Genomic DNA, 115343 nt, shown 5'->3' on the forward strand with positions numbered 1-115343 from the left:
CGTGCGAGGTCGACGTCGTGCCGGTCAGCCGCCGGTCGATGGCGGAGTACACCGGGTCACCGACGATGAGGCCCAGCCGGCCGGGTTCGCCGGTGCCCCGGGCGACGACCACGTCGACGTCGGTGCAGGGCGCGGCGGCCACCGCCGGAGTGGCCGCGATCATCGTGCCACCGGCGGCCAGCATGGCGGCGGCGAAGACACCGAAGAAGAGCCGGCGGGTACGGGGACGGGAGACGTGCATGGGGGTCACCTCTGCCTCTCGGGGATGTCGAGGGCACGAAGCTAACGAAGCTCTCACCTGCTGTGATACTCACCGAAATGCGTGTAACGATGGACAGGACTGTCACGGGAGTGCGTATCGCCCACCGGCCGCCCGCTGTAGTACGTTGACGGCGATCAGGTAGACCGACATCGATACGCGGCCCGAGTGGAGGGCGCGGCATGACGATGCGTGACGCTTCGATGCGTACCGAATCGACCGTGATGACACCGGAGACCGTCGGCCTGCTGCGCGCCGACATCCTCGGCTCGGCCGAGACGATGGTCCGGGAGATCCAGAAACGCATCCCGGAGTACGCCCCCGAAGGGGCCGGCCGGCAGTTGCGGGCCGGCGTGGACCTCGCACTGCACCGCTACCTGCAACTGCTCGACCGGCACGTCGACCCCGCGCCGGAACGCGACACCGACTGGCGCGACGTCTACCGTTCCGCCGGCGCGAACGAGATGCGGGCCGGCCGGTCCCTGGACGCACTGCACGCCGCGATCCGCCTCTGCGCGCGACTGGCGAACCGCCGGCTCCGCGCGTTCGCCGAACGTCACGCCCTGGCCCCCCACGCGGTGGCCTGGCTGTCCGAAGCCATCTTCGACAACACCGACGAGATCGCCGAGGCGTCCGCCGACGGGTACGCCCAGGCACGCCAGGCCGAGGCCGGTGAACGGGACCGGCGCCGCCGCCACCTGCTCGGCCTGCTCGTCGGCGATCCCGCCCCGTCGGAACAGGCGCTCACCGCCGCCGCCGCGGCCGCCGACTGGCGCCTGCCCCGTCGTCTCGCGGCCGTGGTGGCCGCGCCCGGCCCCGCGGCCCCGCCGCCGATCCTGCCGCCGGAGATCCTCGGCGGCTTCGACCACGAACCGCCGTGCCTGATCGTGCCCGACCCGGAGAGCGGCGCCGAGATCCGCGCGCTCGTCAACGGCCTGGCCCACCGGCACGTCGCGGTCGGCCTGCCGGTCGCGCCGACGGACGCCGGCAGATCGTTGCGCTGGGCCCGGCTGGCACTCGACCTCGCCGCGAAGGGCCGCATCCCCCGGCAGCACGTCGTCTGGTGCAGCGAACATCTGGCCACCCTGACCGTCTTCCAGGACGAGGCGCTGGTCGACGCGCTGGCCGAGCGCAGTCTCGCGCCGCTGGCGCCGCTGCGCGCCGACAAACGGCGGCTGCTGGCCGAAACCCTGCTGGCCTGGCTCACGTTCAACCGCAACGCCATCGAGGTGGCCGCCCACCTGCACGTCCACCCGCAGACCGTACGCCACCGCCTGCGGCAGCTGACCGACCTGTTCGGCCCGCAGATCCGCGACCCACACCGGGGCTTCGAGCTGGAGATCGCCCTCCGCGCACGTCTCTGAGCAAACGGTGCGGGGAGCAGTGCGGTCCGGGCTGGGTCAGGGTCGTGCGTGCGAAGTCGTCAGGGGATGGGCCGGCGCCGGCTGATCCGGTCCATCGCGGCCCGGAATCCGCGTATCTGACACCCTTTTTCGCAACCGGGTCGGTGACCGTGCGGACGGCCGGAAATGCGTTTCTTTCGATCGCGTGCATTCCCTAGGATCTCCGGTGATCAAGGGGGATGACACGGTGGGCGATTTTCAGCGGTTCGTGACGGATGTATCCACGCGTCTGTCCACGATGTCCAAAGGCGAGTTGTTCGTGGTCGGCGACGGCCTGGACCGGGATTCGCTCTGGCTCACCTTTCTCGAATCCTTCCCCGCCGGCACCAATCTCCGGTTTCGTGAGCGGTCCGAATACGACTGCTCGACGTGCCGCGGATTCGTCAAGAACTTCGGTAACGTCGTCGAGATCCACGACGGACGGGTCCGCACCGTCTGGTCCGGGGTTTCCGCAAACGACCCGGTCTTCTCCGTCGTCGCCGCCGCAATGGACGAATTCGTCGGCAGCCTGCCGCTCTCCACCGTCTTCCGGTCCACCGAGGCGCAGTACGGCACGAAGACGACCCGGACGCTGCGCGACGGCCAGGTGGAGGTGTGGCACCACCTGCACGGCCGGGTGGAGAAGCGGCATCACGTCACGGACGTCGGCGCGGCTCGGGGCGCCTTCGAGGCCGCGGTGCAGGTGTTCCAGCGTGGCGTGGCCGAGCTGACGCAGCAGGCTCTGGACACCGTCGTCGACCTCATCGACGACAACGCCCTCTACCGCGGCGCGGAGCACCGCCGGGCGGTGACCGATTTCCGGTCGCTGCGCAACGGTTGGGCGCAGGCGGCCGACGGGCGGGCCTTCGTGTTCGCCCACGCCATGGATCCGGCGGCCCGGCTCCGCAACACGGTGATCGGCACGCTCGTCCAGGACCTCTCCGCGGGCGTCGACCTGGAGCAGGCGGTCCGGTCGTTCGAGGCGAAGGTGGCACCGCAGAACTACCAGCGCCCCCGGGCGCTGATCACCCCGGCCATGGTCAAGGCGGCCATGAAGACCATCGACGAGCTGGGCATCGAGGAGTCGTTGCAGCGACGGTTCGCCCGGCTGTCCGACGTGTCGGTCACCAACGTGCTGTGGGTCGACAACGACACCCAGTCGCGGATGAAGGACGGCATCGAAGGGCTGCTCATGAAGGCGGCCACCACCGGCTCGGCAGGTCCGCGCCCTGGTGACGCGAAGCCGGAGGAGATTCCGGTGGTCGCCTTCATGAAGGACGTCCTGCCCGGCGCCGCGACCATCGACCTGTGGGTCGCCAACAGCCACGAACCCCACTTCGTCAGTCTCACCACCGGCCGGCACCCGGCCGCCCCGCGACTGTTCAACTGGGACAACGACTTCGGCTGGTCCTACAACGGCAACGTCGCCGACTCGATCAAGGAGAAGGTCAAGCGGGCCGGCGGCAACGTCACCGGCAAGCTGCGGGTGAGCCTGTCCTGGTTCAACCACGACGACCTCGACCTGCACGTGTACGAACCCAACGGCGACCACATCTGGTACCAGGACAAGCGCAACAAACTGGATGTCGACATGAACGCGGGCGGGCCGTTCTCCCGCGAGCCCGTGGAGAACGTCACGTGGACCCGCAACATCGCCGACGGTGAGTACCGGATCGAGGTGAACCAGTTCAGCAAGCGGGAGAGCACCCAGGTCGGCTTCGTGATCGAGACCGAGAGCAACGGGAGGATCGAGCACTACAGCCACGAGAAGGCGGTCGGTCACAAGGAGACCGTCGAGGTGGGCCGGATGACGGTCGCCGGTGAGGTGATCACCGCTTTCCGGCCGGGCAGGGACATGCGGGCGGGCAGCGCCGGCAAGGACCTGTGGGGCATCACCACCGAACAGTTCGTGCCGGTGTCCACCCTCATGTACTCGCCGAACCACTTCGACGACAACGAGGTCGGCAACCGTCACTACTTCTTCATCCTGAAGGGGTGCGTGAACGACCAGCCGACCCGGGGGATCTACAACGAGTTTCTCCGCGGCGACCTGCAACCGCACCGCAAGGTGTTCGAGGTGCTCGGCGACCGCACCAAGTGCGAGCCGACCGCGAATCAGCTGTCCGGCCTCGGTTTCAGCTCCACCGTCCGCAGTTCCGTGGTCGCCAAGGTCACCATGACCAGCGGCCGGCGCCGCCTCATCAGCATCCAGTTCTGATTCCCTACCCCGACCTCTGGAGGAGGCCATCGTGACCATTTTCGAAACGGCCACGCGGGAGAAGTTCCGCTACCCGTCGACCAAGGGCCTGCTGACCACGGAACAGCTGTGGGAGCTTCCGCTGACCGCCAGGTCCGGCTTCAGCCTCGATGACGTGGCCAAGGCCGTCAACGCCGAGCTCAAGGCCGTCTCCACCGAGTCGTTCGTGGCCACCGAGGCCAATCCGGCCAAGGCGACCCTGGAGACCAAGTTGGAGGTCGTCAAGCACGTCATCGCCGTCCGCCTCGCGGAGGACCAGGCGGCGAAGGCCGCCGCGGCCAGGAAGCTGGAGAAGGAGAAGCTGCTGACGGTCCTGGGCCGCAAGCAGGATGCGGTCCTGGAGAACCTGACGGAGGCGGAGCTGCTGGCCCGGATCAACAACCTGTAGCCGCCGATCGTCAGTGGTCGAGCCTGAGCTCAGGAATCCGTCAGAGCGGGCCCGCGGGCACCGTTCTAATCCTGGCCTCAGGTTGACCGGGGAGAATGAGCGCCAAATCCATCGATTGGAGGGGGCCGGCGTGCGGATCCTGATCGCGGATGATGACGCGGCCATCCGCGAGTCGCTGGAGCGGGTGCTCCAGGTCGAGGGCTACGACACCAGCACCGTCGCCAACGGTCTCGCCGTGCTCGACGGGGTCGACGGGCCGGGCGGTGACACGCTGGATCTGCTGATCCTCGACGTGATGATGCCCCGCCTCGGTGGGTTGGAGACCTGCCGGCGGTTGCGGGCCGCGGGCCGGGATCTGCCGGTGCTGATGCTGACCGCCCGTGATCAGGTCTCCGACCGGGTCACGGGGCTGGACGCGGGCGCCGACGACTACCTGCCCAAGCCGTTCGCCACCGAGGAGTTGCTGGCCCGGGTGCGGGCCCTGCTGCGGCGGCGCACGGCCCCCGACGGGGAGTCGCCGATCCTCGCGTTCGCCGACGTCCGGCTCGATCCCGACAGGTTCGAGGCGTGGCGGGGCGGGCGACCGCTGCGCCTGACCCGGACCGAGTTCTCCCTCCTCCAGGTCCTCCTGCGCAACGCGACCCGGGTCCTGACCCGCGACGCGCTGTTCGAGGCGATCTGGGGCTTCGACATGAGCGCCACCGCCAACAACCTCCAGGTGTACGTGAGTTACCTGCGCCGCAAGATGGAGGCCGAGGGTGAGCCGCGATTGATCTACACACTGCGCGGCCTGGGATACACGTTGCGGGAGACTCCTCCGTGAGCAGGCCCGGCGGCCGGGAACCGCGCCGGCTGACCCGATGGTGGCGCCGGCGGTCGCTGCGGATGAGGATGACCGTGATCGCGGCGACGGCCATCGCGGCCAGCGTGTTCGTGGCCTTCCAGGCTGCCAGCGAGCTACTGGACGGGGAACTGCGGAACACCGCCGAGAATCAGCTACGCGCCGACTCCCGCGTCCTGGCGACGAACGCGGAGAGCGCCGGTCTGGCGCGGGTGCAACTACCGCCGTATCCGGGATCCGGTCGACTGGTGCGGGTCATCCTGCCCGACGGCTCGACCCGGACGCCGGCCGGTCAACCCGCACTGCCCCCGGTCAGCGAGCAGGCCGGGCGCGTGGCGCGTGGCGCGTCAGCCGACCTGATGGAGTCGAAGGACAGCGACGAGGACGGCTACCGCATCTACACGCTGCGGACGGGCGACGGCGCGATCCAGGTGGCCCACGCCGCCGACGACAGCCCGATCAACCGGTTCGGGTTGGGCATGCTGCTGAGCGGGCTGCTCTGCGTGGTCGGCGGCGCCCTCGTCGGGCGGGCCGTGGCGCGGACCGGGCTGGCACCGATCGACCGGCTGACCGCCGCCGCGGTACGTGTCGCGAACACCCGGGATCTCGACGCCGGCATCCCGGACGAGGGCGGTGGGGAGATCCGGCGGCTGATCCAGGCGATCAACGACATGCTCGCCGCACTCCGCGACTCCCGGCGGGCCCAGCGGCTGCTCGCCGAGGACGCCGCCCATGAGCTCAAGACTCCGCTCACCAGCCTGCGCCTCAACATCGAGCTGCTGGTCCGGCTCGACCGGCGCGGCACCCTCGACACCGCCATCTCGGCGGAGAGCCGGACCCGGCTGCTCAACGATCTCGGCGCCCAGGTGGCCGAGTTGAGCACCCTTGCCGCCGAGCTGACCGACCTGGCACGCGGTGACGTCAGCGACGAGAGCGCCGAGCCGCTCGACCTCGCCGACGTGGTGGTGGCCGCCGCGACCCAGGCGCGTTCCCGCCTTCCCGGCCTCGAGGTCGCGCTCGACGTGACCTCCGTGTGGGTGAGCGGGCGTCCCGCCGCGCTCCAGCGCGCGGTGCTCAACCTCATCGACAACGCCGGCAAGTGGTCCCCCACGGACCAGCCGGTCCAGGTCCGGCTACATGCCGGGGCCGGGGCGGTGGTGCTCGAGGTCGACGATGCCGGGCCCGGCATCGACGCCACCGACGTACCGCGGGTGTTCGACCGGTTCTACCGTGCCGACAGCGCCCGGGCGTTGCCGGGATCCGGTCTGGGGCTGTCGATCGTGCAGCGGGTCGTCCACGCCCACGGCGGCCGGGCCACCGTCGGCCGCTCCGCACGCGGTGGCGCGCTGCTTCGGGTCGACCTTCCGGCCGCGGCCCCGGCCGCCCGGCTCACCGCCGGGGAGGACACCGCGGTGCGCTGACCCGCCCGGCGGCGCGGCACAAAGCAAGGGAGGCGGCCCTCGGACATGGCCCCGGGCGGCTCACCCGCGGTGCACCGGCCCTGGCGCGAGGCGCGGGACCGGAGGGCAGCGGCCACCGGGCCGATGAAAGGATCCGGGACGGGTCTGGGTCCCCGTCCCGGATCTCGTACGTGCCGCCGCACTCACCGTTGCAGCGCGGGCTCCTGATCGTCCACGAGCGGCCGTTGACCATCCGGAAGCTCGACCGGTCGGGACAGCCGGCTCGGCCACCACATCCGCCGACCGATCAGCAGGGTGAGGGCGGGCACCAGGACCGACCGCACCAGCAGGGCGTCGAGCAGCACACCGAAGGCGACCAGGAAGCCGACCTCGATCAGCATCACCAGCGGAAGCGTGGTGAGGACCGCGAACGTGGCCGCCAGGACCAGACCTGCCGAGGTGATGACGCCACCCGTGGCGGACAGGGCTTTCAGCATGCCCTCTCTGGTGCCGAGCCGTACGGTCTCCTCCCGGGCCCGGCTGGCCAGGAAGATGTTGTAGTCGACGCCGAGCGCCACCAGGAACAGGAATGCCAGCAGCGGCACCGAATAGTCGACACCCTTGAACCCGAGGATCGTGTCGAAGATGAACACGCTCCCGCCGAAGGCCGCGGCGAACGAGACGATCACGGTGGCCATCAGGACCAGCGGGGCCACGATCGCGCGCAGCAGCAGCGCGAGGACGATCAGGACGACGGCGAGCACCAGCGGGATCACCACCTTCTCGTCGCGCCTGGTGGTGACCTCGGTGTCGAGGTTCTCCGCGCTCGGCCCGCCGACGATCGCCTCCGCCCCGCTCACCGCGTGCACGGCGGTGCGTACCCGCTTGATCGTGTCGTACTCCGCGACGGTGTCCGGCGCGTCCGTCGGGAACACGGAGATGTCGGCCCAGCCACCGCTGGTCTGACCGGGGACGGCCACGGCCACACCGGGAGTGCCCTCGACGATGTCGAGCACCCGCTCCTGGTACGCCGGCCGGGTGAAGACCGTCATCGGCTGACCGCCGAGCTCCGGGAAGTGCTGGCGGAGCACGGTGAAGCCGGTGACCGACTCCGGTGCGGACAGGAACTGGTCCTGCTCCCGCAGGGCGCCGGTGTTGCCGGCCAGCCCGATCGCGAGCACGCCGAGTATTCCGAGCGAGCCGAGCGTCGCCACCCATCGACGGCGGCTGATGGTGGAGCCGAGCCGTCCCCACAGCCCCGGCTTCGCCTCCTCCACGGCCGCACTGAACCGGGGGATGGCCGGCCAGAAGATCCGCCTGCCGAGCACCACGAGCACCGCCGGGAACAGCGTCAGCATGGCCACCAGCGCGCACAGGATGCCGGCCGCACCGATCGGGCCCAAACCGCTGGTGCTGTTCAGGTCCGCGACGAGCAGGCAGAGCAGGCCGGCGACCACGGTGGCCGCGGACGCGACGATGGCCGGCGCCGCGCCGCGCAGCGCGTGGACCATCGCGACCCGGACGTTCTCGTGGTGGTGCAGGGTCTCCCGATATCGAGCGATGAGCAGCAGCGCGTAGTCCGTGCCGACGCCGAACACCAGGATCGTCAGCAGCGCCGAGTTCTGGTCGTTGACGACGATGCCGAAGCCCTTGACGAGCAGGTAGACGGTCGCCATCGCGGTCAGTGCGGCCGCGCCGACGACCACGAGCGGGATGAACCACAACACCGGGCTGCGGTACGTGAGGACGAGCAGGACCGTGACGACGATGACGGTGGTGAGGAAGACCTGCAGGTCGATGCCGTCGAAGACGGCGTCCATGTCACCGTCGACCGCGGCCGGGCCGGTCACTTCGAGTTCCAGGCCGGCGGGGCGGTCTTTCGCGGCGTCACGCAACGGGCCGACGAGGGCCTCCGGTGCACCGTAGGTCGTGCTCACGTCGAGGGTGAACATCATCGCCTTGCCGTCGGTGGAGGGTCTCGTCGCCGGGCCCTCGTCGTCCTCGCCGGCCGCCGCCTTCGGCGGGTACCGCCCGGCGAGGGCGTCGTAGTGGCGCTCGACCGTCGCGCGGTCGGCGTCGGTCATGCCGCCGGCGCGGTGGTACACGAAGACGAACGTGTTGTCCTCACCGCCGGGGAGGCTGTCCTCCAGGACCGCCACCTTGGTGGACTCGGCATCGGCCGGCAGGGTGTCCACGGCTCTGTCGGTGGTGACCGAGCTCAACTTTCCGCTCAACGGCACCATGACCGCGGCCAGCGCCATCCACAAGCCGATCACCAACCACGGCACCCACCGGCCTGCCAGCCGACCGGGCGGCGCTTGCCTGGGCGGCGCTGCGTTGACTGCCATCAATAGCCTCCTACATACGAGTCACGTCGCTCATCTGAGGCCGAATTCGTACCGAGCGAATCTGAGACGACCGTTAATACGGCGCTCCGGAGAGCGGTACCGCGGTACCGCCGCACTCACGAGAATCACGACCGCGGTACGACGAAACGGGACGGAATCGGACCTAGCTTTCGAGCCATGACGAAACCTGATGGGCCACTGTGGAAACTCGGGGCGGGCACCATGGCGCTGGTGACGGCGTTCGCTGTCGCCGCCTGCGTGTCGGACGCCGACAACAGTGCGGCGCCCCCGGCGGCCGGCCCGCACAGCGCCCACGCCGGCGGGTCGTCAGCTCCACCACAGCCGCTGCGCGCCGGCGAGCGGTTCGCCGACCTGAGAATGGCCGAGGCCTACACGCCCGCGCCGCCCGAGGGCGGCGGCTCGGACGAGTACCGGTGCCAGGTGATCGATCCGGGCCTGACCAGGACGGCGTTCCTGACCGGGACCCAATTCGCGCCGGAGAACGTCGCCATCGCGCACCACGCCATCGTGTACGCGGTGCCGCCGGGCGGCGCTGCCGCGGTGCGCAGGCAGGACGCGAAGACCCCTGGTCTCGGCTGGCAGTGTTTCGGCGGGACCGGCGTGGCCGGCGCCGAGGTCGAAGAGGGGGACGCGGCGTGGGTGGACACCTGGGCGCCGGGCGCCACGGAGACGCTGCTCGACCAGGACGCCGGCTACCGGCTGGAGCCGGGCAGCCTGGTCGTCCTCCAGATCCACTACAACCTGCTCGCGACCGACGGCAAGCCAGCCGGGCCGGACCGCTCGGCGGTGCGGCTGCGGCTGACGGACGGCACTGCGCAGACCCGGGAACTCGAGACGTGGTCGGTCGACGCGCCGACCGACCTGCCCTGCGCCGCCGACGAGTCGGGTCCGCTCTGTGACCGGGCGGCCTCGATCGCGGACGTGACGAAGCGGTTCGGGCCGGACGTCGGCGAAATGGCGGACCGTCAGGTGGAGGAGTGCGGCCGGGGCGGGCCGAAGCCCGGTGACACCCAGACCTGCGATCACGAGGTGGAGGCGCCGATGACGCTGTTCGCCGGTTTCGGCCACATGCACATGCTCGGACGGGCCTTGAAGGTCGAACTCAACCCGGGCACGCCGAAGGCCATGGTCGTCCTGGACGTGCCGCGGTTTGACTTCGACAACCAGCGGTTGATGAAGCTGCCGTCACCGGTGGAGGTCGGTCCGGGAGACACGCTGCGGGTGACGTGTACGCACGACGCGGGGCTGCGCAAACGGGTGCCGCAGCTGAAGAAGCTGCCGCCCCGCTACGTGGTGTGGGGTGACGGCACCAGCGACGAGATGTGCACCGGCATCATGACGGTCTCCCCCCGCAAGTCCTGAGGAAGCACTGCTAAACCGGCCGGGTGAGTCTCAGGTCGTAGGCGAGGATGACGGCCTGGATCCGGTCCCGTGCGCCGATCTTGGCGAGGACCCGCCCGACGTGGGTCTTCACCGTCGACTCCGACAGCGTGAACCGTTGCGCGATCTCGCCGTTGGTGAGGCCATGGCCGATGGCGACGAGGACCTCCCGCTCACGGCCGGTCAGGAAGCGCAGCCGGGGATCCTCCCGCACGGGCCCGCAGAGGTCGTCGTCGAGCCGGTCGGCGAACGCGTCGAGCAGCCGCCGGGTCAGCGCCGGCGCGATCACCGCGTCGCCGGCGGCGACGGCCCGGATGCCGGCGAGCAACTCCTCCGGGCGGATGTCCTTGAGCAGGAAACCGCTGGCCCCGGCCCGCAGCGCGGCGAACGCGTACCGTCCCACGTCGAACGTCGTCAGCACCAGGATCCGCGAACGCCCACCGGCTGCGACGATGCGCCGGGTGGCCTCGATCCCGTCGACGCCCGGCATGCGGATGTCCATCAGCACCACGTCGGGACGCAGCTCGGTGATCCGCCGAACGGCCTCGGCACCGTTCGCGGCCTCCCCGACGATCTCGGTGTCGGGGGCGCTCTCCAACAGCATGCGAAACCCGAAACGCTGCAGCGGCTGGGCGTCCACCACGAGCACGGAGATCATGAATGGCCTCCTTTCCGGTCGAATGGATGGTCCCGTCGCCGTCCGGTGAGGGCCGGCGCTGATCGTGCCGCCGTAGAGCGCGGCGCGGTCGGCCATGCCGGCGCAGCCGATACCCGCTTCGCCCGGCGGCGCCCACTTCCTACCGAGCGAACCTGAAACGACCGTTAGAACGGCGCCGATTTCGATCGATCCGATGTGCGCGGGCGCGCCCTTGCGGTTGTACCAGGACGAGTCCTTGTCGGCGATGTCGGGCGCGGCCGTGTGCCGGCTTTCGTAGCGCTGTCGCGGCGCTTACGCGTCAGTCGTGATCGCCCGGCACTGGGTGCCGGCCCGGACGCGGCCGGTCAGAGCGCCGGCCCGGACGCGGTGTGGTCCGCGTCGCCGGCTGGTGTGCTCGGGTCCTCGCCGCTGACGGTGGACAGCGCCGCCCGCGCCCGGTCGGCGAGCAGCCGGAAGCCGTATCCGTCGGCCTCGGTGATCGCCTGCTCGGCATGGGCGACCGCTTCGGCGCCGAACCCGAGCCGCCGGCACGCGAGCGCCAGACCGATCCGCGCCTCCACCGCGGGATAGCGGTCGCCGAGACCGGGCGGCACCGCGACGACCCGCCGGTACAGGTCGGCTGCCTGCTGCCAGCGCCCGGCCGCGTGGTGCACGGTGCCGAGCGCCTGGGCGGCGTACGCCTCGCTTCGGGCTTCGCCGGCGTCGTGGGCGAATTTCAGAGAGGCCCGGGCGTGGGCGAGCGCCTCCACGGGACGGCCGAGATCGACGTACAGCGCTGCGAGCATGTGCTGGGTCTCGGCTGCGCCGCCGTCGTCACCGAGGGCACGGTGCAGACGCATCGCTTCGGTGAGGTGCTCCAGCGCCGGACCGGTACGGCCCATTCCGCGGTAGACCTCGCCGAGGTTGGCCAGCGCCAGGGACTCCCCGAAGACCGAGCCGGTCTGCCGGTTGAGGGCGAGCGCCCGTTGTTGGCAGTCGGCCGCCTCGCTGAGCCGGCCCAGGTCGCGCAGCAGATTGCCGAGGTTCCCCAGCGCGGCCGCGTGGCCCACGACCCGGCCGCTCTGCTCGGCGAGTTCGACCGCGCGGACCGTGTGCGTGGTGGCCTGTTCGGCCTGCCCGAGCTGCAGGTACACATTGCCCAGCATGGTGACCACGTTCGCCTCGCCCTCCGGCCAGCCGGCCCGGACCGACCAGGACAACGCCTGGGTGAGGTCGGCCACGGCGCGTTCGGAGGTGCCGAAACGCATCTCGGCGTCCCCGGTGCTCAACCACGCGGCGGCCTGGCCGCGCGCATCGCCGGCGGCGACCGCGGCCGCCAGTCCGGCCCGCGCGGTGGTCAGCCAGTCGATCCGCAGCCGCCGGAAGAAGTAGTAGCCACGCAGGATGTCGGCGAGCATCCAGGCGTGCGCGTACGGACCGTGTGCCGCCGCGTACTGCACCGCGAGTGCGAGGTTGGCTCGTTCGTCGTCCAGCCGGCTCAGAGCCTCGGCGCTGTCTGCGAAACCTCCGGGCAGCGCGTCGGCCGCCGGCAGCCGGACCCGCAGTTTGCTGTTGTACGCAGCGGTCGCGGCGGCGTCGGCGAGTCGCAGCTGCCAGTCCAGCAACCGCCGGATCGCCGCGCGTACCCCGTCGTCACCGTGGTCGGCACGGGCCCGCTCGGCGGCGTAGAGGCGCAGCAGGTCGTGGAAGGTGTGCCGGCCCGCCGCGGACCGCTGGACGAGATGCGCCGCGACGAGCAGGTTCAGCAGCGACTCAGCCCGCGCGGGTGCCAGCTCCGCCACCGCCGCCGCGGCGTCGACCGTGAAATCCGTGCCGGGAATCACCCCGAGCAGGTAGAACAACCGGCGGGCCGCGGACGGTAGTGCCGCGTCGGACAGCCGGAACGTCGCTCGTACGGCACTCTGCTCGTCGCCGTCGATCTCCATGGCGTCCAGACGGTCACCGGTCGTCAGGGCGCCGACCAGTTCGGCGATGCGGCGGTGTGGCTGGTCGGTGAGCGTGGCGGCGACGATGCCCACCGCCAACGGGAGATACCCGCAGGCGGCGGCCAGTTCGTCGGCGGCGGCCGGCTCAGCCGCGATCCGGTCGGCCCCGGCGATCCGGGCCAGCAACTCGCGGGCCTCCGCAGGTTCCAGCGTGTCCAGGGTCACCCGGCGCGCGCCGTCCCGGGCGGTCAGGCCGGAGAGCCGGTCCCGGCTGGTCACCAGGACGAAGCAGCCGGGACTGCCCGGGATCAGCGGGCGTACCTGGTCGACGGTCGCGGCGTTGTCCAGCACCACGAGCAACCGCTTGCCGGTCAGGGTCGAGCGGTAGAGCCCGGCCGCCTCGTCCGGGTCGGAGGGCACCCGCTCGGGCGGTACCCCGAGCGCGCGCAGGAACTGGGCCAGCGCCTCGGCGGGCTGCACCGGCGCGGCCGACGCGTAGCCGCGCAGGTTGACGTAGACCTGCCCGTCGGGGAAGTGTTCCCGGACCCGGTGTGCCCAGTGCACGGCCAGGGCCGTCTTCCCGACGCCGGGCGTGCCGGTGATCGTCACGATCGGAACGCCGGTGGTCTGCTGGTCGCGCACGGAGTCGAGCCGGGACAGGTAACCGGCCCGGCCGGTGAACGCCGCGGCGTCGGACGGCAGCTGCGCGGGCGGGGGGTGCGCCGGACCCGACGGCGCCCGAACCGGCCGGACCTGGGCCTGCGGCCGTAACACCTGCCGATGTGCGGCCTGGATGTCGGCGCCGGGCTCGACACCCAGCTCCTCGTTCAGCCGGCGGCGGATCTCGGCGTGCGCCTCCAGCGCGGCCGCCTGCTGACCACTACCCGCCTGGGCCAGCATCAGTTGTGCCCAGAACCGCTCGCGCAGCGGATGCTCGGCGGTGACCGTTCGCAGCTCACCGACGACGGCCGCGTGCCGGCCCAGACGCAGGTCGGCGTCGATGCGCTGCTCCAGCGCGCTGAGCCGGCGTTCGGAAAGCCGGACACCCACCTCCCGCTGCAGGACCTCAGACGGGATGTCGGCCAGCGCCGGGCCGCGCCAGAGGTCGAGCGCGCGGGTGAGCAGCTCGGCCCACGCCGCCGGATCGTCGCGCGTCTGCGCCTGTCGGGCTTCGTCGAGCAGCCGCTCGAACCGGGCGACGTCGACCGCTTCGCTCGACCCCGCCCGGATCAGGTAGCCGGGCGGCTGGGTGACGACCAGGTCGCCTGGAGCGCCGTGGTCGACGAGGGTACGGCGCAGCCGGGCCATGTGAGTCTGCAGCGTGGCCCGGGCGTTGGAGGGCGCGTCGTCGTCCCACGCCGCACGGATCAGACTGTCGGCTGACACCACCTGATCGGTGCGCAGCAGGAGGGCAGCGAGCAACGTCCGCTGCCGCCCCGAGCTCATCACCACAGCCGTGCCGTCGATCTCGATGAGCAGCGGACCGAGCAGACCGAATCTCACGCCGTCATCCTGGCAGCCGCCGCATCGGCATGATCATCAATGTCACAATTCTGACGGATGCGGCAGTAGTCACCGAAATCAAAGCGTTCCGGATAGGAGCGGCCGGCAACAGGTCCGAGGTCCGGACGGGCGGCACCTCTGGGCGGTAGACACGTCATCGTCGCGCTCGGGCCGACATGGGAATGACCGCGGTTCGCCTCGTCGATGGGCGGGCCGGCGGCCGGGCAGGCCGTCCGCGCCGATCAGTTTCAGATCGTCGACGGTGAGGCTCTGCGCGGCCGCGATGACCGGCATCGCCTGTCGGGTGAGTTCCTTCGCGACCTGGTAGTGGTCAGGCAGGAAGCGAACCAACCCTGATCCAGGGCCGGTCGGCTCGACCTGCTCCCATAACCATGACAAAAGGCCCACCGCAATGGATCATCACGGCAGGCCTTTACGCAGCTCAAAGTACTTGTGGGCGATACTGGGATCGAACCAGTGACCTCTCCGGTGTGAACGGAGCGCTCTCCCGCTGAGCTAATCGCCCTCAACGAGAAGGAACTCTACTAGACGACCGGACCGGTTTGCGAACCAGGGGGTCACCGGGCCCGCAACCAGTCCAGACTGACCTGGACCAGGTCGATGTCCATGCTGACCTTGAAGCTGGTCCACACGACCGCACTGATGAAGACCATGCCGACCAGGCCGATCAGGGCCCGCAGCGGCAGCGACTGGCGGCCGATCCAATGGGTCCAGCCCTGGACGTGACGCTTGGTGAAGGCGAGCACGCCCCGGGCCCAGTGGAACTCGACCGCCAGGATGGCGAGGCCGAGGATCACGATCGCCCAGCCGGGGCCGGGGAACGGGATCAGGATGATGCCTACGGCGACCACCAGACCGCCGACGATGCCGACGCCGATCTTGAGAGCGAGGCGGCCGGTCGAGTTGGACCGAATACGGTCAAGCACACGCACGTCTGAGAACCCTGCCGTCCGGTTTTAGGTTCATTTCATCCCCCAGTGTCCGGGGGCCCCGTCACTACCCGGGAGGAATGGACGTTACCGGAGTAAGTCAACTGCTGGACCACTGACGCCGGGCGGAACCGAGTACATGGGCAGAACAGGACAAGATATCGCTTTACGTCCTGCGCGGAAGGGTTTTCGGAACCGCCTTCCCACTACTGGGTGAGATCAGCGTATGGCGGAGCGTAACTACAAGGATCACCTGAGTATGGGAACCGCGGGGTTCACCAGCCTCGCAGCGGTGCCGGGGGGAGTTCGTCCATGAGTACCATTCGTCCAACGACCGTCGAGGTCGAAACCTCGCTGCGGCTCGTAGCGCCTGACGCGACGGCACTGCCGGTACGCGCCAGTCTGCGGTACGACCCAGCCGACCCGTATGCGGTTCACGTGTTGTTCCACGCAGAATCAGCCGGTGGGGAAGCCGTGAGCTGGTCCTTCGCGCGGGAACTCCTCGTGACCGGGCTCGACGAGCCGGCCGGGATCGGCGACGTCCGGGTGTGGCCGTGGGCCACGCCGCGGGGCGATTTCGTCGCCCTGGCCCTGTCGTCTCCCGACGGGAACGCGCTGTTCGAGGTGCCGCGCAGCGTCCTGGTCCGCTTCCTGCGGCGCACCTATGTGGTGGTGCCCCGCGGACGCGAATCCGACCATCTGGACGTCGACGCGGCGGTCAACCGGCTACTGGCGGGACGCTAGTAGCCGGCGACATCAGCGAGTCAGGGCGACCCGCACGGACACTGCCGGTCCGTGCGGGTCGCCCTTTATAGCCGGAAAAATAATCGATCTCCGAAAAGGAATCGGAATCGGACGTATAGCGAATACCGAGCCTTAAATCGGACATTTACCTCAGTCGGTGCGCTAGTGGATGCGGAAGCACCCATCGACGACTACCGTCAGGCGCGATGTCAGCACTCATTCAACACACCGAGCCGGCACCCACCCGCCTTCCACCGGACTGGTCGGGGATCGGTGGCTGCGTCCTGCCGGTGGCGCCCGGTGCCGCCACCGCCCTGCTGGACGGTCACGCCCTCGTACTCACCGTCACCGATTCCCTGGTCGCCGAGGTGGACTTCACCGAACACCGCTGCGGGCCGGGGACGGTGCTCTGGATCCGTCCGGGGCAGGCGGTGCGATGCGGCGAACCACCCGGCGAGACGGCCACGATCCTCTTCCGCAGCGGCCTGTTCGGACCGGAGGAGCTGCCCGGTCTCGCGCCGGACGATCCGGCCGGGCCGGCCGCGCGACCGCTGGCCCTGCCCGCCCCGGACGTACTCCGGGCCGCCTTCGCCCATCTGACCGCGGACGCCGCCGGCACCCCCGACCCGATCGCCGCCGCCCTGCTGCGCCATCAGCTGGCCGCGGTGCTGCTGCGTCTGCGGGCTCTGGAGCCCCCCGTCGATCCGGCCGGTCACGTCGAGGGCCGGACCTTCGAGCGGTTCCAGCGCCGGCTGGAGGAGGGCTACCCGCACACCCGGCGGGTCGAGGACTACGCGGCTGAGCTGGGCTGTTCGGTGCGTACCCTGACCCGGGCCAGCCTCGCGCTGACCGGCCGTACCGCCAAGCAGGTGGTCGACGACCGGGTCGCGCTACAGGCCCGGCGGCTGCTCGCCGCGACACCGCTGTCGGTCGCCGAGGTCGGCCGGATCCTGGGTTTCGGCGAGCCGACGAACTTCGGCCGGTTCTTCCACCGGGAGACCGGGCTGAGCCCGGGACAGTTCCGCGGGCGGTACGCGGCCGGGTCCGACGGCGGCATTCCCGGTCAGCGACGCCCCACTGACTGACGGTTAATTCCCACAACTCCCTGGGGTATGTGCATCCGGGATGCGCGGGCGGGGCATGATAGTCACGTGCAGATCTCCGCGCGCGGTGACTACGCGGTCCGGGCCGCCCTCAGTTTGGCGCAGGCCTACCCCGCACTGATGTCCGCCCAGGCCATTGCCCAAGAACAAGAGATGCCCCGGAAATTCCTCGAGGCAGTGCTCGCCGACCTGCGCCGTGCCGGCGTGGTCCGGGCGCAGCGTGGCGCCGAGGGGGGCTACACACTGTCGCACCCACCCCGCGACGTGACCATCGGCCAGATCCTGCGGGCCGTCGACGGTCCACTGGCCGGTGTGCGCGGCCTCCGTCCGGAGGAGACTCAGTACACCGGGGCCGCCGAGAACCTGCCGAACCTGTGGGTGGCGGTGCGGGCCGCGGTCCGTGAGGTGGTCGACGAGGTGAGTCTCGCCGAGCTGATCAGCGGGCGGATGCCGGCCCACGTGCGCAAGCTGACCACCCGCCCGGACGCGTGGCAACCACGCTGACGTTTGTGAATCGGCGCGATCGGGCATCGTCTCGACCATCAGAAACGAGATGGGAGAGGTTCCGATGGGCATCGTCTACCGCAGCCGGAAGAAGATCGGTCCGCTGGTCCTGAACTTCACCGAGAACGGCTACTCGTCGTGGAGCCTGAAGATCGGTCGCTGGTCCTGGAACTCCAAGACCCGCGCGCACCGGGTGGACCTGCCCGGCCCGCTGTCCTGGAAGCAGGACAAGAACCGCTCCCGCTAGAGGCGGATCATGACGTCGCCGCCGAGCCGGCCATGCGCCGGCTCGCGGGCGACGGCACCACTGTCGATCAGCGTGTGCAGGACCCGGGTGGCGTCGGCGGCACGGTAGACGGTTTCGGTGAGCGCGAAAGTGCGCAACTCGGTCACCGTCGCCTCGCCCACCTTCTCCAGATGCGCGAGCAGCTCCCGCCGCAACGGGCCGGGATGCGGGCTCAGCGAGATGTCGATGAGATGCCGTTCCGGGTCGCCGGGGTCACGTAGCCGTACCCCCGCGAACTCGTCGACCGCCCACAGCGCCTCCTTGAAGCTCTCCAGACTCTTCCCCGAGGTGGTGGCGAAGGCCACCACCTCGCCGGGTTCCGGCCCGGTCGCCAGCTCGGCGGCCGTGAGCAACGGAAAACCCAGACCCCGATAGGGGTCGACCGGGCTGCCGGGCGGCAGCACCAGCAGCACCTCGGCCGGTTTCCCGGCCGCGATCGCCGCGACGGTGGTCACCGCGGGCGGCTCCCCCGCGCTCGTCGCATCGAGAAAACCCATCAGCGGTACGCGTACGGCGCCCGCCGCCCTCAGCGCGACCGGAAGCCGCTCGTCCGTCCCGCCGCCGACCGGGAGGACCGTCAGCCCGGCCGCCGCACCCGCCTCCCGCTGGGCCACGCCGATCCGCCGCCCCACCTCGCCGACGTCGCCGCCGATCGCCACCATGGAGAGTTCCCGGCCGCGGGCCAGGCCGGGCAGATCGGCCAGGACCCGCACGGCCGCCTCGGCCGCCTCCCCACCGTCGCCGTCGGCATAGCCGTGCACATAGGTGGCACGCCGGGCGTGATGCAGCGCACCGGCCGCCCAGGCCTGCAGGTGGCGGATGAGGAGTTCACGTTTGACGGTCGCGATCGGGGACACACCGTGTTTCTACACCCGTCCACTTCGGTACCGGAAACTTGTACCCAGGGTGTCGGCATGAGCACTATGGGATACATGCCCCCTCCGCTCGCCGAACTCACCGCCCAGGCGCAGACCCTGTCGTCGGCCGGTGATCTCGCGGGCGCCCGTGCGGTGCTGGACGACGTGCTGCGTACCGCCGACGCCGATCCCCGCCGCGCCACCGCCGACCTCGCCGTCGCCGCCGCCCTGCACGCCCGGGTCCTGATCGCCCTCGGCGACCCGGAGTCGGCACGGCTCTGGGCCGCCTTCGCGCACTCGGCCGAGGAGCGCCTGCACGGTTCACGCGACGAGCGCACCATCGCGGCGGCCGCCATGCACGCCGCCGTGCTCCAGCGGATCGGCCAGCACGGCCGGGCCTCGTCGGTCTATCACGACCTCGTCGGCGAGCTGGCCGCGATCGAGGGGCCGGACTCGGCACGGGTGCTGGCCGCCGAAGCCGACCTGGCCACCGCCGAGCACGCCGCGGGGCACTGCACGACCGCCCGGGCCCGGTTGTCCCGGGCCTGGCGACGGCATCGCCGGGTGCACGGCGACGCGGCCCCGGCCGGGATCAAGATGCTGGCCCGGCTCGGCGCGATGGAGCGCGAGTGCGGCCTGGACGCCGAGTCGGCCGAGCACCTGGCCCTGGCCGGCGAGCTCAGTGCCCGCCACCTGACCGCCGATCACCCACTGGCCCGGCAGGCCACGGCCCTGGTCGCCGGACGGTCGTCCGGTCTTCACACGTGCGGCCGGCACGATTCCACCGGCGGCCGGCCGTTCCGTCCGTTCCCCCGCCGCCCCACCGTCACCGACCCGGCCGGCTCCCGCCCGGCTCCGTTCCCGGCCCACGCGCCCGGTCAGCCGCCGCCCGACGACCGGCCCACCGACCCACTCGGCACGGTCTACCCCGTCGACGAGGACCCGGACCTGCTCGACGACGAGACACCGCCGGACAACCGGCCCACCGACCCCAACGGGACCGTCTACCAGCAGCCGCTCTACCTCAGCGACGTGCACCGGCTGCCCGGCGACCCGACCGGCCGGCACGCCCGCGCCGACACCCCGCCCCCGCTACCCGGCAACCGGGCACCCGACTACGGGGAGGACGGCCGCCCCCTGCCGATCGGCACGGCGCGGGCCGGCACCCGTACCGATCCGCCGAACTCGCGGCGGCTGCCGGTACGGACCGGGACGGGCGGGCGATCCCGGGCCGGGCATCCGCTGCTGCTCGCCACGGTGCTGGCCGGCGGGGTCGCGGCCGCCGCCGCGGTGGTGATCCTGACGCTGCCCGGCGCCGACGGGGCGACCACCCCGCCGGCCCAGCCGACCACGGTTCCGGCCCCGGCCGGGGCACAGCCGCTGACCGCCACCTCTGAGCCTGGTTCCCCGCAGAACGTCCGGCTCCGCGACGACGGGCCCAGCGTGTCCCTCCAGTGGGACTATCCGGGCGACGCCAAGGGCGAGGTGCTGATCACGGTGGCCCGCTCGGACCGGCCGCCGGTCACCGTCGCGGAACTTCCCGCCGGGGCGACCGACTACGTCGTCTACAGCCTCAGCGAACGCTACGACTACTGCATCACGGTCGCGGTACGCCGGGACGGGCAGGAGATCGCGGCCGCCGCGCCGGTGTGCACCGCACGGTGACCGGCCGTCCGCAACCGACCCGCAACCCGCCGCGACCCGGAAAGCTACCCGGGCACCGGAGCGTAGGTCGTCACGGCGGCGACAGGAAAGCAGGGACAGTGACGACGGAAATGGCGAGCCGTGTCCCCATCGGGTCTCATCAGGAGCTCAGTGCCCTGGAAGCCGCCGCGGCGGAACTCGAGGTACGGCCACCGTCGGCGTTCCGGACCATCTGGGAGCCCGCCGGCGAGCTGCGGCAGCGCGCCCTCGAACTGGGTGCCGAGGAGATGGTCCAGCGGGCCACGCTCCTCCAGGCCGGAGTGCTGCTGCGGGAGGGCCAGACCGGCGAGGGCGGCCAGATGGCCCACCGGGTACGCGTCTGGGCCGAGGAGCACGAGAACCGTTACCTGCTGGCCCGTGCCCACCGGGAACTGTCGGTCTTCTACCGCCACGTGGGCGACTTCTCCGACGCGCTCACCCACGCCGTCCAGAGCGTCTCCTTCCTCACCGAGGAGGTGCCGCCCAGCCTCCGGGCCCGGCACCTGATGACGCTCTCGGTCTCCCTCGACGACACCGGCTCGCACGCCGACGGCAAACGCCGCGCCCACGAGGCCCTCGCACTGGCCGCCCAGGCCGGTGACACCGAAGGACTGTCGTCGGTCCTGAACAACATGGCCTACACCGCCGTCGAGATCGGCGACGAACCCGAGGCGCGGCTGCTGGTCGCGCAGATGCGTGAACTCCAGGCCCGCACCGGATACCGGTTCAGCGCCAACGAGCTGGACACGATGGCACAGGTCGAGCTGATGGGCGGCCGGTACGACGCGGTCGAGGACCTGCTCTCCCCGGTACTGGCCGACCTGGTCGCCGCCAACGAGGGTGACGCGGTCGCCGAGTGCCAGCTGACCCTCTCCCAGGCCCGCCGGCTGGCCGGCCGCTACGAGGCCGCACAGCAGGCCCTGGACGGCACCCGGGCGGTGTGCCTCGAACGCGGACTGGCCGGGATCGGCGCCCGTGTCCGGCAGGAGCAGGCCGCCCTGTTCGCCGACACCGGGCGGTTCGCCGAGGCGTACGAGGAACATCGTGCCTTCCACGCCGCCGCGACCGCTCTCCAGTCGGTCCAGCGCGACGCCCGGGCCCGCGCCCTCCAGGCGGTCTTCGAGGCGAACGAGGCCCGCCGGGCCAGCGAGCACTTCCGCGAGATGGCGCACCGGGACGCGCTCACCGGCCTCTACAACCGGCGGTACGTCAACGAACGGGTACCGGCCCTGCTGCTGGAATCGGCCGCCCAATGCCGCCCCGTGTCGCTGGCGATCCTCGACCTGGACCACTTCAAGCGGGTCAACGACACCCTCTCGCACGCCACCGGCGACACCGTGCTCCAGCACGTCGCGGAGCTGTTGGAGGAGGCGGCACCCGGATCGGCGTTCGCGGCCCGGATGGGTGGCGAGGAGTTCCTGCTGGTCTTCCCGGGGGTGGACGCCGAGGAGGCGGCCACCCGCTGCGAGCGGCTGCGGCTGCGGATCCGGGCGCACGGCTGGGAGCCGATCACCGGAAACCTTCCGGTGACCACGAGCATCGGCATCACCACGGCGCCGGAGGGCTGCAGTACCTTCTCCGCGCTGCTGTCGGCCGCCGACCGCAACCTCTACGCCGCCAAACACTCCGGCCGCGACCGGGTCGTCGCCGGCTGACCCCCGGCTGGCTCCCACCGCTGCCTCAACGCCCGCGAGACAGCGGTGACAACCAGCCGAGCTTCTTCGGCTGGCTCTCACCGCTGCCAAAACGCATGTGAGACAGCGGTGACGACCAGCCGGGTTTCTTCGGCTGGCTCCCAGCGCTGTCAAAACGGATCTGAGACAGCGGTGACGACCAGCTGGGGTTACTCGCCGGTGGGGGCTCCGGCCAGTTCGGCGACGATGTCCAGGTGGCCGAGGTGGCGGGCGTATTCCTGGAGCAGGTGGAAACAGACCCGCTCCAAGGTGGCCGGGTCGGCGCCGTCCCAGCGCGGGCCGGGTCGGCCGGCGGTCTCCAAGGCGTTGCCGGTGATCACCGCCGTGGTGTGGGTGCCCTGGTCGCGCAGCGCGGTGGCGAGGTCGGCGAGGGTCTCGGACTCCTCGACGTGCCAGCGGTCGTCCTTCCGGTCTGCCCACGGGTCGGCGACGTCACGGCCCTGGAAACCCCACTCGATCCAGCGGCGCTCCACGTGCCGTAGGTGTTTCACCAGTTCCAGCGGCGTCCAGCCGGACGGCAGCCCACTCGTGCGCTGGGTGGCCGCGGGAAGGGCGGCCGTCTTCTCGATCAGGCTCTCCCGGAAGTAGTCCAGGTAACGGGTGAACACCTCGGCTTGGTTCGCGGCCGGGATCGTCGGCGACGGGAAATCGATCGGCATACCCCGAGCCTAGATCGCCGGAGGGGCGCCGAACGGGGGCTACAGGGTGATGTCGGCTCGGACCGGGTAGTGGTCGGAGGCGTGGGTGGTGGTGTCGTCGCGGACCACCCAGGCACGCTGGGCGCGGGCCGCCAGCAGTGGGCTGGCCAGCAGGTAGTCCAGGCGCATGGCGCCGAACTCGCGGCCGGCGAAGCCGGTCGGCACGGTACGGCCGTCGCCCTCCCCCACGCTCTGCCACAGGTCGGTGAACCCGCCTGCCCGGAACGCCGCGATCGCCCGGGTGTCCGGTGCACCGTCCGGGCCGAGGTGCCGTTGCTGGAACAGCGAGTGCAGGCTGTCGAGCGTGGCGGTGTGGTCGCCGTCCGGGTCGAGGCCGTTCATGTCGCCGGCGATCAGCGTCATCCGGCGGGCCGAGCCGTAGCGGGCGGACAGCCAGCGGGCCTCGCGGTAGCGGCGGTACGGGGAGAACGGGTTGAGGTGGGCGCTGACCACGGTCAACGGGCCGGCCGTGGTCTCGACGACCGCGATCGCGACGGCGTGGTGCGTCCGCCAGCGGATCGCCGAGCGGCGGAGGATCCGCCGTGGCGGGCGCACCAGCACCGCGACCGGCTGGGCGAACCCGGCCGGTGCGAGGTGCACGGCCATCCCGGCCTCTTGCGCGAGCGCGTGCAGGCGTCGTCCGTACCGATGGAAGTGTTGAAGCTCCTGAAGGCAGAGAACGTCGGGCTGTTCGCGGTGGATGACCCGGATGATCTCCGGCAGGCGGTCGCCGCCGCCGTTCTTGATGTTCCAGGTCATCAGCCGCAGTGTCATCCGACCGTCACCGGGCGTCCACGGGTCACCTGCTCGGCCTCGGCGGCCGCCTCGGAGACGGATTCGGCGTGGGCGTTCGGGCGGACCGTGAACCAGAGGACGGTCAGCCAGCCGACGGTGAGCAGGGTCGCGCCGAGGACGTCGGTGGGGTGGTGCATGCCGCGGTACATCCGGGAGAGCGCCACGATGAACGGCATGATCACCGCGAGGGCCGGGAAGATCCAGCGCCACGGCTGCCGGACCCGGGCCATCACGATGATCGCGATGGCGGCCCAGAGGCACATGGTCGCGGCGATGTGGCCGGACGGGAACGACGACGTCGGCATCTGGCCGTCCAGCTGCTCGACCGACGGGCGGGCCCGGCCGACCGAGGCGGCCGCGCACAGGAAGAGGGTCAGCTCACCGGCCATGGCGAGGGCCAGGAACAGGATCGGCCGCCACTGCCGCCACAGGGCCAGCGCCAGCGGGCAGAAGAACAGCGAGATGAGCAGGATGGCGTGGGTGTCGCCGGCCTTGCTCGCCATCCAGCTCAGGTCGTCGAGCGAGGAGGTGCGGAAGGTCTGGAGCCAGCGCGGCACGCCGTCGTCGAAGGAGGGCTCCCACCGGTTCACCGAGTAGCCGACCAGGTAGAGCAGGCCGAACACGAACACCCAGCCGACCAGGATCTCGGCGGCCTTGGCCCACGGGTGCGGCAGGACCGCCTCCTCGGCGGGCGCGGGACGCAGGTCCGGGCCGGCCTCCGGCTCCAGGCCGTCGGTCAGTGCCGGCACCGGGCGGCCCGCTTCGCGGCGCCAGATCCGGAAGGCGTACGCCGTGACGCTGATCCAGGCCACCCCGAGCAGCCACCCGCCGAGCACGTCGGAGAGGAAGTGCACACCCAGGGCGATCCGGGTGAACCCGACCGCGGCGACGATCAGCGCGGCCAGCCCGGCGAACCAGGGGCGCCACCGCCGTCGCATCGCTGGGAGGAAGACCAGCACGATCATCCCGTAGACGACCATCGAGCCGAGCGCGTGCCCGCTGGGGAAGCTGTTGCCCGGCGCGGACGCCACCGGGACCTCGACCACCGGCCGCAGCCGTCCGATCAGCGCCTTCAGCGACGGGTCCATGATCAGGGCGCCGGCCCCGGTGACCAGCAGGTAGAGCGCCGGGCGGGGACGCCGGCGGATCAGCAGCACGGCGACCAGCAGGGCGACCAGTGGGATCATGAAGCCGCGCCCGCCGAACGAGGCGATCTGCTGGAGGATCGCCACGGTCGTGTCGGAGCCGGACGCCCAGCGGTTCAGCCCGTCGGCCACCGACCGGTCCAGGTCGAGCAGCGGCTGCCAATGGAACCGGACGAGCAGCAGCAGAACACCGAAGGTGAGGCCGATCGCCGTCACTGCGGCCAGGCCGAGCACGCTGCGCTCGGCGAAATGTCGCACCGGCGCCCAGCCGGCTCGTCGCTCCACCACGCGGTTCTCTTCGGTCACGGCTAACTCCTGTTTCCGGGGGGTGCGCCGTTCTTACCCGGACGAGTCCGCGGATACACCGGGCTCCCGCTGCCCGGGGACCTCCGGTTCCGGATCGGGTTCCCAGCGGTCCTCCAGAGCGGGCCGCCGCACACCCACCCGGCGGGCCTCCAACTGGGCGGCGAAGGCCAGCCCGAGGAAGAGGGCGATCCCGGTCAGGTTGGCCCACAGCAGCAGTGCCATGATCGCGGTCAGCGGGCCGTAGGTGGCTCCGAAGCCGTCACTGAACCGGATGTACCCGGCCAGGAGCAGGCTCGCCAGCCACCACAGCACGGTCGACACCACGGCGCCGAACAGCAGCCAGGACAGGGCGGGCTGGTTGCGGCGCACCGAATGCCGGAACAGCAGACCGACCGCGAAGACGATGAGCACCAGACTCAGCGGCCACCGGACCACGTCCCACGCCACCCGCACGCCGTGGCTCAGCCCGAGATGCGCCTGCGCCGAATTGCCCGCGGCCCGCCCGGCCACCAGCAGCAGGAACCCGAAGAGGGCGGGCAGGCCGGCGACCACCGCCAGTACCGCGGCCCGGAAGTACTTGTGCAGGGCCGGGCGGTCGCGTTCCACCCCGTAGATGCGGTTGGCGCCACGCTCGATCTGCGCCATCGCGCTGGTCAGCGCGAACAGACCGGTGATCAGACCGAGGGCCAGGGCCACTTCGCCGGCCTCCTCGGTACGGTCGTCGTCCATCAGCAGCTCGGTGACCAGCGGCTCGCTGGCGCCCGGGGTGAGCGCGATGACGGTGTCCGCGACGATCCGGCCGCCGTCCTCCACGCCCAGGTCGGTGGCGAGACCGGACAGGGCGATCAGGAACGGCACGATCGCCAGGCACAGCTGGAGCGCGAACGCCCGGGAGTGGCTGAACCCGTCGCCGTAGCGGAACCGCACGAACGCGTCGTGCAGCAGCGGCCAGCGCCCGTAGAACCACAACGCGTGGAAGGCGTCGTCGGCCGACAACTTGTCACCCGGCATCATCCGGGTCTCCGGGACCGGTTGGGTGCTGCTCAAGCCTTCTCCTCCGCCGCGTCCCGGACCGCTTCGGCCCGGCGGGCGGCTCCGCGGGCGTCGTACGCCAGGTCCGGCGTGGCGTCCGGCTGTGGCACACACAGCAGCAGCGCCCGGGGCCGGACGTGGATCTTCATGACCTTGCCCGGGGCGATGGTGTCACCGTCGAGCTGACGCGCCTGTGCCCGGTTGCTGTAGATCTCAATCCGCGATGCGGTGTAGGTCTCCATCAGCGGCACGCGCTCCCGCCGGCTGACCACCGCCCAGGCCAGCGCCGCCCAGTGGGCCAGGTTGGTGGGGCTCAGGATGGCCACGTCGAACCGGCCGTCGTCCGGTTCGGCCTTGCTGAGCAGCCGCACCCCGCCCTGGAGCCGGCCCACGTTGCCGACGATCACGGCGGCCGGGCGACGGGGCATCGGCGGGCCCCCGTCCAGCCGGATCCGGGCCCGCATCGGCCGGTCCAGCAGGTGTTTCGCGGCGCCGCCGACGTAGGCCAGCCAGCCGATCCGCTTCTTCGCCTTCTCCGAGGTGTCCTCGAGCATCTGGGCGTCGAAGCCCATCCCGGCCATCACCACGAAACACCGGTCGTCGATCACGCCGACGTCGATGCGGCGGCGGCCGCCCTCCAGCGCCACCTCCAGCCCGGTGGCCGGGTCGGTACCGAGGCCCAGGTTGGCGGCCAGCAGGTTGCCGGTGCCGGCCGGCAGCACGGCCAGGGCCACGTCCGTCCCGGTCAGGGCGGTGACGACGGCGGTCACCGTGCCGTCGCCGCCGCAGGCGAAGACCAGCTCGGCACCGTCGGCGACGGCCTTCTTCGCCTGACCTCGGCCGGGGTCGTCAGGCGTCGTCTCATACCAGCGCGGAGCGGGCCAGCCGGCACGGGACAGCCCCTGCTCGACGATCCGGCGCAGGTGATCGGGATCGGCCACCTTGGTGGGGTTCACCACGACGGCGCAGCGAGGTCCAGTCACGTCGCACAGTGTGCCGGAGTCATGTCACGGCGGCGACTCGACGGCCGCCCGCGACCACGGAAAGGGCACACTGCAGGAGTGACCGAAGTTACCTATCCGCATGTCGGATACACCCGGACCGGACGGCTCCCCTCCGGCTACCGGCATCTGCGCCACCGGGCCCGGATCGGCACCGGCGAGGAGACGCTGGCCCGCGCCGGCGAGGCGATCCTGACCTTCCGCATGCACCGGGCCATCGGTGCCCGGATCAGCGCCGACGCGGGCCGTGCCGCCCCCGGGGTGCTGCTCACCGTCGGGCTGGGCCCGCTGCGCGCCCCGTGCGAGGTGGTCTGGACCGTGGAGGAGGGCGACCGGATCGGCTTCGCGTACGGCACCCGTCCCGGCCACCCGGCGACCGGTGAGGAGGCGTTCGTGGTGGAGCGGGACGAACACGATCGGGTGTGGTTCACGGTCACCGCGTTCAGCCGGCCGGCGGGCCGGCTGATGCGCCTGGGCGGCCCGTTCGCGGTGCTGTTCCAGCATGCCTTCGCCCGCGCGTGCGGGTTGGCCCTGCGGCGTCTGGGTACCGTGGGGCGGTGAGCACGACCGAGATCACCTGGTGGGGGCACAGCACCGTGTGGCTCGCCGATTCCGGCGTGAAGCTGCTGATCGATCCGGTGCTCACCGGGCGCCTCGCCCACCTGCGGCGGATGGCCGGCCCGGCGCCGCGGCTGCCCGGCGCACCGGACGCGATCCTGCTGTCGCACCTGCACGCCGACCACTTCCACGTCGCGTCGCTGCGGGCGGTGCCGGGCGAGCCGGTCCTGGTGGTGCCGCGCGGTGCCGCGGCGTTCGCCGCGCGGGTGATGCCCGAGGCGGCACGGCGCTGCGTCGAGCTGGGGCCGGGCGACGAGACGAAGATCAAGGATGTACGGGTCCGGGCCGTCCCCGCCCGGCACGACGGCGGCCGGGGCCCGTGGTCCCGCGAGCGGGCGGCCGCGATCGGTTTCGTGGTCGAGGGCGCCGCCCGGACCTGGTATGCGGGTGACACCGGCCTGTTCGACGGGATGCACGACCTCGGCCCGCTGGATCTGGCGCTGATCCCGGTCGGCGGGTGGGGGCCGACCCTCGGCGCGCACGGTCACCTGGACGCCCGGGCCGGTGCCGAGGCGCTGCGCCGGGTGCGGGCGACCTGGGCGGTGCCCGTGCATTACGGCACGCTGTGGCCGATCGGGATGGGCCGGGTCCGCCGGCACATGTTCGACGAGCCGGGCACACGGTTCGCCGAGTTCGCGGCGCGGGCGGCGCCGGAGAGCCGGGTGCGGGTGCTGGCGCACGGCGAGACCCTCGGTGTGGGCGCGTGATCGGCGCGCTGAGCGCTTCCGGCTGGCTGTTCCTGATCGTCGCGTTCGGGGCGATCGTGCCGGTCGTGCCGACCGGGGCCGCGGTCTCCGGGACGGCGGCGCTCGCGTTCCACGAGCAGCCGTTCCTGATCGGGGTGGTGGTGACGGCCGGTGCCGCCGGGGCCTACCTGGGCGATCTGGTGATGTATGCGATGTGCCGGTTCGGCGGCGAGCAGTTGGCCCGGCGGCTGCGCTGGCTGCGCGACGAGGAGCACCTCAACGGCGTGAAGGAGCGGCTGCGGGCCCGGCAGGTCCCGGTGCTGCTGGTGTCCCGGCTGATTCCGGGCGGCCGGGTGCCGGTGCTGCTGGCCGCCGCGTTCGCCGGGATCCCGTGGCATACGTTCGTGGTCGCCAATCTGCCCGCCTGCGCGCTCTGGTCGGTGGTGTACGCGGCGATCGGGCTGGCCGGCGGGTCGATCTTCGGAGAGCCGTGGCAGGGTGTGCTCGCCGCCGTGGTGCTCATCCTGCTGATCAACCAGCTCGTCACCCGGTTGGCCCGGCGGCGTAGCCCTAGTACTTCAGATGCGTCCGGGTGAGTTTCGCGACCTTCTCCACCAGGTTCTGCCCGCTGGGCATCGTCTGGTTGGTGTGCGACAGCACGGCGATCGACACGTCGGTGTCGGCGTCGGTGATCTGACCGACCGTGTTGATGATCCAGAGGTTGCTCTCGGTGGAGCGCTGGAGCCAGCCGTTCTTGACGGTGGCGTCCTCGCCGTCCTCGGCCGCGGCCGGGACACCCCAGTCCTGGTCGGGGGCGACGGTGCTCATCAGCTTGTTGGCGTACTCCCGGGAGGTCTCGGACAGCTCGCTCTTCTCGTCGACCAGCTGGGAGAGCAGGGTCACCTGATCCTTCACGGTCGTCCGGGTGAGGCCCCACGAGCTGCTGACCTTGGTCTGGGTGAGGCCGAGACGCTTGTTGCAGGCGGTCAGCCCGTTGATCCGGCCGACCTTGCCGTAGAGCGAGGTGGTCGCGTCGTTGTCGCTGAACCGGATCATCTTGTCGGCCAGCGCCTTCTCCGAGCCGGTCAGCTTGCGGTCGTCGTCCTGGGCGGTGAGCAGCAGGCATGCCAGCACCTGCACCTTGACGACGCTGGCGGTCTCGTACTTCTCGTCACCCCGGTAGGCGTACGTCTCCCCGGTCTTGCGGTCCAGGACGGCGACCGAGAACTCCGGTCTGCCGGATGCGTACTTCTTCAGCGCCGCGTCGAGGGCCTTGACCCGTTTGGCGCGCTCGATGGCGGCCAGTTCCTCCGGGGTCGGGCCGGTCGGGGTGGGTGATGCCTTCGGTTCCTCCTGGAAGACGCCGGCCAGCGCGCCACCGCCGCTACCGCCGGTGCCGCCGTCGGCCAGGAGACCCTTCGCCACCAGGACCGAGCCCCCCAGAATACCGAGGGCGGCCACCGTCACGATGAGATTCCGGGTACGTCGCACCCATGCATACTGCCGTGTCCGATGCCCGGATGGCTCACCGGATTCCCGTGTATTCCCGACTTTCGACGCTCGGCTGCCGCGTCGGCACAGCCCGTCACCGATCGGAGGGTGCGCAACCGGCGCACAATGGGTGCATGTTCTCACTCGTGTCCGGCGCCATCCAGATGACCACTGCGGCCGCGGGCAAGGTGATCGAGACGGCGGCGACCGCGGCGACGATCCCGGTGCGGGCCGTCGCCCTGATCGGCCAGACCGAGCTGTTGATCAACCGGATCTCCCTGGCCGCGGGCCGGGCCGAGGACCTGATCGAGCGGGTGTCCACGGTGGTGACCGCGGCTGAGGCCGCGGTGGCCGACACCCGGGCGATCACCACCGCGGCGGCCATCGCGGTCGACGAGGTCGCCGCGATCGCGACCCGGGCCGGCACCGCGGTCGGTGAGGTGGCCACCGTGGTCACCCGGGCGAACACGGTGGCCGGTGAGGTCGAGGTGATGGTCGGCGACTACGCGCCCACGCTGCGCCAGGCCGCCCCGCTGGCCGCCCGGTTCGTGTCCGAGCTGACCCCCGCCGAGGTGACCGCCGCGATCCGCATGATCGACGAGCTGCCCGCCCTCCAGCGGCATCTCGTCCACGATGTGATGCCACTGCTGGGCAAGCTCGACCAGGTCGGCCCGGACCTGCACAAGCTGCTCGCGGTGACCGAGGACCTGCACCTGGCGATCGCCGGCCTGCCGGGGCTGAAGATGCTGCGCCGCCGCGGCGAGGAACGCTCCCACACCGACTGACCGGTCCGGCGGTCGGTCAGATCGCCAGGATCATGCCCTTGATCTCGTAGGAGGCGATGTCCGGGCGGATCGTCACGATGGGCTCCCGGATCATCCGCAGGCCGGGCATCGCGAACAGCTTGCCGAGGAAGACGTCGGCCTCCTGGATCGCGATGTGGGCGCCGGGGCACTTGTGCGCGCCGTCGCCGAAGGAGAGGCCGGGCCCGACCGGGCGGCCGGGGCAGACCGCACGGGGCTGCTCCCCCGCCTCGGCCGGGTCCAGGTTGGCCGCCGCCACGCCGACCTCCACCCGGGCGCCGGACGGGATGGTGACGTCACCGACCTCGACGTCGGCGGTGGTCCACCGGAGCAGGTCACCGACGACCGGCTCCAGCCGCAGGATCTCGTGCAGGACGGCCACCCGGTCGGCGGGGACGCCGGTGGTGTACCGCTCGCGCAACGTCTCGTCGGTGAGCAGGTGCCAGGCGGCGACGGTGATGAACTCCCGGGTGGTGACCATGCCGGCGGCCGCGAAGGTGACGCACTCGCCGAGGATCTCGGGCAGCGTGCAGCCCTCGTCGAGCAGGTGGGAGATCAGGTCGTCGCGGCGGGTGCGGCGACGGGCGGCGACGGCCGGGCGGACGTCACGCCAGAGGAACGACATCAGGACGAAGTTGTTGAACGCCTTCTGCCGGGCCGCGGACAGCCCGCGCGCGTGCGGGTCGGGGATGCGGAAGAACCGGTCGAGCCGATGCGGCATCCCCGGCGGGCTCTCGGTGAGGCCGACCACCTCGGCGGCGACGGCGACGGCGAGCTGGAAGGAGAGCGCCGAGAGGTCGGCCGCCCCGCGCCGGCGCAGCACCTCGCACTGCTGATCGGCGAGCCGGTTCATCAGATCCTGATAGGCCGACTCGACCCGTTTCGGAGTGAAGTACCGCGCGGTCTGCCGCCGCTGCTCGCGGTGCTCCGGCCCGTCCCGGTAGAGCATCGGCAGGCGCATCCGGCCCTGGTGGCGCAGCGCGTTCTCGATGCCGAGGCCGGCCTGCCGGGTGTCGGTGTGCCGCAGGAACTGCCGGGCGGTGGCGTAGTCCTGGATGTGCCAGACGCCGTCCTCGCCGGACCGGACCGGACAACCCGGCGCCTGCTCACCCCGGTGCACCTTGCGGCCGTTGTTCACTGTGGTCATCCATCGATTGTGATACACAGCACCCACCCCCGATCAAGTGGATCGGGGGTGGGTGTCCGTATCGGCCCGGCTCGGTGCGCGGAACTCACGGTCCGGGTTTCACCGCCGGGCCGTGGAGACGGATCAGAAGACCGAGACGCCGTACGCGCTCAGGGCCTCGACGACCGGCTGGAAGTACGTGACGCCACCGCTGGTGCAGTTGCCACTGCCGCCCGAGGTGAGGCCGTGCGCGGTCGTTCCGGAGTAGAGCGAGCCACCGCTGTCGCCCGGCTGAGCGCAGACGGTGGTGCGGATCAGTCCGGAGACCGAGCCCTCGGCGTAGTTCACCGTGCTGTTGAGCGCGGTGACCTGGCCGGAGCGGGTGCCGGTGGTGGAGCCACGACGGGTCACCGTGGCGCCGACGGCCGGGGTGGCCGCGCGGGTGATGTCGACGTTGGTGCCGACGCCGCCGGTCTTGGTGATGGTCGTGTTGGTGTAGCGGACGATGCCGTAGTCGTTGCCGGGGAAGCTGCTGCCGGCGGTGGTGCCGAGGGTCGTCGAGCCGTTGTTCCACGACGAGGTGCCGCGGGTGCAGTGGCCGGCGGTCAGGAAGTAGTTCGTGCCCGCGCTGTTGCGGACGTTGAAGCCGAGCGAGCAGCGCCCGCCGCCGGAGTAGATGGCGTCGCCGCCGGAGATGCGCAGGCTGAGCTTGCCGGGGACGGTCTCGATGCGGGCGGAGTCGCCGAGCTTGGCGACGGTTGCCTTGACCGCGTCGAGCTTGGCGCCGGTGACGCTCTCGTCCACCGAGACGACGACCTGGTTGGTGACCGGGTCGACGGCGAAGGCGGTGCCCGGCGTCTTCAGGTTGGCCTTGAGGCTGTCGTCGGCGGCGGCCAGCGTGGCGCCGCTGCGGGTGACGAAGCGGGGGGTGGCTCCGGTGGCCTTGACCTCGGCGGCGGTCGCAGCGTCGGTGACGTTGACGACGAGCTTGCCGGAGGTGTCGATATAGGAGCCCGCGTCACGAACGCCGAGACGGGCGTCGAGGGTGTTGGCGAGCGCCGTGGGGTCGGCGATCGGAGCGGCCGCGGCGGGGGTGGCGGCGAGTCCGCTTCCGACGAGGATGCCCACGGCAAGGCCGACGATCGGTCGGCGAAGCTTCGGGTTGAGCACGTTTCCTCCCAGGGGGAACGGGTGGGGCTGGTGCGTCCGATCCGACGCACCGCGTGCTCGCAAGTATTTAAATCTCTCTATCTTCTGGCAAGAGGTGTTAACAATGACCGAACGGTGATCAACAAGGCCCTGAACAGGCGGAACGCCCCTTGCATACCGCGGACCTATTACCCGTTCGGGATGAACCCGGAAAAAACGCAACCGGCCGGTGACCTGGGGTCACCGGCCGGCGCGGCGGCTACATCGGCACACGGGAACGGCCGGCCTACCGCTCGACGACGACGATCGGGGCGTCGTCGGCGAGCCGGTAACCCAGGCCGTACACCGTGGTGATCAGCTCCGGGTCGTCGAGCTTGGTCCGCAGGCGGCTGACGTGCACGTCGACCGTGCGGTTGGTGGTGTGCCGGTGCCCCCAGACGTGGGTGAGCAGCTGCGAACGGCTGAACACCTGACGCGGGTGCCGGGCCAGGAAGAGGAGCAGGTCGTACTCCAGGCGGCTGAGCTCCAGCAGTCTGCCGCCACGGAGCGCGGTACGCGCCCGCGGGTCGAGGCGGATCTCGGCGGCCCCCTCCGCGGCCGGTCCGGCGGGCACGCCGCCCAGTTCCACGGCGGTGGTCGCGCCGGCCGCGTCAACGAGCTCCCGCAGTGCCGCGAGCACCCGCTCCCGGCCGCCCGCCCCGCCGGCGATGCTGATCGTCACGGTCACGGGCGCCTCGTCATCGTCCACATGCTGCTCCGGCGGCGGGTCGGGCACCGGTCGTAGCCGGACCGGGCGGGGATACGTGGCGTGTGGGTGGGCGACGGCCAGTGCGGACATGACTACTCCTTCACGATGGGTGGGGCAAGGATACATTTCCTATCTGTTAGATAGGCAGTGGCAGGCATCATATCCTCCGTAGTGACAATTCCCTATCGGTTAACTAGGATATGCGGTACGACGCCCTCCGCCGGGCCACCCAGCCCTGCTCATCAGAAAGGTCACATCACATGACGGGAATCGTGGTGGTGTCCGGCAACCCCAGGGCCGGCTCCAGGACCTCGGCGCTGGCCGTCGCGGTCGGTGCGGCGATCGCCGAGCAGCTCGGCTCACCGGAGCCGCACGTCGTCGAGGTCGGCTCCCTCGGCGCCGGCCTGCTCACCACCGGCGACGAGGCGACCCGGGCCGCCGTCGCCGTGATCAGCGAGGCGAACCTGCTGGTCGTGGCCACGCCCACCTACAAGGGCAGCTACACCGGCGTGCTCAAGGTGCTGCTCGACCAGCTCCCGGCCCAGGCTCTGGCCGGCAAGCTGGCCGTCCCGGTGGTCACCGCCGGTGTCGCCCCGCAGGCCGCCGCGGCCGAGGCGCTGCTCCGCCAGCTGCTGGTCGAACTGGGGGCCATCGTGGTCCGGCCCGGCCTTCCGGTCCTGGAGGCGGATCTGCCCGAATCCACCGCCGTCGCACAGAAATACGCCGCCGCCCTCGACTGGTGAGGACGGCGGCGCACTCGCGGCGTCAGCGGGCGGTCAGCGTGTACGTCCGGACGGCCACCTGGTTCCACACGTCGGTGAACCGGATCGTGAAGGTGTACGAGGCGCCCGGCTGGCCGGCGGACAGGCCACTGAGCAGGCCGTCCGTCGACAGGCTCAGCCCGGCCGGCAGCTCACCGGACGCCAGCGTCCACACGCCGTCGCGGCTGTCGGCCAGCTCGAACCGTTGCTCGAACGCGACCTCGCTGATCAGGTCGGGCAGCACCTCGGTCCGGATCACCGGCAGATCCGCCACCACCGGGATCACCACCCGCTTCGTCACCGCCTGCGGCACGTAGTCGGTGAACCGGACCGTGGCCGTGTACCGGCCGGGCACCTCCGGCGTACCCGAGATCACCCCGGAGCCGGAGAGGGAGAGACCGGCCGGGAGCCGGCCCGAGTCGAGCTTCCAGCTGCCCCGGCGCGCCGCGGCCAGGCTCAGCCGCGTCGAGTAGGGGACGCCGACCGCGGCCTGCGGGGTCTGGCCGGTGGCGATCACCGGCGCCTTGGGCGGCGCCGGCACGTACAGCAGCCGGTCCGGTGTGCCGGCCCGGTCGGTGACCTTGCCCTTCGTCGCGTTGGCGATCAACTTGGCCTGCACCTGCGCCGGGGTGTACGACGGGTGGGCGTCCAGGATCAGCGCGGCCGCCCCGGCCACGTGCGGGGCCGCCATCGACGTGCCGCTGTACTTCGCGGTCGCGGTGTCGCTCGTCGCGACGGACGACCTGATGCCGACGCCCGGCGCGAAGAGGTCCACGCCCTTGCCGTAGTTGGAGAACGACGCCCGCCGGTCCCGGCTGTCGGTGGCCGCCACCGTCACCGCCGCGGGCACGTCCGCCGGGCTGCTCATCCGCGCGTCCGAGTCCTCGTTGCCGGCCGCCACCACGTAGGTGATCCCGGCCGCGATCGAGTTCTCCACTGCCCAGTCCAGCGCCGGGCTGTAGCCGCCGCCGAGACTCATGTTGGCCACCGCCGGCAGCTCCGCGTTCGCGGTGACCCAGTCGATGCCGTCGATGATGTCCGAGATCCAGCCCTCGCCGTCGCAGTTCAGCACCCGGACCGCGACCAGCTTCGCCTTCTTGGCCACGCCGTACGAGGATCCGCCGATCGTGCCGGCCACGTGCGTGCCGTGACCGTCGCAGTCGTCGGCGTCCACGTCCCCGTCGACGAAGTCGTACCCGGATTCGGCCCGGCCGCCGAACTGCCGGTGGCTGGTCCGGATGCCGGTGTCGATGACGTAGGCGTGCACCGAGTCGCCGTCGGCGGACGGCCGGTAGCCGTGGGAGAGCGACCGGCTCCGCTGGTCGATCCGGTCCAGGCCCCAGGTGGGGTTCTTCTGTGTGCCGGTCAGGGCGACCTTCCGGTCCACCTCGACGTGCCGGACCGACGGATCGGCGGCGACCCGGCGGGCCTGGGCCGCGGTCATCTCGGTGAGATAGCCGGGGAAGCTGCGGAACTGACGCAGCAGACGGCCGGTGAGCAGGTCCGGCGCGCCGTCCCGGAACGTGACGATGTAGCGGCCGACCGGCTCCTCGGCGGCGTGCGCCGGTACCGGTGACACGATGACGGCGGCGGCCAACGCCGCGGCGATCCACTTACGCATGCCCGGGGTGATCGGTCGCCGGACCGGCCGGTTGAGAGGTCGCGGCGTCAGACCCGGTGGGCGAGCAGCGCCAGGCGTACCCGGTTGGGGCTGCCGGTCTTGGTCATCAGTGCGGTGATGTGCGTCTTCACCGTGGTCACCCCGATGTGCATCCGCTCGGCGATCTCGGCGTTGCCGAGCCCCTCCCCGACCAGGACGAGCACCTCCTGCTCGCGGGCCGTCAGGCCGGCCACGCCGGCGCGCGGCTCGGGACGGGCGTCGACCGCGCGGCGGACCAGCCGGCGCAGCACGTCCTGACTGAACGGGCTCTCCCCGGTCGCCGCCTGCCGGATGCCGTGCAGCAGCTCCTCCGGCGGGGCGTCCTTGAGCAGGAACCCGCAGGCACCCGCCTGGAGCGCCGGGTAGAGGTGGTCGTCGTCGCCGAACGTGGTGAGCACCAGCACCCGCGCCGCCGGGCGGGCCGCGACGATCCGGCTGGTCGCGGTGATCCCGTCGACGCCGGGCATCCGCAGATCCATCACGATCACGTCCGGCAGCAGACGGGCCGCCAGCTCGACGGCGGCCCGCCCGTCACCGGCCTCCCCGACCACCTCCATGCCGGTCTCGGCGTCGCAGAGCATCCGCAACCCGGCCCGGATCAGCTGCTGATCGTCGACGAGCAGTAACCGGATCATCCCGGCAGCACCGTGCTCACACGCCATCCCTTCCCGTCCGGCCCGGCGATCAGGGTCCCGCCGAGCACCTCGACCCGTTCCCGCATGCCGGTGATCCCGTGACCGCCACCCACCGGGACGTCCCGCGGACCGGCCGGCCGGCCGCCGTCGTCGGCGACCGCCCACTCCACATCGGAGCCGGCCGCGCGGACCCGCAACGACGCCGTGGCGGACGGGCCGGCGTGCTTCGCCACGTTCGTCAGGGCCTCCTGGGTGAGGCGGAGCACGGCCAGGCCGCGGACCGCGTCCAGGGAGCCGACCGCCGGGTCGATCTCCGCCTCCACGATCACGCCGGCCAGGCGGGCCTTCTCCACGGCACCGTCGAGCGCGGCGGGCAGGGCCGACGGTTCGATCGCCGTCAGCGACGCGTCACCACGTACCCCCTCGGGGTCGCGCAGGACCGCGACCAGCCGCCGGAGGTCGGTCAGCGCCTCCGTCCCGGTCCGGTGGACGTCGTCGAAGACGTCGGTCACCCGGGGGTCCAGGTCCGGCAGCACGTGCCGGGCCACGCCGACCCGCAGCACCACCGAGGCGATGTGGTGGGCGACCACGTCGTGCAGCTCACGGGCGATGGCGGCACGCTCGTCCGCACGGACGGCGCGCTGCTCCGACTCGGCCCGGCGCGCGGCCTGCCGGCCCAGCTCGTGGGTGGTCCGCCCGACCGTGCCCAACAGGATCGGCAGGCCCAGGCTCGTGCCGAGCCCGACCAGCCCCTCGAAGAGGCTCACTCCCGAGCCGGGCAGCCCGAGGGTGAGGTAGACCGTGGCGACCAGACCCGCGCCGGCCGCGACGAACCAGATCCGGGGCGCCCAGAAGGCCAGCTCGCCGACGGCCCATGCGGTGCCCACCTGGTTGATCGTCGAGTCCTCGAGGACGACCAGGCTCACCCCGAACAGGAACGTCTGCACCAGCAGGTTGATCGGCTGCCGCCGGTGCAGCAGGAGACCGGATGCGAACGCCAGCCCGGCCAGGACCCACTGCGGGCCCGTCGGCGGCCGCTGGGTGCCACAGATGACGAGCAGATATGCCAGGCCGCTGAGGATCAGCAGCAGCATGCGCGGAAGCGTCTCCCGCACGTTGAAGAGGCGACCCGCCCGGCTCATGCCGGTCAGCCTAGGCGCTCGGGCCAGCGGGTACGCACCGCCAGGTAGGCGGCCAGCCCGAGCGGCCCGAGCATGATGGTCAGCACCAGGATCGGCGCCATCAGCAGGACCGGGATCCCGCGCTCCCGGCTGTCCAGGTAGGACCATCGCCCGACGAACAGGTCGAAGGCGATCATGTGCGCCCACCCGGCGGCCGCCCCGGCCGGGGAGCCGAGCAGCTCGGCCACCCCGTCCAGGGTCGGGTTCGACACGCCCGCCCAGACCGCGCCGAAATCCGGGACGATCAGCGCCGCGTAGATCGCCACGATCGGCAGCACGATCAGCGGGCTGCGCACGATCCGGGTGGTCCACGACCACTTCGGGAGCAGGATCATCAGCGCCCAGAACGGTGCGGCCAGCAGGAACGTCAGTTCGAACAGGGTCGCGGTCACGCCCGCCCCCGGGTGGCGGCGACACTCGCGACAGCGGTCACGACCGCCAGGGCGGCGAACGCGGCGAGGGTCGTCCCGTCCGGCTCCAGCAGCGGTTGCGCCCGCAGCGCCTGCCAGGTCAGAAGGATCACGAGTACGGCGTACGCGCTCCCGCCGATCAGCACGAGCCGGGCCCGGACCGTCTCCCTCAGCCGGGTCCACCGGCCCAGCCCGAACGCGAGCAGCGGGATCGCCTGGAGGGCGTGCAACCCGACGAAGTGGCTGATCCGCAGGTCCCCGCCGGTGGTGCTCCATCCGGTGACCGGCATCGACGGGCCGCCGTCCGGCACGCCGACCGAGTGCGCCCCGATCAGCCCGGTGTCGGTCACCTGCGAGGTCATCAGGAAGGCGATCATCATGCCGAGCAGGGAGATGCCCAGTCCGAGGCGGATCGCGAACGCGGCCGGCCGGTCCGGGATCCGCTGCCGCAACACGGCCACCGCGATCACCACCTGGGCGATGAACAGCACCATGATCGACGGGCCCATGATGTTCCAGAGAGTCTCGTCGAGCGGGCTGCTCACGTTGAAGTGGCTGGTCGTCCCGCGGATCACCTGAGTCACGATAATGGCCAGCTCGACGACCGCGACGCCGAGGATCACGGTGCCGGACCATTCGGCGGGACGGCTGCGGCGCGGCAGGACGGCCAGCATCCAGGCCAGCGTCCAGGCGTAGAACACGAACGAGACGGCGAACTTGAACGGCTTGAGCCAGATCGGTACGCCGGTGAGGATCCGGTCGTCGACGAAGATCCCGGTGAGGGAGATGAGGGCCAGCACCGCCGACGCGGCGGTGAGCCAGAGCAGTGGCCGGTTCCAGCGGGCCGGGCTGCGCAGGGCGGGCAGGCTTCCCGCGGTGAGCGAATCGATGGCGGTCATGGACTCACCCTGGCCCGTCGCGGCGGCGGAATCGTCCGTCCGGGGGCCGTACCGGCGGCCGGACGAAGGAGCGCTTCTCCTCCTCTGGTAGGAGGCGGTGATACTGACGCGGTGGATCACACCGCCCCCCTGATTGACTTCCCCTCCGACGAGACCGGACGGCGTTCCAGCACGGCGTTCGGCCGGGCCGTCGTCGCCGATGCGCTGCGTTCCGTGGATCCGGCCGCCGCCGGGGCCGCCGAGCGCGAGACCGACTGGCGGCGGGGCTACCTGCGCCACTTCAGAGCCCTGGTGGAGGCCGGCCTGGCCGCCGACGGCACGGCCGGTTACGAGATCGCCGAGGCCGGCCTGGCCTCGGTGCAGGCCCGCATCCGGTACCGGCGCCCGGACGGCGACTTCACCCTGGCCCAGGCCCTGATGGCGGCGCCCGAGCGGCAACTGGAGACGGTGGAGGTGAAGGGCGGGGACCGGCCGGAGACCGAGGTCGTCCTGCCGTACCGGGGTGAGCTGCTGCGCGGTGACGCCCTGCGGCGCCGGCTGGACGCCTGGGTGACGGCCGGGGTGATCGAGGAGTCGTGCGCCGAGGCGGTCCGTGAGGTCGCCGGTTCGCCGGACTGGCTGGACCTCGGCGACCAGACGCTCGTGGCGGCGGGGGCCGGCACCGAGATGGGACCGGTCGGCTCGTTCCTCGGCTGGGGCGGCACCGTCCTCGCCGTCGACCTGCCCCGGGAGGAGCTGTGGCAGCGCGTTCAGAAGAAGGTGACGGCCGGCCGGCTGCTCGCCCCGGTGAGCGGTTCGACGCCCGGCGCCGACCTGCTCGGTGACCTCGGCGCGGTGGCGCAGTGGGTACTCGGCTTCGACGGCCGGTTGATCCTCGGCAACTACGTGTACGCCCCCGGCGGCGCGTATCCGCTGCTCGCGGCGGCCGTCGACGCGCTCGGCACCCACCTGCGGCACCACCGGCACGACACGGCGCTGGCGTTCCTGGCCACACCGACCGACGTGTACGCGACCCCGGCCGCGGCCGTCACCCATTCCCGCGAGCGGTACGCCGCCCGGTCCGGCCGGGCGCGACTCGGCGCCGTGGTCTCCGGGGGCCGGCTGTTGCGTCCCAACTACCCGTACGACGGGGTCCCCGGCCTCAACGACAGCCTGGTCCCGCAGCAGGGCCCGAACTACGCGCTGGCCAAGCGCATCCACCGGTGGCGGGCCACGCTGACCCGGCGGGACGGGGTGGTCAGCTTCGCGGTGGCGCCGCCGACGCGTACCCGATCGGTGGTCAGCAACCGCATGCTCGCCGCCGCCTACGCGGGCGCCCACGTGTTCGACGTGGAGGTCTTCGAGCCGGCGACGGCCAGCCGGCTGATGGCGCTGCTGCTGGTGCACCAGATCCGCAAGCCGCGGGCGGCGGCGCCGGCGGCCTGGGCGGACGAGGCGGTCGCGGCGGCGCACGGCGGGTTCTGGCGCACCGCCTACCACCCGCGGACGGCGCTGCCGCTGGCCGCGGTGCGGGGCCTGGCGCTGCAGCGATGACGGTCGCGGGGCTGGTGCTGGCGGCCGGGGCGGGCCGGCGGTACGGCATGCCGAAGGCGCTGGTCCCGTACCGTGGCCGGCTCCTCGTCCAGCGGGCCGCCGGCACGCTGGAGGAGGCGGGCTGCGCGAGTGTCACGGTGGTGCTCGGCGCGGCCGCCGACGAGGTACGGGCCGCCGCACCGGATCTGCCGGCGACCGTGGTCAACCCGGACTGGGCGACCGGGATGGGCTCGTCACTGCGGGCCGGACTCGCCGCGCTGGCCGGGACCGGTGCGGCGGCCGCCGTGGTGCTGCTGGTGGACATGCCCGGCGTCTCGGCGGAGGCGGTCCGCCGGATCCTCGCGCACGCCGGCCCCGGCGCCCTGGTGATGGGCGGGTACGGCGAACGGCGCGGCCATCCGGTGCTGCTCGGCCGCGACCACTGGGCCGGCGTGTCGGCGTCCGCCACCGGGGACCGGGGTGCCCGCGACTATCTGCGCGCGAACGAGGTCCGGGTGGTGCCGGTCGGTGACGTCGCCGACGACACCGATATCGACGTTCGGTAGCCGGGCGGTAGCACAAAATTACAGGCAACCTTTCCGCTCCGAGCACACACTTAATCAGTGGAATGCATTTCTTTATTCATTTCCAACTCGCTGGTTAATTTATTGATTAAGCGAGTTGACAGGGGTTGCTAATGGGGGCCAGCATTTATTGCGTTCCCCCCTGAACGTCATCCCCACGAAAGGCCGATCGTGTTCAAGAATCTGCGGAAGCGGTGGCGTACCGGTGTGGTGGCGATCGCCGCACTCGGTCTGGGCCTCGGTGCGGTCGTCCATACGCAGGGCGCTTCCGCCGCGACCTGGCCGACCGCGACCGGCACGGTGAAGCTCACCGCGACCAAGGCGGTCTCCGGCACCCTCGACGGCGGCCTGAAGCGTTACGTCGGCAGCGGCGCGCTCGGCACCGGCGACCAGGACGAGGGCCAGGACCCGATGTTCACCCTGGCCGACGGCGCGACCCTGAAGAACGTCATCATCGGCTCCCCGGCCGCGGACGGCGTGCACTGCCTCGGCTCCTGCACCATCTCCAACGTGTGGTGGGAGAACGTCGGCGAGGACGCGGCCACCTTCAAGGGCGGCTCCAGCGCCAAGTACACGGTCAGCGGCGGCGGCGCGAAGGGCGCCGACGACAAGGTGCTCCAGCACAACGGCGGTGGCACCCTGACGGTCAGCGGCTTCGCGGTCGCCGACTTCGGCAAGCTCTACCGCTCGTGCGGCAACTGCTCCACCCAGTACAAGCGGGCCGTCGTACTGAAGAACATCGAGGTCACCGCACCCGGCTCCAGTCTGGTCGGCATCAACTCGAACTTCGGCGACACCGCCACCTTCTCCGGCGTCACGATCGTCGGCGACAGCGGCAAGAAGATCTCGATCTGCGTCACCTACAAGGGCAACAACACCGGCGCCGAACCCACCAAGGTCGCCGCCTACAAGGGAAGTACCGGCGGCGACGGCACCAATTGCAAGTTCACCGCCGCCAATGTGACCTACAAATAATCGGCTCGCCGCTCCACCGAGCGACCCCCCATCGCTATCCCCCGGTGTGAGCGCGAGCCATCGGTGAAACGGCCGGGCCCGGTGCCAGACGGGCCCGGCCGTTCCCGCCCTTCTTCCGGCTGGCTCCCACCGCTGTCTCACGAGCGTTTTGACAGCGGTGAGAGCCAGCCGGGTCTGTTCTCAGCGGGACCGGAGACGGCGGAGCATGCGGGCGTCGGTGAAGCCGACGGCACGGGCCGCGGACTCGGCGGTCGAGCCGTGGCCGATCAGGTACTCGGCGCGTTCCACCCGGAGCAGCTGCTGATAGCGCAGCGGGGTGCGGCCGGTCGCGGCGGTGAACAGGCGGGTCAGGGTGCGCTCGCTGACCCCGGCACCGGCGGCCAGGTCGGCCAGCGGGAGCGGGGCGGCGAAGCCGGCGTCGATCCGGTCCTGGACCCGGTGCACCACGTCACTGAGGTGGGCGCGGTGGCGCAGCATGGCGCTGTCCTGCTGTTCCTCGCCATTGCGCCGGCCGTAGACGACCATCTCGCGGGCCACCCGGGCGGCGGTCGCCGGGCCGTGCCGCTGGGCGACCAGATGCAGGGCCAGGTCGATCCCGCTGGCGATGCCGGCCGAGGTGACCACCCGGTCGTCGCAGACGTAGAGCACGTCGCGGGTCACCGTCGCCTTCGGGAACCGGCGGGCGAGCGCGTCCTGGAGATCGTGGTGGGTGGTGCAGCGGCGGCCGTCGAGCAGGCCGGCCCGGCCCAGCGCGTCGGCCCCGGCGCAGACACTCGCGACGGTCCCGCCGGCCGCGTGGTGGGCGGCGATCCGTTCCAGCGTCGCCGCGGCGAAGAACCCGTAGCCGCTGCGCCAGCCCGGGACCAGCAGCAGATCGCCGGGGTCCAGGGCCGGCCAGTCCCGCTCGGCGCAGAGCGGCACACCCTGCCAGGTCGGCACCGGCGACGCCTCGGCCACGTAGTGCAGCCGGTAGCCCGGCGCGGTGGAGAACACCTGCGCCGGGCCGGCCAGGTCGAGCAGGTGCACCTGCGGCGTCAGGACGAACAGCACCCGGCTCACGATCCGGTCGACTCCCCCGGTCAGCTGCCGATGATCTCGGCGACGGTCTTGACGGTGGCGAAGCGGCCGGACAGGGCGTAGACGGTGCGAGCCGCGATGTCCGCCGCCGACAGCGTACGGGGGTCGGCCAGCAGCTCCTCGACGGTCTGATCGGCGGGGGCGCCCGGGTGCGCGATCGGGTGGGTGGCGGTCGCGTCGATCGCGAACGTCACCTGGTAGCCGAGGTCGGAGGCGACCCGGGCGGTGGTCTCCACGCACTGCTCGGTACGCAGCCCGCACACCGTGATCGAGCGGACCCCGGCCACGGTCAGCAGATGCTGGAGGTTCGTCGTGGTGAACGCGTTGTGCACGGTCTTGGTCAGCAGCGGCTCGTCCGCGGCCGGGGACAGCTCGTCCATCACCCGCACGTGCCCGCCGGCCGGGTCGAAGGTGTTGCCGGTGCCCGGTTCGGCGTGCAGCACCCAGATCACCCGGTCACCGGCGGCGCGGGCGGCGTCGACGAGCTGCCCCACCTTCTTCGCCACGTCGGGGTTGTCGGTCGTCGCCCAGAGCGGACGGGCACGGAAGGACTCCTGGACGTCGATCACGACGAGTGCGTTGGTCATGCTCCCATCCAACGCCGCCGGACCCGCGCGCAGAAGGCACCATCACGCCCCGCCCCGGAACGATCCGGTCAGCGCTCCCGGCGTTTCTCCCGGGCCGCCGAGCGGGTTCTGGCCCGCTCCACCAGCCGGGTGACCTCGTCCGCGGTCCCCGGTCCCGGGTTCACCACGCTCACCCAGCCCTGCACCGCGTAGGCCGGGTGCGGGATCAACCGGTCCGGTTCGGCGAAGTCGATGGAGTGCTGACGTGCGGCGAACTCCTCCGGGCCGTAGCCGAACAGGTTCCGGAACTCGTCCCGGCCCACCTCGATGTTGAGCCGGTAGCGGCCCTCCCCGGAGAGTCGGGAGCGCTCGTCGAAATCCGGGACGTCGTGGCCGACGATGGTGGCGAACGGGCGCATCCGGTCCTCCCCGGCGAAGAAGAACCGGTCCCCCCAGGTGTACGGCGGCATCTCCGGCCCGGGCTCGATCCGGGTCTCGGTCACCCCGGGCAGGCCACTGATCCGGGCGGCGTCGGCGGCACCCGGGCCGTGGCCGATGTGCAGGATCGCGTCACAGTCCTCGACGAGCGAGGCGGTCAGCGGGAAGTGGCCGAGCAGGCCGGTCACCCGTTCCCGCAGGCCGTCACCGGCCGGGGGCGGGAAGAGGCCGGTCTCCGGGCCGAGCCGTTGTTCGTAGACGCCCGGCTCCGGGACCCCCAGGCCGACCGGGCCGCTGGCGCCCAGGCTGCCGGCCACGAACACGTAGCGGTCGCCGAGCAGCGTGGCGACGATCGAACCGGCCCCGGACCACTCGGCGGCGTAGTCGACACCCTCCCAGTGCGTCTCCCACCGGCTCGGGCCGCGCTGCAGGTGGGTGTTGTGGGCGGCGACCAGGAGCGGGCCACGGTCGCGTTCGACGGCCAGGATGTCGAGCAGGTTGCGGGCCATCAGGGCGTCCCGGGTCTGGAGCAGGCGGGCGACCCGCTCCGACGGGGTGCCCGGACCGGCCATCGCCGCGTGGTACGTGAGCAGGCCGATCGCCGTCGACGCCAGCACCGTCGCGTGCTGCCAGGCGCGCGGGGAGGTCTCCTTGACGAGGCGGGGCGCGTGGCCGTACAGCCGGGTCCGGAAATCCTCCGCGAGGCCTCGCAGCGCGGTGGCCTCCGGTGACCGGCCGGGTGATCGCGCCGCGTCATACATGATCTCCGGCGCCGTCCATCGGGTGTCCTCGCCGACGAGATCGTCGATCTCGGGCGCCGCGACGCCCAGGTAGTCGCGAAGTTCGCGCAGATAGGAGCCGGGGCTGGGGGCGGCCTCGATCTCGGTGGGCGCGTCGAACCCGTGGAAGGTGACGCGCTCGGAGGCCGGCCGGCCGGCGTTGTGGGCGCGCAGCCAGTCGATCAGGTCGCGGGTGGCCGGGTGCGCGCCCCACCCGTGACTGATGCCGGTGGACAGGTCCAGGTCGTCGCGGTGGCCCTGCACGTAGTCGTCGACGGCGAGCGCGGCGGCCCGGTCCGACTCGATCGCGATCGAGCGGAAGCCCTCGCCCGTGAGGGTCTCGAGGATCCGGTTGCGGAGGGCGGGGAACGCCGGCTCGCCGTGGTAGGGCTCGCCCAGCGCCAGCAGCAGCGGGCGGTGTGCGCAGATCAGGGATCGCAGCTCGGTGTCGAAAGCCATGACCTCAACCGTATCGTTGAACCAGCGGTTGAAACTTTTGATCATTTCTGCTGGGGAGATTCTGCTGAAGTCTCAAAACGGGGTTCACCGGCCGGTGGATCTGGCGCGGGCACACGGGCTGTCCGCGCAGGCCGTGCGCAACTACGAGCAGGCCGGGGTGATCCCGCCGGCCCGGCGCACGCCGAGCGGCTACCGCGTCTACACCGACGACCATGCCGGTGCGCTCGCCGCCTACCTCGGGCTTCTTCCGGGGTACGGCTATCCGGCAGCCGGCGAGATCATGCGGGCCGTGCTCCGCGACGATCTCGACGCCGCGCTCGCCGTGATCGACGCCGCCCACGTGCAGTTGCGCCGGGACCGCGACACCGTGACCGCGGTCGCCGCCGCGCTCGTCACGACCCCGGCGGCCGGGCAGCTCCCGGACCGGCCGGTGTCCGTCGGCGTCCTCGCCCACCGGCTCGGCGTCACCGCCGCCACGCTGCGCAAATGGGAGCGCGCCGGGATCCTGGCCCCGGCCCGGTCCGGCACCGCACGGGCCTACTCCCCCGACGACGTCCGCGACGCCGAACTGGCCCACCTGCTACGCCGCGGCGGGTATCTCCTCGGCCACATCTCGGTGGTGATCGAGCAGGTCCGCGCGGCCGGTGGGCCCGGCCCGCTGGCCGCCTCGATCGCTCAATGGCGGGACCGGCTCACCGCCCGCGGGCGGGCCATGCTGACCGGATCGGCGCGGCTGTCGGATTATCTGGACCAACGACACGCCGCCCCGCCCGTGGGGGATACGGGCGGGGCGGCGGCTTGTGGCGAGGATCAGTGAGGGTAGTCGCGGTAACTACCGGTGTAGTAGTCGCCGACCTGCTCCCGGTACTCCGGCGTCTCGAAGGTGTCCTTGTCGTACTCCGGAGAGCTCTTGATCTGCTCCTTCGTACGATCCACATACACCTTGCGCTCGTCGTGGTCGAACGTCTGGACCGTGCCGGCCGGGAGGAGAACCTTCCGCCCGAAGATCCACGGCCCGGTGTCGACCACCAGGAACGAGCTGCCCACGTCGTAGCTGGCCTTGTCGATCGAGCCGATGTGTCCATCGGTGGCCTCGACCTTGTAGCCGACCAGGTCCACGCCGGTCGTTCCGTACTCTTCGGCGGCTTCCGCGGTCACCGGGTCGTTGCCCAGCGGCGACGGCTCGCGCCACGTCCACGGAGTGAACGGCGTCGGTTGCATAACGGCCTCCTCAGATCGATGAATTTGCCGTTGTGGAACCGGTACCCGGTCTGCCGGGCCGCTAACCCACCCGGTCAGCGGACGATGTCGCCGCCACCGAGAGCGACCAGCTCAGCGCGGTTCGGCAGACCTTCGCAGTCACCCGGAACGGTGACCGCGAACGCGCCCGCGGCGATCGCCGTCCGCAGCCGCCGGTCCGCGCCCGCCCCCGCCAGCCGCTCGGCCAGATAGCCGGCCACGAAGGCGTCGCCGGCCCCGACCGTGTCGACCGCCGTCACCGTCAGCGCCGGAACCTCACGCCGTTCCCCCTCGATCAGCGCCACGCAACCGCGCGCCCCGTCCTTCACGATCACCTCGGCCGGGCCCAGCTTCGCCAGCCCGTCCACCGGATCATCGGCGTCCACGAACAGGGCCGCCTCCTCCGGCGACGCGAACACCACGTCGGCGCGGCGCACCAGGTCACGCAGCACCGGGGCGGCGTCGGCCGGCGACCACAGCTTGCTCCGGTAGTTGACGTCCACCGACACCGGCACCCCGGCCGCGCGAGCCTCCTCGACGGCATGGAACACCGCCGCCCGGCAGGTGTCGCTCAACGCCGGCGTGATGCCGGTGACGTGCACGATCCCGGCCGCGGCGATCTCGGCGCGGGGCACGTCCGCCGGGGCCAGGCGGGAACCCGCACTGCCGGCCCGGTGATAGTCGGCCTGGATGAACTCGCTCGACCGCTGGTAGCGGATCATCAGGCCGGTGTGCGCGTCGTCGGAGACGGCCAGGACGCGTACACCCGAGGCCCGCAACCGGGCCGCGATCAGCGCGCCGGTCGCATCCCGGCCGAGCCGTCCGAGCCACGTCGCGTCGCCGCCGAGCCGGGCGACGCCGACGGCCACGTTGCTCTCCGCCCCCGCGACCCCCAGGGTGAAACCGCGGGCCCGGTCGAGCGGCCCGATGCCGTCGGCGACGAAGATCCCCATCGACTCGCCGAGGGTGAGCAGACCCGTCATGAGCGCGCGGACGCCACGGCGTCGACCGCACGCCGGGCCCGGGCGGCCAGGGCGGTGAGGCTGCCACCGGTGGCGGCGTCGCCGATCAGCGGCCCGCCGACGCCGACCGCGACCGCGCCGGCACGGAGCCACACGCCGATGTCGTCCAGCCCGATGCCGCCGGTCGGCATGATCTTCACGTCCGGCAGCGGGCCGCGCAGGTCCTTGAGATATCCGGGGCCCAGCCCGCCGGCCGGGAATAGTTTGATCAACGGGGCACCGGCCCGGTGCGCCGCATAGACCTCGGTGGGGCTGAACGCGCCCGGGTAGGACGGCACCGGCTGCGGGCCGAGGCCGCCGACCGGCGACACCAGGAAGGCCGCGCCGGCATCGATGGCCGCCTTCGCGTCCTCCCCGGTCAGCACGGTGCCGGCGCCGACCACCACCGTGTCGGGCAGCTGCCGGCGCAGCGCGGAGATCGCCTCCAGCGCGCCGTGCGTGGTCAGGGTCACCTCCAGGGCGGTGACACCGGCGGCGACCAGGACGTCGGCCACCGCGGACAACGCGTCGGCGGTGGGCGCGCGCAGCACCGCGACTAGCCCGCTCTCGGCGATGGCGGCGGACACGGGATCGAGTGAGAGTTGATCGGTCACGGCCTCGATAGTGCCCGATGCAAACGTTTGCAGAAAGAGGGCGCTCTCACTTCGGCTCACTCGGCTCGGACGCGCGGCGCAGTTTGGCCCGCCCGTTCAGCGCGGGCCGCGGCGGCGTGTCCACGATCCCCAGCTCGTCCCGGATCGCCGCCTCGAACTGCTGCATCACCAACGGGACCTGCGCCAACAGCTCCCGGAAGTGCGTCTGCGGCTGCACCCCGACCACTCCGGCCGGATTCATCTCCCCGTGCAGACGCTCCAATTGCAGATGTACGGCCAGAGCCGCGCTGCGCACCGGCCCGGAGGCGAGCAGGCGCACCGGCATCAGCGCCGGAGTGACCTGGTCGACGTAGACGAGCGCCGACGGAGGCTTCTCCCCCGCCTCGGAACTCGTCCGCAGCCGGTGTGTCGCGTGCTCGAACGCGGCCAGCAACCGGACGTAGGCCTCCTTACGCTCGTCATACCAGCGCCGGTCCCGGCGAGCCCGGTTCAGCAGGTCGTTGTTGCGGGTGAGGACGAACTGCGCCGTCACGGCACCGGCCAGCGCGAACACGACCGCCACCAGGGGCAGGCCCCACCACGGGATCTGAGACACCCGCTTACCGTATCGACCCGCGCGGCGAGCGGTCCGTCAACCACACCCCCGGGCGAGGACCGCGTCGATGGCCCGCGCCGCCTCCGCCGTCACCCGGGCGGGTCCCAGCAGCTCACCGCGCCTGCGCAGCGCCGCCACCCGTTCCGGTTCCAGCCGCTGCGCCACCGCCTCCCGGGCGCGCTGGAGCCGGACCGCCTCCGCCGGATACACCGCCGCCCGCGCGAGCGCCCCGTCCAGCAGCGCCGCCGTCTCGTCCACGCCGGCCCGCGCCAGGAGCACGAGCAGATTCCGCAGAGCGGCCGCGTGCAGAGTGTCGTTGCCGGCCCGCCGCCACAGGCGCAGCACCTCCCGGAACTCGGCCAGCGCCGGCCCCGGATCACCGTGCCGGCTGCGCACCGCCACCGCCGCCGACCCCGCCGCCGCCCGGAACAGCCGGTCGTCCACCGGCACCGCCAACTCCACCGCCTCGGCCAGCAGCGCCAGCGCCCGCACCGGATCGGTGTCGCCGAGCGCCTCCCCCAGCGCGTACCGCGCCTCCGCCCGGGCACTCGGATTGCCGGTCACGTCGGCCAGCGCCACCGCCTCACCGGCCACCGCCGTCGCCTCCGCCACCCGCCCCGACCAGGCCAGCACCAGCGCCTCCCCGACCAGCCCGGACACCCGGTGCACCGGATCGCCCCCCATCGCCCGGTAGTGGGCGAGCGCCGTCTCCGCCTCACACGCCACCAGGGCCACGTCACCGAGCACCTCGTGCGCCGCGGCCCCCGGCGGGTCGGCACGGCCGGCCAGATCACGTGCCTCCCGCAGGTCACCGCGCCCCCAGGCGTGGGTGGCCGCGGCGGCGAGCGCGTCCGGATGAGCCGGGCCGTCCAGGGCGGCACGCCCCCAGGCCAGCACCTCGTACTGCTGGCAGCGGTAGCCGTAGCGGTACATGGCGGCGGCCAGCCGGACCCGGACGCCGGGGGCGCCGCGCGCGAACGCCAGCCGCAGATCGGGCAACAGGGCGTCGAACCCACGGACCGCCGCCGCCTGGTCCGGCCCGTGCATCCGCCGGTCCAGATCAACGGCCGCGGCGGCCATCGCCTCGGCGTGCCGCGCCTCGGTCACCGCCCGATCGGGTCCCGGTTCCTCCGAGGCGTACGCCCGGACGGTCTCCAACAGCCGGAACCGCCCCGGCCCGTCCCGCGCCACGAGCGACCGGTCCACGAGTCCGGCCAGCAGCGCCGCGATTCGGGGCCGCCTCAGCTCCCCGCCCTCTCCGGCAAGCTCCCCACCCGCGGCGACCGGTTCCGCTGCCGGGACCGATTCCGCCGCCGCCACTGATTCGGCCGCGGCGACGGTGAATGGTCCGGCGAAGACGGCCAGTCTGCGCAGTAGGCGGGCCGACGGCTCGTCGAGCAGGCCGAACGACCACGCCACGACGGCGCGCAACGTCCGATGCCGGGGGTCGCCGCCGCGCGTGCCGCGGTTCAGCAGGTCCAGGCGGTCGTCGAGGCGGGCGTGCAGCTCTGTCACCCCCAGGGCGGCCGCCTGTGTCGCGGCCAGTTCGATGGCCAGCGGCAGCAGGTCGAGCCGTTCCACGATCTCCCCGACCAGCTCCGACGGCGCCGCACCGGCCCGTTCACAGAACAGCCGCCGGGCCGCGCCGTCGCTGAGCGGCCCGAGGCGCAGCACCCGTTCGCCGTCCACCCGGAGGCTCTCCTGGCTGGTCACCACCAGCCGGACACCACGCAGTGCCGTGGCCAGCCCGGCCGCCGTGCCGAGCACGTGCTCACAGTTGTCCAGCACCACGATCCGGTGCCGGGCGGCCGCCGCGGCGATCACCGTGAACGGGTCGTCGTTCGGGGCGACCCGCGCTCCCACACCGACGGCGACCGCCTCGGCGAGGTCCTCCTCGCGCACTCCGGCGGCGTCGACCCAGACGACCCCGGTGGCCGCCCGCACGGTCTCCGCCACCAGCCGGGTCTTCCCGACTCCACCGGGCCCGACGACGCTGACCAGCACTGACTCGCTGTCGGCGAGCAGCGAGGCAAGCCACTGCTGCTCCTCGGCCCGGCCGAGAAACGACGAGAACCGCACCGGTACGGCCGGTGAACGCGTCATCCCTCGGCTGGACGCCACCGCTGTCTCAACGCCTCCGAAAGACAGGTGGGAACCAGCCGCCACCACCCGGCTGGACGCCACCGCTGCCTCGGCATCCCCGAAAGACAGGTGGGAACCAGCCGCCGACACCCGGCTGGGCGCCACCGCTGTCTCGGCGTCCCCGAAAGACAGGTGGGAACCAGCCGCCGACACCCGGCTGGGCGCCACCGCTGTCTCGGCGTCCCCGAAAGACAGGTGGGAACCAGCCGCCGGCACCCGGCTGGGTGCCACCGGTGCCTCAAGGCGCGCGGAGGGCACGGGGGCGGCCGGGTGGGATGCCGGAGTGGTGCCGCCGTTCGCCGGAGGTGTGCCGGGAGTGGCCGGGAGCGTGCCGCGGAGGATGGCGAGCTGGGTTCGGCGTACCCGATCGGAGGGGTCCAGGCCCAGGCGGTCGATGACCGCGTCGGAATGCCGTCGTAACACCTCCAGGGCGTCGCCGCGGCGGCCTGCGGTCGCGAGCGCGCCGGCGAGGGTGACCGCGCCCTCCTCCCAGCAGGGGTCGGCGTCGGTGGCCGCCTGCAGCGACGCCGCCGCTTCGGCGGCGTCCATCGAGGCCGCGTGCCGGACCAGGACCGTCCGGTGGAGGGTGACCAGCCGAGCGGCGATCCCGCGGAACGGCTCGCCGGGGAACTCCGGGAGCGGATCGCCGCGCCACAGCGCCACCGCCTCGGCGAGGCGGACCCCGGCCGGGCGGGCGAGATCCTCGAAGCGGAGGACGTCGACGTGGGCGCGGGGAAGGTCGAGGCGGTAGCCGGCGGGTTCGAGAGTGATCAGGCCGGGCGTGGCGAGACGGGAGCGCAGGCGGGCCACGTGCGACTGGAGGGTGTTGCGGGCCGACGCCGGCGGACGGTCCGGCCAGAGGGCGTCGACCAGGGTGGCCACCGCCACGGGACGGCCGGCGTGCAGGGCGAGGAGGGCCAGGATGACGCGCTGGGACGGGCCGGCCGGGACGACCGGCCCGTCCTCGCCGTCCACCCCGAAGGGGCCCAGCATCCGCACCAGCACGGTCCGACCGTAGGGCCGCTCCCCGGGGCGGCCGCAACCGAGAATCGGGGACCGGACAGACCGGCCGTCCACCGGAGGTCTGAGGACACCGCCGGCCGGATCGCCGGCGAGGTGGCGGCCGGCCCGCTGGCCGGCGGTGCCTCCGCCGTGGAGGGCGGGAAGAACCGGGGGAGACGGGCCGAGGGCGGTGGGTGGCGGGCCCGGAGGGGTCAGCGGAGACGGTAGAAGCGCCAGAAGTCGTTCTCCACGGTGAGGACCTCCGGTGCGGTGTATCCGGCGTCGCGCGCCCAGCCGATCAGGGTCGGCGCCCGCAGCACGGTGCCGTTGGCGACGACCGGGTTCTCGGCGCGGGTGGCGGGCAGGCAGTGCAGGACGCTGAAGGCGTACTGGAGCCGTTCCACCTCGCCGGCCGGGGCGGTGAACTCGTCGGCCACCCGTTCGTCGGCGACGAAGACGCTGCCGCCGTCGGTGAGCAGGCCGCGGGCGTTGCGCAGCACCCCGACCGGGTCGCCCATGTCGTGCAGGGCCTCGAAGATCGTGATCAGGTCGTAGGTGCCGCCGGTCGCCGCCGCGTCGCCGGTGGTGAAGGTGACCCGGTCGGCGACGCCCGCCGCGGCCGCCACCCGGCGCGCCTCGGTGATCGAGTCCTCGTCGAGGTCGACGCCGCGGACGGTGATCGCCGGGTAGGCGCGGGCCATCGCCACCGACGAGTGGCCCATGCCGCAGCCGAGGTCGAGGACGGCCGCGCCCGGCAGGTCGCGGAGTCGCCGGTCGATCTCCGGCACGGCGGGCAGCCACTCGCCGGTGAGCAGGTGGGTGAACATGGGCCGGTTGAAACCGGCGATGCCGTGCCGGATGTGCCGGTACTCGGCGTACGGCACGCCCGCCCCGGTCCGGAACGCGCCGATCACGGCCGGGGTGAGCAGGGCGGCGCCGAGGGCGAACTCGGCGGCCGCGCCCGCGTAGTCCGGGCCGTCCTCGTCGAGCAGCACCTCGGTGACGCCGGGCGCCAGCGCGAACGTCCCGGCGTCGGCGGTCAGGAAACCGGCGGCGGCCTGCTGTTCCAGCCATTCGCGGGCGTACCGCTCGTCGATGCCGGCGGCCGCTGCCAGCCCGGCCGGGTCGTGCGGGCCCGCCCGCAGCGCGGTGTAGAGGCCCAGCTCGCGGCCGAGCTGGACGGTCAGGAGTTCGGCGGTGCCGAGAAGGGCACCGAAGAGTCGTTCGGTGAGGGTCGAGGCGAGAGCCGGTGATGTCATGCGCTGAGACTGCGCCGTCCCGGGTGCAGGGCGCGTGCAGATCGCTTGACCTCAACCTTCATTCAGCTTGCAGACTGCGGCCATGAGAGCTGCTGTCTTCGATGAGTACGGCCCGCCCGGGGTGCTCCGGATCACCGAGCTGCCCGATCCGGTGCCGGGCCCGGGTGAGGTGCTGATCCGGGTGCTGGCCGCGGGCGTCCAGCCGTTCGACGTGGCCGTGCGGCGCGGCGCGATGCCCTGGGTGCGGGCGACGTTTCCGCAGCAGAGCGGGCAGGAGTACGCCGGAGTCGTCGCGGCCGTCGGTGCGGGTGCCGAGGGCCTGGCGGTGGGGGATCCGGTGCTGGGTTCGACCATGCTGAACGCCACCGCCGAACTGCTGACGGTCCCGGCGGCGAACGTGGTCGCCAAACCGGACAGCCTCGACTTCCCGACCGCGGCGGGGCTGGTCGCGGCCGCCCAGACGGCGAGCGGTGCTCTCCTGGAGCTGGCGGTGACCGCCGAGGACGTGCTGCTGGTGCACGCGGGTGCGGGCAGTGTCGGTACCGTCGCGATCCAGTTGGCGCGGCTGGCGGGGGCGACCGTGATCGGTACGGCGAGCGCGGGCAACCACGATCACCTCCGGCGGCTGGGGGCGGTCGCGGTCCCGTACGGCGAGGAGTTGATCGCAGCGGTGACTGCCACCGGCCTCAAGCCGACCGTCGCTCTGGATGCCGCCGGCGGTGAGGCGATCGCGCAGTCGATCGCGCTGGGGGTCACGCCGGAGCGGGTCGGCACGATCGTCGACGACCGCGCCGCCGCCGAGCACGGGGCGGCGGTGGTCCGCGCGGGCCGCTCACCGGCCCGGCTGGCCGAGGTGGTCGCACTGGCCGCCGCCGGACGGGTGGTCATGCCGGTCCGGGTCTTCCCGTTCGAGGCGATCGTGGAGGCGCACGCGGCCGTCGAGTCGCGGCACGGCCGCGGCAAGGTGGTCCTGACGATCAGCGGTTGATCCAGACGGCCAGCCCGTCGAGGAGGCGGGCCAGCCCGAACTCGAACAGGATGTGCAGGTCGAACTCGAAGTCGAGGTCGTTCTGGAACAGCTGCGTGTAGTGCGGTGCGGGGTGCCGGGCGGTGAACGCGGTGAACGCGGCGGCCTGGCCGTCCATCCATTCCTCGTCGGTCATCCCGGTGTCGCGCACCGCCTGCGCCTCCGGCTCCAGCCCGGTCGCCACCCCGCGCACGAAGCTGAAGAGCAGCACCTGCACGAGCATGCGGTCGGTGACGCCGAGCCCGGTCGGGTTCAGCGCGCCCATGATCCACTCACCGAGGCGCAGCGCGTTCGGCGCCGGCTGGGGGCGGGTCATCGACATCGACGGGCCGAGCCACGGGTGACGCTGGAAGATCTCCCACACGGCGCGGGCGCACCCGTCCAGGTCGGCCCGCCAGTCGCCGCGGTAGCGCGGCGGCACCCGCAGCTCCCCGAGCGCCCCGTCGATCATGGCGAGGATCAGGTCGTCCCGGCTCGGCACGTGCCGGTAGAGGGACATGGTCGCCACGTTCAGCCCGGCGGCGATACGGCGCATGGACAGCTCGGCGATGCCGTCCCGGTCGGCGACGGCGATCGCCTCGGCGACGATCCGGTCCCGGCTGAGGTCGGTCTCCCGCGGTGGCGCCGGGCCCGCCACCACCGTGCCGACACCCGGCCGCGCGACGGTCAGGCCCGCCTCGCGCAGTGCCGCGTGGGCCTTGGTGGCGGTGGCGATGGCGACCCCCCACTCGGTGGTGATGGCGCGGGCCGAGGGCACCCGGTCGCCGGGGCCCAGTTCGCCGGCCTCGATGCGGCGGCGGATGTCGGCGACGATCCGGCGGTAGGGCGCGTCCACGGTAGTACACCTGCCTTCCCGTACTAGTGCGGTTCGCTTCTTCGTTCCGCGGCTTCTAGCGTCTAGTACATCGATGTACAGAGTACGCAGAGGGGCGGGGACATGCGGGTTCTGATTTCCGGTGCCGGGATCGCCGGGCCGGCGCTGGCGTTCTGGCTGCACCGGGCCGGCGCCGACGTGACGGTGGTGGAGCGGGCCGCGGCGCCGCGGCCGGGTGGGCACGCGGTGGACGTGCGCGGCGTGGCCCGGGCCGTCGTCGACCGGATGGGGCTGCGCGAACGGATCCGCGCACACCAGGTCGACGAACGGGGGTTCGCCCTGGTGAGCGCGTCCGGGCAGCGGCTCGCCGAGGTGCCGGCCACCGCGTTCGGCGGTGAGGGCATCGTCGCCGAGATCGAGATCGCCCGCGGCGACCTGGCCCGGATCCTGCTGGAGGCGACACCCGGCGCCGACTACCGCTTCGGCGACCGGATCACCGCGATCGACGACGGCTCGGTGACGTTCGCGAGCGGTGGCACCGAGCGGTTCGACGTCATCGTCGGCGCCGACGGGGTGCACTCCGGCACCCGGCGACTGGTGTTCGGCCCGGACGACCGGTTCGTGCGCTACCTCGGGGGCTACACGTCGTATTTCACCGTCCCCGATCCGGGCGACCTGGACCACTGGCTGCTGATGTACACCGCGACCGGCGGGCGGGGCGCCTACCTGCGGCCGGAGAACGGCGGCACGGCGAAGGCGTCGCTGTCGTTCCTGCACCCGGAACCCAGCTTCGACCGGCTGCCCCGGGCCGAGGCCGAACGGCTGATCGCCGCGAAGCTGGCCGGCGCCGGCTGGCGGGTCCCGGAGCTGCTGGCCGCGATGCCGGCCGCGCCCGACTTCTACTTCGACTCGCTCAACCAGGTGCGGGTGGACCGCTGGTGGCGGGGCCGGGTGGCCCTGCGGGTCACCGCTCGCGGGTCTGGGCACCAGCATGAGCCTGGTCGGCGCCTATGTGCTCGCCGGGGAGCTGGCCGGGGCCGCCGATCCCGAGCAGGCGTTCGCGGCCTACCAGGGCGCCATGGCCGACTACGTCGAGACCGGCCTCCAGCTGCCGCCGGGCGGGATCCGGATGGCCGCGCCCCGGTCCCGCGCCATGATCGGCATCCGCATCCTCGCGATGCGGATGATGACCCGCTGGCCGTCGCGGCAGATCGCCGAGGCACAGTTCGGCAAGGCCGAGGCGATCACGCTGCGCGACTATCCGGCGCTCACCGGTCAGCGCAGGTAGGCGAGCCCGTCCAGGACCACCGAGGGCCGCCCCGTGCTGCCCTCGGCCTGCACCCGGACGGTGTGCGTGCCGCTGCCGCGCCACGACCGCGTCCACACCGCCTGCCCGTTGCCGGTCCGGCCCGACCGCAGGTCCACGATCCCCTGGAACTCCTCGTCGACGTAGATCCGCACCCGTCCGGACGCGGCTGTCCGGCTCGCCACGACAGCGGCCGAACTACCGGTGAACGTCCAGGCCAGCGACGCGCCGACGGTCGATCCGGCCAGGGCTTCGCCGCCGAGATATCCCTGGTCGCGCACCGTCCGCCAGGTCCCGGTCCGGGTCGCCTCGGACTCGGTCAGCAACACGGGGGTACGGGTGACCGACCCGCTCGCCGAGTTACCGGCCCGGTCGGTGGCCGTGACCGCCCAGGTCGCCGGGTCACCGAGCCGGGCCGTGGCGGTGTACTGCCGGGTGCCGCCGGACAGGTTCGCGGTGTCCGCGCCACGCACCCGCACCGACTTCAGACCGGACGTGTCGGTGGCCGCCCAGCCGACCCGTACCGGCACCGTCGCACCGACCGTGCCCTCCCGCAGTGTCACCAGCGGCGTCTCGCTGAACTCCGGCGCCGTCGGGTCGACGACCACCTCGGTGGCGGCCGTGGCGATCTTCCCGGACAGGTGCACGGCCCGGACGGTCACCTTGTGCACGCCGGGTTCGAGGCGCACCGCGGCCTGCCGGTGCCCGCTCGGCGCCGCCGCCGACAGCCGCCCGTCGACCCACACCTCGAAGCGGTCCATCATCCGGCTCGGGGTGGACAGGTCCCATGCCGGTCCGGCCGCACCCCTGGTGTAGTACTTCCCGCCGTACGCCGTGGCGCCGTTCACCCCGCGGTAGCGCAACCCGGCCGGTGCCGCGCCCGCCGCCGCCCGGATCGCCGGGAGCTGTGCGTACAGGGCGTTGCCGGGGCACTCGGTGCGGCCGGTGTCGCGGTGCGCGGCGATCCGGTTCAGCAGTGCCGTCCGCCCGGCCGGGAAGCGGTCGCTGCCGCCGGAGACCAGGCCCACCTTGCCGAGCGGCGGATTGCTCCAGGCCCCCAGCTTGTACGCGGCCAGCTGCGCCACCGACGTCCGGGCCGCCGCCGGAATGGCGGTGGACCGGTAGTCGCCGATCACCGCGACCGCGCTGGCGTTCGCGTTGAATCCGAGCGTGTGCGCCCCCAGCACCGACCGGTGCACACCGCCCCCGCGTCCTTCGAAGATCCGCCCGCACTTGTCGACCAGGAAGTTGTAGCCGATGTCGTTCCAGCCCTTGCTCTTCACGTGGAACCGCTCGATCCCCCGGACGATGCTCGCCGACTCCGTGCAGTCGTAGCCGTTACCGGACGCGGTGTGATGCACGAACACGATGTGCACCGCCCCGGTGTACTCCGGCGGGTCCTCCACGATGGCTTCGTCGGCGCCCCATCCGGCCCGGGTGACGAGCCGCGGAACCGGCCGGACCGGCAGCACCACCGGTGCCTCGGCGGCCGGCTCGGCCTTCCGGCCCGTCCCGCGCCCGTCCCGGTCGGCGCGTTTCGTCGCCGCCGCAGGCACCATCTCCGGCGCGTCCGGGTCGTTCGTCTCCGGGGCGTCCGGGTTGATCAGGTCGACGCGCAGCCCGGCCGGGAGTTCGGCGTTCCCGGCGGCGATGACCCGGGCCTGGACCCCGTCGGACGGGCCCACCCAGAGCGGATCGCTGCTGCCGCGTACTCCCGGGCCACCGGCGGAGGCGTCCGGGTTGTCGGTCTCCAGGAGCCGCCAGGACGACCAGGTGCCGGTGCCGAGCCGCCGGGCCCGCACCTCGATGGCTCCCCGCGGAGCGGATCGCGGGTCGGCCCAGGTCACACCGACCAGGCTGAACGGCGCGGTGTCCCGCCGGGCCAGTTCGGCGGTGCGTGGGGCGATCGCCGACCGGGCGGAGACGAGCCGCATGCCGGACTCGGTCAGGGCGAAGGTCTGGAGGACCGGCCGGCCCCGCACCGGCGCGGCGGGTGCGGCGGGTGCCTGCATGGCGACGCCCGCTCCGGCGATCACGACGGCGATCGCCGGAGTGGCGGCGGCAAGACGAGCGGTGGTCCGGGTGCGGCGCATGTGAACTCCCCGGCCACCGGCATAAAGGGGTCATTTCGGATGCGCCGGCGACCACAAGCCACCATGCCGGTTACTGCCGGGACAGGTGGGGAGTTCTGTGAAAAAAACTCAGATTTATCGGTTCATCAGCCAGATCGAGGCATTCAGCGCGGTGGCGAACGTGACCCAGGCCCAATAGGGCAGCAGCAGGCCCGCGGCGACCCGGGAGACCGGCCGGAACTTCCACACCGTGACACCGATCAGGATCCAGAGAATCACGATGTCGGCCAGGGCGAGCCCGTATTGCCCGAACCCGAAGAAGATCGGCGTCCAGATCGCGTTCAGCACCAGCTGAGCCGCATACCAGTTGAGCGCCGGTGACCACCCGGTGCGCCGCCACACCAGCCAGCCGCTGATCGCGATCATGACGTAGAGCACCGTCCAGACCGGCCCGAACACCGCGGACGGCGGCGCCCAGTCGGGTTGCCGCAGACTCTGGTACTCACCGGCGGTCCCGGCCACGCCGAGCCCACCGAGCAGCGCGGCCCCGGCCACCGCCGCTCCGAACCCGGCCAGCCCCCACCAGGGCGACATCCCGTGCCCACGCATCACATGACTCGTCATGCCCGCACACTTACCCCGGATCACCCGTCGATATCTCCGCCGCCGGCTCACAGGAAGCGGGACGGACGGCGTCGACCGCGGCGTCGAACAGGTCTTCCAGGGGGACCTGACCGCCGGCCCGGGTCCAGGCCTCACCGGCCACGTCCAGGCAGGTGATGACGGTGGCGACGAGGGCGTCCGCCCGTACATCCCAGGGGTCTGCCGGGTCGGCACCGAGCCGCCGCCGGACCTCGGGGGTGAGCAGTGCCTGCCATTGGAGGTGTTTCTCGATGCTGCGGGCACGCAGCGAGGGTGTCTCGTGGACCATCCGGAAGATCTTCAGCATGGTCTCGTCGTCGTAGGCGCTGTCCTTGACGCTGTGCAGCGCACCGCACAGGGCGGTCCACGCGTCCTCGCCGGCGGGCCGGGCCTCCAGCGCCTGCCGGATGAGGTCGCCGCTGGCGATGAGGTCACCGAGGACGACGTCCTCCTTGGTGCCGAAGTAGCGGAAGAACGAGCGGCGCGAGATGCCGGCGGCGGCGGCGATGTCGTCGATCGTGGTGGCGTCGAAGCCGCGGGTGAGGAACAGCTCCATCGCGGTCCGGGTGATCTCGCCGTAGACGGCGTTGCGGGTCCGGGACCAGAGCGACGACATGCCGCCACACTAACACGCCGTGCCTGATTGACACTCAGTGCCAGATCGGCATAGCGTGACAGCCATGGCCATCGACTTTCAGCACCAGACCACCCTGATCACCGGCGCGAGCTCCGGGCTCGGAGCCCTCTTCGCCCGGCGCCTGGCCGCCCGCGGTTCCGGCCTGGTGCTCGTCGCCCGGCGCACCGACCGGCTGGAGCACCTGGCCGCCGAGCTGTCCGGGGTCCCCGTCACGGTGATCGGCATGGACCTGGCCCAGCCGGGCGCGGGGGCGAAACTCGCCGCCGCGGTGGCCGAGCGCGGCATCACGGTGACCAGCCTGATCAACAACGCCGGATTCGGCACGCACGGGCTGTTCCACGAGGCCGATCCGCAGCGCGTCACCGACGAGATCACGCTCAACGTCACGTCGCTCACCGAGATCACCCGGGCGTTCATCGAGCCGCTCCGGGCGCACGGCCGCGGGGTGCTGGTCAACGTGGCGAGCATCGTCGGTTACCAGCCGAGCCCGACCCTCGCGGTCTACGCGGCGACGAAGGCGTTCGTCCTCAGCTTCACCGAGGCACTCTGGGCCGAGTCACGCGGCACCGGGCTCACGGTGATGGCCCTGTCGCCGGGGGCCACCGCGACCGAGTTCTTCGACGTGGCCGGCCAGGGCGCCGACGGCGGGACCGCGCGGATGCGTCCCGAGACCGTCGTCGACCTGGCCATCAAGGCCCTGGACCGGCGCAACCCGCCGGCCAGCCTGATCACCGGCGCCCGCAACCGGGTCATGGTGGGCGCCGGCCGGCTGGCCGGGCGGCGGATCACCCTGGCCGCGCTCGGCGCGATGATGCGTCAGACCGCGCGGCGATAGACCACCGCCTGCCAGGGCGCCAGGGTCAGGTGGGTGCGCGGCTCGTCCAGGTTGGTCAGCAGCAGCTCGGCACCGTCCCAGCCGTCGATCGCGGCGTGCGCCTCCACCCCGGAGAAGTTGCCGATCACCAGTAGCTCGGTGCCGCCGAGACGGCGGGTGAAGGCGTACAGGCGCTCGTCGTCGGGCAGCAGCATGGTGAAGTCCCCGCCGGCCACCGCGGGTTCGGTCTTCCGCAGCTCGATGAGCCGGCGGTAGTAGTGGAAGACCGAGTCCGGGTCGGCACGCTGCGCGTGAGCGTTGATCTCCCGGTGGTTCGGGTTGACCGGCAGCCAGGGTGTGCCGGTGGAGAAGCCGCCGTTCGGCGAGTCGTCCCACTGCATCGGCGTCCGGGCGTTGTCCCGGCCGCGGGCCCGCAGGACCGTCAGGACCTCCTCCGGGGTACGCCCCTCGAGCTCCACCGCCTGCCGGTATTGACCCAGCGCCTCGATGTCACGGAACTCGTCGATCCCGCCGAACGGGTAGTTCGTCATGCCGAGTTCCTCGCCCTGGTACACGTACGGCGTGCCGCGGTGCAGGTGCAGGACGGTGCCGAGCATCTTCGCCGAGGCGGCCCGGTGGGCGGGGCTGTCGTCGCCGTACCGGGAGACGACCCGCGGCTGGTCGTGGTTGTTCCAGTAGAGGCTGTTCCACCCGGCCTCGGCGAGCCCCGCCTGCCACCGCCCGAGGATCGCCTTGAGCTGGGTGAGCTGCAGCGGGACGAGCCGCCACGGGTCCGGCCCGCGGTCCACCCAGACGTGGTCGAACTGGAACACCATGTCGACCTCGCGCCGGTCCGGGTCGGTGTGCAGGATCGCCTCGTCGACCGTGACACCGGGCATCTCGCCCACGGTCAGCAGCCCGTCGCGGCCCTCGAAGACCTCCCGGTGCATCTCCTGGAGGAACTCGTGCAGGCGGGGCCCGCCGATGAAGGCGGCCGAGCCGTCGGCGTACGCGGATCCGGCGTTCAGTCGCCCGTCCGGCAGGGACACGTCCTTGGAGATCATGTTGATGACGTCCATCCGGAAGCCGTCCACACCCCGGTCCAGCCACCAGCGCATCATCGCGTAGACCGCCTGCCGGACCTCCGGGTTCTCCCAGTTGAGGTCGGGCTGCTTGGCCGAGAACAGGTGCAGGTAGTACTCACCGGTCTTCTCGTCGAACTGCCAGGCCGAACCGCCGAAGACAGAGCCCCAGTTGGTGGGCTCGGCGCCGGGCGTGCCCGGTTGCATGCCGGGACGGGCGGGCCGCCACCAGTACCAGTCCCGTTTCGGGTTGTCGGTGGACGACCGGCTCTCCAGGAACCACGGATGCTCGTCGGAGCTGTGGTTCACCACCAGGTCCATGATGATCTTCATGCCCCGCTCGTGGGCACCGGCCAGCAGCTCGTCGAAGGTCGCCAGGTCACCGAAGAGCGGCTCGATGTCCTGGTAGTCGCTGATGTCGTAGCCGTTGTCGTCCTGCGGGGACGGGTAGACCGGGGACAGCCAGAGCACGTCGGCGCCCAGCTCGGCCAGGTGGTCGAGGTGGTCGATGATGCCGCGCAGGTCGCCCATGCCGTCGCCGTCGGAGTCCGCGAAGCTGCGCGGGTAGATCTGGTAGACGACCGACTTCTTCCACCACGAATCCGTCATTCGTCTTCTCTAACACGAGAACGCTCCGCTCACCGGCGATGCATACTGACCACGTGGTAATGGCCGAAAGATCATGTTTGTCATGAAGATCGCATTGCTGGGGCCCATCGCGTGGCGCACGCCGCCGCGGCACTACGGCCCGTGGGAGCTGATCACCAGCCTGCTGGCCGATGGACTGGTCGCGCGCGGGGTCGACGTGACGCTCTTCGCGACCCTCGACTCGGTCACCGGCGCCGCCCTCGACGGGGTGGTCCCCACCGGGTACGAGGAGAGCGACGAGATCGACGGCCGGGTGTGGGAGGCCATCCACGTCAGCCACGCGCTGGAGCGGTCCGGCGAGTTCGACCTGATCCACAATCACCTGGACTGGCTGCCGCTGGCCTTCTCGGCGCACTGCCGGACCACGATGCTGACCACCGTGCACGGCTTCTCCGGGCGCAACATCCTGCCGGCGTACCAGCGGGCCCGGTCGCACTTCGTGTCGATCTCGGACAGCGACCGCTCCCCCGACCTGGACTACCTGGCCACCGTGCACCACGGGGTGGACCTCTCCGGCCTGCCGTTCCACGCCGACGGCGGCGACGACCTGATCCTGTTCGGCCGGATCCACCCGGACAAGGGCACCGACATCGCCATCGAGATCGCGCGGCGGGCCGGACGAGGGCTGGTGATGTGCGGAATCGTGCAGGACCGGGACTATTTCGCCGAACGTGTCGAACCCCTGATCGACGGCGAGCGGGTCGTCTATCTCGGCTCGGTCGGCCCGGACGAGCGCGGCACCATTCTCGGATCGGGAGCGGCGCTGTTGCACCCGATCCGGTTCGCCGAGCCGTTCGGGCTCTCCGTGGTGGAGTCGATGGCCTGCGGGACGCCCGTCATCGCGTACCGGAAGGGGTCCATGCCGGAGGTCGTCGACGAGGGTGTCACCGGGCGCCTGGTCGACTCGGTGGACGAGGCCGTTGCCGCAGTGCAAGGTATCGCGGAGATCGACCGGGCCGCGTGCTCGGCGCGTGCCCGGGAACGCTTCTCGGCGGATCGGATGGTCGAGGAGTACCTGACGATTTACCGAAAAATCATCAGTTGATTAGCTAGATCTTGTTAACGTCGCAATGTGAATTGCGCGTTAAACGGACCGAATTCCTGGACCGTGTTTGCGCCGCTCACCCGCGGTGTACGGCACCGTGCCCGCGCGCTGAGTCCGTGCTGCGGGTAGGCAGCCCGGCCGAGGAGAAAGGCCCAGTCATGCCCGCGACATACGGGTTTTTGAGCACCTATCCCCCCACTCAATGCGGTTTGGCGACATTCAATGCGGCTCTCGCCACACATCTCACCGGCGGCGCCGGCGGATCCGGAGTGGTACGGCTGTTCGCCGGCGACAGCACCAGTGGCGGGATCGCGCTCGACCGGGCCGCACCACGGGTCGTGCACACGTGGCACACCGACCGCCCCGGTGGCTGGGTCGCCGCCGCCACCGCACTGAACCGCTTCGACACCGCGATCATCCAGCACGAGTACGGCATCTATCCCGGTGACGCCGGCGCCGAGGTGCTGCCGGTCCTGCGCGCGCTGCGGATCCCGTCCATCGTGGTGCTGCACACCGTCCTCACCCAGCCCGACCCGCTCCAGCGCGACGTCCTGGAACAGATCGCCGCGGCCGCCGACGCCGTGGTGACCATGACGGACACCGCCCGGCAGCGGCTCACCACCTACTACGACGTCAACCCGCGCAAGATCACGGTGATCCCGCACGGCGCCGCCAGCCACACCGGCACCCCCCGCGAGGACCACGACCGGCCGCACCTGCTCACCTGGGGACTGCTCGGGCCGGGCAAGGGCATCGAATGGGCGCTGCGGTCACTGGCGCACCTCCACGACCTGGAGCCGCGCCCGCTCTACACCGTCGCCGGGCGCACCCATCCCAAGGTGCTCGAACAGCAGGGCGACGTCTACCGGGACTCGCTCAAGGAACTCGCCGCCGAACTGGGCGTCGCCGACAGTGTGCAATGGTCGGACGTCTACCTGGAACCGGCCGGCCTGTCCCGGCTGATCCGCTCGGCCGACGCGGTGGTGCTGCCGTACGACTCCACCGAGCAGGTCACCTCCGGAGTCCTGATCGAGGCGGTCGCCGCCGGGGTGCCGGTGGTCGCCACCGAGTTCCCGCATGCGGTGGAACTGCTCGCGGACGGGCCCGGTCTGCTCGTACCCCATCAGGATCCGGAGGCGATGGCGATCGCCATCCGTCACGTGCTCGCCGAGCCGGGCCTTCCCGGCCGCCTGGCCGGGCTGTCCGGTGGCCCGACCCTGCGCTGGCCCGCGGTGGCCGCGCGGTACCAGTCGCTCGCCGCCCGTCTGATCTCCGACCGCCGGCCGCTCGCGGCCGCGACGATCCCCGCCTAGGCATGGCGCAGACCCTGCGGCTGATCCCGCCGCCCGTCCAGTTGCGTGACATCCCCGAACCCCGCTGGGACCACGTGTTCCGGCTCTCCGACGACACCGGGCTGCTCGAGCACGCCCGCAACGCGATCGCCCGGCGCGAGCACGGCTACTGCGTCGACGACGTGTCCCGCGGCCTGCTGATGGCCGCGCGCGAACCCCGGCCCTGGCCCGAACTGGTCCGGCAGGCCGAGCGCTACCTGGCGTTCCTCACCCACGCGCAGGGGCCGGACGGCGCCTTCCGCAACCGGATGAGCTACGAGCGCCGGTGGACCGACGAGCCGTCACTCGGCGACTGGTGGGGCCGGGCCATGTGGGGACTCGGCACCGCCGCCGCCCGCGGCCCGTCCGGATGGATCCGGCGGGAGGCGATGAACGCGTTCCGGCAGGGCCTGCAGTCCCGGTCGAGCTGGCCGCGGGCGATGGCGTTCGCCGGGCTGGGCGCCGCCGAGGTGCTGCGCACCGGGCCGTACGACCCGGCCGTCGCGGAACTGCTCGGCGACGCCGCCACCGTCATCGGGGCGCCCGGTCCCGACCCGGAGTGGGTGTGGCCGGAACCCGAACTCACCTACGCCAACCCGTCGGTCGCCGAGGTGGTGATCGCCGCCGGGGACCTGCTCGGCGACGAGGGCCTGCTGACCGACGGGCTCCGGATGCTGTCCTGGCTCTGCCTGATGCAGGAGAGGCAGGGCCACCTCTCCACCGTCCCGGTCGGCGGCTGGCGGCCCGGCGAGCCGCGGCATCGGTTCGATCAGCAGCCGATCGAGGCGGCGGCCACCGCGGACGCCTGCGCCACGGCCGCCGCGGTCACCGGCGACGAACACTGGGACGCCCCGCTCTTCCAGGCGATCACCTGGTTTTTCGGGGACAATGACACCGGAACGATGATGTACGACCCGGAGACTGGCGGATGTTATGACGGATTGACGGCCAATGGTCCTAATCTGAACCAAGGAGCCGAATCCACCCTCGCGCTCGTCTCCACGCTGCAGCACGCACGCACGCTGACGAGCCGGAGCGCGACCCGACCCTCAGGCGGCCTAGCGTGACAGCAACGGTGAACACGACCGACATCACCCGTCACAACATCACCATGGCGCCGGACGGTCGGCGCGTCGTCATCAAACTGTTCGTCCCCGGTGAGGACGCACACTCGATCCACAACCGGGCGTCCAGCCTGATCGAGCGGATCCTGCAACTCGACGAGGCCGACATCAACGCGCTCCTCGACGACGTGCTGAACCGTTTCGCCGGACGGCACCACGACATCCTCGGCGTCTTCCAGCACCACTACGAGGTCGTCCAGCATCGCGTGCCCACCGAGATCGAGTTGTCACCGGCCGCACGGACGCTGATCGGCGCATACTTCAGCCACGAGTTCTCGGTCGAGGCGGCCGCCCTGTGCAACCCGTCGATGGTCCCGCACCCGGACCAGAGCGAGTTGCTCCCCGGCGAACTACGGGTGGCGATCAGCCTGCGCCAGATCGGCGAAGGGCACATCTCGTCGATCGGCTTCTGCAGCGCCATCCTCGGGCCCGGCGTAGCGATCCGGCTGGAGGACCGCGACGGCCCCCTGATGATCGGGCAGCGGGTGGGTGCCAAACACATGCGGCACCAGCTGTGCGCGGCGCTGGCCGAGGAGGAGATCGACAACGAGGCATCGGCGTACGTGGTGTCCGCGCTGCCGGAACGCTACGACGACCACGAGTTCGAGGAGATCCTCGGGCACCTGCCGTCCGAGTTGCTCGCCCGGCCGACCACACCGACCGCGCTGGAGGCGATCCGGCGCATCGTCGGGGCCGACTACGCGGTCACCTTCCCGGCCACCATCCCGATGCATCAGCGGGTGCTGTGGCCGTCCACCCCGACCGAGTCACGGGGCATGGAGGACGCCCGCTTCGTGCAGGTCCAGGACCCGGACGGGCGGACGGCGTACCAGGCCACGTACACCGCCTACGACGGTTTCAACATCGCCGGCCGGGTGATCTTCACCCGGGACCTGCGGCACTTCGAGGTCACCACGCTGCACGGGCCGGCCGCCCGCAACAAGGGCATGGCCCTGTTCCCGCGCTACATCAACGGCCGGAAGTACGCGCTGTGCCGGTCCGACGGGGAGACCCTGGGCCTCAGCGTCCGCGACGAGCAGCACCGGTGGCAGCACGTCGGGCCGGTGCTCGTCCCGCACCGCGGCTGGGACCTCATCCAGGTCGGCAACTGCGGCTCACCGATCGAGACCGAGGCCGGGTGGCTGGTACTCACCCACGGTGTCGGGCCGATGCGCCGCTACGCCATCGGGGCCATGCTCCTCGACCTGGAGGACCCCTCGCGGGTGATCGCCGACCTGCCGCAGGGCCTGATCGACCCCGACGAGATCGAGCGTGAGGGGTACGTGCCGAACGTGCTCTACTCGTGCGGCGGGCTCGTGCACGAGGGGCGGTTCTGGCTGCCGTACGCCTCCAGCGACGTCCGGATCAGTTTCGCCAGCATGCCCCTCGACCGTCTGCTCCACCGCATGCAGCCGGTCTGACACCCGTACCTCTCGGCGATCTTGGGGATTGCGGTGACACCAGCCCGGCGGAAGTTGCCCGGCTGGTCGTCACCGCTGTCTCAGAGGCTCTGAGACAGCGGTGACAGCCAGCCCGTGGCTCACGCCTTGGTGCCGACCACCACCCAGATGGTGAGGACCGCGAGGAACGTGCCGCTCTGCCCGGCCGCGTCGACACAGGCCAGCCACTCGTCGCGCAAGCCGGGCGGGGTGGCCCAGGCATCCGCCGGCACCCGCGGATTGACCATCGGAAGCACCACCGCAGCCGACGCCGGGCTCGCGAACAGACAGGTCACCGGCGTCGCCACCACGTCGCGCAGGCCGGCCCCCACCAGCCGGCGGCGCAACGTGCGGCCCATGTCGAACTGCCTCGGAGTGAAATGGCCGGTCACGTGTGCCATCACCACCGCACCCAGGCCGCCCGGCATCCCGTCGAAGGCCAGCGAACCCCAGTCGGTGTCGACCAGACAGATCCGGCCGCCCGGCCGGGTCACCCGGAGCAGCTCACCGATCGTCCGGTCGGCGTCGTCGACATGCTGGAGCACCCGCTCGCACCACACCCCGTCGACGCTGTCGCCGGGCATGTCGAGCGCCGCCACGTCCCCGGTCAGGTAGCGCACGTTGCTGCCGTCGTGCCGGTCCACCGCGGCCGCCGTCACCGCCGACGAGTGATCGACCGCCAGGACCTCGCCGTCGGCACCCACCCGGGCGGCCAGCACCCGGGCCACCTCGCCGCTGCCGGAACCCGCGTCGAGCAGCCGCTGACCGGTCATCGGGCGCAGCATCTCGAGGGCCACCCGGCGGACCCGCTGGATCTCCGGATGCCGGCCCATCTCGGTGAGGGCATCGAGGACGATTTCTGACATCTGGGCGGAGAGGCCGTCGATGTCGGAAAAGGGCGTCCGGTCCTTCTGCGCGGGTTCCATCCCGCAATTGTTCAACGCTGAACCGCCGATCGGCCGTCCCGGTCATCCATCCGACAGGGGCGGTACCTGCTCTTTCGCTAGATCAAGCCACGGTTGTGCGCGATCCGCACACGTTCCGGCCGCGAAATCAATCCGTACGCTCAGTGATGTCTTGCGCATCACAGGTCACCGGTGAAATCAGTGGCAACAGGCCGGCAACCGATGTGTAAAACTTCCGGACATGATCGAACGGGTTAGGTTCGGGCTGGTCGGGTACGGCACCGGCGGCCGGGTGTTCCATGCGCCGCTGATCGCGTCCGCGGCAAACATCGAGTTCGCCGGCGTCGTCACCACGTCGCCCGAGCGCCGTGCCCAGGTCGCCGAGCAGTTGCCGGGCGTCGAGGCATACGACTCGATCGCCGCTCTCGCCGCCGACGGCGTGCAGGCGGTGGCCATCTCCACGCCGGCCGCCACCCACGCCGCCCTCGCGGTCGAGGCCATCGAGGCCGGGCTCGCCGTCGTCGTCGACAAGCCGTTCGCGCTCGACGCCGACACCGCCCGCAAGCTCGTCACCACGGCCGAGGAGGCCGGGGTACTGCTCACCGTCTACCAGAACCGCCGGTGGGACTCCGACCTGCTCACCATCCGCAGGCTGATCGAGAACGGGTCGCTCGGCGACGTCCGGCGCTTCGAGTCCCGGATGGAGCGGTGGGCCCCCGACCGGCTCCCCGGCGCCGCCGGTGGCGGCACCCTCCTCGACTTCGGCTCCCACCTCGTCGACCAGGCGCTACAGCTGCACGGCCCCGCCGACCGGGTGTACGCGGAGCTCCACGGCCCCGACGGCGGCCTCGACGACGACTTCTTCGTGGCCCTGCACCACACCGGCGGCGTCGAGTCGCACCTGTGGGGTTCCTGGCGGCAGGCCGGCCCCGGCCCGCGTTTCCGGGTCACCGGCACCGCCGGCACGTTCATCTCCCCCGACCTCGACTACCAGGAGACCCTCCTCAAGGGCGGCAAGTCCCCGGCCCGCCTCGGCGACCGCTGGGGCGTCGAGCCGGAACACCGCTGGGGCCACCTGTTCCGCGGCTCCACCGGCGCCCCCGTCGAGAGCGCCCGCGGCCGCTGGGACACCTTCTACCCGGCGGTGGCCTCCGCGGTCCTCGGTGAGGGCCCGCTGCCGGTCGACCCGTGGGACTCGGTCCGGGCCATGGAGATCCTGGACGCGGCCCGCCTCAGCGCCACCACCGGCACGGCCGTCACCCTCTGACCCGTCACCGCGCCCGCGCGGAAACCGCGAGCCGCCGTGTCGTGGTGATCTGTGGCCCGCTTCAAGCCGCAGATCACCATGACCGTGGCGCCCGGTTATCGGTGAGCCGGGCGGACCCCGTCGTCGAGGACGCGGGCGGTGGCCAGAGCGTCGGCGAACCGCTCCGGGTCCAGGTCGAGGCCGCCCGCGATCCAGGAGACCGTGGAACCGCCGGTCTCGGTCATCGCGACCAGGACCGCGTCCGGCGTCAGGCCGGCCGACTGGAGCAGGCGGATCTCGCGGACGTTGACGCCCGCCGGCAACGGGCCGTTGCCGAGGTCGGTTCCGTACCGGACGGTCCCGCCGTATCCGACGAACCGCCGCAGGTTGTCGACGGCGGTGTCCCGGGCCGGGTCGGGCTCACCCCACCCGTGGATGTCCAGCGTGCTGATCCAGCGCATGCGCTGCGCACACGCCCGCAGCAGCGAGTCGTCGATCCGCTCGGTCCACGGCGTATGTGCCAGGACGTCGGCCCCTGCGGTGAACGCCGCCGCGACCGTCCCCGAACCCTCGGCGTGCACGACGACCGGCAGTTCGGATGCATGTGCCGCCGTGACCAGCGCCTTCAGCACGGCAGGCGCCAACTGTGGCCCGCCGGCGTGCGCGGTGACCTTGATCAGGGTCGCCCCCACGGCACGCGCCTCGGCGACCGCGGCTTCCGCTTCGGCCGCCGAGCTGATCTCGCGCCAACTGCCAGCCGGCGCCCAGGGCCGATCACTCGGATAGCCGCCCGGCGCGATCAGGAACGGTCCCGCATATCGGATTCGCGGCAAGCTCGAATCGGCCTCCCGGGCCCGTCCGGCAAGCTCGGCGACCACCGCCGGGACGCCGCCGAGATCCCACACCTCGGCGATGCCCCCGGCCCGAACCGTGCCCAGGTCGACGAGCGCCGAATGCACGTGCGCATCGACCAGCCCGGGAAGTAGCGTCCCGGGGAACCGGCGGGTGTCGTCACCGGCGGGCGCCAGCTCGGCCGGAACCGGTTTGACCAGCCCGTCGGGCGCGACCCGCAGGGCGACACCGGTCCGCAGCCGCCCGCCCCACCAGACCGAGTCCGCCAGCAGCCACCCGACCCGCCCGGCCACCGGCGAAGCCGCGAAAGAGGGTGATGCCGCCCCGGCCGGTCTCGCCGCCACACCGGGTGACGGCGTCCCAGCCGGTGACCCCGCCACAGCGGATGACCCCGCCACAACCGGTGACCCCGCCACAACCGGTGACCCCGCCACAGCGCGTGACTCCGTCCCAGTCGGTGACGCCGGGCTCGAACCCGACGGCACCGCGGACGCGGCCGTGGGCGCCGGCGGGAGCGGGGTCTCCTCCGCGACGGTCACCGTCGGGCGCGGCCCGGACGAACGCTTCAGAGCCGACAGTGCACACCCGGCGCCACCACCCGGCCCGCCACAACAACTCGCCGCCGCGGGCGAGGGGGTCGCACACACGTCCGGCGAGACGGACGACGGATCCGTGCTCACCGGCGGCTCTTCTCCAGCAGCTCACGCAGGACCGTCAACCCCTGACACACCTCGGCGAAGCTGGTGCTCAGCGGCGCGGGCCCGATCCGCAGCCCGTCCGGCCGCCGGTAGTCGGGAATCACCCCGCTGTCCCACAACGGCTCCAGGAACTCCTTGAATCCGTCTCGCCGCAACGTCACGTGCCCGCCGCGCCGCGACGGCTCCCGCGGACCCGCGACGGCCACCCCGTACGGCGCGAGCCACTCGTCGGCGAGATCCAGCACGTAACCGGTGAGCAGCAGCGATTTGGCCCGCACCGCCGCGATCCCGGCCATCTCCAGCATGTCCAGGTTGGCCTGTAACGGCACCATGGCCAGGATCGGCGGCGTCCCGCTGAGCAGCGCCCGGATTCCGGTGGCCGGCTCGTAGCCGGGACCCATCTCGAACGCCGCCCGATGCCCCATCCAGCCCTGGATCGGCTGCCGCAGCTCGCTCTGCAACTCCCGCCGCAGGTAGGCGAAGGCCGGCGCGCCGGGCCCGCCGTTCAGATACTTGTAGGTGCACCCGACAGCGAGGTCGACACCCCACTCGTCCAGCTCGACCGGCACCGATCCGGCGGAGTGGCACAGGTCCCACATGGTCAGCGCCCCGGCCGCGTGTGCGACCCGGTTGATCGCGGCGATGTCGGCGAGCCACCCGGACCGGTAGGCGACGTGGCTGAACAGCACCAGGGCGGTGTCGTCGTCGACCACATCGGCGACCTGCTCCGGCGTGATCCCGGCGGCCGGGTCGGTCTCGATCCACACCAGGCGCAGACCCCGCTCGGCGGCGATGCCCTCGAGCACATACCGGTCGGTGGGGAAATTGTCGGTGTCCAGCACCACGGTCCGGCGGCCGGACCGGGCGTCCACCGCCGCCCGGGCCAGCTTGTAGATCAGCACGGTCGTCGAATCGCCGATCACCGTCTGCCCGGGCGCGGCGCCGAGGGCCACCGAGCCGAGCCGGTCGCCGAGGGTGAGCGGCCACTCCAGCCAGCCCTCGTCCCAGCCGCGGATCAGCCGGCCGCCCCACTGCTCGCGGATGAACGCGTCGACCAGCCGGGCGGTGGCCTCCAGCGGCCGGCCCAGGGAGTTGCCGTCGAGATAGGACAGCAACTCGGCCGCCGGCGGGGTGATGAACCGCTCCCGATACCCCGCGAGAGGATCAGCCGCGTCCAGGTCGGCGGCGCGGGCGGGCAGGTCGTCGGTCAACGAGGCACCCCGATCTCGGTCCGGACGGCGTACAGCTCGGGAAAGAATGTCAGATCGAGCGCGGCCCGCAGGAAGCCGACCCCGCTGGACCCGCCGGTGCCCCGTTTGAAGCCGATCGTCCGCTCCACCGTCTTCAGGTGCCGGAACCGCCACAACTGGAAATTCTCCTCCAGGTCGACGAACTCCTCACAGGCTTCGTAGACGTCCCAGTTCTGCTCAGCCTTCTCGTAGATCTCCTGGAAGACGGGCACCAGATCGGCGTGGTACTCATACGCCGCGGTGACGTCACGCTCCAGGATCGCCGCCGGCACCGGATGCCCACGCCGCGCCAGGAAGTGCAGGAACTCGTCGTAGACACTGGGCGTGACCAGCGCCTCCTCGAGCAGCGCCCGGGCGCCCGGCTGGTCGTCGAAGACCTGAAGCATGCCCCGGTTCTTGTTGCCGAGCAGGAACTCGATCGCCCGGTACTGGTAGGACTGGAACCCCGAGGACGTGCCGAGGAAGGAGCGGAACTCCGCATACTCCGTCGGGGTCAGGGTGGCCAGGACCGACCACTGCTCGGTCAGGGTGCGCTGGATGTGCTTGACCCGGGCCAGCCCCTTGAGCGCCGGCCGCAACTCGTCGTTCGCCAGGTACTCCCGCACGGCCCGCAGCTCGTGGACGACCAGTTTCAGCCACAGCTCGGACGTCTGGTGCTGCACGATGAACAGCAGCTCATCGTGGTGCTCCGGCACGCTGACCGGGTGCTGCGCCTCCAGGATGTCGTCCAGGCGCAGATATGCCCCGTACGAGAGATTGACCTTGAAATCCTTGACGATGCCGTCCTCAAGCGGCCGCTCTGCCGACATGACGAACCCACCTCCCCTTCCAGCACATCACAACGGCCCCCAGTACACCCAACGGCCGTCGTGCCGCACGAACCGGCTCTTCTCGGCCAGCACGCCGGGCCGGCCGCCGTCGGTGAAGTGCGCCCGGAACTCCACGATCCCCTCCGCGTCGAAGACGCCGCCGCCACTGTGCTCCAGCACCTCCAGGCGCGTCCAGCGCATCGCCGGATCCGCATCGACCGCTGCGGGACGGGTCTCCGGATGCCAGGTCCGCAGCACATGGTCACTGTTGTCCAGCGCATACGCGCTGAAACGCGAACGCATCAACGCCTCGGGGTCGGCCGCCGGCTTGCCGTCATGCAGAGGAGCACAGCAGCTCTGATACGAACCACGCCCGCACGGGCACACGGAAGAGGCCGTCCGGGGCTGGGGAGATCTGCGAGCCATGGCGCCCAGTCTCCCCCACCCCTGGCGACCGCCCGGAGGTTATCCACATTCCCCGGCCGTCCACAGGCGGAGAGCCGTCACCGCGCTCTCCGCGGTACCCATGACGGCATGTCGTTCTCAGCCGGCCTGCTGCTCCACCACGATCCCGCTGATCACCTTCTGGCACCGGTCCAGTTCCTCGATCAGCCCCTGCATCTCCTCGATCGCGGAGACCGCATTCTGGGTGTCCGCCCGGATCCCGCCGACCTGCGTGCCGATCTCACTGGTGGCGGTGGCCGTCTCGTTCGCCAGGTCCTTGACCTCGCTGGCCACGACGGCGAAGCCCCGTCCCGCCTCGCCGGCCCGTGCCGCCTCGATGGTCGCGTTCAGGGCGAGCAGGTTGGTCTGCTTGGCGATCGTCGCGATCAGCTGGACCACCTTGCCGATCTCGGTGCTGCTCGCCTCCAGCCGCTGGATCACCTGGACGGCGGTCTCGGCCGCCCGCACCGCGGCGTCGGTCGCGGCCGCCATGTCGTTGCTGACGTTGGCCAGGCGGTGCACCGAGTCCCGCTGCCGGTCCTGCGCCGACCAGTCGCTCTGGCCGGTCCCCGACGACCGGTCCTGCTGATCCGTCGACGACCAGCCGCCATTCTGATCCCAGTCGGACATGGTGATAGCGACCCCTCTCTTCCGGCCTCCGCAAACATCCCATCCGGTCCACCGGCCGCGGAGCGTTTTCCCCGATCCCGGCATATCTGCCCGATTCCGCCACCGCACCGATTCGCCCGGGCGCGCCCCGTCGCAACCGGCCCGGGACGCACCGGTTTCGATGCGCGCCGCGGGACCGCCCGGGCGGGAGGATGACGGAGTGAGCAAGGCGGACGAGGCCGGCGACACCGCCGGCGCGGACAAGCCGATCGGTGAGGACAGCACCGCTGACGAGATCGCGACGACCGTCGAGCGGGTGTGGCGGGACGAAGCGGCCGGGATGCTGGGTGTGCTCGCCCGGCGGCTCGGTGATCTCGATGTCGCCGAGGAGGCGTTGCAGGATGCCGTCGCCGACGCGTTGCCGCGCTGGGCCGCCGACGGCGTGCCCGCGAATCCCGCCGGCTGGCTGGTGACGACCGCGTGGCGCAAGGCGATCGACAGGCATCGCCGGGAGGTGAACGGGCGGGCGAAGGAGGCCGCCCTGGCAAGCGATCCCACACAGGGACAGCGCACGTCCGAGCCACCTCGGCTTCCGGGGGAACTGGACGATCCGGCCTGGCCGCCGTCGGCCGACGACCGGCTGGCGCTGATCTTCGCCTGCTGTCATCCGGCACTTCCGGAGGCCTCACGTGTCGCGCTCACCCTGCACGCGGTCGCCGGCCTGCCGGCCGAGACCGTCGCCGCGGCGTTCCTGCTGCCCAGGGCCACCGCGGCGCAGCGGCTGGTGCGCGCCAAACGGCATCTCCGAGATCATCGGGTACGAGTGGAGACGCCCCCACCCGACGAGTACAGGGCGCGTCTCCCGTCCGTGCTGAGCGTCATCTACCTGATCTACAACGAGGGTTATCTGGCCACGTCGGACGGGTCGGCGGAACGCCGGGAGCTGGCTCGGGAGGGGCTGGATCTGGCCCGCCAGGTGGCCACGCTGATGCCCGGTGAACCGGAGGCGGCAGGGCTGGCGGCACTTCTGGAGCTGCACGAGTCGCGGGCGACGGCCCGGTTCGACGCGGCCGGGCGGATGGTGCTGCTGGAGGATCAGGACCGGTCGGTGTGGAACCGGCCACTGATCGCCTCCGCCCTCCGGCGGCTGAGGCGGGTCGCCGCGCTCGGCCGGCCGGGCCCCTACCAGGTGGAGGCGGCGATCGCCGCGCAGCACGCGCTGGCCCCGTCCTGGGAGCGGACCGACTGGCCGCTGGTCCGCCGGCTTTACGACCTGTTGGCCGGGGTGCGGCCGACGCCTGTGGTGCTGCTCGGCCGGGCCGTGGCGACGAGTTTCACGGCCGGGCCGGAGGTGGCGCTGGCCGAGGTGGGCGAGCTGGCCGGGCGACTGGACGGCTACCGCTTGTGGCACGCCACCCGCGCCGACCTGCTGCGTCGCCTCGGCCGCCCGGAGGAGGCCGCCGAGGCGACGCGACGTGCCCTGGCGCTGGCCACCAACCCCGCCGAGCGCGACCTGCTGACCCGCCGCCTCAACGCCCTCACCGAACGCTGACCGACCGGCGAACGGCGCGGGGTCAGAGACGGCGCGGGGGTCAGCGAACTGCCCGGGGTCAGCGAACGGCACGGGGTCAGGAACGGCACGGGGTCAGGAACGGCGCCGGATCCGCCAAGGCGCGGCGGGTCGGCGAACGGCGCCGGGGTCAGCGGACGGCGCGGAGGATCAGCGGACCATCTCCGGCCGGAGTTCGACCCGGTCGCCGAGGGCGGCTATCCCGGGCCATCCGGCGGCGACCGCGACGGCCTCGTCCAGGTCGTCGACGTCGAGGAGGATGAAACCGCCGACGACCTCCTTCAGCTCGACGTACGGACCGTCGGTGATCTCGGGCATGCCGTCACGCCCCCGGCCGATGGTCTTCGCCGAGCTGGACGGGGCGAGTTCGGCGCCGCCGTTGACGATCTTCCCGGCCTCGAACCACTTCTGCCACCAGGCGCCGACCTCCTCCATCAACTCCGGGCCGAGTTCGGGGTCGAACCACTTCGTCTCGTCGCCCACCAGGATCATCACGTAGCGCACGGTCTTGTCCTTCCGATCGGTTGTCGTACCTGATCTGACGATCGGGACGACCCGGGAATCGACATCGAGCATCCCGGAGATGAAACCGGCTGGAAGCGCTGACGTGCCGTGCGTAGCGCAGAGCGATGACTTAACCGTTTCACGGCCGGGGTCACCGCGACACGGCGTGAAATATGCTCACCCCCGAGGCGTCGAATCCCTCCAGTCTTCGCAAGCGACAGCAAACCGCAGCTTATAACAGTTCGTTTTTTGCAATAATCTGACGTAGGATTCCGTGGTGACCAAACGACTTGCCGAGGTGGCGAAGAAGGCCGGGGTCAGCGAGGCGACCGTCAGCCGGGTGCTCAACGGGCGCAGCGGCGTCTCGGAGGCCACCCGCACGTCGGTGCTCACCGCGCTGGACGTTCTCGGCTACGAGCGCCCGACGAAACTGCGCGGCGAGCGGGCCCGGCTCGTCGGTCTGGTGCTGCCCGAGCTGCAGAACCCGATCTTCCCGGCACTGGCCGAGGTGGTGACCGGTTCGCTGGCGCAGCGCGGTTTCACCCCGGCGCTCTGCGCCCGCACGATCGGCGGAGTGCCGGAGTCCGATTACGTCGAGATGCTGCTGGACCACCAGGTCAGCGGCGTGATCTTCGCAGGCGGGTCGTATGCGCTGGCCGACGCATCACACGAGCACTACCGCCGGCTGACCGAGCGCGGGCTGCCGGTGGTGTTGGTCAACGCGGGTGTCGACGAGCTGGGTTTCCCCCGGGTGTCGACGGACGACGCGGTGGCGGTCGAGCAGGCGTATGGGCACCTGCGTTCGCTGGGCCACGAGCGGATCGGCATGGTGCTCGGCCCGGAGGGGCACATCCCGTCGCGCCGCAAGCTGGCCGCGATGATCCAGGCGTCCGGTGCCGAGGCGGAGGTGGAGCGTTCCAGCTTCTCGATGGAGGGCGCTCGGGTCGCTGCCGCCAAACTGCTGGAACGTGGCGTGACCGGCATCATCTGCGCCAGTGACGTGCTCGCCCTGGGTGCGATCCGGGCGGCCCGCCGGCTCGGTAAGGCCGTCCCGGCTGACGTCTCGGTGGTCGGTTTCGACGATTCCGCGTTCATGACCTGCACCGATCCGCCGCTGACGACGGTGCGGCAGCCGATCGAGACGATGGGCCAGGCCGCGGTGGACCTGCTGGTCAGCCAGATCGACGAGGCCCGTGAGTTCTCCGACGAGCTGCTGTTCGAGCCGGAGCTGGTGGTTCGCGGGTCGACAGGACCGGCACGGAAGTAGAACCGGACAAATAGCCGCCGGCCTCGAAAGAGGCCGGCTTTTTTGTGCCCAAAACAGACACATGCACAAAACAACAATGCTCAGTCGTGTTTTTTCAGAGCACGATCGAAACCTTGCGGCAACATGGCGCCGTAGTTACAGTGACTCCACTCACTACGGGAAACAGTCCTGACCGTAGTGATCACAACGCGATTCAGCGATGGCCATGGATAACCCCGTTCCCCGAAGGGATGGACAGATGTCCGTACCGCAATACCGGAAGGTTGCGGCGCTCGCGCTCGTGGCCGGCCTCGGGTTCAGCCTGACGGCGTGTTCCACGAAGGGTGACGACGGCGGGAACGACGCCGCCGGCAAGGTCACCATCACGGTCGACTGCCAGCCGGTCGCCGCCCAGAAGGAGCTGCTCGACAACTGGAACGCGGATGTCAAGGAGTTCCAGAACCAGAACCCCGACATCGTCATCAAGAGCATCAGCGTCGGCCAGCAGTGCAACAACCCGCCGGACTTCACGGCCCGCCTCGCCGGCGGCACCACGACCGACGTCTTCTACGGCTACATGACCGACCTCCAGCAGGTTTTGGACTCCGGTCAGGCGCTCGACATCACCCCGTACGTCAACAAGGACACCATCTCGACCTGGGACAGCGTCGACCCGGCGCTGAAGGAGGTCTTCACCGACGGCGGCAAGCTCTACGGCGTACCGGTGAAGAACTACTCGATGGGCCTGGTCTACAACAAGACCCTGTTCGCCAAGGCCGGCCTGGACGTCGACAATCCGCCGAAGACCTGGCCCGAGGTGCGGGAGGCGGCCAAGAAGATCTCCGCCGCCGACAAGAGCGTGGCCGGATACGCGGAGTACAGCGCCGGCAACACCGGCGGCTGGCACTTCACCTCGCTGCTCTACTCGCAGGGCGGCCGGGTCCTCTCCGAGGACGGCAAGAAGGCCGCCTTCAACACCGCCGAGGGCAGGCAGGTACTGCAGAACCTCAAGGACATGCGGTACGGCGACGACAGCATGGGCGCCCGCCAGCTCCTGCAGTGGGGCGACCTGCTGACCAACGCCGCCGCCGGCAAGGTCGGCATGTTCATCGGCGCGCCGGACACCACGCAGGCGATCGTCAGCCAGTTCAAGGGCAAGTTCGAGGACTGGGCGGTCGCGCCGTTGCCGGGTCAGACCGACCTGGCGAAGGGCACGCTCGGCGGTGGCGAGGGCTACTTCTTCAAGAAGGACCTCACCAAGGAGCAGGTCGAGGCCGGTCTCAAGTGGATCGCCTACCAGAAGCTGACCCCGGGCAAGGGCCAGTTCGACTATGTCCGGGCCAAGCCGCAGAACTACCCGGTCGGCCTGCCCCAGCCGCTGCTGTTCGCGAACGGCTCCGAGGCGCAGAAGCAGGAGTTCGACCTGCGCAAGGCGAACGCGAACGTGCCGGTGGAGAACTTCGCGCTCTTCGAGACCAAGCAGCTGCCTATCGTGGGCGAGCCGCGGGACGCCCAGGCGATCTACGCGATCCTCGACTCGGCGATGTCCGGTGTCCTGACCGACCCGAACGCGAACGTCGACACGCTGCTGAAGACCGCTGAGGAGAAGGTCAACCAGCTGCTGGCAGCGGGTAGCTGACGATGTCCATCGCCACCGCCACCGTCCCGGCTCAGGCCGGGGCGGTGGCCCCCGCCCCACCCGGCATCACGAAGAGGCGCCGTAGGTTCCAGGACAACCTGACCGGGCACGCGTTCCTGATCGGGGCGGTCCTCTGCTTCGGCCTCTTCATGTGGTTCCCGATGATCCGCGGCATCGTGATGAGCTTCCAGCGCACCCGCCGCGGCGTGACCACCTGGGTGGGCTGGGACAACTACGTCCGGATCATCGAGGATCCGAGCTTCTGGGTCGCCTGGAAGAACACCTTCTACTTCACCGGGCTCGCACTGGTCCTCGGATTCGTGGCACCGTTCTTCGTCGCGATCCTGCTCAACGAGTTCCGCCACGCCAAGGGCTACCTGCGCATCCTGGTCTACCTGCCGGTCATGCTGCCCCCGGCGTCGGCGCTCTACCTGTTCAAGTACTACGCGTACGACCCGGGCGAAGCCGGTCTCTTCAACGCGATCCTGACGTTCCTGCACCTGCCGACGTCGGAGTGGATGCAGTCGCCGACGATGACGATGCCGGCCATGGTGATCGCCTCGACCTGGATGAACATGGGCGGCGCGGTACTCATCTACCTGGCGGCACTGCAGAACATCCCCGGCGATCTGTACGAGGCGGCCGAACTCGACGGCGCCGGCCTGTGGAAGCGGATCTGGCACGTGACGATCCCGCAGACCAGGCTGATCCTGGCGCTGCTGGCGATGATGCAGATCGTCGCGACCATGCAGCTGTTCATCGAGCCGCTGATCCTGGCCAACGGCGCCGGCACGCAGGACTCGGCGACCTCGGTCGCGTACCTGATCTACCAGCACGGGTTCTTCCAGAACGATCTCAACGGTGCGGCCGCCCTGGGCGTGATCATGTTGCTGGTGCTGGCCGCCTTCTCCGCCGTGTACCTCCGGCTGAGCACGAAACAGGACTGACGCCATGTCTCGAACCCTCATCTCGCATGCTCAGCTCCGGCGCGGGCGCGGCCGGTTCCTCTACTGGGCGCTGCTCGGCATCATCGTCACGGCCTTCACCCTGATCTTCATCGGGCCGCTTTACTGGATGGTCACCGGCGCCCTCAAGTCGGGCCAGGAGCTGGCGCAGACCCCACCGACGCTGTTCCCGCACGACCCGGAGTTCACCAACTACATCGACGCGTGGACCAATCTGAACCTGCCGAAGCTGCTGTTCAACACGATCTACTACGCGGCCGGCGCGGTGGTGTTCCAGCTGATCCTGGACACCGCGGCGGCGTACGCCCTCTCCAAGCTCCGTCCGGTCTTCGGCAACGTCATCCTCGGCGCGATGCTGGCGACCCTGATGATCCCGGCGATGGTGCTGATCGTCCCGCAGTACCAGACGGTGATCAGCCTGCCGGTGCTGGACATCAGCCTGCTCGACTCGCCGTTCGCGATCTGGCTGCCGATGGTCGCCAACGCGTTCAACATCTTCCTGCTCAAGCGGTTCTTCGACTCGATCCCGGAAGAGATCATGTCGGCCGCCTTCATGGACGGCGCGTCGCCGCTGCGGACCCTCTGGTCGATCCTGCTGCCGATGTCCCGCCCGATCCTCGGCGTGGTGTCGATCTTCGCGGTGACCGCGGTGTGGAAGGACTTCCTCTGGCCGCTGCTGGTCATGCCGAGTCAGGAGACCCGCACGGTGAGCGTCGGCATCTACGCCTTCGCCGCCGGCACACCGCAGAACGTGGTGGTCGCCGCATCGGTGATCGCCGCGGTACCGACCGTGATCATCTTCCTGATCTTCCAGCGCAACATCATGTCCGGCCTGACCACAGGCAGCCTCAAGGGATAGCGGGATGACAATGCAGTGGTGGCGTGACGCGGTGATCTACCAGGTCTATCCGCGCAGTTTCGCCGACGGTGACGGAGACGGGGTCGGTGACATCGCCGGCATCCGCGCGCGGCTCGGCCACCTACGAGATCTCGGCGTCGACGCGATCTGGATGAGTCCGTGGTATCCGTCGCCGATGGCCGACGCCGGTTACGACGTGTCCGACTTCCGCGACATCGACCCGGTCTTCGGTGACCTGTCCGAGGCCGAGGAGCTGATCGCCGAGGCGCACGAGGCCGGCATCCGGATCATCATCGACATCGTGCCGAACCACATATCCAGCGAGCACCCGTGGTTCAAGGCGGCCCTGAAAAGCGAGGAGGCGCCGGAGCGGGACTACTTTTGGTTTCGTAAAAGCCAAAATATGCCCACAAAATGGATCGGTGAGTTCGGCGGTACGGCATGGACCCGGGTCGACGACGACACCTGGTACCTGCACCTCTTCACTCCGGAACAACCGGATCTGAACTGGGAACACCCGGCGGTGAGAAGCGAGTTCGAGAGCATCCTGCGGTTCTGGTTCGACCGGGGCGCCGACGGCATCCGGATCGACTCGGCCGCCCTGCTCTTCAAGGACCCGGCGCTTCCCGAGGTCACCGACGGCGAGCCCCATCCGTTCCACGACCTGGACGCGGTGCACGACGTCTACCGGTCGTGGCGGCGGATCGCCGACGAGTACCCGGACCGGGCGCTGATCGGCGAGGTGTGGATGCCGGACGTCGAGCGGTTCACCAACTACCTGCGCCCGGACGAGCTGCACGCGGCGTTCAACTTCGACTTCCTCGGATGCGCCTGGGACCCGTACCTCATGCGCTCCTGCATCGATCGCACGCTGGACGCGCACGCCCGCGTCGGCGCACCGCCCACCTGGGTCCTGTCGAACCACGACGTGACCCGGCACGTCACCCGGTACGGCCGTGCCGACACCACGTTCAGTTTCGAGAACAACCTGGACGGCACCCCGGTCGACCTGGAACTCGGCACCCGCCGGGCCCGCGCCGCCGCGCTGCTCACCCTCTCGCTGCCCGGCTCGGCCTACGTCTACCAGGGCGAGGAGCTGGGCCTCTGGGAGAACGAGAGCATTCCCGAAGATCAGATCCAGGATCCGATGTACGCCCGGAGAGGCCACACCCGCGACGGTTGCCGGGTGCCGCTGCCGTGGTCCGGCGACGAGCCGCCCTTCGACTTCACCACCGGCGCACCGTGGCTACCCCAGCCCGCCGAATGGAAGGACCGCACCGTCCAGGCGCAGACCGGTGACCCCAGTTCGATGCTGGAGCTGTACCGGTCGGCGATCCGTCTGCGCACCTTCAAGGATCAGGAGTTCGCCTGGCTCGACCGCGGTGAGGGTGTGCTCGCCTGGACCCGCGGCAGCGACTTCGCCTGCGTGCTCAACCTCTCCGGCGCACCCGTCCCCCTGCCGGAACACCGGACCGTTCTGCTCGCCAGCGGCCCCCTCGACGGTGACCTCCTCCCGCAGGACACCGCGGTCTGGCTGAGCCTGAGGAAGTAACACGGCGTCCGGGCGGGCGGCACCCACCGAAGCCGCCCGCCCGGCGAATCACCACCTCTCATGGAAGAAAGGTGCGCTCCCCCATGTCCAGACTGTCCCGAAGAATCCTCGCCACGGTGGCGGTGACGAGCGTGGTCGCCGCGCTCGTCCACGCCCCCGCGGCACAGGCCGCCGGCCCGAACCTGGCGGCCGGCAAGACCTTCAGCGCCAGCAGCTCCACCGACGTCTACTCGGCCGGCAACGCCGGTGACAGCAATCCCAACACCTACTGGGAGAGCAACAACAACGCCTTCCCGCAATGGCTCCAGGTCGACCTGGGCACGTCCACCCCGGTCAACCAGGCGGTGCTCAAGCTGCCGCCGGCCACCGCGTGGAACACCCGGACCGAGACCCTGTCGATCCAAGGGAGCACCGACGGCACCGCGTTCAGCACGCTGAAGGCGAGCGCCGGCTACACCTTCAATCCCTCCTCCGGTAACACGGTGACGATCGACTTCACCGCCGCGAGCGCGCGTTTCGTACGGCTGAACTTCACCGGCAACACCGCGTGGCCGGCCGGTCAGCTGTCCGAACTGGAGATCTACGGCCCGGTCAGCGGGGACGGCCAGGCGCCGAGTGCGCCGGGCGGCCTCGCCTACACGACTCCGGCGAGCGGGCAGATCCGGCTGACCTGGAACGCGTCGACCGACAACGTGGGCGTCACCGGGTACGACGTCTACGCGAACGGGGTGCTGCGTACCTCCCTAGGCAACGTCCTCACCTGGACCGACAGTCAGCCGGACTCGGCGACCGTCGCGTACCACGTACGCGCGAGAGACGCGGCCGGGAACGTGTCCGGCACCAGCAACACGGTGACCCGTAACGGCACCCCGCAGACCGGCGCGAACCTGGCGGCCGGCAAGCCGATCGAGGCGTCGTCGGTCGTCCACACCTTCGTGGCGGCGAACGCGAACGACAGCGACACCGCCACCTACTGGGAGGGAGGCGCGTACCCGGCGAACCTGACGGTGAAGCTGGGCGCGAACGCGACCGTCTCGTCGGTGGTGGTCAAGCTGAACCCGGCGACCGCATGGGGCACCCGTCAGCAGACGTTCTCGATCCTCGGACGGGAGCAGTCGGCGTCCGCCTACACGACCATCGCCGGCTCGGCGACGTACACCTTCAATCCCTCGACTCAGAACACGGTGACCGTGCCGGTCTCGGCGACCACCGCGGACGTCCGGCTGTCCTTCACCGCCAACACCGGCGCGCCCAGCGGGCAGGTCGCGGAATTCCAGGTCATCGGTGCCGCGGCGGCGAACCCGGACCTCACCGTCACGTCGACCGCCTACTCCCCGGCCGCGCCGGTGGAGACCGACACGATCACCACGACGGCCACGGTCCGCAACGCGGGCACCGCGCCGTCGGCCGCCTCCAACGTCAACTTCTATCTGGGTACGGCCAAGGCCGGCACCGTGGCGGTCCCGGCCCTCACCGCCGGCCAGTCGCAGACGGTGAGCGTGGGCATCGGTGCCCGCGACGCCGGCAGCTACCAGCTGTCCGCCAAGGTCGACGAGGCCGGTGCGGTCGTCGAGACCAACGAGGCGAACAACACCTGGACCCACCCGTCCGCGCTGGTCGTCACCCCGGTGAGCAGCGCCGACCTGGTCGCCTCGGCGGTCACGTGGAACCCGGGCACCCCGGCGGCCGGCACCGCCGTCGCGTTCTCGGTGACCCTGAAGAACCAGGGCTCGGCGGCGACCTCGGCCGGCGCGCACGGCGTCACGCTGACGATCCTCAACGGCTCGACGACGGTCCGCACCCTGACCGCCTCGTACACCGGTACGCTCGCCGCCGGCGCCTCGACCGTGCTCAACCTGGGCTCGTGGACCGCGGCGAACGGCCGTTACACGGTCCGGACCGTGGTGGCGGTGGACTCCGCGGAACTGCCGGTCAAGCAGGCCAACAACACCGCCGAGAAGCCGTTCTTCGTGGGTCGCGGCGCGAACCTGCCGTTCGACTTCTACGAGGCCGAGGACGGCCAGACCGGTGGCGGCGCGGCGGTCGTCGGCCCGAACCGGATCGTCGGCAACCTCGCCGGCGAGGCGTCCGGGCGTAAGGCGGTCACGCTGAACCAGACCGGCTCCTACGTCCAGTGGACCACCCGGGCGGCGACGAACACCGTGGTCACGCGCTTCTCCATCCCGGACGGCACGACCAGTTCGATCAACGTGTACGTCAACGGCTCACTCAACCGCACCATGCCGCTGACCTCGAAGTACGCGTGGCTGTACGGCAACGAGGCGAACCCGCAGAACTCCGGGACCGGCCCGCGGCACATCTACGACGAGGCGAACATCCTGCTGACCGGATCGTTCCCGGCGGGCAGCACGATCAAGCTGCAGAAGGACGCCGGCAACACCGGCAGCATCGCGATCGACTTCATCAACCTGGAGCAGGTCGCTGCTCTTGGTAATCCGGACCCGTCTCGCTATGTCGTGCCGACCGGTTTCGACCAGCAGTCGGTGCAGGCGGCCCTGGACGCGGCTCGTCAGGACACCTCCAAGCTGGGCGTCTACCTTCCGGCGGGCGACTACCAGACGTCGAACAAGTTCCAGGTGTACGGCCGGTCCGTCAAGGTCGTCGGTGCCGGACCCTGGTACACCCGCTTCCACACGCCGTCCACCCAGACCGAGACGGACGCCGGTTTCCGGGCCGACGCGACGGCCAACGGCTCGACGTTCGCGAACTTCGCGTTCTTCGGCAACTACACGATCCGGATCGACGGGCCGGGCAAGGTGTTCGACCTCGCCAACGTCGCCGACATCACGATCGACAACATCTGGGCCGAGCACGTGGTCTGCCTGTACTGGGGCGCGAACACCGACAACATGGTGATCAGGAACTCGCGGATCCGGAACACGTTCGCCGACGGCGTGAACATGACCAACGGCTCGACCGGCAACCTGGTCGACAACAACGAGGCCCGGGCCACCGGCGACGACAGCTTCGCGCTGTTCTCGGCGATCGACGCGGGCGGCTCCGACGAGATCAACAACACCTACTCGAACCTCACGTCGATCCTGACGTGGCGTGCGGCGGGCATCGCGGTCTACGGCGGCTACGCCAACACGTTCAAGAACATCTACATCGCGGACACCCTGGTCTACTCGGGCATCACGATCAGCTCGCTGGACTTCGGCTACCCGATGAACGGGTTCGGGGCCAACCCGCCGACCGTCTTCGACAACATCTCGATCGTCCGGGCCGGCGGCCACTTCTGGGGCGCACAGGTCTTCCCGGCGATCTGGCTGTTCAGCGCGTCCAAGGTGTTCCAGGGCATCCGGGTCAGCAATGTGGACATCGTCGACCCGACCTACTCCGGGATCATGTTCCAGACCCAGTACCTCGGCGGCCAGCCGGTGAACCCGATCAAGGACACGGTCTTCACCAACGTCACCATCACCGGTGCCCAGCGCAGCGGTGATGAATACGACGCCAAGTCCGGCTACGCGATCTGGGCCAACCCGCTGCCGGAGGCCGGCCAGGGTCCCGCGGTCGGTGCGGCGACCTTCACCAACCTCCAGCTCAGCAACAACCACCGGGACATCGAGAACCCGACCAGCACGTTCACCATCACCCGCAACTGATTCGCACCGACGAGGTGCCCGCGCCGTCACAGGCGCGGGCACGCTCGTACGATCCATCGGTGCACATCGAATTCACCCACGCCCGTACCCGGCCGTACTTCCGCCGGATCCTCGCCGCCGGGGCGAAACGCAAGGCGCAGCCGTACGCCGTAGCGGCCGGCGCCGTCGCATCCGTCGCCGGGTTCGTCGCCGTCGGCGGTGAGTTCAGCCGCAACGCCCTGCTCCTCGCCGTCCCGCTGTTGGTCCTGGCCCTCGTGCCGCTGGCGATCGCCGGCCGGCTGTGGCGGCGCGAGATCACCGTGCCGGACGCCCGGCTCGCACCGCACACGTGGACGCTCACCGGTGCGGGTTACTCCTCGCGGGCGGCCGGCCCGCCCACCGACATCGCCTGGCCGGAGTTCGTGTCGTTCCGCGCCACCGACGACGCCTACGTGCTGCGCCACCGCGCCGGGGGGATCTACGACGTCCCGCGTGAACCGCTGAGCACCGACCAGGACACCGAGTTGGCGGCGTTCCTCCGCGCGGCACCGTAGAGTCACTTGTCCGGCGGGCATACCGTCGAGGGATGCAGCCCGATCCACGCGTCCCGCCCGGATGGCACCGTGAACCCCCGCCGCAGACCGGCTGGTGGTTCCTGGTGCCGCTGCTCACCTGCGGTTACGGCACGCCGCTCATGGTCCTGGTCGGCGGCCTCAGACTGCGCTCACGCCTGCACACGGTCCTGGCCTTCGGTTATCTCGCCGTACTCGCCGTCATCACCGTGGCCCGCCTGACCGCCTCGACCGGGAACGGCTCCGGCGACGAGAACGCGGTGGCCGGCATCGTCTACTTCATGGTGTGGGTCACCGGGACGATCCATGTCACGGCTTTGCAGATGAAGGTGCGGGAGCGCTTCTTCCGCCAGGCAGCCGCCGAGCACCAGCGCGGGCTGCCCCACTACCCGCCGCCGGCCTGGCAGCACGGGACCGGCGTCGACCCGGCGCTCGCCGCGGCACAGTGGCGGGCCGCCCGCCGCCAGGAGGCCCGCGAGTTGCAGGCCACCCAGCCGGCGATGGCGAACGAGCTGATGATCGGCCGGCCCGACCTGCCCGGCCGGCAGTACGACGACGGCGGCCTGATCGACGTCAACCACGTCCCCGCCGACTGGCTGGTCCGCTACCTCACCATCGACCGCGACCTGGCCGACCGGATCGTCGAGGCCCGCGACCGTCACAACGGCTTCACCACCGCCGAGGAACTGGTCGTCTACTGCGAGGGCCTCACCCCGGCGAAACTGGACCTGTTCCGCGACCGCCTGGTCTTCGTCCCCCGCTGACGTCCCACTCCCGGAGCACCGCGGTCAGGCGGCGGGCTCGACCGCGACCGGGTACGGGTCGCCGAGGATCGGGTCCACCTCGTACATGCGGGCCTCAGCCAGGTCGAAGTACATGCCGGTCAACCGGAGCCGGCCGGCTGCCTCGGCGGCGCGGACCGTCGGGTGGGTACGCAGGTTCGTGAGCTGCTGCACCACGTTGTCGGTACAGCAGCGTTCCTCGTCGCCGGGGTCGCTGAACCGTACGCCCGAGTTGGCGAGCCAGTCGCCCAGGGCCGAGCCCGGCCGGGCGGCGTCGTTGATCAGGGCGCGCACCGCGCCGCAGCCGGAGTGGCCGCAGACGGTGATCGTGGTGACGCCGAGGATGTCGACGGCGTATTCGACGGCCGCGCCGACCGAGGTGTCACCGGCGGTGTGCGGCGGGACGATGTTGCCGATGTTGCGGACGCAGAACAGGTCGCCCGGTCCGCTCGCGGTGATCAGGTTGGGCACCACCCGCGAGTCGGCGCAGGTGATGAAGAGCTGTTGCGGGCTCTGCCCGTCCCGGGCCAGGTCGGCCAGGTGCGGGCGGACCATCGGGGCGACGCTGCGCTCGAACTCGGCGATGCCGGCCTCCATCGCGCCGCGGCGCTGCTGGTCCATGTCCTGCCAGCGGGACCACGAGCCGACCAGGCGCGGGGTGCGTTTGCCGTCGCCGAGCCGGCCGGAGGTGGCCTGGTGGAACCAGGAGTCGTGCACCTCGCGGACGGTGACGGTGCCGCCGGCCCGCTCGTACCCGGACCGCCAGTCCCGGATCGTCTCGAACGCCCCGTGGTCGAGATAGTCCAGGTGCAGCTCGACGTCGACGTCCGCGCCGGGTGGCAGGGCGCCCAGCTCACGGCTGAGCCGGGCCGACTCGACGAACGACAGGGTGCCGTGGATGGTGACCAGCCATGCACCCGGGGCACGTTCGACGCGGCGGATCTCCGAGCGGGTGAGCCGCCAGAGGATCATCACGGCCGCGCTGATCATGCCGAGGGCCACGCCGGTGAGCAGGTCGGTGAGGACCACGCCGAGCGCGGTGATCAGATAGGTGGGCAGTTCCCGGTGCCGGGCGTAGGTGCGGATCTGCCCGAGGTCGACCAGCCGCAACCCGACGACGATCAGGACGGCGGCCAGCACCGCCATCGGAATGGTCTCCAGCAGGTCGGTGAAGAGCAGCACGAACGCCGCGATCCAGAGACCGTGCATGATCGCCGACGCGCGGGTACGGGCGCCGGCCGCCACGTTCGTGGAACTGCGCACGATCACGCCGGTCACCGGCAGGCCGCCGAGCAGCCCGGACGCGGTGTTGGCGACGCCCTGGCCGACCAGTTCCCGGTTGAGGTCGGCCCGGGGGCCGTCGTGCAGCCGGTCCACGGCCACCGCGGAGAGCAGGGACTCGACGCTGGCGACGATGGCGATGGTCAGCACCGCGATGGTGATCTCGCGCAGCGGCGCGTCCGGCCAGGCCGGGCGGATCAGGCCGGTGAGGGGTTCGCCGGGCAGGCGGACCCGGTCCACGTCGGCGTTCATGGCGGCGGCGAGCGCGGTCATCGACACCACGGCGACCAGGGCGGCGGGCAGCAGCGAGAAACGGACGAGGCGCGGCCAGAGCACCAGGATCGCGACGGTCAGGACACCCAGCAGCGCGGCCGCGCCGTGGTGGGCGACGATCTGGCCGGGCAGGTCGATCAGGTTGCGCCAGGCCGAACTCTGCGGTGAGCCGCCGAGCATCACGTGGATCTGGCTGAGCGCGATGACCAGGCCGATACCGGCGAGCATGCCGTGCACGACGGCCGGAGACAGGGCGAGGGCGGCGCGGCCCAGGCGTGAGGCGCCGAGAGCGATCTGGACCAGGCCGGCGACGGCGACGATCGCGGCCGTGCCGGCGAACCCGAAGTCGGCCACGGTTCCGGCGACGATCACGGTGAGGCCGGCGGCCGGGCCGCTGACCTGTAAGGGGGCGCCGCCGAGGGCGCCCGCGACGATGCCGCCGACCACGGCGGCGACCAGTCCTGCGAGTAAGGGCGCCCCCGAGGCCGCGGCGATGCCGAGGGACAACGGGATGGCGATCAGGAACACGACGATGGACGCCGGCAAGTCCCGGCGCAAAAACTGCGTCAAGTCGGACATTTCGGCAATGTACCCAATGTTGGTTAACGGGTCATTACGTAAACGCCCCTTACAGAAAAGACACAGCAAGCACCCAGGACCAGGTCAGCGGTACCGATCGAACAGGCGTCAGGCCTTCCAGACGTCCTGGTTGGCCTCGTGGATCTCGCGGAGGATGGCCGGGACGTCGTAGGTGAGCTTCCACTCCGGGTAGTGCTGCTCGAACCGGCCGGTGCCACTGATCCACCACTGGTGGTCGCCCATCCGGTTCTGGTCGACGTACTCGGTCTTCGCCTCGAGACCGGTGATCTCCGACGCGATCCTGAACGCCTCGATGTGCGAGCAGTTGGAGAACCGGCCGCCGCCCATGTTGTAGATCTCGGCGACCCGCGGAGCCTTGTGGAAGGCCTCGAACGCGGTGATCAGGTCGTGCGAGTGGATGGCGTCGCGGACCATCTTCCCCTTGTAGCCGAAGATCTTGTACGTCCGCTGCTCCATGACGCACCGCATCACATACGCCAGGAAGCCGTGCAGCTCGGCCGCCGAGTGACCCGGACCGGTCAGGGTGCCACCACGGAACACCGCGGTCGGCATGTCGAAGTACCGGCCGTACTCCTGCACCATGATGTCGGCGGCCACCTTGGAGGCGCCGAAGACCGAGTGCATGCTGTTGTCGATCGACATGGTCTCGTCGATGCCGCCATACCACCGGTGGTCTTCCGGCAGCTCCCAGCGCGTCTCCTGCTCGATCAGCGGCAGAGAGTTCGGCGTGTCGCCATACACCTTGTTGGTCGAGGTGAAGATGAACGGGGCGTCCTTGGCGTGCCGCCGGGTCGCCTCGAGCATGTTGATCGTGCCGACCGCGTTGACGTCGAAGTCGGTGAACGGCTCGCGGGCGGCCCAGTCGTGGCTCGGCTGCGCGGCGGCGTGGATCACCAGCCCGACGTTGGACCCGAGGCCGGCGAAGAGTTTGTCCAGGCCCTCGCGGTCACGGATGTCGACGCTGTGGTGCGTGTAGCGGTCGCCGACCTCCTTGACCAGCCGCTGGAGGTTCCACTGGGTGGAGCCGTCGGCGCCGAAGAAGTAGCCGCGCATGTCGTTGTCGACGCCGACCACGTCCATGCCGAGCCCGGCGAAGTGCCGGACCGCCTCCGAGCCGATCAGACCGGCCGATCCGGTGATGACGACAACGCTGCTCATTTCCTGACCTCCGGGTGTCGGGCGTCACCGGGGAGAGTACCGGTGAGCTGGAGCAGTCTGACCGCCCGGTCGCCCGTGTCGTGATCGTCATGCTTGACAGTGGCACGAAATGGGCACGTCACCAGTTCGCTACATCCGATGGGGAAGCTCCGACGGATACGGCGGTTTGATGACGAATTCGCGAGGGCGGTCCCATGACGGAGTCACTGCAGGCTGAACACGACCGCACCCCCGGCCGGGCCGCCCTGACGCTCGGCGTCGAGGAGGAGCTGCACGTGGTCGATCTCGGGACGCGGGAGCTCGTACCCCGGGCCCCGGAGATCCTGGACCGGCTGGACGGCGCACACTTCTCCGCCGAGCTGCACCGGTCGGTCGTGGAGACCAACACGCCGGTCAGCAGCACCCTCGACGACCTGCGGACCGGGGTCTCGCAGCGGCGCCGGGAGGCGATCCGGGTGGCCGAGTCGCTCGGTCTGGGTCTGGTCGCGGCGGGCACCGTCCCGCTGGTCGACCTGGACGCGCTGCCGGTCACGCCGACGTCGCGCTACCAGCGGATGCTGCACGAGTACCAGATGCTCGTCCGGGAACAGCTGATCTGCGGCGCCCAGGTGCACGTCGGCGTGCCAGACCGCGACGAGGCGGTCTCGGTGGCGCAACGGGTGGCCCCCACCCTGCCGGTGCTGCTCGCGCTCTCCACCAGCTCCCCCTACTGGCTCGGTGAGGACTCCGGGTACGCCAGCGTCCGCTCACTGGTGTGGATGCGCTGGCCGACCGCCGGCGACAGTGGCCCGCTGCACTCGGCCGCCGAGCACGAGGCACTGGTCAGTGACCTGATCGCGTCCGGGACGATCAGCGACCCGAAGATGGTCTACTTCGACGTCCGGCCGTCGGCGCACGTGCCCACCGTGGAGCTGCGGGTCACCGACGCCAGCCCGGACGTGGAGACGGTGGTCCTGCTGGCCGGGATCTTCCGCGCGCTGGTGCTGCGGGCCCGGGACGAGTACCGGGCCGGCCTGCCCCTGCCGCCGTCCCGCCCGCCGCTGCACCGGGCCGCGATGTGGCGGGCCGCCCGGTCCGGCCTGGAGGGCGACCTGCTGGACCTGCCCCGTTCGCCGGTTCCGGTGCCGGCCGCCGTCGCGGTGGAGCGCCTGGTCGGCGAGCTGCGGCCGCAGCTGGAGGAGCTGGGCGACTGGGACCAGGTGTTCGACCTGACCCTGCGGGCGCTGAGCCGGGGCAGTTCGGCGGCCCGGCAGCGACGGGCGCTGGCCCGGCGCGGGCGGCTGTCCGACGTGGTGGATCTGCTGGTGGCCGACACCCGCGGGGGCGTCACCGAGGCCGGTCCGGCCGGAGCTCCGGCCCCGGCACTGATCGAGGCGTACGTGGCCGACGGTGACGAGGCCTTCCCCGGCGGGCGGGTCGACCCGGCGTACTCCGGGATCCTGCCGGTGCTGACCTCGCTGGGTGCGAACGGCCTGCGGCAGCGCGAGGACGCCCGTGACGACGAGCAGCGGGCGCGGGGCATCACGTTCAGCGTGGCCGGCGAGGCGGCGACCCGGCTGTTCCCGTTCGACCTGGTGCCCCGGATCGTGCCGGCCGACGACTGGTCCGGGCTGCAGAAGGGCCTGATCCAGCGGGTACGGGCGCTGAACGCGTTCCTCGGTGACGTCTACGGCGACCGGCAGGTGGTGGCCGACGGGATCGTGCCGGAGTGGGTGATCGACGGCTCCCCCGAGCTGCGGGCCAGTGGCGCCCTGATCAGCCGGCCCGCGGTGCGTACCCAGGTGGCCGGGGTCGATCTCGTCCGGGACGGCGACGGGAAGTGGTGTGTGCTGGAGGACAACCTGCGGGTGCCGTCCGGGATCGCGTACGCCATGCAGAACCGCCGCCTCACCGCGAGCGTCCTGCCCGAGCTGCCCCGCCCGGCCGCGCTGGTCTCGGTCGAGGACACCCCGAAGCTGCTCAAACGTGCGCTGCTCGACGCGGCCGGCCCGTCCGCCGGTGACGACCCGGCGCTCGTGGTGCTCAGCCAGGGCCCGGACGACTCGGCCTGGTTCGAGCACCGGATGCTGGCCGAGGCGATGGACGTGCCGGTCGTCCGCAGCGTCGAGCTGTTCGTGGACGAGGGCCGGGTGTGGCGGCTCAAGAACGGCCACCGGCACCGGGTGGACGTCATCTACCTGCGGATGGGCGAGGACAGCCTGGTCCACTCCCCCGGCGCGGACGGCATGCCGCTGGGCCCCAGTCTGGTGTCGGCCCTGCACGCGGACACGATCGTGCTGGCCAACGCCCTGGGCAACGGCGTCGCCGACGACAAGGCGGTGTACGCCTACGTGCCCCGTCTCATCGAGTACTACCTGAACGAGAAGCCGCTGCTCGCCGACGTGCCCACCTATCTGTGCGGCCTGCCCGATCAGAGGGCGGAGGTACTGGACCGCCTGGACGAGCTGGTCTGCAAGCCGGTCGACGGCTACGGCGGCGACCGGATCGTGATCGGCCCGCACGCGACCGCCGCCGACCTGTCCGCGCTGCGCCGGCAGATCCGGACGGCCCCGCACCGGTGGGTCGCCCAGGAGGTGGTGAACCTCTCCACCCATCCGGTCTTCGACGGGCACCGGCTCGCCCCGCGGCACGTCGACCTGCGCGCGTTCGTCTTCACCGGCCGCGAGTCGGTGGTCGCGCCCGCCGCGCTGACCCGGGTCGCACCCGCCGGCAGCATGATCGTCAACTCGTCACGGGGCGGCGGCTCGAAGGACACCTGGTTGCTCGGCTAATCACTCGGCCCACTCGGCCAAAGAGGAGGAGATTTCATGTGCGGGATCGCCGGAGAGATCTGTTACGGCGACCGGCGGGCGGACACCGAGGCGATCCGGCGGATGCTGCCCTGTCTCGAGTCCCGGGGCCCCGACGGTGACGGGCTCTGGGACGGTGGACGGATCGCATTCGGTCACCGCCGGCTGAAGATCATCGATCTGTCGGAGGCCGGCGCCCAGCCGATGACCGACGAACTGCTGCGCCTGACGGTGGTCTTCAACGGCTGCATCTACAACTACCGGGAGCTGCGCGACGAGCTGACCGGGTACGGGTACGCCTTCGCGTCGACGTCGGACACCGAGGTGATCCTCAAGGCGTACCACCGGTGGGGTGCCGACTGTGTCACCCGGTTCCTCGGGATGTTCGCCTTCGCGGTCGCCGAGCACGACACCGGGACGGTCACGCTGGCCCGGGACCGGCTCGGGATCAAGCCGATGTACCTGGCCGAGTCGCCGGGACGGCTGCGGTTCGCCTCGACGCTGCCGGCGCTGCTCGCGGCCGGCGGGGTGGACACCGGCATCGACCGGGTGGCACTGCACCACTACATGACGTTCCACTCGGTGGTGCCGGCACCGCGGACCATCCTGTCCGGGGTACGCAAGCTGCCGCCGGCCACGGTCCGGGTGATCCGGGCCGACGGGACGTCGAGCGAGCGGGTCTACTGGGAGGCGTCGTTCACCCGGCCGGTCGCGGCGACCGGAGCGGAGTGGGCCGAGGCGGTCCGGGACAAGCTGCGCCTGGCGGTCGAGCGGCGGATGGTGGCCGACGTACCGGTCGGGGTGCTGCTCTCCGGCGGCCTGGACTCCAGTTTCATCGTGGCGCTGCTGGCCGAGCGGGGGCAGAAGGGGCTCACCACGTTCAGCATCGGGTTCGACTCCGGCGGCGGGGAGAGCGGCGACGAGTTCGAGTACTCCGATCTGATCGCCAAGCAGTTCGGCACCGAGCACCACCAGATCAGAATCGGTCAGGACCGGTTCCTGCCGGCGGTGCAGCGGACCGTGGCGGCGATGAGCGAGCCGATGGTGAGCCACGACTGCATCGCCTTCAACCTGCTCAGCGAAGACGTTGCGAAGCACGTCAAGGTCGTGCAATCTGGGCAGGGAGCGGACGAGATCTTCGCCGGCTACAGCTGGTATCCGCCGCTCGCCCACGTGTCCCGGGAGCAGGCCGCCGAGGCCTACGCGAAGGAGTTCTTCGACCGGCCGCACCACGACCTGGCCCGGCAGCTCAACCCCGAATGGCTGGTGGACACCGACGTCAGCCGCGAGTTCGTGGAGGCGAGTTTCGCCCGGCCCGGTGCCACCACCGCCGTCGATGCCGCCCTGCGACTCGACTCCCAGGTGATGCTCGTGGACGACCCGGTCAAACGCGTGGACAACATGACTATGGCGTTCGGGCTGGAGGCGCGCGTACCGTTCCTGGATCACGAGCTGGTGGAGATCGCGGCGGCCTGCCCGCCCGAGCTGAAACTGGCCCGCGACGGCAAGGGAGTGCTCAAGGACGCGGCTCGCGGACTGGTCCCGGACGAGGTCATCGACCGGCCGAAGGGCTACTTCCCGGTGCCCGGGATCCGGCACCTGGAGGGCCCGGTGCTGGACCTGGTCCGCGACGCGCTCCACGCGCCGGCCGCCCGGGAACGGTCACTGTTCCGGCCGGAGTACGTGAACGCGCTCCTCGCCGATCCGAACACCCCGCGCACCACGCTCGGGGCGAACCAGTTGTGGCAACTCGCGCTGCTGGAGATGTGGTTGCAGCAGTTGTAGACAGGGGGTTACTCGTTGGAAGGCCAGCTCAATCGCGTCGACGTGACCGTGCTGCCCGCCGGGTGGCGCCGTCTGGATTCGGAGATCGCCGGCAACTGGTCGGCGGCACTGTCCCCGGACGGCCGGCACATGGCATACGTCTCCGACCGTGGCGGCGTACCCGCCGTCTGGGTACAACCGGTCGGCAGCGAGCTGGCCTTCCGCGTCGACACCGGACCGGAGCCGGTGTCCACCGTGTGCTGGTCGTCCGGCGGCGGCTGGCTGGCCTGCCAGATCGCCCCGGGCGGTGCACCCCGGCACGAGGTGTGGCTGGTCCGGCCGGACGGCTCCGACCTGCACCAGGTCGCCGGGTTCGGCGCCGACACCGCGGAGAACATGCGGTGGCTGCCCGGCCGGCCGGTCCTGGCCCTCACCGAGAACCTGACCACCGCCGTGCTGATCGACGTGACGGCCGGGGAACGGACGGTGGTCGCCGCGGGCGATCTGGTCTCGCTTCTCGACGTGGACCCGGCCGGGCGCTTCGCGCTGCTGCGGTACGGGCCCCGCGGCGCCCGCCAGATCGTGCTGCGTGACCTGACCGGCGGCACCGAGAAACCGGTCACCCGCGGCGAACGGGCGGTCTTCAGCCCCGGCGGCGGCTGTGTCTACGCGCTCAGCCAGGACGGCGAGTTCCCGGTTCTGCTCCGGATCGCCGGCGACGCCGTCGAGGTGCTGACCCAGTCCCCCACCTCGCCCGCCTCCACCGCCGGCGGCGGCTCCGGGGAGGTGGAGGACTTCGTGGTGACGGCCGACGGCCGTACCGCCGCGTTGTTGTGGAACGTCCGGGGCGGTGAATCGGAGATCGCGCTGATCGACCTGGACCACGACGGCGATCGCGCGCCGGCAGTCCTCGGCCCCTTGCCCGGCCTGGTGGCCGCCGACATGACCTGGAGTTTCGACGGGTCGACTCTCGGATTCTCCGCCGAGGGGCCGGGGCAGCCGAACGGCGTCTGGGTGTGGCAGCGCGGGACCGGGGAGGTCAGGGCGGTCTCCGCGGAACCGGCCTCGCCGGTCGCGATCCGTCCGGTGCTGCGGTCCTTCCCGGCCCACGACGGGCTGACGCTGACCGGCTGGCTGTTCACCCCGCGTACGCCCGGCCCGCATCCGACCGTGGTGTGGCTGCACGGCGGCCCGGAGGCACAGGAACGACCGGGCCACGGACCGCTCTTCCAGTCGCTGGCCGACCGGGGCATCGCGGTCTTCGCCGCCAACGTCCGCGGATCGTCCGGATTCGGGCGCTCGTTCGTCGACGCCGACAACGGCGCTCTGCGGTACGCCGCGATCGAGGACGTCCGGACCTGTGTGGAGTACCTGCGCGGCGCCGGGATCGCCGACCGGGTCGGAGTGATGGGCCGCTCCTACGGCGGCTATCTCACGCTGGCCGCGCTGACCTGGTTCCCCGACCTGTTCGACGTCGGCGTGGACATCTGCGGCATGTCGAACTTCGCCACCTTCTACGAGCACACCGAGCCGTGGATCGCGTCCGCGGCGGTCAGCAAGTACGGCCACCCGGTGCACGACGCCGAGCTGCTGCGGGAGCTGTCGCCGATCCACCGGATCGACCGGCTGCGGGCCCCGCTGCTGGTGGTGCACGGCGCCAACGACAGCAATGTGCCGGTGATCGAGGCCACCCAGGTGGTCGATGCGCTGGCCGCCCGCGACCATCCGCACCGCTATCTGCTCTTCCCCGGCGAGGGCCACGAGCTGCTGCACCGCACCGCGCGGGCGGACTTCCTCCGGGAGACCCTGGACTGGTTGGAGACGCACCTTACGAAGTGAGAAGGCGCACGTTGCCGGTGGTGCGGGTAACGGAGAAGGGTGGTAGTTGCACGTTACCCGGCACTGCGGAAGGCATCTGATGGGCCTGCGTCCCTGGGCGGTGTGGGCCACCGGCCTCACCGCGTACACGGTGGCGGTGCTGCACCGTAGTTCGATCGGTGTGGCCGGCCTCGACGCGCAGGAGCGGTTCGGGGTCGGCGCGAGCGCCCTGGCCGTCTTCGCCGTCCTGCAGCTGCTCGTCTACGCCGCTCTCCAGATCCCGGTCGGGCTGCTGCTGGACCGGTTCGGGTCGATGCGGCTGGTGCTGGCCGGTGCAGCCGTGATGGCGTCCGGGCAGGTGCTGCTCGCGTTCACCGACGGGCTGAGCGGGGCGATCCTGGCCCGGGTGCTGGTCGGCGCGGGCGACGCGATGACGTTCATCAGCGTGCTGCGCCTGGTGCCGCGCTGGTTCCCGGCGAGACGCGTTCCGGTGCTCACCCAGCTGACCGGGATCATCGGCCAGCTGGGGCAGGTGCTCTCGGCCGTCCCGCTGGCCGCCGTGCTGGCCGGGCCCGGCTGGACCACCGCGTTCCTCGGCGCGGCCGGCGTCGGAATGTTCGTGGCGGTCGTCGTGCTCGCCGCCCTGCGCGACACCCCGGAACAGCGGATCAGCGGCGCCCCGGTGAGCTGGCAGCAGCTCGGCACCGACCTCGGCAGCTCGTGGCGGCACCCGGGCACCCGGCTGGGGCTGTGGGCGCACTTCACCACCCAGTTCACCGGCACGGTCTTCGCGCTGATGTGGGGTGTGCCGTTCCTGGTGGCGGGGCAGGGGCTGAGCCGGGCCACCGCCGGTGTGCTACTGACCGTCTTTGTGGTGACCGGCATGCTGGCCGGGCCGGTCCTCGGCATGCTCACCCAGCGGCATCCGCTGCGCCGCTCCTGGCTCGTGCTCGGCATCGTGGCGATCAACATGACCGCCTGGGCGGTGGTCATCGCCTGGCCGGGGCGGGCCCCGCTGCCGCTGCTGGTGGCGCTGGTGATCGCGCTCGGCCTGGGCGGCCCGGGGTCGATGATCGGGTTCGACTTCGCGCGCAGCTTCAACCCGCCGAGCCGGCTGGGCACCGCGACCGGGGTCGTCAACGTGGGCGGGTTCGTGGCGTCGCTCGTGACGATCGAGCTGATCGGGCTGATCCTCGACTACCGCACCGGTGGTGGTAACGACTATCACATCGACGACTTCCGGGTCGCGATGTCGGTGCAGTTCCTGGTGGCCGCCGCCGGTGTGGCGGGCATTCTGCGGACCCGTCGGCTGACCCGGCGGCGGGTGGCGGCCGAGTCGGCGGGTTTAGCGATTTCCGTGGAGGTAAAGGCTTCCTGATCCGCGTAAATCTGACGCAGGGGATCAGGAGGACATGTCTGACCACGCTACGGGCCGATTCTGGTCCGGTATCGACATCCCGAAGACCATCGCCGGCACTCTCGCCGCCGTTTCGGCGGCCTTCCTCGGCTCCTTCCTCGGGGTCGCCGGCACGATGATCGGCGCCGCGCTGGCGGCGCTGATCAGCTCGATCGGAACGGAGGTCTATCACCGGTCCATCAACCGTGGCACGAAACAGTTGCAGGCCGCGTTCGTGGTCGCTCCCGCCGCGGTGGGGACGCCATCGGTCGAGGCCGCAGCCGACGCCTCCCCGTCGGAGGAGCCCGTCTCCCCGGCCGCTCCGGCGCCGTCCGGGGATCAGCCGGAACGCCGCATCCACTGGAAGCGGGTCGCCCTCGTCACCGGGGTGTTCTTCCTGCTGGGCATGGGTGTGCTGACCACCGCGGAACTGTTCGCCGGACGATCCGCGGCGGACGTGACGAGCGGCCGCGACAACGGAAGCCCGACCATCCTGTTCGACACCGCCGACGAACACCGCGACGACGAGGAATCGCCGGTCGTGGTTCCGTCGCGGACGCCGGCCACCACGACGAGCGAGGCACCCGCCCCGACCGGGCCGGACACTGCCACGACCACGCCGGCCGGGCCGGCTCCCACGTCCGAGGGGCCTGTACCGACCACCCCGGCGGAGACCACCCCGCCGGACCAGAATGAGACGGGCCAGGGTGAGACGGGCCAGGGTGAGACGGGCCAGGGTCAGACGGGCGGCGACACCGGCACCGGCACCGGGCGGGAGCAGCCCGCCGAGGATTCGGGGACGGGAGAGTGAGCATGGACGTCCGGGACATCCTGAAGGACGGGTACGGCCGGTTGCCGGAGACGATCGAGGCAGCCGTCCGGGACCTCAGCCCGGAGCAGCTGCGCTGGGCGCCGAAACCGGGCGCCAACTCGATCGGCTGGCTGGTCTGGCATCTGACCCGGGTTCAGGACCACCACCTCACCGCGGTCATCGGCGGTGAGCAGATCTATGTGAGCGGTGACTGGGGGCCACGGTTCGGGCTCGGCTCCGACCCGTCGGACACCGGTTACGGCCACGGTCCTGAGCAGGTCGCCGGGGTTGCGCCGGCGAGCTGGGAGACGTTGACCGGCTACTTCGGGGCCGTCCTCGCCCGTACCGTCGCCTGGGTCGAGACGCTGACCCCCGCCGATCTGGACCGGATCGTCGACCGTGACTGGGATCCGCCGGTGACCCTCGGGGTCCGCCTGGTCAGCGTGCTGGACGACGACGTCCAGCACGCCGGGCAGGCGGCCTATCTCCGCGGTTTGCTCTGACCGCGGATCAGGCGGACGCCGGTTCGCTGAACGGCAGCCGGATCAGGAACCGGGTGTCGCCGGGTTCGGAACGGACCTCGATGTCGCCGCCGTGACCGTTGACGACGATGCGGTAGGAGATGTCGAGGCCCAGCCCGGTCCCCTCACCGACGGCCTTGGTGGTGAAGAACGGCTCGAAGATGCGCTTGCGCACCTCGGGAGTGATCCCCGGACCGGTGTCACCGACCGAGACCACGAGCCCGTCATCGACCCGGTAGGTACGGACGGTGAGGGTCCCGGAGCCGTTCATCGCCTGCACCGCGTTGTCGATCACGTTGGTCCACACCTGGTTCAGCTCGGCCGGGTGCGCCGGGATCTGCGGCAGGTCACGGTCGTACTCCTTGACCACCCGGACCGAGTCGCCGATCTTGTGGCCTAGCATGACCAGTGTGCTGTCCAGGCCGACGTGCACGTCGATCCACTGATGGGCGGCCCGGTCCACGTGTGAGTACTGCTTGGCGGCGTGCACCAGCTTGGACACCCGGCCGGTGGCGTCCTCGATGTCGCTCATCAGCTGCTCGGTCTCCAGGGCGTACCCGATCCAGTGGATCGCCTGGTCGAGCAGCTCCGGGGAGGCCAGCCGGGTCTCCAGGTCGGCGAGGCACCCGGTGTCGATGCCGCCCTGCGCGAAGACCGGCGCCAGGTCCCAGGCCGCGGTGATCTCCCGGCCGTCCATCCAGTCGCCGAGTTCGTCCTCCAGATCGGCGGTCTGCAGGGCGGTCATCGCGGGTGCCTTCGCGGCCCGCTCGATCACCTCCTCCTGCAACTCCAGGAGGGCGACGAGCCGGTCAGGGGCGACCTTGCCGGCGGCGAGCTTGCCCAGTTTCAGCCGCATCGCGGCGACCCGCTGGCGCAGCGCGCCGGTGGCGCGGGCGGCGGCCGCGGCTGGATTGTTCAGCTCGTGCATGAGCCCCGCCGACAGGGCGCCGAGGGCGGCCAGCCGCTGCCGCTCCCCGATCGCCGCCTGCGAGCTGCGCATCCCCAGCGCCAGACCCTCGAGCAGGTGGATCGCCATCGGGAACCAGTCGCGCATGAGCGAGCCGAAGTCGTCGGCGGACAGCACGAAGAACTCGGCGTCGGTGATCGCCCGCATCGACGCCTGATAGGTCCGCGGAACCCCGTCCTCCCGCAGGTACGCCTGGGTCGCCCCCATGTAGACCCCGCGCTGCTCGGTCCGGGTGGTGGTGACCTCGTCCTGCCCGACCCGGCGGGTCAGCGTGATCGTGCCGCTGAGCAGCACGAAGAACGAGACTGCCGGATCACCCTCGCGCAGCACCAGGCCACCGCCGGGCACCCGCATGGTGCAGCCGTGCCCGGCCAGCCAGGCCAGCTGCTCGTCGGTGAGCTTCTCGAAGAGGAAGAGCGAGCGCAGATCCCCGGTGGTGAGCCGGCCAGGCTCACAGGGTTCGAGACGGATCTCGTCGGTGGTGTCGGACATCATTGCGCCTCCAGGTAGCGGTGGACCAGCGCGACGGCCATCGCACCCTCGCCGACCGCCGAGGCCACCCGTTTCACCGAACTGGCCCGGACGTCGCCGGCCGCGAAGATACCGGGGACACTGCTCTCCAGATAGAACGGATCCCTGTCCCGATCCCATCCCCGCGGGCGCTCCCCATTCGTCAGGAGATCGGGCCCGGTCCGGATGAAACCCTTGTCGTCACGGAGAAGGGTGTCGCCGAGCCAGTCGGTCCGCGGCTCGGCCCCGATGAACACGAACAGGTAACCGCACTCCACGGTCACCTTCGTGCCGTTCTTACCGTCACAGATGGTGATCGCCTGGAGATGGCCGTCGCCCTGCGCCCCGATCACCTCACAGCGGGTCCGGACCTCGATGTTCCCGATCTGGGCGAGCTGCTGGATCAGGTAGTACGACATGGACGCCTCGAGCGAGTCGCCGCGGACCAGCAGGGTGACCCGACGGGCGTAGCGGGCGAAGAACAGCGCCGCCTGGCCGGCGGAGTTGGCGCCGCCGACGATGTAGACGTCGGTCCCGGCGCAGGCCGGTCCCTCGGTGGCGGCCGAGCCGTAGAACACCCCCGAACCGGTCAGGCCGGCGACCCCGTCGGCGACCAGCGGACGGTACGACACACCGGTCGCCAGCAGCACGGCGTGCGCCGACACCTCGCCACCGTCGGCGAACGTGAGCGTGCGCGCCGAACCGTCGGTCCGCAGCCCGACGACCTCGCGGGTGCTGATCGTCTCGGCGGCGAACTTGTCGGCCTGCCGGCGTGCCCGGTCGGTGAGCTGGGCGCCCGAGATGCCGTCCGGGAAGCCCAGGTAGTTCTCGATCCGGGAACTCTGCCCGGCCTGCCCGCCGACCGCCTGCCGCTCGATCAGCAGCGTCTTGAGCCCCTCCGAGCCGCCGTAGACGGCCGCGCCCAGCCCGGCCGGCCCGCCACCCACGATGATCAGGTCGTAGAAGTCGCGGCCCGGGTTCGTCGACAGGCCGGCCGCCTCGGCGACCTCCTGCACGGTCGGCCGGGACAGCGCCCGCCCGTCGGCCGTCACCACCAGCGGCACCGCCTCCGGCCCGGCCTCGGCGGCCTCCAGCAGGCGGCGGCCCTCCGGCTCGTCGGCGCCGAAGTATTTGTACGGCACCAGGTTGCGGGCCAGGAAGTCGCGGATCTGGAAGGACGGCTCGCTCCACCGGTGCCCGACCAGGCGAATGTCCGGCAGCTCCTGCTCACCGGCCGCCTCCCAGGCGTCCAGCAGCGAGTCCAGCACCGGGTAGAGCTTCTCCTCCGGCGGATCCCACGGCTTCAGCAGGTAGTGATCGACGTCGACCAGGTTGATCGCCTGGATCGCGGCGTCGGTGTCGGCGTAGGCGGTCAGCAGGGCCCGCCGGGCGTACGGGAACAGGTCCATCGCCTGCTCCAGGAACTCGATGCCGTTCATCTGCGGCATCCGGTAGTCGGCGAGGATCACCGCGACCCGCCCGCCGCGCAGTTTCAGCTCGCGCAGCACCTCCAGGGCCTCGTCGCCGGAGGAGGCCCGGATCACCCGGAACCGGTCGGCGTAGCGGCGGCGCAGGTCACGTGCGATGGCGCGGGAGACGGACGGGTCGTCGTCGACCGTGAGGATCGCGGCTTGGCCCATGGTGTGTCCTCAGCTCTCGGGGTGACGTTCGAGATAGCCCGCGACGAACGGGCAGGTGGCGATGACGGTGATACCGCGTGACCGGGCATCGGCGAGTGCTGCGGCGGCCAGGCGGCGGGCCAGTCCCCGGCCGGAGAACGCCTGGTCCACTTCGGTGTCCAAAAGTTCGATCTGCCCATCTCTGTGCCGGTACGTCAGAGTGCCGGCGACCTCTCCGCCGAGCAGCACCTCGTAACGATGCCGCTCGAAACTGTCGACCACCACGGCGTCGGCCGGATCCAGGGCCACCGCCGACGCGCTGCCCTCGACCCGCAGCTTGCGCCGGGCCCGCTCGTAGAACGAGGTACGCCCGAACCGGATCACCTGGGCCGCGGACAGCACCGGCTCGATCTCCAGCCGGTCACCCGGCGAGGCGTGGCCCTCGATGATCCCGTCCACCTCGATCGCCAGCCGCCCGCTCGTCGGCAGCACGTCCAGAGCCAGCTGCTCGGAGGTGTCCAGCACCAGCGACCGGTTGAACGACGAATGCGCGGCCGCCGCCGACACGATCAGCGCGTGCACGTTCGGCGAGACGATCGGGCCACCCGCGGAGAAGCTGTACGCCGTCGACCCGGTCGGCGTCGACACGATCACCGCGTCCGCCGCGTAGTTGACGAAACCGCTGCCCTCCACCCGGATGCCGACCGCGGCCAGGCCGTGCCCCGGCACCCGGACCAGGGCGACGTCGTTGAACGCCGACACCGTGCGCCCGTCCGGAAGGGTGGTGCGCACCGCGGTCCGCGACTCGATCGTGAACCGGTGATCGTCGATCGCGGAGAGGGCGTCCCCGAGATCCGACAGATCCACCTCGGCCAGGAACCCGAGCCGTCCCACATTCACCCCGAGGACCGGTGTCGTACGCCCCTCGACCAGGCGCATCGTGCGCAGCATCGTGCCGTCACCGCCGAGACTGACCAGCAGCCCGGCCCGTTCCACCATCTCGGCCGCCTCGACCGCCTCCGCCGTGCAGCCGCTGATCCGGCTCACCTCGTCGGGCAGACCGAGCACGGTGACCCCGCGCTCGGTGGCCCAGCCGGTGATCGCCTCGATCGCGGAACCGCAGTCCCGGCGGGGATGCAGTACCAGCCCGACAACCTTGACCATGCCCATGGCGGCAAGCCTTCCATGCCGCGGCCGGAATCCGCGACCGTCGTGACCGTGGCGACGAGCACCCCCGCACTTCGGCCGCCGACCCTGGCGGGGTGCCGGCCCGGATGGTGCCGCCGGACGGTCAGAGGCGGGTGGCCAGGGCCAGGAAGCGGTCGGGGACGTCCTCGTAGTGGTGCAGCCGCCAGCCGGACGCGGCCAGCAACGGGCCCAGGCGTTCCCGGCTCAGCGGCTCACCGGGGCGCAGGGTGCGGCCGTGCCGGGCGGCCAACTGGGCCCGGCCGGTCGGGTGGAAGATCGCGAGGACGCCGCCGGGGCGGGTGGCCCGGGCCAGTTCGGCGAGGCCGGCCTCCGGATCGGGCAGGTGGTGCACCAGGCCGGCCGCGAAGATCAGATCGGCGGTGGCGTCGGCGACCGGGAGCCGGCGGGCGTCGGCGAGCAGCAGGGCGGCGCTGTCCCCGCGGCCGGCGGCGCGGGCGGCGGCGAGCATGCCGGGGGTGAAGTCCAACCCGACGACCCGGCCGCCGGGGCCGACGGCGGCGGCGAGCGCGGGCAGTGCCCGGCCGGTGCCGCAGCCGACGTCGATGGCCACCTGACCGGGCCGCACCCCGGCGAGCCGGATCGCCTCGGCGTAGCGGGGCATGTCGTCGCCGAACCTGGTGTCCCAGTCGGCGGCGCGGGCGGCGAAGAACGCCCGGCTCTCCGACAGATACCACCGGTCGACGTCGGCCAGGTCGGGGTGCAGGTGCCGGATCACCGGCCAGTCCGGGTCGCGGTGGTCGATGACCACCTGGGCACGCCGTTCGCCGTCGCCCTCGGCGAACCGGTGCCGCGGACCGCCCCGCAGATAGACCAGGATCCGGTCGGTGGCCGGCTCCAGGACGTTGAGCGCCGAATCGGACACTCCGCCGCCGGGGCCGATCAGCCCGAGCACCGCGTCGACGTTCCAGGCGCGGGCCGTGGACGGGAACGCGGCGGCGAGACGGGACGCGAACTGCGCCGCGGCGCCGGGATCGCCGCCGTCGACGATCACGGTGAGCGGGGCACGCGGCGCCAGGACCTCGGCGAGCAGAGCGGTGACTTCGGTGATGCGTTCCGGCACGCACCCAGCATGACGGCGGGGGTGTGACGTACGCAATGTCGGACGGGTGGCACTTTTTGTGCCGATTTGCCACGCGCGGCCCGGCATGGGTCCACGCCCGGCCGAAGGCGCGCCACCGTACGGCCGTCGGCGCGGCGGGGCGGAACCGGACGGCCGTCAGCGCGGCGCGGCGCCACCGGACGGCCGTCGGCTCGGCGGCGGAACCGGGCGGCCGGGCGGGCGGTCCAAACGGGGAACGTCCGAAGGATCTGATCGGAGGGGACGATGCGTGGACTTGTCGCCGTGCTGATGGCCGGTGTCCTGGCGGTCGGCGGGTGCGCCGGTGCGGCACCGGGTGCGAACGACACCCAACCGGGCGAGGCGGCCGCTCCGGCGGCCCGGTCGGGCACCGGCGTGAGGCCGGAGAGCGGGGGGCCGGAGAGCGGGGGGCCACCGGCGGGACTGATCGAGCTCAAGGTCGCCGTGGACGACTCGCTGGCCGAGGCGTTCGTCGAGGTGGAGCGGGCGTTCGAGGCGCATCATCCGAATATCGAGGTCGTCCTCTCGTACGGTGACGGATTGAGCCTGGCCGATCGCATCGCCGGCGGTGAACCGGTGGACGTCCTGGTGACCGATGATCCGTTCGCGGCGCAGGGTGTGCGCCTGAACGCGGAGCCGGTCGAGGTCGGGCGGGTGAACCTGGTGCTGGTGCAGCCCGGCACGGGCGTCTCGTTCATCGACTTCGTCCGCGAGGGCGACGGCCGCCGGATCCTGATCGAATCCGGTCTTCTGCGTCCCTAGAGCGAGTGCCGGGCCCGGTCCGACCAGGAGCGGCCGGTCGCCAGGTTGACCGCGCCGCCGTCGAGGACCGCCCGGTGCACGGACCGGGCCAGCGGCGCACCCCACGCCGATCGCGGCCCACCGTAGGCCGCCGGTGGGCCGTCGAGCGGGCAGAGCACGCAGACCGCGTCGGTGGCGGTCCCGGTGGCGGCGAGCCCGAGTTCGGCGAGGGCCTGCGCCTTCGCCTCGGTGGCGGTGGCGATCGTGTTGATCAGCGCGCCGTCGGCGAGGCGCTGCGGCACCCAGACGACGATGTTCACGGTGCCCGGCCGGTGATCGAAGCCGGACTCGGCGGACGCGGCCTGGATCGGGGCGCCGAGCCCGACGGTGGCGTACACCTGCACCCCGCCGTCCCGGACGTGGACCGCGTCGGCCACGTCGACTCCGGTGAGCAGCCCGATCCCCGGCCCGGTCAGGCCCAGACCGGTGGCCAGCGCGGCCAGGTGGGCGTCCGGGTCGGGCCGGGCGTAGGACATCGCGACCGACGCGTTGATCAGCCACTCGCGGGGGCCGACGCCGCCGCCGAGGACCGCGCTGGAGGCGGCGAGCAACGGCTCCGGGAAACGCCAGAGCAGCAGGGGGACGTCGAGACCGTCCTCCCGCCGGTGGGTGAGCGACGGTTCGGCGAACATCGCCGACGAATCTACTTCCATTCGGAGGCTAGGACGGCCCAGATCTCGGTGTCGTTGCGGACACCGTTCCACGGGTACGCCTCACGCAGCAGCCCCTCACGGGTCATACCGAGCCGGCGGGCCACGTCGGAGCTGGCGATGTTGTCGGGGTTGCAGTGCCACTCGGCGCGGTGCAGGCCCCGGGTCCGGAACGCCCAGTCGATCAGCACCCGTGCCGCCCGGGTGACCAGGCCACGGCCGGTCGCGGACGGCTCCAGCCAGACGCCGAGTTCGCAGTTGCCGGCCTTGGCGTCGAAGGCGACGAACATCGTGCCGCCGACCAGTACGCCGTCCAGCCAGATGCCGAAGAGGCGCTGCCGGTCCTGGGCCGCGTTGTCGGCGTAGCGCTGGAGGGTCGCGGTGGCGCTGGCCAGATCGGTGCTCACGCTCGCCCACGGGATCCAGGGGTCGACGGTGGCACGAGCGCGGTCCATGTGGGCCAGGAACTCCTCGGCCTGCCAGGGTTCGAGTGGGCGTAGCTGGGCACTTTCGGTCAGGTCGACACTGAACATCGCAGAAGCGTAACGGCGGTAGGGGCGGAAGACCGTACCCGCTGCCGCGTGGAGGGCGCACGATAGGGACATGAACGACACCGACGAGGTCAAGCGCGCACTTGTCCAGGCGGCGGATGCGGCACGGTTCGCCCCGTCGATCCACAACACGCAGCCGTGGCGCTGGGTGGTGCGGGAGGGCCGGCTGGAGCTGTTCGGCGTCTCGGAACGGCAGCTCCGCGAGCAGGACCCGGAGGGCCGGATGCTGCTGCTGAGCTGCGGGACGGCGCTGCACCACGCGCGGGTGGCACTGGAGGCCGAGGGCTGGCGGCACGAGGTGGACCGGCCGGCCGGCGAGCCGCTCGCGGTGATCCGCCCCGTGGGTCAGGTCGCGGTGCACCCGGAGGCCACCCGGCACTACCAGATGCTCCAGGTACGGCGTACCGACCGGCGGACCGTGACCGACGAGCGGGTGCCCGAGGACACGCTGCGGCACCTGGTGAAGGTGACCGAGGAGAGCGGCGCCCGGCTGCACGTGCTCGGCCGTGACCAGGTGCTGGCGCTGGCCGTGGCGGTCGACCGGGCGCAGAACGCCGAGACCCACGACGAGCGGTTGTCCGCCGAGACGGCCGTCTGGGTCGGCGGCGAGCGGCCCGACGGCACCGGCATCCCGGCGTCGGCGCTGCCCGAGGAACTGCCGCTCACCACGGTCGCCGAGCGCGACTTCCAGGCGAAGGGCACCCTGGCGGCCGGCGACGGGCACGACAAGGCGGCGGTGTACGCGGTGCTCTACGGCGAGGGGGACGGGGCCGAGGACTGGCTGCGCGGCGGGGAGGCGCTGAGCCGGCTGTGGCTGGCCGCGACCGAGCAGGCGGTGAGCGTGCTGCCGCTGAGCAGCCCGGTGGAGATCCCGTTCACCCGGCAGACGCTGCGCCGGATGCTCGGGGACATCGGGTACCCGTACCTCGCGGTCCGGCTCGGCACGCTGGACCCGGCGCACTCGGCGCCGCCGAAGACCCCCCGGCTCCCGGCCGGGCAGGTCATCGACGTCGTCCCGGGATGAGTCAGTGCGGGTCGCCCTCCGGGCCGTAGGCCGCGAGGAAACGGTCCCGGAAGGTGTCCATCCGCCAGACCGGGGCGGCCGGGTCGGGCTTGAGGCCGTCGGTCCAGCCCCATCCGGCGATCCGGTCGAGCACGGCCGGGTCCTTGGCGACGATCGTGACCGGCACGTCGTGGGTGGCCTGGTGCCCGACCACGGCGGAAGCCGGCTGGTGGTCGCCGAGGAAGACCGTCACCAGGTCGTCGCGGCCGTACTCGGCCATGTGCCCGAGCAGGCTGTCCATCGAGTAGGCGACCGAACGGGCGTACTCGGTGCGCATCCGGGTCTCGTCCTTCCACACGCTGGTGGGGCCCTCGGCGGTCGCCGCCATCGGGCCGTAGACGCTGCCGTCACCGACCGCGTCCCAGTCGATCATGCTGGGCACCGGCGCCCACGGGGTGTGGCTGGACGTCAGGGTGATCTCGGCGAGCAGCCGGCCGCGGTCGGTGGAGCCGTACTCCAGTTTCTGGAAGGCCGACATCACGTACTGGTCGGGCATCGGGGACCAGCTGAAGCCGGGGCCGTTGTAGCCCAGGGTGTGTGAGTCGTAGATGTGGTCGTACCCGTAGAAGGCTCCCTCCGGCCAGGCGAAGATGATGCCGGGCTGGACTCCGACCGTACGATGGCCGCTGCTCTTGAACGCCCTGGTGAGGGTCAGCCGGTCGGAGGAGACCAGGCTGCGGTAACGCTGCTCGTTGTCGATCCACAGCCCGGACAGGAACGTGGAGTGGGCGAGCCAGCTGCCGCCGCCGGCCGTGGACGAGGTCAGCCAGCCGCTGCGGGAGGCATAACCTTTGGCGGTCAGTTTCTCCTGATTCGCGGCGAGGCTGGTGAGGACGGCGCTGTTGAAGGCCGGGTTCTCGATGGCGTCGCGGCCGTAACTCTCGATGAACGAGATGATGACGTCCTTGTCGCGCAGAGCGGTCAGCATCTGGTCGTCCGGCCGGTCCCGGTAGGCGTCGACCTGCACCTCCGCGGCGAACCGCTTGCGGTCGGCCAGGTCGTTGGGCAGCGCGAGGGCGGTGTGCGCGGCCAGGTCGGCGGCGGTGTGCGAGGCGACCGGGATGCCGCCGATCAGCTGGGTGCCCATCAGCGTGAGGGCGATCCACGCGGCGGCGACCGTGCCGATCCCGCGCCAGGCGGCGACCCGGTGGTTCAGCGCGATGCCGCTGAGCCGCAGGACGGCCCAGGTCATCACGGCGACCAGGCCGGCCGAGGCGAGCACCAGCACGACGGCCAGGCCGATGGTGGCGGGTTCACCGATCGAGTCGACCATGAAGTTGAACGCGTCGTCGGCGAGGATCCAGTCGAGGACCGGGTCGAAGCGGCGGGCCAGCACCGCGAAGAAACCGATGTCGATCATCTTCACCACGGTGAGCAGCCCGAGCAGCACGCCGAGCCCGGCGGCGAGGGGGCGGCGGGCCCGGCCGAGACGCCCCCGTTGCGGCAGCAGAAGCAGGAGTGCTCCGGCGATCAGCGCCTCGACCGGTACCCGCAGGAGCGCGGTGAAGACCGAGTTGCCGGGCGGCAGCCGGAAGATCTGGTCCGGGACGATCAGGGCCAGGAACACCAGAACCGCGGCAAATCCCGTGGTCAGGTGCCGGATGACACGGCGGTACGACTTCGTTGGGCTCACATTCCTTTCATACGCCACGTCTCGGTTTCCGGTTCGACCGCGGTAATCCGTTTGTCTGAGTGAGTACTCGCTCATTACAGTGGCCGCCATGGAGAACCGACGCAGACGCGTCCCGGCGATGGCACCGGAGGAGCGGCGGGCCGCGCTGATCGAGGCGACCATCCCGCTGCTGCACGAGCACGGGCTGGAGGTGAGCACCCGGCAGATCGCCAGCGCGGCGGGAGTGGCCGAAGGCACGATCTTCGGCGTCTTCGAGAGCAAGAGCCAGCTGGTGATCTGCTCGGTGATCAAAGCGCTCGACCCGCAGTCCGACCTGGACGCGCTGGCCGCGATCGACCGGTCCGCTCCCCTGCGCGAGCGGGTGATCGCCGCGGCCGAGCTGGTGCACCGGCGGTTCGCCGAACGGGCCGACCTCATGCACGCGGCCCGCAAACTCATCATGGTCGGCGAGCACGACCCGGAGACCATCGCCCGGATGACCGCCAACCGGGCGAAGATCGGGGCCGCGGTCGCCGACGTCTTCGCGCCCGACGCGGCAGAGCTACGCGTGACACCGGAGCGTGCCGCCCATCTGCTGCTGATGTTCTGCGGCGCCAACACCTTCGGGCCGTACGGGGAGCCCGACTCGTTCAGCGGGGCGGACCTGGCTTCGCTGCTGCTGGACGGCATTCACATCAGAGAGACGGAACAGCCGTGCTGATCAGACTATTGAAAGTGCATCTGCGGCCGTACCGGACGGAGATCACCCTGGTGGTGATCTTCCAGTTCCTCCAGACGATCGCGACGCTCTACCTGCCCGCACTCAACGCGGACATCATCGACAACGGCGTGGTCAAGGGCGACACCGGTTACGTGATGAGAATCGGCGCCGGGATGCTCGGCATCACCGTGCTCCAGATCACCGCGCAGGCCGTGGCGGTGTATTTCGGGGCCCGGACAGCGATGGCCGTCGGCCGTGACCTGCGCGCCGCCATCTTCGACCGGGTGCAGGGCTTCTCGGCCCGCGAGGTGGGCCAGTTCGGCGCGCCGTCGCTGATCACCCGGACCACCAACGACGTCCAACAGATCCAGATGCTGGTCCTGCTCACCTTCACGCTGATGGTGTCGGCGCCGATCATGTGCGTCGGCGGCATCGTGCTGGCCATGCGGGAGGACGTTCCGCTCTCCTCGCTGCTGCTGGTCATCGTCCCGGTCCTGATCACCGTGATCGGCCTGATCATCGCGCGCATGCGGCCGCTGTTCCGGTCCATGCAGGAGCGGCTGGACCGGGTCAACCAGGTGATGCGCGAGCAGATCACCGGCATCCGGGTGATTCGCGCGTTCGTCCGCGACGACCACGAGCGGGCGCGTTACGGCGCCGCCAACAACGAGCTGACCGACGTGTCGCTGCGGGTCGGCAAGATCATGGCGCTGATGTTCCCGACCGTCATGCTGATCGTGAACATCTCCAGCGTCGCGGTGCTCTGGTTCGGCGGCCACCGGATCGACACCGACGCCATGCAGGTCGGTGAGCTGACCGCGTTCATCAGCTACCTCATGCAGATCCTCATGTCCATCATGATGGCGACCTTCATGTTCATGATGGTGCCGCGCGCCGAGGTCTGCGCCGAGCGGATCGAGGAGGTGCTGGGCACCGCGTCCAGCGTGGTGGCGCCCACGGCGCCGGTCACCACGCTGTCGCGGCACGGCGAGCTCGAGCTCCGCGACGTCGGTTTCCACTATCCGGGGGCTGAGGCAGGCGTGCTCTCGGGGGTACGCCTGACCGCGCACCCCAACGAGGTGACGGCGATCATCGGCAGCACCGGCAGCGGCAAGACCACCCTGCTCAACCTGGTCCCCCGGCTCTTCGACGCCACCGAGGGCCAGGTCCTGGTCGACGGGGTGGACGTCCGGGAGATCGAGCCGGCCCTGCTGTCCCGGCTGATCGGCCTGGTCCCGCAGCGGCCCTACCTGTTCACCGGCACGATCGCGTCCAACCTGCGCTACGGCAACCCGGACGCCACCGACGAGCAGCTCTGGGAGGCGCTGGAGATCGCCCAGGCCCGTTCGTTCGTCGAGTCGATGGAGGGACGGCTGGACGCGCCGATCGCCCAGGGCGGCACCAACGTGTCCGGCGGTCAGCGGCAGCGCCTGGCGATCGCGCGCACGCTGGTGCACCGGCCGGAGATCTACCTCTTCGACGACTCGTTCTCGGCACTCGACTACGCCACCGACGCGGCGCTGCGGGCGGCCCTGACCGAGCACATCGCGGACGCCACGGTGGTGATCGTGGCGCAGCGGGTCAGCACGATCCGCGACGCGGACCGGATCATCGTGCTCGACGACGGCAGGGTGGTCGGCACCGGCACTCACGAGGAACTGATGGAGACCAGCCCGACCTACCGCGAGATCGTCCTGTCCCAGCTGACCGTGGAAGAGGCGGCGACCCGATGACTGCTCCTCAACGTCGCGGCCCGGTTCCGGGTGGACCGCCCGCCGCCCGCATGATGATGGCCGGTGGGCCGCCGGAGAAACTCCAGGACTTCAAGGGTTCCACCAGACGGCTGCTGGCCATGCTGAAACCACAGCGCCTGCTCGTCGCCGGCGCCCTGGTCTTCGGCGCGCTCGGGGTCTTCCTGTCGGTGCTCGGGCCGTACCTTCTCGGTCACGCCACCGACGTGATCTTCGAGGGCGTGATCGGCCGGATGCCCGGCTACCCACCCGGCGCCACCAGGGAACAGGTGATCGAGTCCCTGCGGGCCGACGGCCAGGGCACCCAGGCCGATCTGCTCTCCGGCGTCGACTTCACGCCCGGGCAGGGCATCGACTTCGACCGGCTGGCGCAGGTCCTGGCGTGGGTGGCGCTCATCTACGTCTTCGCCTGGGTCTTCGGCGTCTTCCAGGGCCGGCTCACCACCCGTGCCGTGCAGTCCGCCGTCTACGACCTGCGACAGCAGGTGGAGGAGAAGCTGGGCCGGCTGCCGCTGTCCTACTTCGACCAGCAGGCCCGCGGCGAGGTGCTGAGCCGCGCCACCAACGACACCGACAACATCGCACAGACCCTGCAGCAGACGTTCGCCCAGCTGGTGACGGCTCTGCTGATGATCGTCGGCGTCCTCGGGATGATGTTCTGGATCTCCCCGCTGCTGGCGCTGATCGCCCTGGTCACCGTCCCGCTGTCGATCTGGCTGACCACCGTGATCGGCAAGCGGTCACAGCCGCAGTTCGTCGCCCAGTGGAAGACCACCGGGCAGCTCAACGGCCACATCGAGGAGATGTTCACCGGGCACACCCTGGTCAAGGTCTTCGGCCGGCAGGACGAGGCGGCGGCGACGTTCCGGGAGCACAACGAGAAGCTGTACGCGTCGAGCTTCCGCGCCCAGTTCGTCTCCGGTCTGATCCAGCCCGCCATGATGTTCATCGGCAACGTGAACTACGTGCTCGTGGCGGTGGTCGGCGGCCTGCGGGTGGCGTCCGGCACGCTGAGCCTCGGTGAGGTGCAGGCGTTCATCCAGTACTCGCGCCAGTTCAGCCAGCCGCTCACCCAGGTGGCCAGCATGGCGAACCTGGTGCAGTCCGGCGTCGCCTCCGCCGAGCGGGTCTTCGCCCTGCTCGACGCGCCCGAGCAGTCGCCGGACCCGGCCCCTCTCGACCTGCCGGCGGTGCGGGGGCGGATCGCGTTCGAGAACGTCTCCTTCCGCTACCTGCCGGACAAGCCGCTCATCGAGAACCTCGACCTGACCGTCGAGCCGGGACAGACCGTCGCCATCGTCGGCCCCACCGGCGCCGGCAAGACCACGCTCGTCAACCTGCTGATGCGGTTCTACGACGTGACCGGCGGGCGGATCACCATGGACGGCGTCGACATCGCGACCATGCCGCGCGAGCAGCTGCGCGAGCAGATCGGCATGGTGCTCCAGGACACCTGGCTGTTCGGCGGCACCATCGCCGACAACATCGGGTACGGCGCCTCCTCGCCCTCGCCGGAACTCATCCGGCAGGCGTCCGAGGCGGCCCACGTCGACGGGTTCGTACGGATGCTCCCGGACGGCTTCGACACGACGATCGACGAGGAGGGGTCGAACGTCAGCGCCGGGCAGAAGCAGCTGGTCACGATCGCCCGGGCGTTCCTCGCCGAGCCGAGCATCCTGATCCTGGACGAGGCGACCAGCTCGGTCGACACCCGTACCGAGGTGCTGATCCAGCGGGCCATGGCGACGCTGCGCAGCGGACGGACCAGCTTCGTCATCGCGCACCGGCTCTCCACGATCCGCGACGCCGACGTGATCCTGGTGATGGAGGACGGGTCGATCGTGGAGCAGGGCACCCACGATTCGCTGATCGCGAAGGGTGGGGCGTACGCCCGGCTCTATTCCGCGCAGTTCGCCCAGGCCGTCGCCGAGGTCGACTGACACCGCGCACACGGGAACGGGGGCGGCCGTCCGGCCGCCCCCGTCTCGTCTGCTACCGCCTACTTGATGGTGATCTTCTTCTGAGCGGACCAGCCGCTGTTGATGCCCATCGAGTTGTTACCGCCGACCTGGACCCGCAGCGTCAGCTTGGTCTTCGACTTGAAGGTGTAGGACTTCTTGAACGCTCCGGCCGAGCTGGTGGTGCCCTTGCCGACGTTCACCCACTTGCCGCCGGTGTAGCGCTGCACCGTGACGGCCTGGCCGGCCGCCTTCGGGTTGCCCGCCACCGAGACGTTCAGCTTGCCCCTGGTGGAACTCGCCGAGAACGACGGGTTCTGGGTCACCCGGACCGTCACCGGCGCCGAGACCATGTCGGTCGCCTGGACGGCGAAGACCCAACCCTGGCTCAGCGACCGCGCCGGGAACCGGAACGAGCCGTCGTCGCCGGACTTGACCTCGGCCAGCCACTTGCCCTTGGCCGGGTCGGTCTCCGGCAGCATCGCGCCCCACAGCTCCACCGTGGCGTTCGGCGCGGCCTTACCGCTGATGGTCGCGCCGCCCACGCCCTTGGCCGGGCCGGTGACGCTGAGCGACGGCTTGACCGGGTCGGTCTTGTCGTCGGACTTGATGATCACCTGACCGGTGCTCTTGACCACCGAGGCGCCGACCGGCGAGAGCGGGCTGCCGAAGCGGACCTCGAAGGTCTCGTTGTCCTCGGCCCACTTGTCGTTGATGATCTTGACGTTGATCTTCGGGCTGTCGCCGGGCTTGATCTCCAGGACACCCTCGGCCGCGACGTA

Annotated in this window: 100 protein-coding genes, 1 tRNA gene and 1 pseudogene (2 of these 102 only partly in view); 50 read left to right on the forward strand and 52 right to left on the reverse strand. The window is 71.2% G+C overall.

Going from position 1 to position 115343, the window contains the following annotated elements; translation table 11 throughout:
* Positions 1-241, reverse strand: partial view of a cutinase family protein gene (locus BC793_RS05535; RefSeq protein WP_109589822.1) — the 5' portion only. 425 nt of this gene lie to the left of the window's left edge; only the first 241 of its 666 coding nucleotides appear in the window; the start codon lies at positions 239-241; the stop codon falls past the left edge of the window.
* A 200-nt stretch (positions 242-441) separates the two neighbouring features.
* Here BC793_RS05535 and BC793_RS05540 point away from each other — a divergent pair, with 200 nt between their 5' ends.
* The 5 genes from BC793_RS05540 (at position 442) to BC793_RS05560 (ending at position 6548) form a co-directional block, all read left to right on the forward strand.
* Complete coding sequence (locus tag BC793_RS05540) at positions 442-1623, forward strand: PucR family transcriptional regulator (RefSeq protein ID WP_109589825.1); 1182 nt, start codon at positions 442-444, stop codon at positions 1621-1623.
* A gap of 226 nt (positions 1624-1849) precedes the next feature.
* Positions 1850-3859, forward strand: a complete 2010-nt coding sequence (locus tag BC793_RS05545; RefSeq protein ID WP_109590380.1) for a YfaP family protein — start codon at positions 1850-1852, stop codon at positions 3857-3859.
* Between the two features lie 31 nt (positions 3860-3890).
* A complete protein-coding gene (locus BC793_RS05550) occupies positions 3891-4286 on the forward strand; it encodes a hypothetical protein (RefSeq protein WP_109589827.1) in 396 nt (131 codons plus the stop codon).
* Positions 4287-4416: 130 nt separating this feature from the next.
* Positions 4417-5109, forward strand: a complete 693-nt coding sequence (locus BC793_RS05555) for a response regulator transcription factor (protein ID WP_109589829.1) — start codon at positions 4417-4419, stop codon at positions 5107-5109.
* A complete protein-coding gene (locus BC793_RS05560; protein ID WP_109589831.1) occupies positions 5106-6548 on the forward strand; it encodes a HAMP domain-containing sensor histidine kinase in 1443 nt (480 codons plus the stop codon). The genes BC793_RS05555 and BC793_RS05560 overlap by 4 nt, the downstream gene beginning before the upstream one ends.
* 182 nt (positions 6549-6730) lie before the next feature.
* On the opposite strand, the gene BC793_RS05565 is transcribed toward BC793_RS05560, so the two are convergent.
* Positions 6731-8803 (reverse strand): MMPL family transporter, encoded by a 2073-nt coding sequence (locus BC793_RS05565; protein ID WP_239169673.1) that lies wholly within the window; start codon positions 8801-8803, stop codon positions 6731-6733.
* Positions 8804-9052: 249 nt separating this feature from the next.
* On the opposite strand from BC793_RS05565, the gene BC793_RS05570 reads away from it, so the two are divergent.
* The gene (locus tag BC793_RS05570; protein WP_239169652.1) at positions 9053-10258 is read left to right on the forward strand and encodes a monooxygenase; all 1206 of its coding nucleotides are present in this window, start codon (positions 9053-9055) and stop codon (positions 10256-10258) included.
* A gap of 10 nt (positions 10259-10268) precedes the next feature.
* Here the strand turns inward: BC793_RS05570 and BC793_RS05575 are convergent, their stop codons facing one another.
* The 4 genes from BC793_RS05575 to BC793_RS05590 form a co-directional block, all read right to left on the reverse strand.
* The gene (locus BC793_RS05575; protein WP_109589837.1) at positions 10269-10934 is read right to left on the reverse strand and encodes a response regulator; all 666 of its coding nucleotides are present in this window, start codon (positions 10932-10934) and stop codon (positions 10269-10271) included.
* A gap of 344 nt (positions 10935-11278) precedes the next feature.
* Positions 11279-14362, reverse strand: a complete 3084-nt coding sequence (locus tag BC793_RS05580; RefSeq protein WP_109589839.1) for an AfsR/SARP family transcriptional regulator — start codon at positions 14360-14362, stop codon at positions 11279-11281.
* 454 nt (positions 14363-14816) lie between these two features.
* Positions 14817-14888: transfer RNA gene (locus BC793_RS05585), tRNA-Val, on the reverse strand.
* Positions 14889-14940: 52 nt separating this feature from the next.
* Positions 14941-15315, reverse strand: a complete 375-nt coding sequence (locus BC793_RS05590) for a TIGR02611 family protein (RefSeq protein WP_109589841.1) — start codon at positions 15313-15315, stop codon at positions 14941-14943.
* A 309-nt stretch (positions 15316-15624) separates the two neighbouring features.
* Between BC793_RS05590 and BC793_RS05595 the strand changes: the two genes are divergently transcribed.
* The 4 genes from BC793_RS05595 to BC793_RS05610 all read left to right on the forward strand — a co-directional run bounded on the left by BC793_RS05595 (position 15625) and on the right by BC793_RS05610 (position 17910).
* Complete coding sequence (locus BC793_RS05595; RefSeq protein WP_014446635.1) at positions 15625-16056, forward strand: SsgA family sporulation/cell division regulator; 432 nt, start codon at positions 15625-15627, stop codon at positions 16054-16056.
* Between the two features lie 206 nt (positions 16057-16262).
* Positions 16263-17141, forward strand: coding sequence for a helix-turn-helix domain-containing protein (locus tag BC793_RS05600; protein ID WP_109589843.1), 879 nt, complete (start codon positions 16263-16265; stop codon positions 17139-17141).
* A gap of 66 nt (positions 17142-17207) precedes the next feature.
* Complete coding sequence (locus tag BC793_RS05605; RefSeq protein ID WP_109589845.1) at positions 17208-17663, forward strand: RrF2 family transcriptional regulator; 456 nt, start codon at positions 17208-17210, stop codon at positions 17661-17663.
* 64 nt (positions 17664-17727) lie between these two features.
* Positions 17728-17910, forward strand: coding sequence for a DUF4236 domain-containing protein (locus BC793_RS05610; RefSeq protein WP_109589847.1), 183 nt, complete (start codon positions 17728-17730; stop codon positions 17908-17910).
* Here BC793_RS05610 and BC793_RS05615 read toward each other — a convergent pair.
* Positions 17907-18806, reverse strand: a complete 900-nt coding sequence (locus BC793_RS05615) for a hypothetical protein (RefSeq protein ID WP_109589849.1) — start codon at positions 18804-18806, stop codon at positions 17907-17909. The two genes, BC793_RS05610 and BC793_RS05615, sit on opposite strands and share 4 nt — an antisense overlap.
* Positions 18807-18863: 57 nt before the next feature.
* Between BC793_RS05615 and BC793_RS49475 the strand changes: the two genes are divergently transcribed.
* Together BC793_RS49475 and BC793_RS05625 are read left to right on the forward strand one after the other, a co-directional pair.
* Entirely contained in the window at positions 18864-20471 is a 1608-nt protein-coding gene (locus BC793_RS49475; protein ID WP_158319201.1) for a fibronectin type III domain-containing protein, read from the forward strand.
* Positions 20472-20581: 110 nt separating this feature from the next.
* Positions 20582-22144, forward strand: a complete 1563-nt coding sequence (locus BC793_RS05625) for a GGDEF domain-containing protein (protein WP_109589853.1) — start codon at positions 20582-20584, stop codon at positions 22142-22144.
* A 188-nt stretch (positions 22145-22332) separates the two neighbouring features.
* On the opposite strand, the gene BC793_RS05630 is transcribed toward BC793_RS05625, so the two are convergent.
* The 5 genes from BC793_RS05630 to BC793_RS05650 are packed head-to-tail and all read right to left on the reverse strand — an operon-like array spanning position 22333 to position 27142.
* A complete protein-coding gene (locus BC793_RS05630) occupies positions 22333-22842 on the reverse strand; it encodes a mycothiol transferase (RefSeq protein ID WP_109589855.1) in 510 nt (169 codons plus the stop codon).
* A 39-nt stretch (positions 22843-22881) separates the two neighbouring features.
* A complete protein-coding gene (locus tag BC793_RS05635) occupies positions 22882-23640 on the reverse strand; it encodes an endonuclease/exonuclease/phosphatase family protein (RefSeq protein ID WP_239169653.1) in 759 nt (252 codons plus the stop codon).
* 11 nt (positions 23641-23651) lie between these two features.
* Complete coding sequence (locus BC793_RS05640) at positions 23652-25127, reverse strand: phosphatase PAP2 family protein (RefSeq protein WP_203896008.1); 1476 nt, start codon at positions 25125-25127, stop codon at positions 23652-23654.
* Between the two features lie 33 nt (positions 25128-25160).
* Positions 25161-26174: a YihY/virulence factor BrkB family protein gene (locus BC793_RS05645; protein WP_109589859.1), complete on the reverse strand. Its 1014-nt coding sequence runs from the start codon at positions 26172-26174 to the stop codon at positions 25161-25163.
* Positions 26171-27142 (reverse strand): diacylglycerol/lipid kinase family protein, encoded by a 972-nt coding sequence (locus BC793_RS05650; RefSeq protein ID WP_109589861.1) that lies wholly within the window; start codon positions 27140-27142, stop codon positions 26171-26173. Before BC793_RS05650 ends, BC793_RS05645 begins: the two co-directional genes overlap by 4 nt.
* A 78-nt stretch (positions 27143-27220) precedes the next feature.
* On the opposite strand from BC793_RS05650, the gene BC793_RS05655 reads away from it, so the two are divergent.
* The 3 genes from BC793_RS05655 to BC793_RS05665 are packed head-to-tail and all read left to right on the forward strand — an operon-like array spanning position 27221 to position 29060.
* On the forward strand, positions 27221-27721 hold the full coding sequence (locus BC793_RS05655; protein ID WP_239169654.1) for a DUF1990 domain-containing protein: 501 nt from the start codon (positions 27221-27223) through the stop codon (positions 27719-27721).
* Positions 27718-28485 (forward strand): MBL fold metallo-hydrolase, encoded by a 768-nt coding sequence (locus BC793_RS05660; RefSeq protein WP_109589865.1) that lies wholly within the window; start codon positions 27718-27720, stop codon positions 28483-28485. The genes BC793_RS05655 and BC793_RS05660 overlap by 4 nt, the downstream gene beginning before the upstream one ends.
* Positions 28482-29060, forward strand: coding sequence for a DedA family protein (locus tag BC793_RS05665; protein ID WP_109589866.1), 579 nt, complete (start codon positions 28482-28484; stop codon positions 29058-29060). Before BC793_RS05660 ends, BC793_RS05665 begins: the two co-directional genes overlap by 4 nt.
* On the opposite strand, the gene BC793_RS05670 is transcribed toward BC793_RS05665, so the two are convergent.
* Positions 29035-29955, reverse strand: a complete 921-nt coding sequence (locus tag BC793_RS05670; protein ID WP_109589868.1) for a serine hydrolase — start codon at positions 29953-29955, stop codon at positions 29035-29037. The two genes, BC793_RS05665 and BC793_RS05670, sit on opposite strands and share 26 nt — an antisense overlap.
* A gap of 134 nt (positions 29956-30089) precedes the next feature.
* Between BC793_RS05670 and BC793_RS05675 the strand changes: the two genes are divergently transcribed.
* A complete protein-coding gene (locus BC793_RS05675; RefSeq protein ID WP_109589870.1) occupies positions 30090-30740 on the forward strand; it encodes a hypothetical protein in 651 nt (216 codons plus the stop codon).
* A gap of 16 nt (positions 30741-30756) precedes the next feature.
* Here the strand turns inward: BC793_RS05675 and BC793_RS05680 are convergent, their stop codons facing one another.
* The 3 genes from BC793_RS05680 to BC793_RS05690 form a co-directional block, all read right to left on the reverse strand.
* A complete protein-coding gene (locus tag BC793_RS05680; RefSeq protein WP_109589872.1) occupies positions 30757-31905 on the reverse strand; it encodes a cytochrome P450 in 1149 nt (382 codons plus the stop codon).
* Between the two features lie 123 nt (positions 31906-32028).
* Complete coding sequence (locus BC793_RS05685) at positions 32029-33054, reverse strand: S1 family peptidase (protein WP_109589874.1); 1026 nt, start codon at positions 33052-33054, stop codon at positions 32029-32031.
* Positions 33055-33319: 265 nt separating this feature from the next.
* Positions 33320-33871 (reverse strand): winged helix-turn-helix domain-containing protein, encoded by a 552-nt coding sequence (locus BC793_RS05690; protein ID WP_109589876.1) that lies wholly within the window; start codon positions 33869-33871, stop codon positions 33320-33322.
* Between the two features lie 170 nt (positions 33872-34041).
* Here BC793_RS05690 and BC793_RS05695 point away from each other — a divergent pair, with 170 nt between their 5' ends.
* Positions 34042-34524: an NADPH-dependent FMN reductase gene (locus BC793_RS05695; protein ID WP_109589878.1), complete on the forward strand. Its 483-nt coding sequence runs from the start codon at positions 34042-34044 to the stop codon at positions 34522-34524.
* 22 nt (positions 34525-34546) lie between these two features.
* On the opposite strand, the gene BC793_RS05700 is transcribed toward BC793_RS05695, so the two are convergent.
* The 5 genes from BC793_RS05700 to BC793_RS05720 are packed head-to-tail and all read right to left on the reverse strand — an operon-like array spanning position 34547 to position 39327.
* Entirely contained in the window at positions 34547-36163 is a 1617-nt protein-coding gene (locus tag BC793_RS05700) for a S8 family serine peptidase (RefSeq protein WP_109589880.1), read from the reverse strand.
* Positions 36164-36210: 47 nt separating this feature from the next.
* Entirely contained in the window at positions 36211-36837 is a 627-nt protein-coding gene (locus BC793_RS05705) for a response regulator transcription factor (protein WP_109590384.1), read from the reverse strand.
* Entirely contained in the window at positions 36834-37979 is a 1146-nt protein-coding gene (locus BC793_RS05710) for a sensor histidine kinase (protein WP_109589882.1), read from the reverse strand. Before BC793_RS05710 ends, BC793_RS05705 begins: the two co-directional genes overlap by 4 nt.
* Positions 37980-37984: 5 nt before the next feature.
* Complete coding sequence (locus BC793_RS05715) at positions 37985-38410, reverse strand: ABA4-like family protein (protein ID WP_109589884.1); 426 nt, start codon at positions 38408-38410, stop codon at positions 37985-37987.
* Positions 38407-39327, reverse strand: a complete 921-nt coding sequence (locus BC793_RS05720; protein WP_109589886.1) for a hypothetical protein — start codon at positions 39325-39327, stop codon at positions 38407-38409. The genes BC793_RS05715 and BC793_RS05720 overlap by 4 nt, the downstream gene beginning before the upstream one ends.
* Before the next feature lie 111 nt (positions 39328-39438).
* Between BC793_RS05720 and BC793_RS05725 the strand changes: the two genes are divergently transcribed.
* From BC793_RS05725 to BC793_RS05735, 3 genes are all read left to right on the forward strand, one after another.
* Positions 39439-40860, forward strand: a complete 1422-nt coding sequence (locus tag BC793_RS05725; RefSeq protein ID WP_239169655.1) for a hypothetical protein — start codon at positions 39439-39441, stop codon at positions 40858-40860.
* Entirely contained in the window at positions 40857-41405 is a 549-nt protein-coding gene (locus BC793_RS05730; protein WP_109589888.1) for a nucleotidyltransferase family protein, read from the forward strand. The genes BC793_RS05725 and BC793_RS05730 overlap by 4 nt, the downstream gene beginning before the upstream one ends.
* A 189-nt stretch (positions 41406-41594) precedes the next feature.
* Complete coding sequence (locus tag BC793_RS05735; protein WP_239169656.1) at positions 41595-42398, forward strand: pectate lyase; 804 nt, start codon at positions 41595-41597, stop codon at positions 42396-42398.
* 180 nt (positions 42399-42578) lie between these two features.
* Here the strand turns inward: BC793_RS05735 and BC793_RS05740 are convergent, their stop codons facing one another.
* The 3 genes from BC793_RS05740 to BC793_RS05750 form a co-directional block, all read right to left on the reverse strand.
* Positions 42579-43457 carry a GlxA family transcriptional regulator gene (locus BC793_RS05740; protein ID WP_109589890.1) on the reverse strand — a complete coding sequence of 293 codons (879 nt, stop codon included), beginning with the start codon at positions 43455-43457 and terminating at the stop codon, positions 42579-42581.
* A 20-nt stretch (positions 43458-43477) separates the two neighbouring features.
* Entirely contained in the window at positions 43478-44062 is a 585-nt protein-coding gene (locus BC793_RS05745; RefSeq protein ID WP_109589892.1) for an isochorismatase family protein, read from the reverse strand.
* Positions 44063-44130: 68 nt separating this feature from the next.
* Positions 44131-45717: a DUF6194 family protein gene (locus BC793_RS05750; protein WP_109589894.1), complete on the reverse strand. Its 1587-nt coding sequence runs from the start codon at positions 45715-45717 to the stop codon at positions 44131-44133.
* A gap of 58 nt (positions 45718-45775) precedes the next feature.
* Between BC793_RS05750 and BC793_RS05755 the strand changes: the two genes are divergently transcribed.
* A complete protein-coding gene (locus BC793_RS05755) occupies positions 45776-46534 on the forward strand; it encodes a MerR family transcriptional regulator (protein WP_239169674.1) in 759 nt (252 codons plus the stop codon).
* Here the strand turns inward: BC793_RS05755 and BC793_RS05760 are convergent.
* The 6 genes from BC793_RS05760 to BC793_RS05785 all read right to left on the reverse strand — a co-directional run bounded on the left by BC793_RS05760 (position 46528) and on the right by BC793_RS05785 (position 53569).
* Positions 46528-46938 (reverse strand): PRC-barrel domain-containing protein, encoded by a 411-nt coding sequence (locus tag BC793_RS05760; protein WP_109589898.1) that lies wholly within the window; start codon positions 46936-46938, stop codon positions 46528-46530. The two genes, BC793_RS05755 and BC793_RS05760, sit on opposite strands and share 7 nt — an antisense overlap.
* A gap of 74 nt (positions 46939-47012) precedes the next feature.
* A complete protein-coding gene (locus BC793_RS05765) occupies positions 47013-47939 on the reverse strand; it encodes a sugar kinase (protein ID WP_109589900.1) in 927 nt (308 codons plus the stop codon).
* A complete protein-coding gene (locus tag BC793_RS05770) occupies positions 47936-48571 on the reverse strand; it encodes a bifunctional 4-hydroxy-2-oxoglutarate aldolase/2-dehydro-3-deoxy-phosphogluconate aldolase (RefSeq protein ID WP_109589902.1) in 636 nt (211 codons plus the stop codon). The genes BC793_RS05765 and BC793_RS05770 overlap by 4 nt, the downstream gene beginning before the upstream one ends.
* Before the next feature lie 46 nt (positions 48572-48617).
* Entirely contained in the window at positions 48618-49166 is a 549-nt protein-coding gene (locus tag BC793_RS05775) for a hypothetical protein (RefSeq protein WP_109589904.1), read from the reverse strand.
* 36 nt (positions 49167-49202) lie between these two features.
* A complete protein-coding gene (locus tag BC793_RS05780) occupies positions 49203-52313 on the reverse strand; it encodes an AfsR/SARP family transcriptional regulator (protein ID WP_109589906.1) in 3111 nt (1036 codons plus the stop codon).
* A 209-nt stretch (positions 52314-52522) separates the two neighbouring features.
* On the reverse strand, positions 52523-53569 hold the full coding sequence (locus BC793_RS05785) for a class I SAM-dependent methyltransferase (RefSeq protein ID WP_109589908.1): 1047 nt from the start codon (positions 53567-53569) through the stop codon (positions 52523-52525).
* 82 nt (positions 53570-53651) lie between these two features.
* Between BC793_RS05785 and BC793_RS05790 the strand changes: the two genes are divergently transcribed.
* Positions 53652-54557 carry an NADP-dependent oxidoreductase gene (locus BC793_RS05790; protein ID WP_109589910.1) on the forward strand — a complete coding sequence of 302 codons (906 nt, stop codon included), beginning with the start codon at positions 53652-53654 and terminating at the stop codon, positions 54555-54557.
* Here BC793_RS05790 and BC793_RS05795 read toward each other — a convergent pair.
* On the reverse strand, positions 54547-55431 hold the full coding sequence (locus BC793_RS05795) for a TetR/AcrR family transcriptional regulator C-terminal domain-containing protein (protein ID WP_109589912.1): 885 nt from the start codon (positions 55429-55431) through the stop codon (positions 54547-54549). The two genes, BC793_RS05790 and BC793_RS05795, sit on opposite strands and share 11 nt — an antisense overlap.
* 102 nt (positions 55432-55533) lie before the next feature.
* On the opposite strand from BC793_RS05795, the pseudogene BC793_RS51090 reads away from it, so the two are divergent.
* Positions 55534-55947: pseudogene (locus BC793_RS51090) on the forward strand (FAD-dependent monooxygenase); the annotation flags it as partial.
* Positions 55948-56401: 454 nt separating this feature from the next.
* A complete protein-coding gene (locus tag BC793_RS51095; protein ID WP_239169657.1) occupies positions 56402-56698 on the forward strand; it encodes a hypothetical protein in 297 nt (98 codons plus the stop codon).
* On the opposite strand, the gene BC793_RS05805 is transcribed toward BC793_RS51095, so the two are convergent.
* The 3 genes from BC793_RS05805 to BC793_RS05815 all read right to left on the reverse strand — a co-directional run bounded on the left by BC793_RS05805 (position 56686) and on the right by BC793_RS05815 (position 60046).
* Positions 56686-58809, reverse strand: coding sequence for a peptidoglycan recognition protein family protein (locus tag BC793_RS05805; RefSeq protein WP_109589914.1), 2124 nt, complete (start codon positions 58807-58809; stop codon positions 56686-56688). The two genes, BC793_RS51095 and BC793_RS05805, sit on opposite strands and share 13 nt — an antisense overlap.
* 114 nt (positions 58810-58923) lie before the next feature.
* The gene (locus BC793_RS05810) at positions 58924-59412 is read right to left on the reverse strand and encodes a TspO/MBR family protein (RefSeq protein WP_109589916.1); all 489 of its coding nucleotides are present in this window, start codon (positions 59410-59412) and stop codon (positions 58924-58926) included.
* Between the two features lie 10 nt (positions 59413-59422).
* Complete coding sequence (locus tag BC793_RS05815) at positions 59423-60046, reverse strand: TetR family transcriptional regulator (RefSeq protein ID WP_109589918.1); 624 nt, start codon at positions 60044-60046, stop codon at positions 59423-59425.
* A 64-nt stretch (positions 60047-60110) separates the two neighbouring features.
* Here BC793_RS05815 and BC793_RS05820 point away from each other — a divergent pair, with 64 nt between their 5' ends.
* Positions 60111-60902 (forward strand): SDR family NAD(P)-dependent oxidoreductase, encoded by a 792-nt coding sequence (locus BC793_RS05820; RefSeq protein WP_109589920.1) that lies wholly within the window; start codon positions 60111-60113, stop codon positions 60900-60902.
* Here the strand turns inward: BC793_RS05820 and BC793_RS05825 are convergent.
* Positions 60884-62572, reverse strand: a complete 1689-nt coding sequence (locus BC793_RS05825; protein ID WP_109589923.1) for an alpha-glucosidase — start codon at positions 62570-62572, stop codon at positions 60884-60886. The genes BC793_RS05820 and BC793_RS05825 overlap by 19 nt on opposite strands.
* A gap of 82 nt (positions 62573-62654) precedes the next feature.
* Here BC793_RS05825 and BC793_RS05830 point away from each other — a divergent pair, with 82 nt between their 5' ends.
* The 4 genes from BC793_RS05830 (at position 62655) to BC793_RS05845 (ending at position 67532) form a co-directional block, all read left to right on the forward strand.
* Positions 62655-63656, forward strand: a complete 1002-nt coding sequence (locus BC793_RS05830) for a glycosyltransferase family 4 protein (protein ID WP_109589925.1) — start codon at positions 62655-62657, stop codon at positions 63654-63656.
* 158 nt (positions 63657-63814) lie between these two features.
* The gene (locus BC793_RS05835; protein WP_109589927.1) at positions 63815-64969 is read left to right on the forward strand and encodes a glycosyltransferase; all 1155 of its coding nucleotides are present in this window, start codon (positions 63815-63817) and stop codon (positions 64967-64969) included.
* A gap of 2 nt (positions 64970-64971) precedes the next feature.
* Positions 64972-66054, forward strand: a complete 1083-nt coding sequence (locus tag BC793_RS05840) for a glycosyltransferase (RefSeq protein ID WP_109589929.1) — start codon at positions 64972-64974, stop codon at positions 66052-66054.
* A gap of 44 nt (positions 66055-66098) precedes the next feature.
* The gene (locus tag BC793_RS05845) at positions 66099-67532 is read left to right on the forward strand and encodes a glycoside hydrolase family 130 protein (RefSeq protein WP_170167207.1); all 1434 of its coding nucleotides are present in this window, start codon (positions 66099-66101) and stop codon (positions 67530-67532) included.
* A gap of 119 nt (positions 67533-67651) precedes the next feature.
* Here BC793_RS05845 and BC793_RS05850 read toward each other — a convergent pair whose 3' ends face one another.
* A complete protein-coding gene (locus tag BC793_RS05850) occupies positions 67652-68476 on the reverse strand; it encodes a methyltransferase domain-containing protein (protein WP_109589933.1) in 825 nt (274 codons plus the stop codon).
* Between the two features lie 220 nt (positions 68477-68696).
* Here BC793_RS05850 and BC793_RS05855 point away from each other — a divergent pair, with 220 nt between their 5' ends.
* Positions 68697-69722 (forward strand): Gfo/Idh/MocA family protein, encoded by a 1026-nt coding sequence (locus tag BC793_RS05855; protein ID WP_109589935.1) that lies wholly within the window; start codon positions 68697-68699, stop codon positions 69720-69722.
* A gap of 95 nt (positions 69723-69817) precedes the next feature.
* Here the strand turns inward: BC793_RS05855 and BC793_RS05860 are convergent, their stop codons facing one another.
* From BC793_RS05860 to BC793_RS52215, 5 genes are all read right to left on the reverse strand, one after another.
* Positions 69818-70846, reverse strand: coding sequence for an amidohydrolase family protein (locus BC793_RS05860; RefSeq protein WP_109589937.1), 1029 nt, complete (start codon positions 70844-70846; stop codon positions 69818-69820).
* A gap of 383 nt (positions 70847-71229) precedes the next feature.
* Positions 71230-72462: a kynureninase gene (gene kynU / locus BC793_RS05865; RefSeq protein ID WP_109589939.1), complete on the reverse strand. Its 1233-nt coding sequence runs from the start codon at positions 72460-72462 to the stop codon at positions 71230-71232.
* Positions 72459-73310 (reverse strand): tryptophan 2,3-dioxygenase, encoded by an 852-nt coding sequence (gene kynA, locus BC793_RS05870; RefSeq protein ID WP_109589941.1) that lies wholly within the window; start codon positions 73308-73310, stop codon positions 72459-72461. The genes kynU and kynA overlap by 4 nt, the downstream gene beginning before the upstream one ends.
* 27 nt (positions 73311-73337) lie before the next feature.
* Complete coding sequence (locus tag BC793_RS05875) at positions 73338-73697, reverse strand: YchJ family protein (RefSeq protein WP_428839518.1); 360 nt, start codon at positions 73695-73697, stop codon at positions 73338-73340.
* Between the two features lie 156 nt (positions 73698-73853).
* Positions 73854-74384: a methyl-accepting chemotaxis protein gene (locus BC793_RS52215; RefSeq protein ID WP_109589945.1), complete on the reverse strand. Its 531-nt coding sequence runs from the start codon at positions 74382-74384 to the stop codon at positions 73854-73856.
* Positions 74385-74583: 199 nt separating this feature from the next.
* Between BC793_RS52215 and BC793_RS05885 the strand changes: the two genes are divergently transcribed.
* A complete protein-coding gene (locus BC793_RS05885) occupies positions 74584-75915 on the forward strand; it encodes an RNA polymerase sigma factor (protein WP_239169658.1) in 1332 nt (443 codons plus the stop codon).
* Positions 75916-76083: 168 nt separating this feature from the next.
* On the opposite strand, the gene BC793_RS05890 is transcribed toward BC793_RS05885, so the two are convergent.
* A complete protein-coding gene (locus BC793_RS05890) occupies positions 76084-76437 on the reverse strand; it encodes a YciI family protein (RefSeq protein WP_109590390.1) in 354 nt (117 codons plus the stop codon).
* Between the two features lie 277 nt (positions 76438-76714).
* Between BC793_RS05890 and BC793_RS05895 the strand changes: the two genes are divergently transcribed.
* From BC793_RS05895 to BC793_RS48725, 8 genes are all read left to right on the forward strand, one after another.
* Positions 76715-77704, forward strand: a complete 990-nt coding sequence (locus BC793_RS05895; RefSeq protein WP_109589949.1) for a LacI family DNA-binding transcriptional regulator — start codon at positions 76715-76717, stop codon at positions 77702-77704.
* 238 nt (positions 77705-77942) lie between these two features.
* Positions 77943-79322, forward strand: a complete 1380-nt coding sequence (locus BC793_RS05900; protein WP_109589951.1) for an ABC transporter substrate-binding protein — start codon at positions 77943-77945, stop codon at positions 79320-79322.
* An 8-nt stretch (positions 79323-79330) separates the two neighbouring features.
* Positions 79331-80269: a carbohydrate ABC transporter permease gene (locus BC793_RS05905; protein ID WP_373871185.1), complete on the forward strand. Its 939-nt coding sequence runs from the start codon at positions 79331-79333 to the stop codon at positions 80267-80269.
* Between the two features lie 4 nt (positions 80270-80273).
* Positions 80274-81146 carry a carbohydrate ABC transporter permease gene (locus BC793_RS05910; RefSeq protein WP_109589955.1) on the forward strand — a complete coding sequence of 291 codons (873 nt, stop codon included), beginning with the start codon at positions 80274-80276 and terminating at the stop codon, positions 81144-81146.
* 4 nt (positions 81147-81150) lie between these two features.
* Complete coding sequence (locus BC793_RS05915; protein WP_109589957.1) at positions 81151-82698, forward strand: glycoside hydrolase family 13 protein; 1548 nt, start codon at positions 81151-81153, stop codon at positions 82696-82698.
* 83 nt (positions 82699-82781) lie between these two features.
* Positions 82782-86327: a discoidin domain-containing protein gene (locus BC793_RS05920; RefSeq protein WP_109589959.1), complete on the forward strand. Its 3546-nt coding sequence runs from the start codon at positions 82782-82784 to the stop codon at positions 86325-86327.
* A gap of 59 nt (positions 86328-86386) precedes the next feature.
* Positions 86387-86860, forward strand: coding sequence for a YcxB family protein (locus BC793_RS05925; protein ID WP_109589961.1), 474 nt, complete (start codon positions 86387-86389; stop codon positions 86858-86860).
* 32 nt (positions 86861-86892) lie between these two features.
* Positions 86893-87642: a ComEA family DNA-binding protein gene (locus tag BC793_RS48725; protein WP_146246193.1), complete on the forward strand. Its 750-nt coding sequence runs from the start codon at positions 86893-86895 to the stop codon at positions 87640-87642.
* Positions 87643-87666: 24 nt separating this feature from the next.
* Here the strand turns inward: BC793_RS48725 and BC793_RS05935 are convergent, their stop codons facing one another.
* Both BC793_RS05935 and BC793_RS05940 read right to left on the reverse strand, forming a co-directional pair.
* A complete protein-coding gene (locus tag BC793_RS05935; RefSeq protein WP_109589965.1) occupies positions 87667-89793 on the reverse strand; it encodes a SulP family inorganic anion transporter in 2127 nt (708 codons plus the stop codon).
* Positions 89794-89901: 108 nt separating this feature from the next.
* Complete coding sequence (locus BC793_RS05940; RefSeq protein WP_109589967.1) at positions 89902-90972, reverse strand: NAD-dependent epimerase/dehydratase family protein; 1071 nt, start codon at positions 90970-90972, stop codon at positions 89902-89904.
* A gap of 194 nt (positions 90973-91166) precedes the next feature.
* On the opposite strand from BC793_RS05940, the gene BC793_RS05945 reads away from it, so the two are divergent.
* The 6 genes from BC793_RS05945 to BC793_RS05970 all read left to right on the forward strand — a co-directional run bounded on the left by BC793_RS05945 (position 91167) and on the right by BC793_RS05970 (position 100053).
* The gene (locus BC793_RS05945) at positions 91167-93743 is read left to right on the forward strand and encodes a carboxylate--amine ligase/circularly permuted type 2 ATP-grasp protein (RefSeq protein ID WP_109589969.1); all 2577 of its coding nucleotides are present in this window, start codon (positions 91167-91169) and stop codon (positions 93741-93743) included.
* 36 nt (positions 93744-93779) lie between these two features.
* Positions 93780-95546: an N-acetylglutaminylglutamine amidotransferase gene (locus BC793_RS05950; RefSeq protein ID WP_109589971.1), complete on the forward strand. Its 1767-nt coding sequence runs from the start codon at positions 93780-93782 to the stop codon at positions 95544-95546.
* Between the two features lie 15 nt (positions 95547-95561).
* Positions 95562-97364: a prolyl oligopeptidase family serine peptidase gene (locus tag BC793_RS05955; RefSeq protein WP_109589973.1), complete on the forward strand. Its 1803-nt coding sequence runs from the start codon at positions 95562-95564 to the stop codon at positions 97362-97364.
* Between the two features lie 79 nt (positions 97365-97443).
* On the forward strand, positions 97444-98721 hold the full coding sequence (locus BC793_RS05960; RefSeq protein WP_109589975.1) for an MFS transporter: 1278 nt from the start codon (positions 97444-97446) through the stop codon (positions 98719-98721).
* 34 nt (positions 98722-98755) lie between these two features.
* Positions 98756-99550 carry a hypothetical protein gene (locus BC793_RS05965; protein ID WP_109589977.1) on the forward strand — a complete coding sequence of 265 codons (795 nt, stop codon included), beginning with the start codon at positions 98756-98758 and terminating at the stop codon, positions 99548-99550.
* A 2-nt stretch (positions 99551-99552) separates the two neighbouring features.
* Positions 99553-100053 (forward strand): mycothiol transferase, encoded by a 501-nt coding sequence (locus tag BC793_RS05970; protein ID WP_109589979.1) that lies wholly within the window; start codon positions 99553-99555, stop codon positions 100051-100053.
* A gap of 7 nt (positions 100054-100060) precedes the next feature.
* On the opposite strand, the gene BC793_RS05975 is transcribed toward BC793_RS05970, so the two are convergent.
* The 4 genes from BC793_RS05975 to BC793_RS50505 all read right to left on the reverse strand — a co-directional run bounded on the left by BC793_RS05975 (position 100061) and on the right by BC793_RS50505 (position 105436).
* Complete coding sequence (locus BC793_RS05975; protein WP_109589981.1) at positions 100061-101530, reverse strand: ATP-binding protein; 1470 nt, start codon at positions 101528-101530, stop codon at positions 100061-100063.
* The gene (locus BC793_RS05980) at positions 101530-103188 is read right to left on the reverse strand and encodes an NAD(P)/FAD-dependent oxidoreductase (RefSeq protein ID WP_109589983.1); all 1659 of its coding nucleotides are present in this window, start codon (positions 103186-103188) and stop codon (positions 101530-101532) included. The genes BC793_RS05975 and BC793_RS05980 overlap by 1 nt, the downstream gene beginning before the upstream one ends.
* 9 nt (positions 103189-103197) lie before the next feature.
* A complete protein-coding gene (locus tag BC793_RS05985) occupies positions 103198-104337 on the reverse strand; it encodes an NAD(+)/NADH kinase (RefSeq protein WP_109589985.1) in 1140 nt (379 codons plus the stop codon).
* Positions 104338-104458: 121 nt separating this feature from the next.
* Complete coding sequence (locus BC793_RS50505) at positions 104459-105436, reverse strand: class I SAM-dependent methyltransferase (protein WP_203896010.1); 978 nt, start codon at positions 105434-105436, stop codon at positions 104459-104461.
* 264 nt (positions 105437-105700) lie between these two features.
* Here BC793_RS50505 and BC793_RS05995 point away from each other — a divergent pair, with 264 nt between their 5' ends.
* Complete coding sequence (locus BC793_RS05995; protein ID WP_109589987.1) at positions 105701-106216, forward strand: molybdate ABC transporter substrate-binding protein; 516 nt, start codon at positions 105701-105703, stop codon at positions 106214-106216.
* Here the strand turns inward: BC793_RS05995 and BC793_RS06000 are convergent.
* Positions 106213-106887 carry an adenosylcobinamide amidohydrolase gene (locus tag BC793_RS06000; RefSeq protein WP_109589989.1) on the reverse strand — a complete coding sequence of 225 codons (675 nt, stop codon included), beginning with the start codon at positions 106885-106887 and terminating at the stop codon, positions 106213-106215. The genes BC793_RS05995 and BC793_RS06000 overlap by 4 nt on opposite strands.
* Before the next feature lie 11 nt (positions 106888-106898).
* On the reverse strand, positions 106899-107438 hold the full coding sequence (locus BC793_RS06005) for a GNAT family N-acetyltransferase (RefSeq protein ID WP_109589991.1): 540 nt from the start codon (positions 107436-107438) through the stop codon (positions 106899-106901).
* 70 nt (positions 107439-107508) lie between these two features.
* On the opposite strand from BC793_RS06005, the gene BC793_RS06010 reads away from it, so the two are divergent.
* Positions 107509-108480, forward strand: coding sequence for an Acg family FMN-binding oxidoreductase (locus tag BC793_RS06010; RefSeq protein ID WP_109589993.1), 972 nt, complete (start codon positions 107509-107511; stop codon positions 108478-108480).
* A gap of 1 nt (position 108481) precedes the next feature.
* Here the strand turns inward: BC793_RS06010 and BC793_RS06015 are convergent, their stop codons facing one another.
* The gene (locus tag BC793_RS06015; RefSeq protein WP_109589995.1) at positions 108482-110152 is read right to left on the reverse strand and encodes an alkaline phosphatase family protein; all 1671 of its coding nucleotides are present in this window, start codon (positions 110150-110152) and stop codon (positions 108482-108484) included.
* A gap of 88 nt (positions 110153-110240) precedes the next feature.
* Here BC793_RS06015 and BC793_RS06020 point away from each other — a divergent pair, with 88 nt between their 5' ends.
* The 3 genes from BC793_RS06020 to BC793_RS06030 are packed head-to-tail and all read left to right on the forward strand — an operon-like array spanning position 110241 to position 114543.
* Entirely contained in the window at positions 110241-110852 is a 612-nt protein-coding gene (locus BC793_RS06020; protein ID WP_109590394.1) for a TetR/AcrR family transcriptional regulator, read from the forward strand.
* Positions 110846-112585 carry an ABC transporter ATP-binding protein gene (locus tag BC793_RS06025; protein WP_109589997.1) on the forward strand — a complete coding sequence of 580 codons (1740 nt, stop codon included), beginning with the start codon at positions 110846-110848 and terminating at the stop codon, positions 112583-112585. The genes BC793_RS06020 and BC793_RS06025 overlap by 7 nt, the downstream gene beginning before the upstream one ends.
* On the forward strand, positions 112582-114543 hold the full coding sequence (locus BC793_RS06030) for an ABC transporter ATP-binding protein (RefSeq protein WP_109589999.1): 1962 nt from the start codon (positions 112582-112584) through the stop codon (positions 114541-114543). Before BC793_RS06025 ends, BC793_RS06030 begins: the two co-directional genes overlap by 4 nt.
* A gap of 59 nt (positions 114544-114602) precedes the next feature.
* Here BC793_RS06030 and BC793_RS06035 read toward each other — a convergent pair whose 3' ends face one another.
* Positions 114603-115343, reverse strand: partial view of a Calx-beta domain-containing protein gene (locus BC793_RS06035; RefSeq protein WP_109590001.1) — the final stretch only. Its footprint extends 2376 nt past the window's final position; only the last 741 of its 3117 coding nucleotides appear in the window; the start codon falls outside the window, past its right edge; the stop codon is at positions 114603-114605.

It is taken from the genome of Actinoplanes xinjiangensis, assembly GCF_003148685.1.
GTDB classification, from domain to species: domain Bacteria; phylum Actinomycetota; class Actinomycetes; order Mycobacteriales; family Micromonosporaceae; genus Actinoplanes; species Actinoplanes xinjiangensis.

Coding starts and splice junctions, on each gene's coding strand:
- BC793_RS05540 (WP_109589825.1), top strand. CDS start 442: ATGACGATGCGTGACGCTTCGATGCGTACCGAATCGACCGTGATGACA.
- BC793_RS05570 (WP_239169652.1), top strand. CDS start 9,053: ATGACGAAACCTGATGGGCCACTGTGGAAACTCGGGGCGGGCACCATG.
- BC793_RS05575 (WP_109589837.1), bottom strand. CDS start 10,934: ATGATCTCCGTGCTCGTGGTGGACGCCCAGCCGCTGCAGCGTTTCGGG.
- BC793_RS05595 (WP_014446635.1), top strand. CDS start 15,625: ATGAGTACCATTCGTCCAACGACCGTCGAGGTCGAAACCTCGCTGCGG.
- BC793_RS05600 (WP_109589843.1), top strand. CDS start 16,263: ATGTCAGCACTCATTCAACACACCGAGCCGGCACCCACCCGCCTTCCA.
- BC793_RS05610 (WP_109589847.1), top strand. CDS start 17,728: ATGGGCATCGTCTACCGCAGCCGGAAGAAGATCGGTCCGCTGGTCCTG.
- BC793_RS49475 (WP_158319201.1), top strand. CDS start 18,864: ATGAGCACTATGGGATACATGCCCCCTCCGCTCGCCGAACTCACCGCC.
- BC793_RS05625 (WP_109589853.1), top strand. CDS start 20,582: ATGGCGAGCCGTGTCCCCATCGGGTCTCATCAGGAGCTCAGTGCCCTG.
- BC793_RS05630 (WP_109589855.1), bottom strand. CDS start 22,842: ATGCCGATCGATTTCCCGTCGCCGACGATCCCGGCCGCGAACCAAGCC.
- BC793_RS05635 (WP_239169653.1), bottom strand. CDS start 23,640: ATGACCTGGAACATCAAGAACGGCGGCGGCGACCGCCTGCCGGAGATC.
- BC793_RS05675 (WP_109589870.1), top strand. CDS start 30,090: ATGTTCTCACTCGTGTCCGGCGCCATCCAGATGACCACTGCGGCCGCG.
- BC793_RS05680 (WP_109589872.1), bottom strand. CDS start 31,905: ATGACCACAGTGAACAACGGCCGCAAGGTGCACCGGGGTGAGCAGGCG.
- BC793_RS05690 (WP_109589876.1), bottom strand. CDS start 33,871: ATGTCCGCACTGGCCGTCGCCCACCCACACGCCACGTATCCCCGCCCG.
- BC793_RS05695 (WP_109589878.1), top strand. CDS start 34,042: ATGACGGGAATCGTGGTGGTGTCCGGCAACCCCAGGGCCGGCTCCAGG.
- BC793_RS05700 (WP_109589880.1), bottom strand. CDS start 36,163: ATGCGTAAGTGGATCGCCGCGGCGTTGGCCGCCGCCGTCATCGTGTCA.
- BC793_RS05705 (WP_109590384.1), bottom strand. CDS start 36,837: ATGATCCGGTTACTGCTCGTCGACGATCAGCAGCTGATCCGGGCCGGG.
- BC793_RS05710 (WP_109589882.1), bottom strand. CDS start 37,979: ATGAGCCGGGCGGGTCGCCTCTTCAACGTGCGGGAGACGCTTCCGCGC.
- BC793_RS05720 (WP_109589886.1), bottom strand. CDS start 39,327: ATGACCGCCATCGATTCGCTCACCGCGGGAAGCCTGCCCGCCCTGCGC.
- BC793_RS05730 (WP_109589888.1), top strand. CDS start 40,857: ATGACGGTCGCGGGGCTGGTGCTGGCGGCCGGGGCGGGCCGGCGGTAC.
- BC793_RS05745 (WP_109589892.1), bottom strand. CDS start 44,062: ATGACCAACGCACTCGTCGTGATCGACGTCCAGGAGTCCTTCCGTGCC.
- BC793_RS05750 (WP_109589894.1), bottom strand. CDS start 45,717: ATGGCTTTCGACACCGAGCTGCGATCCCTGATCTGCGCACACCGCCCG.
- BC793_RS05760 (WP_109589898.1), bottom strand. CDS start 46,938: ATGCAACCGACGCCGTTCACTCCGTGGACGTGGCGCGAGCCGTCGCCG.
- BC793_RS05765 (WP_109589900.1), bottom strand. CDS start 47,939: ATGACGGGTCTGCTCACCCTCGGCGAGTCGATGGGGATCTTCGTCGCC.
- BC793_RS05785 (WP_109589908.1), bottom strand. CDS start 53,569: ATGACATCACCGGCTCTCGCCTCGACCCTCACCGAACGACTCTTCGGT.
- BC793_RS05790 (WP_109589910.1), top strand. CDS start 53,652: ATGAGAGCTGCTGTCTTCGATGAGTACGGCCCGCCCGGGGTGCTCCGG.
- BC793_RS51095 (WP_239169657.1), top strand. CDS start 56,402: ATGAGCCTGGTCGGCGCCTATGTGCTCGCCGGGGAGCTGGCCGGGGCC.
- BC793_RS05805 (WP_109589914.1), bottom strand. CDS start 58,809: ATGCGCCGCACCCGGACCACCGCTCGTCTTGCCGCCGCCACTCCGGCG.
- BC793_RS05810 (WP_109589916.1), bottom strand. CDS start 59,412: ATGACGAGTCATGTGATGCGTGGGCACGGGATGTCGCCCTGGTGGGGG.
- BC793_RS05815 (WP_109589918.1), bottom strand. CDS start 60,046: ATGTCGTCGCTCTGGTCCCGGACCCGCAACGCCGTCTACGGCGAGATC.
- BC793_RS05820 (WP_109589920.1), top strand. CDS start 60,111: ATGGCCATCGACTTTCAGCACCAGACCACCCTGATCACCGGCGCGAGC.
- BC793_RS05825 (WP_109589923.1), bottom strand. CDS start 62,572: ATGACGGATTCGTGGTGGAAGAAGTCGGTCGTCTACCAGATCTACCCG.
- BC793_RS05830 (WP_109589925.1), top strand. CDS start 62,655: ATGAAGATCGCATTGCTGGGGCCCATCGCGTGGCGCACGCCGCCGCGG.
- BC793_RS05835 (WP_109589927.1), top strand. CDS start 63,815: ATGCCCGCGACATACGGGTTTTTGAGCACCTATCCCCCCACTCAATGC.
- BC793_RS05840 (WP_109589929.1), top strand. CDS start 64,972: ATGGCGCAGACCCTGCGGCTGATCCCGCCGCCCGTCCAGTTGCGTGAC.
- BC793_RS05845 (WP_170167207.1), top strand. CDS start 66,099: ATGGCGCCGGACGGTCGGCGCGTCGTCATCAAACTGTTCGTCCCCGGT.
- BC793_RS05850 (WP_109589933.1), bottom strand. CDS start 68,476: ATGGAACCCGCGCAGAAGGACCGGACGCCCTTTTCCGACATCGACGGC.
- BC793_RS05855 (WP_109589935.1), top strand. CDS start 68,697: ATGATCGAACGGGTTAGGTTCGGGCTGGTCGGGTACGGCACCGGCGGC.
- kynA (WP_109589941.1), bottom strand. CDS start 73,310: ATGTCGGCAGAGCGGCCGCTTGAGGACGGCATCGTCAAGGATTTCAAG.
- BC793_RS52215 (WP_109589945.1), bottom strand. CDS start 74,384: ATGTCCGACTGGGATCAGAATGGCGGCTGGTCGTCGACGGATCAGCAG.
- BC793_RS05900 (WP_109589951.1), top strand. CDS start 77,943: ATGTCCGTACCGCAATACCGGAAGGTTGCGGCGCTCGCGCTCGTGGCC.
- BC793_RS05910 (WP_109589955.1), top strand. CDS start 80,274: ATGTCTCGAACCCTCATCTCGCATGCTCAGCTCCGGCGCGGGCGCGGC.
- BC793_RS05915 (WP_109589957.1), top strand. CDS start 81,151: ATGACAATGCAGTGGTGGCGTGACGCGGTGATCTACCAGGTCTATCCG.
- BC793_RS05920 (WP_109589959.1), top strand. CDS start 82,782: ATGTCCAGACTGTCCCGAAGAATCCTCGCCACGGTGGCGGTGACGAGC.
- BC793_RS48725 (WP_146246193.1), top strand. CDS start 86,893: ATGCAGCCCGATCCACGCGTCCCGCCCGGATGGCACCGTGAACCCCCG.
- BC793_RS05935 (WP_109589965.1), bottom strand. CDS start 89,793: ATGTCCGACTTGACGCAGTTTTTGCGCCGGGACTTGCCGGCGTCCATC.
- BC793_RS05940 (WP_109589967.1), bottom strand. CDS start 90,972: ATGAGCAGCGTTGTCGTCATCACCGGATCGGCCGGTCTGATCGGCTCG.
- BC793_RS05945 (WP_109589969.1), top strand. CDS start 91,167: ATGACGGAGTCACTGCAGGCTGAACACGACCGCACCCCCGGCCGGGCC.
- BC793_RS05950 (WP_109589971.1), top strand. CDS start 93,780: ATGTGCGGGATCGCCGGAGAGATCTGTTACGGCGACCGGCGGGCGGAC.
- BC793_RS05960 (WP_109589975.1), top strand. CDS start 97,444: ATGGGCCTGCGTCCCTGGGCGGTGTGGGCCACCGGCCTCACCGCGTAC.
- BC793_RS05965 (WP_109589977.1), top strand. CDS start 98,756: ATGTCTGACCACGCTACGGGCCGATTCTGGTCCGGTATCGACATCCCG.
- BC793_RS05970 (WP_109589979.1), top strand. CDS start 99,553: ATGGACGTCCGGGACATCCTGAAGGACGGGTACGGCCGGTTGCCGGAG.
- BC793_RS05975 (WP_109589981.1), bottom strand. CDS start 101,530: ATGTCCGACACCACCGACGAGATCCGTCTCGAACCCTGTGAGCCTGGC.
- BC793_RS05980 (WP_109589983.1), bottom strand. CDS start 103,188: ATGGGCCAAGCCGCGATCCTCACGGTCGACGACGACCCGTCCGTCTCC.
- BC793_RS05985 (WP_109589985.1), bottom strand. CDS start 104,337: ATGGGCATGGTCAAGGTTGTCGGGCTGGTACTGCATCCCCGCCGGGAC.
- BC793_RS05995 (WP_109589987.1), top strand. CDS start 105,701: ATGCGTGGACTTGTCGCCGTGCTGATGGCCGGTGTCCTGGCGGTCGGC.
- BC793_RS06000 (WP_109589989.1), bottom strand. CDS start 106,887: ATGTTCGCCGAACCGTCGCTCACCCACCGGCGGGAGGACGGTCTCGAC.
- BC793_RS06005 (WP_109589991.1), bottom strand. CDS start 107,438: ATGTTCAGTGTCGACCTGACCGAAAGTGCCCAGCTACGCCCACTCGAA.
- BC793_RS06010 (WP_109589993.1), top strand. CDS start 107,509: ATGAACGACACCGACGAGGTCAAGCGCGCACTTGTCCAGGCGGCGGAT.
- BC793_RS06020 (WP_109590394.1), top strand. CDS start 110,241: ATGGAGAACCGACGCAGACGCGTCCCGGCGATGGCACCGGAGGAGCGG.
- BC793_RS06030 (WP_109589999.1), top strand. CDS start 112,582: ATGACTGCTCCTCAACGTCGCGGCCCGGTTCCGGGTGGACCGCCCGCC.